Annotated in this window: 101 protein-coding genes and 2 pseudogenes (1 of these 103 running past the window's edge); 44 read left to right on the top strand and 59 right to left on the bottom strand. The window is 67.1% G+C overall.

The features are described 5' to 3' along the window. The 3 genes from GLA29479_RS00695 to GLA29479_RS25105 all read right to left on the bottom strand — a co-directional run. A protein-coding gene (locus GLA29479_RS00695; protein WP_057970476.1) for an LLM class flavin-dependent oxidoreductase crosses the window boundary here: on the bottom strand, window positions 1-691 show its 5' portion. The gene continues 293 nt to the left of window position 1, outside the view; 691 of the gene's 984 nt are visible here — the first part of the coding sequence; the start codon lies at window positions 689-691; the stop codon falls past the left edge of the window. A 313-nt stretch (window positions 692-1,004) separates the two neighbouring features. Beyond that, the gene (locus GLA29479_RS25110; protein WP_057970475.1) at window positions 1,005-1,475 is read right to left on the bottom strand and encodes a hypothetical protein; all 471 of its coding nucleotides are present in this window, start codon (window positions 1,473-1,475) and stop codon (window positions 1,005-1,007) included. A 50-nt stretch (window positions 1,476-1,525) separates the two neighbouring features. Next, the gene (locus GLA29479_RS25105) at window positions 1,526-1,678 is read right to left on the bottom strand and encodes a hypothetical protein (RefSeq protein ID WP_161786141.1); all 153 of its coding nucleotides are present in this window, start codon (window positions 1,676-1,678) and stop codon (window positions 1,526-1,528) included. A 329-nt stretch (window positions 1,679-2,007) separates the two neighbouring features. On the opposite strand from GLA29479_RS25105, the gene GLA29479_RS00685 reads away from it, so the two are divergent. The 3 genes from GLA29479_RS00685 (at window position 2,008) to GLA29479_RS00675 (ending at window position 11,086) form a co-directional block, all read left to right on the top strand. Beyond that, window positions 2,008-7,932, top strand: a complete 5,925-nt coding sequence (locus GLA29479_RS00685; protein WP_057970474.1) for an MG2 domain-containing protein — start codon at window positions 2,008-2,010, stop codon at window positions 7,930-7,932. 26 nt (window positions 7,933-7,958) lie between these two features. Continuing rightward, the gene (gene pbpC, locus GLA29479_RS00680) at window positions 7,959-10,310 is read left to right on the top strand and encodes a penicillin-binding protein 1C (protein ID WP_211265022.1); all 2,352 of its coding nucleotides are present in this window, start codon (window positions 7,959-7,961) and stop codon (window positions 10,308-10,310) included. A gap of 110 nt (window positions 10,311-10,420) precedes the next feature. Beyond that, a complete protein-coding gene (locus GLA29479_RS00675) occupies window positions 10,421-11,086 on the top strand; it encodes a hypothetical protein (RefSeq protein WP_144436270.1) in 666 nt (221 codons plus the stop codon). A gap of 27 nt (window positions 11,087-11,113) precedes the next feature. Here GLA29479_RS00675 and GLA29479_RS00670 read toward each other — a convergent pair whose 3' ends face one another. From GLA29479_RS00670 to GLA29479_RS00660, 3 genes are all read right to left on the bottom strand, one after another. Then, the gene (locus tag GLA29479_RS00670) at window positions 11,114-12,427 is read right to left on the bottom strand and encodes a PQQ-dependent sugar dehydrogenase (RefSeq protein ID WP_057970471.1); all 1,314 of its coding nucleotides are present in this window, start codon (window positions 12,425-12,427) and stop codon (window positions 11,114-11,116) included. A gap of 449 nt (window positions 12,428-12,876) precedes the next feature. Further along, window positions 12,877-13,503 (bottom strand): cold shock domain-containing protein, encoded by a 627-nt coding sequence (locus tag GLA29479_RS25905; RefSeq protein WP_057973022.1) that lies wholly within the window; start codon window positions 13,501-13,503, stop codon window positions 12,877-12,879. A gap of 571 nt (window positions 13,504-14,074) precedes the next feature. After that, a complete protein-coding gene (locus GLA29479_RS00660) occupies window positions 14,075-15,817 on the bottom strand; it encodes a serine hydrolase (RefSeq protein ID WP_082638175.1) in 1,743 nt (580 codons plus the stop codon). 140 nt (window positions 15,818-15,957) lie between these two features. On the opposite strand from GLA29479_RS00660, the gene GLA29479_RS00655 reads away from it, so the two are divergent. Beyond that, window positions 15,958-17,241, top strand: a complete 1,284-nt coding sequence (locus GLA29479_RS00655) for a TIGR03862 family flavoprotein (protein WP_057970470.1) — start codon at window positions 15,958-15,960, stop codon at window positions 17,239-17,241. A gap of 43 nt (window positions 17,242-17,284) precedes the next feature. On the opposite strand, the gene GLA29479_RS00650 is transcribed toward GLA29479_RS00655, so the two are convergent. From GLA29479_RS00650 to GLA29479_RS00630, 5 genes are all read right to left on the bottom strand, one after another. Next, window positions 17,285-17,749, bottom strand: a complete 465-nt coding sequence (locus GLA29479_RS00650; protein WP_057970469.1) for a hypothetical protein — start codon at window positions 17,747-17,749, stop codon at window positions 17,285-17,287. Between the two features lie 150 nt (window positions 17,750-17,899). Continuing rightward, window positions 17,900-18,328: a hypothetical protein gene (locus GLA29479_RS00645; protein WP_057970468.1), complete on the bottom strand. Its 429-nt coding sequence runs from the start codon at window positions 18,326-18,328 to the stop codon at window positions 17,900-17,902. Window positions 18,329-18,357: 29 nt separating this feature from the next. Beyond that, window positions 18,358-18,720, bottom strand: a complete 363-nt coding sequence (locus GLA29479_RS00640) for a hypothetical protein (protein WP_144436269.1) — start codon at window positions 18,718-18,720, stop codon at window positions 18,358-18,360. 158 nt (window positions 18,721-18,878) lie between these two features. Next, on the bottom strand, window positions 18,879-19,508 hold the full coding sequence (locus GLA29479_RS00635; protein ID WP_057918291.1) for a hypothetical protein: 630 nt from the start codon (window positions 19,506-19,508) through the stop codon (window positions 18,879-18,881). 185 nt (window positions 19,509-19,693) lie between these two features. Then, window positions 19,694-20,434, bottom strand: a complete 741-nt coding sequence (locus GLA29479_RS00630; protein WP_057970466.1) for a sulfurtransferase — start codon at window positions 20,432-20,434, stop codon at window positions 19,694-19,696. Between the two features lie 207 nt (window positions 20,435-20,641). On the opposite strand from GLA29479_RS00630, the gene GLA29479_RS00625 reads away from it, so the two are divergent. Beyond that, window positions 20,642-20,953: an HPF/RaiA family ribosome-associated protein gene (locus GLA29479_RS00625; protein ID WP_057970465.1), complete on the top strand. Its 312-nt coding sequence runs from the start codon at window positions 20,642-20,644 to the stop codon at window positions 20,951-20,953. A 138-nt stretch (window positions 20,954-21,091) separates the two neighbouring features. Here GLA29479_RS00625 and GLA29479_RS00620 read toward each other — a convergent pair whose 3' ends face one another. Further along, window positions 21,092-21,742: an HD domain-containing protein gene (locus tag GLA29479_RS00620; RefSeq protein WP_057920087.1), complete on the bottom strand. Its 651-nt coding sequence runs from the start codon at window positions 21,740-21,742 to the stop codon at window positions 21,092-21,094. Window positions 21,743-22,096: 354 nt separating this feature from the next. Continuing rightward, window positions 22,097-28,333: pseudogene (locus GLA29479_RS00615) on the bottom strand (putative Ig domain-containing protein); the annotation flags it as partial. 727 nt (window positions 28,334-29,060) lie between these two features. Between GLA29479_RS00615 and GLA29479_RS00610 the strand changes: the two are divergent. The 4 genes from GLA29479_RS00610 (at window position 29,061) to GLA29479_RS00595 (ending at window position 31,362) form a co-directional block, all read left to right on the top strand. Next, window positions 29,061-29,591 carry a phage tail protein gene (locus tag GLA29479_RS00610; protein ID WP_057970463.1) on the top strand — a complete coding sequence of 177 codons (531 nt, stop codon included), beginning with the start codon at window positions 29,061-29,063 and terminating at the stop codon, window positions 29,589-29,591. A 64-nt stretch (window positions 29,592-29,655) separates the two neighbouring features. After that, window positions 29,656-30,186 carry a phage tail protein gene (locus GLA29479_RS00605; RefSeq protein WP_057918296.1) on the top strand — a complete coding sequence of 177 codons (531 nt, stop codon included), beginning with the start codon at window positions 29,656-29,658 and terminating at the stop codon, window positions 30,184-30,186. A gap of 31 nt (window positions 30,187-30,217) precedes the next feature. Then, on the top strand, window positions 30,218-30,757 hold the full coding sequence (locus GLA29479_RS00600; protein ID WP_057918297.1) for a phage tail protein: 540 nt from the start codon (window positions 30,218-30,220) through the stop codon (window positions 30,755-30,757). Between the two features lie 53 nt (window positions 30,758-30,810). Further along, window positions 30,811-31,362: a GNAT family N-acetyltransferase gene (locus GLA29479_RS00595; protein WP_057970462.1), complete on the top strand. Its 552-nt coding sequence runs from the start codon at window positions 30,811-30,813 to the stop codon at window positions 31,360-31,362. A 116-nt stretch (window positions 31,363-31,478) separates the two neighbouring features. On the opposite strand, the gene GLA29479_RS00590 is transcribed toward GLA29479_RS00595, so the two are convergent. From GLA29479_RS00590 to soxR, 4 genes are all read right to left on the bottom strand, one after another. Beyond that, complete coding sequence (locus GLA29479_RS00590; RefSeq protein WP_057918298.1) at window positions 31,479-31,769, bottom strand: DUF6916 family protein; 291 nt, start codon at window positions 31,767-31,769, stop codon at window positions 31,479-31,481. Between the two features lie 646 nt (window positions 31,770-32,415). After that, window positions 32,416-32,841 carry an Ig-like domain-containing protein gene (locus tag GLA29479_RS00585; protein ID WP_144436268.1) on the bottom strand — a complete coding sequence of 142 codons (426 nt, stop codon included), beginning with the start codon at window positions 32,839-32,841 and terminating at the stop codon, window positions 32,416-32,418. Between the two features lie 888 nt (window positions 32,842-33,729). Beyond that, window positions 33,730-34,239 (bottom strand): DUF1993 domain-containing protein, encoded by a 510-nt coding sequence (locus tag GLA29479_RS00580; protein WP_057918300.1) that lies wholly within the window; start codon window positions 34,237-34,239, stop codon window positions 33,730-33,732. Between the two features lie 88 nt (window positions 34,240-34,327). Continuing rightward, entirely contained in the window at window positions 34,328-34,807 is a 480-nt protein-coding gene (gene soxR / locus GLA29479_RS00575) for a redox-sensitive transcriptional activator SoxR (protein WP_057918301.1), read from the bottom strand. Window positions 34,808-34,878: 71 nt separating this feature from the next. Here soxR and GLA29479_RS00570 point away from each other — a divergent pair, with 71 nt between their 5' ends. Both GLA29479_RS00570 and GLA29479_RS00565 read left to right on the top strand, forming a co-directional pair. Further along, window positions 34,879-35,874, top strand: coding sequence for an NADP-dependent oxidoreductase (locus tag GLA29479_RS00570; RefSeq protein WP_082638173.1), 996 nt, complete (start codon window positions 34,879-34,881; stop codon window positions 35,872-35,874). After that, entirely contained in the window at window positions 35,871-37,307 is a 1,437-nt protein-coding gene (locus GLA29479_RS00565) for an MFS transporter (RefSeq protein ID WP_082638172.1), read from the top strand. Before GLA29479_RS00570 ends, GLA29479_RS00565 begins: the two co-directional genes overlap by 4 nt. Before the next feature lie 336 nt (window positions 37,308-37,643). Here GLA29479_RS00565 and GLA29479_RS24150 read toward each other — a convergent pair whose 3' ends face one another. The 4 genes from GLA29479_RS24150 to GLA29479_RS00550 form a co-directional block, all read right to left on the bottom strand. After that, on the bottom strand, window positions 37,644-37,868 hold the full coding sequence (locus tag GLA29479_RS24150) for a hypothetical protein (RefSeq protein WP_144436267.1): 225 nt from the start codon (window positions 37,866-37,868) through the stop codon (window positions 37,644-37,646). Between the two features lie 608 nt (window positions 37,869-38,476). After that, a complete protein-coding gene (locus tag GLA29479_RS00560) occupies window positions 38,477-39,697 on the bottom strand; it encodes a glycosyltransferase (RefSeq protein WP_057970460.1) in 1,221 nt (406 codons plus the stop codon). 49 nt (window positions 39,698-39,746) lie between these two features. Continuing rightward, window positions 39,747-42,584 (bottom strand): type 2 lanthipeptide synthetase LanM family protein, encoded by a 2,838-nt coding sequence (locus tag GLA29479_RS00555; protein ID WP_057970459.1) that lies wholly within the window; start codon window positions 42,582-42,584, stop codon window positions 39,747-39,749. 260 nt (window positions 42,585-42,844) lie between these two features. Further along, window positions 42,845-43,069 carry a DUF6229 family protein gene (locus GLA29479_RS00550; RefSeq protein WP_211265021.1) on the bottom strand — a complete coding sequence of 75 codons (225 nt, stop codon included), beginning with the start codon at window positions 43,067-43,069 and terminating at the stop codon, window positions 42,845-42,847. A gap of 355 nt (window positions 43,070-43,424) precedes the next feature. On the opposite strand from GLA29479_RS00550, the gene GLA29479_RS00545 reads away from it, so the two are divergent. Continuing rightward, the gene (locus GLA29479_RS00545; protein WP_248842779.1) at window positions 43,425-44,903 is read left to right on the top strand and encodes a phospholipase D-like domain-containing protein; all 1,479 of its coding nucleotides are present in this window, start codon (window positions 43,425-43,427) and stop codon (window positions 44,901-44,903) included. A 72-nt stretch (window positions 44,904-44,975) separates the two neighbouring features. Here the strand turns inward: GLA29479_RS00545 and GLA29479_RS00540 are convergent, their stop codons facing one another. After that, window positions 44,976-45,662, bottom strand: a complete 687-nt coding sequence (locus GLA29479_RS00540; protein ID WP_057970458.1) for a hypothetical protein — start codon at window positions 45,660-45,662, stop codon at window positions 44,976-44,978. 186 nt (window positions 45,663-45,848) lie between these two features. Between GLA29479_RS00540 and GLA29479_RS00535 the strand changes: the two genes are divergently transcribed. Both GLA29479_RS00535 and GLA29479_RS00530 read left to right on the top strand, forming a co-directional pair. Continuing rightward, on the top strand, window positions 45,849-47,675 hold the full coding sequence (locus tag GLA29479_RS00535) for an extracellular catalytic domain type 1 short-chain-length polyhydroxyalkanoate depolymerase (RefSeq protein ID WP_057970457.1): 1,827 nt from the start codon (window positions 45,849-45,851) through the stop codon (window positions 47,673-47,675). Window positions 47,676-47,754: 79 nt separating this feature from the next. Beyond that, a pseudogene (locus GLA29479_RS00530) lies at window positions 47,755-48,252 on the top strand (YgjP-like metallopeptidase domain-containing protein); the annotation flags it as partial. Between the two features lie 44 nt (window positions 48,253-48,296). On the opposite strand, the gene GLA29479_RS00525 reads toward GLA29479_RS00530, so the two are convergent. Then, window positions 48,297-48,653 (bottom strand): darcynin family protein, encoded by a 357-nt coding sequence (locus GLA29479_RS00525; protein WP_057970456.1) that lies wholly within the window; start codon window positions 48,651-48,653, stop codon window positions 48,297-48,299. Window positions 48,654-48,729: 76 nt separating this feature from the next. Here GLA29479_RS00525 and GLA29479_RS00520 point away from each other — a divergent pair, with 76 nt between their 5' ends. Next, window positions 48,730-49,416, top strand: a complete 687-nt coding sequence (locus GLA29479_RS00520) for a TetR/AcrR family transcriptional regulator (protein WP_057918308.1) — start codon at window positions 48,730-48,732, stop codon at window positions 49,414-49,416. Window positions 49,417-49,447: 31 nt separating this feature from the next. On the opposite strand, the gene GLA29479_RS00515 is transcribed toward GLA29479_RS00520, so the two are convergent. Continuing rightward, complete coding sequence (locus GLA29479_RS00515; RefSeq protein WP_057918309.1) at window positions 49,448-50,728, bottom strand: MFS transporter; 1,281 nt, start codon at window positions 50,726-50,728, stop codon at window positions 49,448-49,450. Between the two features lie 368 nt (window positions 50,729-51,096). Here GLA29479_RS00515 and GLA29479_RS00510 point away from each other — a divergent pair, with 368 nt between their 5' ends. The 4 genes from GLA29479_RS00510 (at window position 51,097) to GLA29479_RS00495 (ending at window position 55,311) form a co-directional block, all read left to right on the top strand. Next, window positions 51,097-52,158: an oxidoreductase gene (locus tag GLA29479_RS00510; RefSeq protein WP_057970455.1), complete on the top strand. Its 1,062-nt coding sequence runs from the start codon at window positions 51,097-51,099 to the stop codon at window positions 52,156-52,158. Between the two features lie 187 nt (window positions 52,159-52,345). Next, window positions 52,346-53,206 (top strand): AraC family transcriptional regulator, encoded by an 861-nt coding sequence (locus GLA29479_RS00505; RefSeq protein WP_057970454.1) that lies wholly within the window; start codon window positions 52,346-52,348, stop codon window positions 53,204-53,206. A gap of 132 nt (window positions 53,207-53,338) precedes the next feature. Continuing rightward, window positions 53,339-54,469: a carboxylate-amine ligase gene (locus GLA29479_RS00500; protein ID WP_057918312.1), complete on the top strand. Its 1,131-nt coding sequence runs from the start codon at window positions 53,339-53,341 to the stop codon at window positions 54,467-54,469. A 38-nt stretch (window positions 54,470-54,507) separates the two neighbouring features. Further along, entirely contained in the window at window positions 54,508-55,311 is an 804-nt protein-coding gene (locus GLA29479_RS00495) for a gamma-glutamyl-gamma-aminobutyrate hydrolase family protein (protein ID WP_057970453.1), read from the top strand. A 90-nt stretch (window positions 55,312-55,401) separates the two neighbouring features. Here GLA29479_RS00495 and GLA29479_RS00490 read toward each other — a convergent pair whose 3' ends face one another. Next, window positions 55,402-55,746 (bottom strand): RidA family protein, encoded by a 345-nt coding sequence (locus GLA29479_RS00490; RefSeq protein WP_057918314.1) that lies wholly within the window; start codon window positions 55,744-55,746, stop codon window positions 55,402-55,404. A 131-nt stretch (window positions 55,747-55,877) separates the two neighbouring features. Further along, complete coding sequence (locus tag GLA29479_RS00485; RefSeq protein WP_057918315.1) at window positions 55,878-56,510, bottom strand: hypothetical protein; 633 nt, start codon at window positions 56,508-56,510, stop codon at window positions 55,878-55,880. A gap of 484 nt (window positions 56,511-56,994) precedes the next feature. On the opposite strand from GLA29479_RS00485, the gene GLA29479_RS00480 reads away from it, so the two are divergent. Beyond that, a complete protein-coding gene (locus tag GLA29479_RS00480; RefSeq protein ID WP_057970452.1) occupies window positions 56,995-57,960 on the top strand; it encodes a chitinase in 966 nt (321 codons plus the stop codon). 87 nt (window positions 57,961-58,047) lie between these two features. Here GLA29479_RS00480 and GLA29479_RS00475 read toward each other — a convergent pair whose 3' ends face one another. From GLA29479_RS00475 to GLA29479_RS00460, 4 genes are all read right to left on the bottom strand, one after another. Continuing rightward, a complete protein-coding gene (locus GLA29479_RS00475; RefSeq protein WP_057970451.1) occupies window positions 58,048-58,635 on the bottom strand; it encodes a hypothetical protein in 588 nt (195 codons plus the stop codon). A gap of 162 nt (window positions 58,636-58,797) precedes the next feature. Continuing rightward, window positions 58,798-59,532 carry a hypothetical protein gene (locus tag GLA29479_RS00470; RefSeq protein ID WP_057970450.1) on the bottom strand — a complete coding sequence of 245 codons (735 nt, stop codon included), beginning with the start codon at window positions 59,530-59,532 and terminating at the stop codon, window positions 58,798-58,800. Window positions 59,533-59,858: 326 nt separating this feature from the next. After that, entirely contained in the window at window positions 59,859-61,331 is a 1,473-nt protein-coding gene (locus tag GLA29479_RS00465; RefSeq protein ID WP_169795588.1) for a PhoPQ-activated pathogenicity-related family protein, read from the bottom strand. A 143-nt stretch (window positions 61,332-61,474) separates the two neighbouring features. Continuing rightward, the gene (locus tag GLA29479_RS00460; RefSeq protein WP_211265020.1) at window positions 61,475-61,912 is read right to left on the bottom strand and encodes a hypothetical protein; all 438 of its coding nucleotides are present in this window, start codon (window positions 61,910-61,912) and stop codon (window positions 61,475-61,477) included. Between the two features lie 264 nt (window positions 61,913-62,176). On the opposite strand from GLA29479_RS00460, the gene GLA29479_RS00455 reads away from it, so the two are divergent. Then, the gene (locus GLA29479_RS00455; protein ID WP_057970448.1) at window positions 62,177-63,583 is read left to right on the top strand and encodes a S41 family peptidase; all 1,407 of its coding nucleotides are present in this window, start codon (window positions 62,177-62,179) and stop codon (window positions 63,581-63,583) included. A gap of 183 nt (window positions 63,584-63,766) precedes the next feature. Here GLA29479_RS00455 and GLA29479_RS00450 read toward each other — a convergent pair whose 3' ends face one another. The 5 genes from GLA29479_RS00450 to GLA29479_RS00430 form a co-directional block, all read right to left on the bottom strand. Beyond that, window positions 63,767-65,161: a hypothetical protein gene (locus GLA29479_RS00450; protein WP_057970447.1), complete on the bottom strand. Its 1,395-nt coding sequence runs from the start codon at window positions 65,159-65,161 to the stop codon at window positions 63,767-63,769. 392 nt (window positions 65,162-65,553) lie between these two features. Then, on the bottom strand, window positions 65,554-66,147 hold the full coding sequence (locus GLA29479_RS00445; RefSeq protein ID WP_057970446.1) for an HAD family hydrolase: 594 nt from the start codon (window positions 66,145-66,147) through the stop codon (window positions 65,554-65,556). Window positions 66,148-66,518: 371 nt separating this feature from the next. Then, window positions 66,519-66,827: a PAAR domain-containing protein gene (locus tag GLA29479_RS00440; protein WP_082638168.1), complete on the bottom strand. Its 309-nt coding sequence runs from the start codon at window positions 66,825-66,827 to the stop codon at window positions 66,519-66,521. A 163-nt stretch (window positions 66,828-66,990) separates the two neighbouring features. Beyond that, window positions 66,991-67,605, bottom strand: coding sequence for a hypothetical protein (locus GLA29479_RS00435; RefSeq protein WP_057970445.1), 615 nt, complete (start codon window positions 67,603-67,605; stop codon window positions 66,991-66,993). A 155-nt stretch (window positions 67,606-67,760) separates the two neighbouring features. Beyond that, the gene (locus GLA29479_RS00430) at window positions 67,761-68,903 is read right to left on the bottom strand and encodes an alpha/beta fold hydrolase (RefSeq protein ID WP_057970444.1); all 1,143 of its coding nucleotides are present in this window, start codon (window positions 68,901-68,903) and stop codon (window positions 67,761-67,763) included. Window positions 68,904-69,022: 119 nt separating this feature from the next. On the opposite strand from GLA29479_RS00430, the gene GLA29479_RS00425 reads away from it, so the two are divergent. The 3 genes from GLA29479_RS00425 to GLA29479_RS00415 all read left to right on the top strand — a co-directional run bounded on the left by GLA29479_RS00425 (window position 69,023) and on the right by GLA29479_RS00415 (window position 70,752). Continuing rightward, window positions 69,023-69,316 carry a cyclic-phosphate processing receiver domain-containing protein gene (locus GLA29479_RS00425; RefSeq protein WP_057970443.1) on the top strand — a complete coding sequence of 98 codons (294 nt, stop codon included), beginning with the start codon at window positions 69,023-69,025 and terminating at the stop codon, window positions 69,314-69,316. A gap of 169 nt (window positions 69,317-69,485) precedes the next feature. Beyond that, a complete protein-coding gene (locus tag GLA29479_RS00420) occupies window positions 69,486-70,349 on the top strand; it encodes a DUF1684 domain-containing protein (protein WP_057970442.1) in 864 nt (287 codons plus the stop codon). Window positions 70,350-70,494: 145 nt separating this feature from the next. Continuing rightward, window positions 70,495-70,752, top strand: a complete 258-nt coding sequence (locus GLA29479_RS00415; protein WP_057970441.1) for a hypothetical protein — start codon at window positions 70,495-70,497, stop codon at window positions 70,750-70,752. A gap of 101 nt (window positions 70,753-70,853) precedes the next feature. Here GLA29479_RS00415 and GLA29479_RS00410 read toward each other — a convergent pair whose 3' ends face one another. After that, entirely contained in the window at window positions 70,854-72,389 is a 1,536-nt protein-coding gene (locus tag GLA29479_RS00410; protein ID WP_144436265.1) for a tetratricopeptide repeat protein, read from the bottom strand. A gap of 208 nt (window positions 72,390-72,597) precedes the next feature. Next, the gene (locus GLA29479_RS00405; RefSeq protein WP_057918329.1) at window positions 72,598-73,026 is read right to left on the bottom strand and encodes a VOC family protein; all 429 of its coding nucleotides are present in this window, start codon (window positions 73,024-73,026) and stop codon (window positions 72,598-72,600) included. 68 nt (window positions 73,027-73,094) lie between these two features. Here GLA29479_RS00405 and GLA29479_RS00400 point away from each other — a divergent pair, with 68 nt between their 5' ends. After that, on the top strand, window positions 73,095-73,718 hold the full coding sequence (locus GLA29479_RS00400) for a TetR/AcrR family transcriptional regulator (RefSeq protein WP_057918330.1): 624 nt from the start codon (window positions 73,095-73,097) through the stop codon (window positions 73,716-73,718). Window positions 73,719-73,774: 56 nt separating this feature from the next. Here GLA29479_RS00400 and GLA29479_RS00395 read toward each other — a convergent pair whose 3' ends face one another. The 9 genes from GLA29479_RS00395 to GLA29479_RS00355 form a co-directional block, all read right to left on the bottom strand. Continuing rightward, window positions 73,775-74,665 (bottom strand): LysR family transcriptional regulator, encoded by an 891-nt coding sequence (locus GLA29479_RS00395; RefSeq protein WP_057918331.1) that lies wholly within the window; start codon window positions 74,663-74,665, stop codon window positions 73,775-73,777. Between the two features lie 135 nt (window positions 74,666-74,800). Further along, a complete protein-coding gene (locus tag GLA29479_RS00390; protein WP_144436264.1) occupies window positions 74,801-75,757 on the bottom strand; it encodes a hypothetical protein in 957 nt (318 codons plus the stop codon). Between the two features lie 56 nt (window positions 75,758-75,813). Continuing rightward, window positions 75,814-76,323 carry a hypothetical protein gene (locus tag GLA29479_RS00385; RefSeq protein ID WP_057918333.1) on the bottom strand — a complete coding sequence of 170 codons (510 nt, stop codon included), beginning with the start codon at window positions 76,321-76,323 and terminating at the stop codon, window positions 75,814-75,816. A gap of 157 nt (window positions 76,324-76,480) precedes the next feature. After that, complete coding sequence (locus tag GLA29479_RS00380) at window positions 76,481-76,993, bottom strand: DUF5063 domain-containing protein (protein WP_057918334.1); 513 nt, start codon at window positions 76,991-76,993, stop codon at window positions 76,481-76,483. Between the two features lie 22 nt (window positions 76,994-77,015). Next, window positions 77,016-77,588 carry a hypothetical protein gene (locus tag GLA29479_RS00375; RefSeq protein ID WP_057970439.1) on the bottom strand — a complete coding sequence of 191 codons (573 nt, stop codon included), beginning with the start codon at window positions 77,586-77,588 and terminating at the stop codon, window positions 77,016-77,018. A 212-nt stretch (window positions 77,589-77,800) separates the two neighbouring features. Further along, window positions 77,801-78,115: a putative hemolysin gene (locus GLA29479_RS00370; RefSeq protein ID WP_082638167.1), complete on the bottom strand. Its 315-nt coding sequence runs from the start codon at window positions 78,113-78,115 to the stop codon at window positions 77,801-77,803. A 117-nt stretch (window positions 78,116-78,232) separates the two neighbouring features. Then, window positions 78,233-79,174: a lipase family protein gene (locus GLA29479_RS00365; protein WP_057970438.1), complete on the bottom strand. Its 942-nt coding sequence runs from the start codon at window positions 79,172-79,174 to the stop codon at window positions 78,233-78,235. Window positions 79,175-79,526: 352 nt separating this feature from the next. Continuing rightward, window positions 79,527-80,060 carry a hypothetical protein gene (locus tag GLA29479_RS00360; protein WP_144436263.1) on the bottom strand — a complete coding sequence of 178 codons (534 nt, stop codon included), beginning with the start codon at window positions 80,058-80,060 and terminating at the stop codon, window positions 79,527-79,529. Continuing rightward, the gene (locus tag GLA29479_RS00355) at window positions 80,057-80,986 is read right to left on the bottom strand and encodes a hypothetical protein (RefSeq protein WP_057970436.1); all 930 of its coding nucleotides are present in this window, start codon (window positions 80,984-80,986) and stop codon (window positions 80,057-80,059) included. The genes GLA29479_RS00360 and GLA29479_RS00355 overlap by 4 nt, the downstream gene beginning before the upstream one ends. Window positions 80,987-81,348: 362 nt before the next feature. On the opposite strand from GLA29479_RS00355, the gene GLA29479_RS00350 reads away from it, so the two are divergent. Together GLA29479_RS00350 and GLA29479_RS00345 are read left to right on the top strand one after the other, a co-directional pair. Continuing rightward, window positions 81,349-81,825, top strand: coding sequence for a YybH family protein (locus tag GLA29479_RS00350; protein WP_082638165.1), 477 nt, complete (start codon window positions 81,349-81,351; stop codon window positions 81,823-81,825). Window positions 81,826-82,022: 197 nt separating this feature from the next. Then, window positions 82,023-82,223: a hypothetical protein gene (locus GLA29479_RS00345; RefSeq protein WP_057918341.1), complete on the top strand. Its 201-nt coding sequence runs from the start codon at window positions 82,023-82,025 to the stop codon at window positions 82,221-82,223. A gap of 66 nt (window positions 82,224-82,289) precedes the next feature. On the opposite strand, the gene GLA29479_RS00340 is transcribed toward GLA29479_RS00345, so the two are convergent. Next, a complete protein-coding gene (locus GLA29479_RS00340) occupies window positions 82,290-82,823 on the bottom strand; it encodes a hypothetical protein (RefSeq protein ID WP_057970434.1) in 534 nt (177 codons plus the stop codon). Between the two features lie 324 nt (window positions 82,824-83,147). Then, window positions 83,148-84,944, bottom strand: coding sequence for an alpha/beta fold hydrolase (locus GLA29479_RS00335; RefSeq protein ID WP_057970433.1), 1,797 nt, complete (start codon window positions 84,942-84,944; stop codon window positions 83,148-83,150). A 252-nt stretch (window positions 84,945-85,196) separates the two neighbouring features. On the opposite strand from GLA29479_RS00335, the gene GLA29479_RS25100 reads away from it, so the two are divergent. The 3 genes from GLA29479_RS25100 (at window position 85,197) to GLA29479_RS00325 (ending at window position 88,723) form a co-directional block, all read left to right on the top strand. After that, window positions 85,197-85,358, top strand: a complete 162-nt coding sequence (locus tag GLA29479_RS25100) for a hypothetical protein (protein WP_169795587.1) — start codon at window positions 85,197-85,199, stop codon at window positions 85,356-85,358. A gap of 87 nt (window positions 85,359-85,445) precedes the next feature. Further along, window positions 85,446-85,934, top strand: a complete 489-nt coding sequence (locus tag GLA29479_RS00330) for a hypothetical protein (RefSeq protein ID WP_057970432.1) — start codon at window positions 85,446-85,448, stop codon at window positions 85,932-85,934. Window positions 85,935-86,290: 356 nt separating this feature from the next. Then, window positions 86,291-88,723: a S8 family peptidase gene (locus tag GLA29479_RS00325; RefSeq protein WP_057970431.1), complete on the top strand. Its 2,433-nt coding sequence runs from the start codon at window positions 86,291-86,293 to the stop codon at window positions 88,721-88,723. A gap of 135 nt (window positions 88,724-88,858) precedes the next feature. On the opposite strand, the gene GLA29479_RS00320 is transcribed toward GLA29479_RS00325, so the two are convergent. After that, window positions 88,859-90,022 carry a M23 family metallopeptidase gene (locus GLA29479_RS00320; RefSeq protein ID WP_057970430.1) on the bottom strand — a complete coding sequence of 388 codons (1,164 nt, stop codon included), beginning with the start codon at window positions 90,020-90,022 and terminating at the stop codon, window positions 88,859-88,861. A gap of 517 nt (window positions 90,023-90,539) precedes the next feature. Beyond that, on the bottom strand, window positions 90,540-90,968 hold the full coding sequence (locus GLA29479_RS00315) for a VOC family protein (RefSeq protein WP_057918347.1): 429 nt from the start codon (window positions 90,966-90,968) through the stop codon (window positions 90,540-90,542). 201 nt (window positions 90,969-91,169) lie between these two features. On the opposite strand from GLA29479_RS00315, the gene GLA29479_RS00310 reads away from it, so the two are divergent. From GLA29479_RS00310 to phaZ7, 11 genes are all read left to right on the top strand, one after another. Then, entirely contained in the window at window positions 91,170-92,093 is a 924-nt protein-coding gene (locus tag GLA29479_RS00310; RefSeq protein WP_057970429.1) for a hypothetical protein, read from the top strand. 152 nt (window positions 92,094-92,245) lie between these two features. Next, entirely contained in the window at window positions 92,246-92,587 is a 342-nt protein-coding gene (locus GLA29479_RS00305; RefSeq protein ID WP_144436262.1) for a hypothetical protein, read from the top strand. A gap of 146 nt (window positions 92,588-92,733) precedes the next feature. Further along, a complete protein-coding gene (locus tag GLA29479_RS00300; RefSeq protein ID WP_057918350.1) occupies window positions 92,734-93,021 on the top strand; it encodes a helix-turn-helix transcriptional regulator in 288 nt (95 codons plus the stop codon). Next, a complete protein-coding gene (locus tag GLA29479_RS00295) occupies window positions 93,018-93,719 on the top strand; it encodes a hypothetical protein (protein WP_144436261.1) in 702 nt (233 codons plus the stop codon). The genes GLA29479_RS00300 and GLA29479_RS00295 overlap by 4 nt, the downstream gene beginning before the upstream one ends. Window positions 93,720-93,808: 89 nt before the next feature. Beyond that, complete coding sequence (locus tag GLA29479_RS00290) at window positions 93,809-94,288, top strand: hypothetical protein (RefSeq protein WP_057970426.1); 480 nt, start codon at window positions 93,809-93,811, stop codon at window positions 94,286-94,288. A gap of 307 nt (window positions 94,289-94,595) precedes the next feature. Next, window positions 94,596-95,702: an alpha/beta fold hydrolase gene (locus tag GLA29479_RS00285; RefSeq protein WP_057970425.1), complete on the top strand. Its 1,107-nt coding sequence runs from the start codon at window positions 94,596-94,598 to the stop codon at window positions 95,700-95,702. 133 nt (window positions 95,703-95,835) lie between these two features. Further along, a complete protein-coding gene (locus tag GLA29479_RS00280) occupies window positions 95,836-97,287 on the top strand; it encodes a DUF2235 domain-containing protein (RefSeq protein ID WP_211265019.1) in 1,452 nt (483 codons plus the stop codon). Between the two features lie 52 nt (window positions 97,288-97,339). Continuing rightward, window positions 97,340-97,753, top strand: a complete 414-nt coding sequence (locus GLA29479_RS00275; protein ID WP_057918354.1) for a hypothetical protein — start codon at window positions 97,340-97,342, stop codon at window positions 97,751-97,753. A gap of 402 nt (window positions 97,754-98,155) precedes the next feature. Next, window positions 98,156-99,784 carry a proprotein convertase P-domain-containing protein gene (locus tag GLA29479_RS00270; RefSeq protein ID WP_057970424.1) on the top strand — a complete coding sequence of 543 codons (1,629 nt, stop codon included), beginning with the start codon at window positions 98,156-98,158 and terminating at the stop codon, window positions 99,782-99,784. A 282-nt stretch (window positions 99,785-100,066) separates the two neighbouring features. After that, complete coding sequence (locus GLA29479_RS00265; protein ID WP_057918356.1) at window positions 100,067-100,588, top strand: hypothetical protein; 522 nt, start codon at window positions 100,067-100,069, stop codon at window positions 100,586-100,588. Window positions 100,589-100,848: 260 nt separating this feature from the next. Beyond that, window positions 100,849-102,024: an extracellular native short-chain-length polyhydroxyalkanoate depolymerase PhaZ7 gene (gene phaZ7 / locus GLA29479_RS00260; protein ID WP_082638161.1), complete on the top strand. Its 1,176-nt coding sequence runs from the start codon at window positions 100,849-100,851 to the stop codon at window positions 102,022-102,024. A gap of 209 nt (window positions 102,025-102,233) precedes the next feature. Here phaZ7 and GLA29479_RS24145 read toward each other — a convergent pair whose 3' ends face one another. Next, window positions 102,234-102,959: a hypothetical protein gene (locus GLA29479_RS24145; protein ID WP_144436260.1), complete on the bottom strand. Its 726-nt coding sequence runs from the start codon at window positions 102,957-102,959 to the stop codon at window positions 102,234-102,236. Window positions 102,960-103,289: 330 nt separating this feature from the next. Next, complete coding sequence (locus GLA29479_RS00255) at window positions 103,290-103,955, bottom strand: class I SAM-dependent methyltransferase (RefSeq protein ID WP_057970421.1); 666 nt, start codon at window positions 103,953-103,955, stop codon at window positions 103,290-103,292. A 582-nt stretch (window positions 103,956-104,537) separates the two neighbouring features. On the opposite strand from GLA29479_RS00255, the gene GLA29479_RS00250 reads away from it, so the two are divergent. Further along, window positions 104,538-106,178 carry a tyrosinase family protein gene (locus tag GLA29479_RS00250; protein WP_057970420.1) on the top strand — a complete coding sequence of 547 codons (1,641 nt, stop codon included), beginning with the start codon at window positions 104,538-104,540 and terminating at the stop codon, window positions 106,176-106,178. 6 nt (window positions 106,179-106,184) lie between these two features. After that, the gene (locus GLA29479_RS00245; RefSeq protein ID WP_057970419.1) at window positions 106,185-106,583 is read left to right on the top strand and encodes a hypothetical protein; all 399 of its coding nucleotides are present in this window, start codon (window positions 106,185-106,187) and stop codon (window positions 106,581-106,583) included. A 76-nt stretch (window positions 106,584-106,659) separates the two neighbouring features. On the opposite strand, the gene GLA29479_RS00240 is transcribed toward GLA29479_RS00245, so the two are convergent. Further along, window positions 106,660-107,040, bottom strand: a complete 381-nt coding sequence (locus GLA29479_RS00240) for a YciI family protein (RefSeq protein WP_057970418.1) — start codon at window positions 107,038-107,040, stop codon at window positions 106,660-106,662. 232 nt (window positions 107,041-107,272) lie between these two features. After that, complete coding sequence (locus tag GLA29479_RS00235) at window positions 107,273-108,196, bottom strand: M14 family metallopeptidase (RefSeq protein ID WP_057970417.1); 924 nt, start codon at window positions 108,194-108,196, stop codon at window positions 107,273-107,275. A gap of 236 nt (window positions 108,197-108,432) precedes the next feature. Here GLA29479_RS00235 and GLA29479_RS00230 point away from each other — a divergent pair, with 236 nt between their 5' ends. Further along, window positions 108,433-108,663: a DUF4287 domain-containing protein gene (locus tag GLA29479_RS00230; protein WP_057918362.1), complete on the top strand. Its 231-nt coding sequence runs from the start codon at window positions 108,433-108,435 to the stop codon at window positions 108,661-108,663. A 154-nt stretch (window positions 108,664-108,817) separates the two neighbouring features. On the opposite strand, the gene GLA29479_RS00225 is transcribed toward GLA29479_RS00230, so the two are convergent. The 5 genes from GLA29479_RS00225 to GLA29479_RS00205 all read right to left on the bottom strand — a co-directional run bounded on the left by GLA29479_RS00225 (window position 108,818) and on the right by GLA29479_RS00205 (window position 113,939). Then, complete coding sequence (locus GLA29479_RS00225; RefSeq protein ID WP_057918363.1) at window positions 108,818-109,420, bottom strand: DUF6445 family protein; 603 nt, start codon at window positions 109,418-109,420, stop codon at window positions 108,818-108,820. 42 nt (window positions 109,421-109,462) lie between these two features. Then, window positions 109,463-110,611 carry a glycosyltransferase gene (locus GLA29479_RS00220; protein ID WP_057970416.1) on the bottom strand — a complete coding sequence of 383 codons (1,149 nt, stop codon included), beginning with the start codon at window positions 110,609-110,611 and terminating at the stop codon, window positions 109,463-109,465. Then, complete coding sequence (locus tag GLA29479_RS00215) at window positions 110,611-110,898, bottom strand: hypothetical protein (protein ID WP_057970415.1); 288 nt, start codon at window positions 110,896-110,898, stop codon at window positions 110,611-110,613. The genes GLA29479_RS00220 and GLA29479_RS00215 overlap by 1 nt, the downstream gene beginning before the upstream one ends. A gap of 340 nt (window positions 110,899-111,238) precedes the next feature. Next, window positions 111,239-111,661, bottom strand: a complete 423-nt coding sequence (locus GLA29479_RS00210) for a YqaA family protein (protein ID WP_057970414.1) — start codon at window positions 111,659-111,661, stop codon at window positions 111,239-111,241. A gap of 193 nt (window positions 111,662-111,854) precedes the next feature. Beyond that, window positions 111,855-113,939 carry a M13 family metallopeptidase gene (locus GLA29479_RS00205; RefSeq protein WP_057970413.1) on the bottom strand — a complete coding sequence of 695 codons (2,085 nt, stop codon included), beginning with the start codon at window positions 113,937-113,939 and terminating at the stop codon, window positions 111,855-111,857. Window positions 113,940-114,055: the final 116 nt, after the last annotated feature.

The raw sequence follows: 114,055 nt of genomic DNA, 5'->3' as shown, positions 1-114,055 counted from the left end.
GCGCTTCGGCGCCGGTATCGGCGGCCACCACGTTCAAGGCCAGCATCGCGTGCGGGCGTTGCAGCCGCGAGGACGGCTGGAAATCGCGGCGGTACAGGCTCAGGGCTTCGTCCATCGCGTCAGGCGCGAAATGCGAGGCGAAGGCGAACGGCAAACCCAGCGCGGCCGACAGCCGCGCACTGAACAAACTCGATCCCAGCAGCCACACCGGCACCTCGAGGCCGGCGCCGGGCACGGCGCGCACCGCTTGCCCGGGCTGCACCGGTTCGAAGTAATGCAGCAGCTCGCTGACGTCCTGTGGAAAGCTGTCGGCGCCGTCGTAATAACGACGCAGGGCACGTGCGGTCGCATGGTCGGTGCCGGGCGCGCGTCCCAGGCCGAGATCTATCCGATCCGGGTACAGCGACGCCAGGGTGCCGAACTGTTCGGCGACCTGCAGCGGCGCGTGGTTCGGCAGCATGATGCCGCCGGCGCCTACGCGAATCGTCGAGGTGCCGCCGGCGATGTGGCCGATCAGCACCGCAGTCGCGGCGCTGGCGATGCCCGGCATGTTGTGGTGTTCGGCGAGCCAATAGCGGTTGTAGCCCAGGCGCTCGGCATGCCGGGCCAGGTCGAGGCTGTTGGCGAAGGCCTGGCGGGTGTCGCTGCCTTCGGTGACGGGCGCCAGGTCGAGTACGGAAAACGGCAGCATGCGGTCGCGCTCGAAACGTAGTTGCTTTCGATCTGGGGGCGATGCGGGGCGAATTCAGTGCTGCCCCGCCTGGATCGGACGCGATGCTGTGTTGCGTAGGCGACGCTGACGCGGCGGTGGCGACGTGTTGGATGTCGGGGCGCTGCGATGCGCCCTCATTCAACCCCATCCCCGCCCGGCCCGAGCCCAGAACGTTCGGGACCGTGCGAGCCCATCGCTCACCAGCTGCGCCCCCTCCCCCACATGCCGGAGAGGGGCTCGGAAAACGGACGCCGCGCTTGCCGCGATGGCGCAGCGCCTATCGCTCATGCCTTCAGAACAAATCGAAGCGCAACCCCTCGCGCTCGTTGTCCCAGACCGTGCAGAACACCCACCAGCGCCCCTGTTCGTGGCAGAGCTGGATGCTGTTGGCGCCGCGCTTGAGCACGGTCGGCGAGTCCGGCGTCGGCCGTGCCTCGTACTTGCTCCAGATATGGGCGATCTGGCCGAAGCGTTCGATCCGCTGGTCGGTCTCGACTTCGTGGAAGTCGTTGCCGGTGAAGAACGCTTCGACGTCGGCGATGTAGCTGTCGACGTCGAACACCGCGGCGCGGGTCGAGCCGTCGGCCTCGACCACGGTGCGCAGGCTCAGCGCGCGCGGGTGCTGCAGGTAGCGAAAGCGCGCCCAGTCGCGCGGCGCGCCGGCCGGTCCGGAAATGCATTCGTAGACGGCCCGGACCAGGTGTCCGGCGTCCTGAGTGTCTGCGTGCCAATGGGCGGGTACGGCGTCGGTGCGGTCGTTCATGGCGAGTCGGTTTCCTTGCGACGGGGACGAAGACGACGGCGCAGCGGCGCTCACCAGGGCACGGGCCAACCGGCGAGCGGTGCGATCAGGTAGTAGAGCCCGGCCAGGACCAGCAGCCACATCGCCGACTTCAGCAGGAAGCCGACCAACTTGAAGGCCAGGTACAGCCCCAACGCCACCATCACGATCGCCACGATGTCCATGCCAGCTCCCACAGTGCAAAACGGTCCCGAGCTTAAGCGCTCGCGGACGAGGCGACCAAGTGCCGGGCGTCCCGACTGCCGCCCTGGCGTTTCGGCCGCCGACGCAGGCGGTCGTCGCTGCCGATTTCCATGGCGTTAAAAAATACTTAAGATTCCGACGAACGGCAGGAACGAATTTCTAACATTCCGGTCTAGGCTTTCGATCGACATCGCCAGCCCGCGCGCAAGCGTCGGGCCCGGTCGGGGAAGGGACAAACACGGGGACCGGCCAGGCAACGGATCGCACTGGCCCGGCACTAGCCACAGCACCACGGATTGGAACACCCGCAATGCAAAACACCGACTCGCCGTCGCAACCGGCTCCCACCGCGGAGGCCGGCGACGCCGGCCGCGCCACACCCTGGGCGCGGGCTTCGCGCTCCCTGTTCGGCCAAATCGACTGGGTCCCGCCGGCCTGGCTCGCCGCCGTGTTCGCCCGGGTGCGGCAACGCCCGAGGCTGTACCTGCGCAGCGTGCTCGGTCTGATCCTGGTCGGCACGCTCGGTTATTGGCTCGCCACCCGGCCCAAGCCGGTCGTTCCCGGCGCGTTGGACGTCGAAGTCCACACTCCGGCGCTGACCGACTACGCGCGCGCGCCGGCCGAGGTCGACAGCCTGCGTCTGACCTTCTCCGACACGGCCGCGCCGATCAAGCAAGTCGGCCTGGCGCCGGCCGGCGTGACCATGAGCCCCGAACTCAAGGGCGCCTGGCGCTGGGAAGACGACAAGACCCTGGTGTTCAAGCCCTCGGCCGACTGGCCCGTCAAGACCCGCTACACGGTCGAACTCGATCCCAAGCTCAGCCTCGCCCCCAAGGTGCTGCTGCAGGAATACGAGTTCGAATTCGAGACCGCGCCGTTCACCGCGCAGATCGCCAGCAGCGAGTTCTACCAGGACCCGCAAGACCCCGCGCTCAAGAAAGGCGTGTACGAACTCAAGTTCTCGCACCCGGTCGATGCCGCCCAGTTGGAGCGCCGCATTGCCCTCAAGCTCGCCGACGGCGCCGGCACCGCGCTGGCGGCGCCGAAGTACACGGTCAACTACGACGAAAAGGGCCGGCTCAAAGCCTGGATCCATTCGCAGCCGCTGACCCTGCCGGAGAACGGCGGCAGCCTCAAGCTCGAACTCGCCGCCGGCATCGTCAGCACCCTGGGCGGCAGCGGCAGCGCCGAGGCGCTCGGCGCCACGGTCGCCCTGCCCTCGCTGTACAGCGTCAACGTCACCGACGCCGCTGCCGCCCTGGTCGACAACGAGCGCTTCGAGCCGGAACAGGTGCTGGTGCTTAGCTTCAACAACGCCATGCGCGACAGCGAGGTCGCCGGCGCCGTGCGCGCCTGGCTGCTGCCGGTCAAGGACCCGCGCCGCCCCGCGGCACAACAGAGCGGCGCCTACACCTGGAGCCGCGACGACGTCGACGAGGCGGTGCTGAAGCACGCCACGCCGCTGCCGCTGAGCGCAGTGCCGACCGAACGCGAATACGTCGAGACCCACAGCTTCAAGTTCCAGGCCCCGCCCGGCCGCCGTATCTATCTGCGCGTCGACAAGGGCCTGAAGGCCTTCGGCGGTTTCATGCTCGGCGCGCCCCACACCACGGTCGTGACCGTGCCCGACTACCCGAAGCTGTTGCGCTTCGTCGGCGAAGGCGCGCTGCTGTCGCTGCGCGGCGAACGCCGGATCAGCCTGGTCTCGCGCAACGTCGCCGGCGCGCGCCTGGAAATCGCCCGGGTCCTGCCTGAGCAGATCCAGCACCTGGTGTTCAACAACGAAGGCAGCTACGCCAAGCCCAGCTTCTACAACCTGTCCGCCGACAGTCTGGTCGAACGCGAGGAAAAACGCCTGACCCTGCCGGCCGAGAATCCGGCCAAGGCCCATTACGAAGGCGTCGACCTCGGCCAATACCTCAAGCCCGGCCGCCGCGGCGTGTTCCTGCTGAGCCTGCGCACGCTCGAGGAAGACGACAAGAAACGCAGCGCCGAGGACACCCTGGCCGACGAAGCCGGCAGCGAAGAGGACAGCCGCCTGGTGGTGCTGACCGACCTGGGCATGGCGGTCAAGCAGGCGCTCGACGGCCGCCGCGACGTGTTCGTGCAATCGCTGTCGAACGGCACGCCGGTTGCCGGCGCTCGCGTGCGCGCGGTCGCCCGCAACGGCGAAACCCTGGTCGAGGCCGAGACCGACGCCAGCGGCCGCGCGCAACTGCCCTCGTTGAAAGGCTTCAAGCGCGAGAAGCAACCGACCATGCTGACCGTGAGCCAGGGCGAGGATTATTCGTTCCTGCCGATCGGCGACCACGACCGCACCCTGGACTATTCGCGCTTCGACATCGGCGGCGAGCCCAACGACCTGGAGGCCGGCGCGCTCAACGCTTTCCTGTTCTCCGACCGCGGCCTGTACCGGCCCGGCGACACCGTCAACATCGGCATGATCGTGCGCGCCGCCGACTGGAAGCGCGCCCTGACCGGCCTGCCGCTGGAATGGGAGTTCACCGATCCGCGCGGCACCGTCGCCAAGCGCGAGCGGCTCAAGCTCAGCGCCAGCGGTTTCGAGAGCGCCAGCTTCACCCCGAGCGACAGCGCGCCCAGCGGCACCTGGCAGGTACAGTTGTTCCTGCTCGGCCGCGACGACAAGCGCACCACCATCGGCTCGACCTCGGTGCAGGTGCGCGAGTTCGCGCCCGACACCATGCGGGTCAAGGCGAAGCTGTCGGCGGAGAACCCCAACGGCTGGATCAAGCCCGAACAGCTCGCCGCCCTGGTCGATGCCGAGAATCTGTTCGGCACGCCCGCGCAGCAGCGCCGCGTCGAAGGCACGATGGTGCTGCGCCCGGCCTTCCCGAGCTTCCCGGCCTATCCGGGCTACCAGTTCTTCGACCCGCAGCGCGCCAAGGAAGGCTACGACGAATCGCTCAGCGACCAGACCACCAACGCCGAAGGCCGGGCCGAGTTCAAGCTCGACCTGACCAAGTACGAGCGCGCGACCTATCAGCTGAGTTTCCTCGCCCGGGCCTTCGAACCCGGCAGCGGCCGCAACGTCGCCGCCCAGACCAGCGCCCTGGTGTCGAGCAACGATCACCTGGTCGGCATCAAGTCGCAGGACGATCTGAACTACATCCAGCGCGGCGCCAAGCGTGCCCTGCAGTTGCTGGCGATCGGCCAGGACGGCAAGCCGAAGACGGTCGCCGGCCTGCGCGCAGTGGTGGTCGAGAAGCGCTATGTGTCGGTGCTGACCAAGCAGGATTCGGGCCTGTACCGCTACGTCTCGCACGAACGCCGCTTCGACCGCCGCGACCAGGCCTTGGCCCTGGCCGGCGGCCGCGAGAACGTGTCGCTGAGCACCGACCAGCCCGGCGATTTCGTGCTCGAAGTGCGCGCCGCCGACGGCAAGGTGCTCAACCAGATCGGCTACCAGATCGCCGGTGCCGCCAACCTGTCGCGTTCGCTCGAACGCAACGCCGAGCTGAGCCTGAATCTGTCCAAGCCCAGCTACAAGCCCGGCGAGACCATCGAGATCAGCGTGCGCGCGCCGTATGCCGGCAGCGGCCTGATCACCCTGGAGCGCGATCGCGTCTACGCCCACGTCTGGTTCCGCGCCGACAGCAACGCCAGCGTGCAGAAGATCGTCGTGCCCGCCGATTTCGAGGGCAACGGCTACGTCAACGTGCAGTTCCTGCGCGACCCGAACTCGGACGAGATTTACATGAGTCCGCTGTCCTACGGCGTGGCGCCGTTCGCGGTCGACCGCAGTGCGCGCACCCAGCCGATCAAGGTCAGCCTGCCGCGGGTGACCAAGCCGGGCACGCCGATGACCGCCGATGTGGTCACCCAGGGCAAGGCACGGGTGGTGCTGTTCGCGGTCGACGAAGGCATCCTGCAGGTCGCGCGCTATCGCGTCGGCGACCCGCTCGATCATTTCTTCCGCAAGAAGATGCTGCAGGTCGACACCGCACAGATCCTCGACCTGTTGCTGCCCGAGTTCAGCCGCATCGCCGGCCAGGCCGCGCCGGGCGGCGACGGCGAAGGCGGCATGGCCAAGCACCTCAATCCGTTCAAGCGCAAATCCGAGAAACCGGCGGTGTGGTGGTCGGGCATCGTCGATGTCGACGGCCAGCACCAGTTCAAGTTCACCCTGCCCGATCATTTCAACGGCCAGGTGCGGGTGGTCGCGGTCGCGGTGACCCCGGAACGGGTCGGCGTGTTCCAGACCGAGGCGTTGGTGCGCGGCGACTTCGTGTTGACGCCGACGGTGCCGACGCATGTTGCCCCGGGCGACGAATTCGACCTGCCGGTCGGCGTGGCCAACACCATCGAAGGCGCCAAATCGGCGGCCAAGGTCGCGGTCGCGTTGCAGCTGCCGCCGTCGCTGACCCTGGTCGGCGCGGCGCCGGCGCCGGTATCGATCGCCCCGCGCGGCGAAACCACGCTGCGCTTCCGTGTGCGTGCCGGTCAGGCGCTCGGCGCGGTGCCGGTCGCGATCCAGGCGAGCTCGGGCGCGTTCAAGGCGCAGCGGCGCATCGAGCTGTCCTTGCGCCCGGCCTTGGTCGCGCGCCAGGATCTGATCGCCGGGCGCGCCACCCAGCGCACCGTCATCCAACCCTTGCGCAAGATGTACGACCAGCGCGCGACCCGGCAGTTGTCGGCCTCGGTTTCGCCCCTGGTCGCGCTCGACGGCCTCAGCGCGTATCTGGGCGACTACCCGCATCAGTGCACCGAGCAATTGCTGAGCGGCGCATTCCCGGCGCTGGTGCTGCAATCGCATCCCGAGCTCGGCAAGGTGGTCGGCCCGGGCGCGGGCCAGCCGAAGCAGAACATCGTCGACGTGCTGCGTTCGCGCCAGAACAGCGAAGGCGGCCTGGGCTTGTGGACGGCGACGCCGCAGGCCGACGCCTTCGTCACCGCCTATGCCGCCTTGTACCTGATCGAAGCGCGCGAACGCGGCCAGCCGATCCCGGACGATCTGCTCAAGTCGCTCAACGGCTATCTGGAGTCCTTGGCCGCCGACCGCTCCGGCAACGACCTGGCGGCGCTGCGCAGCCGCGCCTTCGCGGTGTATCTGCTGGTGCGCCAAGGCCGCACCGCCAGCAACCTGCTCAGCTCGGTGCACGAGCAGATCAAGCGCGACCAACCCAAGACCTGGGAGAACGACAGCGCCGGCCTGTTGATCGCGGCGAGTTACCAATTGCTGCAACAGGACAAGGCGGCGCGTCCGCTCGCGGTCAAGGCGTTCACCCGCGCCAACCGCACCGCCGGCGCCAAGCCGACCGCGTATTCGTACTACTACGACGGCGGCATCGACCAAGCCTGGACGGTGTACCTGCTCAACCGCCACTTCGCCGCCTTGGCCAAGGACCAGCTCAAGCCGGTGGCGCTGGAGCGCTTGCTCGATCCGCTGCGCAACAACAGCTACAACACGCTGTCCTCGGCGCTGACCGTGCTGGCGATGGACGCCTACGCCAGCGCGCAACCGGCGCAGGCGACACCGGTGCTGGAAGCGGCCGGCAAGGACGGCAAGTCGCGACGCATCGGCAGCAGCCAGGGTTCGATCGCCCGCAGCGCCTTCACCGGCAGCGATCTGCGCCTGTGGGTGGCGCCGGCCGGCCCGGTCCCGGCCTGGTACCTGGTCAACCAGAGCGGTTACGACCGCGCCGCGCCGAAGGCAGTGCAGGATCGCGGTCTGGAAGTGGTGCGCGATTATCTGGACGCCGCCGGCAAGCCGGTCACCGCGCTCAAGCAGGGCCAGGAAATCACCGTGCGCCTGCGCGTGCGTGCGCTCGGTGCGCCGGCCCGCGGCAACATCGCCATCGTCGACTTGTTGCCGGGCGGTTTCGAGCCGGTGATGCAGTACGCGGCCGCGTCGGCCGTTGTCGAAGCGGCCTCCAACGACGACGAGAGCGAAGACTGCGAGGAGGAATGCGAGGAAAGCGGCGAAGAAGACGGCCAGCCTTCGCGCGACGGCGACGAGCAGAACGCGGCGCCGCAGCAGACCCTCGCCCTGCCCGGTTCGAGCTTCGTGCCCGACCACGTCGAACAACGCGAAGACCGCATCGTGCTGTACGGCGATGTCGGATCGGAGGTCGTCGAGTTCCGCTACAGCGTGCGCGCCAACAACACCGGCAAGTTCATCGTCCCGCCGGTGTACGCCGAGTCGATGTACGAACGCTCGGTGTATGCGCAAGGCGGCCCCGCCGGTCAACTGCAGGTCGACGCGCCTAAGCCATGAGGGTTCTGTTGGGCAAGGCGGGAAACATGCGACGGCAGTGGTTGCTCCTGCTGCTGAGTCTCACTGCCGTCGCTGTGGCGCTGGTCGCGGTGCGCTATTCGCCGCGACCATCGCTGTCGGAATCGGTGCCGCTGTCGACCGTGGTCCGCGACCGCGAGGGCCGGCTGCTGCGGCTGACCCTCGCCAGCGACCAGCGTTACCGGCTGTGGGTGCCGTTGTCGGAGATCTCGCCGTCGCTGGTCGAGGCGGTGATGCTGCAGGAAGACGCCTGGTTCCGCTGGCATGCCGGCGTGAACCCGGTCAGCCTGGTGCGCGGGGCCTGGTCGACCTACGCCAGCGGCGAGGCGCGCATCGGCGGCTCGACCCTGACCATGCAGCTCGCGCGCCTGCGCTGGCGCCTGCAGACCCGCGACGTGCGCGGCAAGCTGGTGCAGATCGCGCGCGCCGTGCAATTGGAGCTGTGTTACTCGAAAGACGAGATCCTCGAGGCCTATCTCAACCTCGCCCCGTACGGCGGCAACATCGAAGGCGTCGGCGCGGCGAGTCTGATCTATTACCGCAAGCCCTCCGATCGCCTGACCCTGCCCGAAGCGCTGGCCCTGGCGGTGTTGCCGCAGGCGCCGTCGCGGCGCGGCCGCCTGACCGCGCGCGACGACGACGCCTTCTACATCGGCAGCGGCCTGGAAGCGGCGCGCGCACGCCTGTACGCGCGTTGGCGCGAGCGCCACCCGGAGGACGCCGCCGAAGACGCGCTGCTGAAACTGCCGCTGCGCCTGCACAGCGCGCGCGAGCTGCCGTTCCGCGCCCCGCACCTGGTCGACCGCGTGCTCGCCGAGCGCGCCTGGCACCCGCACGACGGCCCCGAACTCAAGACCACGCTCGACACCCGCCTGCAACGCCTGCTCGAAGAACGCGTGCGCAACCATCTGCAACGCGAACGCAGCCGCGGCTTGCGCAACGCCAGCGCGATCCTGATCGACACACGCGACATGGGCGTGCGCGCCCTGGTCGGCTCGGCGGATTATTTCGACGCCGGCATCCAGGGCCAGGTCAACGGCGCCGACGCCAAGCGCTCGCCCGGTTCGACTCTCAAGCCCTTCATCTACGCCCTCGCCCTCGACCAGGGCGTGCTGCATCCGGCCAGCGTGCTGCGCGACGTGCCGAGCGCGTTCGGCCCGTACACACCGGAGAATTTCGACGGCCGTTTCATGGGCCCGGTGACCGCGACCGAAGCGCTGGTGCGCAGCCGCAACATCCCCGCGGTCGGCGTCGCCGCCCAGCTCAAGCAGCCGAGCTTCTACGATTTCCTGCGCCGCGCCGGCGTGCGCGACCTCGCCAGCCAGAATCATTACGGCCTCGCCCTGGTGCTCGGCGGCGGCGAAGTCACGATGGAAGAACTCGCGCGCATGTACGCGATGCTCGGCAACGACGGTCGCCTGCGCGCGCTGCGCTGGCGCGACGGCGATCCGCAGGAGGAAGGCGCGCGCTTGCTCAGCGCCGAAGCCGCCTTCGTCACCCGCGACATGCTGCGCCAGAATCCGCGCCCCGACGCAGGCTCGCAATCGGCCTCGCGGCCCTTGCCGGTGGCGTGGAAGACCGGCACCTCGTGGGCGTTCCGCGACGCCTGGAGTGCCGGCCTGGTCGGCCCCTACGTGCTGGTGGTCTGGCTCGGCAATTTCGACGGCTCCAGCAACCCGGCCCTGGTCGGCGTCGAAGCCGCGGCGCCGCTGTTCTTCGACATCGTCGACGGCCTGCAGGCGGCACGGGTCGATCTCGCCGAGCCGGTGCGGCAGTGGCCCCTGAACCTCAAGCGCGTGGAAATCTGCCGCGCCAGCGGCGACCTGCCCAATGCCTGGTGCCCGCAACGCGGCATGACCTGGTTCATCCCCGGCAAATCGCCGATCCGGATCAGCACCGTGCACCGTGCGATCGCCATCGACACTGCCAGCGGTCGCCCGGCCTGTGGCCCCTTCGATCCGCGCAGCATGCGCAACGAGGTGTTCGAGTTCTGGCCGTCCGACCTCGCACGGGTGTTCGTGCAGGCCGGCATTCCGCGCCGGCGCCCGCCGCCGGGCCACGATTGCGCCGGTTCGCAGGATTGGCTGGGTTCGCCGCCGAGCATCACCTCGCCGTATCGCGCCACCCGCTACACGATGCGGCTGTCGCATCCCGAGCAGGTCGCGTTGAACCTGGCCGCGACCGTCGATGCCGATGTCTCGCGCCTGTACTGGTTCGTCGGCAGCACCTTCCTCGGCAGCGCCGAACCCGGCACCGCCCTGGCCTGGACCCCGGACCGCACCGGACACTTCCGCTTGTCGGTGGTCGACGACCACGGCCGCAGCGACGAACGCGAGATCGAAGTCGCGGTGGTGCAGTAATGCGGTCCTCGCGGCGACACTGAACCCCGCCTCGCCCGGACCGCCGCGGACGCTTTGGAAAAGCGCCGGCGGCGCTTATGGTGAGCGCGTCCACCGCGCAGGAAACGTCCATGCCGCGCCATCGCCTCCGTCCGCATTCGCCCGCCGTCCCGTCGCGTCGGCTCGTCGCTCTCGCCGCGCTCGCACTCGCCGCCGGCGGGCTCGCGGCTGCGAGCGCTCAGGCATCGCCCGCGCCAGCTGAATATTCCGACGACATCGACAAGGTCCGCGGCTGTTGGATCCAGCGGGTCGAACCCGATGGCCCGGCCACCTTGTTCCTGCGGCTGTTGCCCGAACCCGAGCGCAAGGATTGGCTGGTCGGCGCACTGCAACGCGCCGACGGCGACGACCCCGACCGCCGCCTGCGCCTGCAGTTCGCGCGCAGCGGCCTCGACGCAGTGCTCGGCCCCAACACACCGAGCGGCGATACGCCTGCGCCGGCCGACGTCAAACCGGCGCCGCTGAAGACCCTCAAAGCCATCCGCCCGGCGCAGTCCGGCCTGGTGCATCTGCCGAAGGCGCAGATGAACTACTGGCGCATGGCGGGTCTGTCCCCTCCTCCGGCCGGCGCGCCCGAGCAGACCAGCGTCATGTTCTACCACCATCACGACCAGACATTCTTGCGCGTGGAGGTCTCGCCCGAGCATCTCAAGCTCAGCATCGGCGGCACCCATCCGCACACCAGCAAAATGCCAGAAAAAGTGCTGTTCGACGGCCGCCGCGACGGTTGCGACTGAGGCCTCGCCGCGTCGTCGGGCGACGCGTTATTTAGCGGCGGTGACGCGCCAGACGATGTTGCCCACGTCGTCGGTGACCAACAAGGCGCCGTGCTTGTCCAGGCGCACGTCGACCGGCCGGCCTTGGGCGTTCTCCGCAGCATCGAGGAAGCCGGTCAATACATCGACCGGCTGACCGTCCGGCTGGCCGTTCTCGAAAGCCACGTAGATCACCTTGTAGCCGCTCTTGGGCTTGCGGTTCCAGGAGCCGTGCTGGCCGACGAACAGGCCGTCGGCGAACTGCGCCGGCAGGCTGGTGCCTTGCGAGAAAGCGATGCCGAGCGAGGCCGTATGCGGCCCGAGCGCGTAATCCGGCACCAACGCCTTGGCGACCAGTTCAGGTTTCTGCGGCTTCACCCGCACATCGACGTGCTGGCCGTAATAGCTGTAGGGCCAGCCGTAGAAACCGCCGTCGCGCACCGAGGTGATGTAGTCGGGGACCAGGTCGCTGCCGATCTCGTCGCGTTCGTTGACCGCCGTCCACAACGCGCCCGTCGTGGGCTCCCAGGCCAGGCCGTTGGGATTGCGCAGGCCGGTCGCGAACAAACGTTTCTTGCCGCTGGCGCGGTCGAGTTCCCAGATCGCGGCGCGGCCCTCCTCCATGGCCATGCCGTTCTCGCCGACGTTGCTGTTGGAGCCGACGGTGATGTAGAGCTTGCGGCCGTCGGCGCTGGCGATCAGGTTCTTGGTCCAGTGGTGATTGATGCCGGCCGGCAGGTCAGTGACCTTGGTCCCCGCCTGGGCGATCGTGGTCTCGCCTTCGCGGTACGGGAAGCGCAGCACCGCATCGGCGTTGGCGACGTAAAAATCGTTGCCGACCAGGGCCATGCCGAACGGCGAATGCAGGCCTTGCAGGAACACGCTGCGGAACTCGGCGACGCCGTCGCCGTCGGCATCGCGCAGCAGGCTGATGCGGTCGGCACTGGGCACCGCCGCGCCGGCGCGCTTCATCATCCGCCCCGCGATCCAGGCCTTGATGCCCGAAGCCTTCTTGTCCGATGCCGGCGCATTGCTTTCGGCCACCAGCACATCGCCGTTCGGCAGCACATGCAGCCAGCGCGGGTGATCGAGGCCGTCGGCGAACGCCGTCACTGCCAGGCCCGGCGCCGGGACCGGCTTACCGCCGGACGGCCAGCCCACCGCGGGCGCGATGTTGACGGTCGGCAGCATGGTCTTGTTCGGTGCCGGCAAGGTCGGGCGCTGGCCGGTGCCGTCGGCCACCTGCAGGGTCGCGGTCTCGCCGCAGGCGGTCAGGATCAATACCGACAGTATCGAAGCGACAACTCTCAATGCTGAGGCCATGTCGTTCTCCTGTAGTTGCCTGACATCGGCTGGAGCATGCCTCGACCGCGATCAAGGCAATGAGAACCCGATCACTTAGCGGCCGGCCGCCCTCACCCCAACCCCTCTCCCGCAAGCGGCAGAGGCGCCCCCAACTGCTTGAGGATTCGACTCTTTCCACGACAGGGGGCGGTTTCCTTCCCCCGCTTGCGGGAAAAAGTGCCCTCAGGGCGGATGAGGGCCGTGCCGGAAGCCTGATGAAGAAGCGACGCAATGGGCACGGCCCCTATCCGCCGCATGCTGCCGCCGTCATCCGCGCGGGCGGGCCTGGGGGTTTACCGCGCCATCGCTGCGAAGTCTCCGGAGCCCGCCTGCGCGGGGATGACAGCTACGAATCACCACGACTGCGCAGCAAAGCCCGCGCCGATGCAGCGATGTTCGTATCCATCGAGGTACCTATGCATCCATCGCTAACGCGGACACTGTTGCTCGCAAGGTTCTCCGTCGCTGTCACCGTCCATTCTCGTATCGGGACAATGCCGAAGAAAATACTCGGCCTCGGCGCACGAGCTCATCTGCGAACAATGCTGACGGCCATCGCAAACGAAACCCTGCGACGACTGCGTCGACGACCGTACCGACGCCGACCCGGACGAGGATGCCGAGTCCGGCGCAGGCGCCGCCACCGATGGCCGTGCCTGCGCGGCTGACGAAGCCGATGCCGCCGGGCGTGCGAACCCGGTCCCATCCAGACGCGGCGGCGATGAGCGGCTGTAGACGTACCCGCCGACTGCGACCATGGCCGCGATCGCCAGGGCCGCGATGCCGATCCCGCTTCGTGCGGGAGCGTTCGAATCGCGACGTCGCGCCGATGCCGCTCGGCTGCCTTCGCCTGCCCTCATGACCCGGACGGCCTGGCGCGTGCCATCGCTCTTCGTATGAATCTCGAAGGACACCAGTTCGTTGAGGGCCGGCCTGACGCCGCGGCGGTTGAACGCTGAGATATGCACGAACAGCTCGTCGCCACCCTGGGCCGGGGCGATGAATCCGAACCCCCGCTCATCGTTCCATTTGATCAAGGTGCCGTGAGTTCGCATGCCGATCCCCGGGGCCGATTCCTGAGCGGAGCATCCATTCGCCGATACTAGCTCTTCCTCCACGCCGTCGTCCCCGCGCAGGCGGGGACCCATGGCCTTACCGCTACACCGCTCTGAAGTCTCTGGATTCCCGCCTGCGGGGATGGCCGACTGTGAATCGCTGATGTTCAACAACCGGTGCACCAATGCGCCGGCGCCTGTGCCGCTATGCGCCGGTCGCGAACCCGGCGACCTGTCGAGGAGCGCCGCCGACGGTAGCCCCAATGAAGAAGGCCCTGCATCGCAGGACACGGCGATGCAGGGCCTTAAGTGACGCAATGGGCACGGTCCCTATGCGCCACAAGCTGCCGCCGGCATCCTGGAGACATGCAGGCGGGGACGACCGGGTACCCAGTCCTAGCTAACAACGAGGCAGGATCGCCGCCCCCCTACCTCGTCCGGCCAGGAAAACGCTGCCGATCGTCGGATCGCGACCCACTCCCGCTTTCGCCGGCAGCGGTACTACATCGAAGGCCATGACGGCTGCGTGCGGCGTCCGTGGCTCCGATGACGAATGCCGTCGTTGCTTCGTTCAACCCGCGCGCTTGCCCGCGGCCGGGGCGGCCTTGACCGGTGCGTCCTTGGCCGGGACCTCCTTGACCGGTGCGCCCTTCGGCGCAAGCGCCGGCGGAGCCGCGTCCGGGTCCGCCGCGGCCACCGGCGCCAGGCGCAGATCCTGGAAGTCGAAGCTGAAGTCGGTCAGCGGCGAAATCGCCTCCATCCGCACTTCGCGCACCTTGCCGTCGGGGGTCAGGGCGAAATTGACGAAGGCGTCGGCATTGAGCCAGCGCTGGTTCCAGCGGACGATGAAGGTGTCGTGCTGCCAGTGCATGAGTACGCCGACCAGGTCCTTGCTGCGGCCGAAACGCAGCCGCCATTGGCCGTTGCCCGCTGCTTCGACGAAGACCTCGCCGTACCACGGGTCGCGATAGGCGCCGGCATAGGCCTGCAACGGCAGCGACGGCTTCGATTTCGTATCGCGCGCGGCAACATGCTTGCTCCAATCGTCGTCGGCCTTGCTGCGGCTCTTGGCCAGGGCGGCGGCATAGGCCGCGTTCCAGTCGGTCTTGGCCGCGCCCAGGTAGGCATCCAGCGCGCGCATGGTCACCGCCTGGAAGGCGCCGCCGAGTTCGGCGTTGGTCAGCACCACCACGCCGAGTTTCTGCTCCGGCACCAGGGTTACGCGCGAGACCATGCCGGGCCAGCCGCCGGTATGCCAGACCAGCTTGCGTCCGCGGTAATCGGTCAACTGCCAGCCTTCGCCGTAGCCGGCGAAATTCGGCTTCGCCGGCGCCAGTTCCGGCACCGACGGTTCGGCGATCGGCATCGGCGTGACCACCGACCACATCGCCTGCTGACGCTTGGCGCTGAACAAGCGCCGCTCCTTGTCGCCGTCGCGCCCGTAGACGCCGCCGTCGAGCTGCACGCGCATCCACTTGCCCATGTCGTGCACGCTCGAGTACAGGCCGCCGGCGCCGGCGACGTTGGCCCAGGTCATGCGCGGCGCGGTTTGCAGATCCTTGAAATCGGCCTTGGCATGGCCGCTCGCGACCGCGTCGCCGCTGCGCAGGGCGTCGCTGTTGTAACGCGTCTCGTCCATGCCGAGCGGGGCGAAGATGCGTTCGCCAAGAAAGTCGCGATAGCTCTGGCCGCTGACCTTCTCGATCACCAACTGGGCGACGCCGTAGAGGATGTTGTCGTAGGCGTACTGACCGCGGAAGCCGCCGCTGAGGGGTACATCGGCAAGACGACGGGCGACTTCCTCGTTGCTGTAGTCGGTGCCCGGCCAATACAGCAGGTCGCCGGCGCCGAGGCCCAGGCCGCTGCGATGGGCGAGCAGATCGCGCAAGCGCATCTCGCGGGTCACGTAAGGGTCGGCCATGCGGAACCAGGGCAAGCGGTCGATCACCCGGTCGTCGAGACTGAGCTTGCCCTCGTCGGCGAGCATCGACAGCGAGGCCGCGGTGAAGGCCTTGGTGTTGGAGGCGATGGCGAACAGAGTATGGGCGTCGACCGGCTCGGGCTTGCCGATCTCGCGCAGGCCGTAGCCGCGTTCGAGCACGACCTGGCCGTCCTTGACGATCGCCACCGCGATGCCGGGCACCTCGAACTGCTTGCGCACCGCTTCGACATAGGCGTCGAAATCCTGCAACTGCTCGGGCAGCGCCGGTGCCGCGGCCGCGGCCACCGCTTCGGGCGCCTGCGCGGCCGCACCGGCGGCGCTTACGCACAACAGCAGACCGGCGCCGTGCGCCTTCCAGTCGTTGGCTCGCATCGTTGTCCTTCCCGGAAAAACGTCCACTCTCGGCGATCGTCGCGGCGCGCGCCAGAGGTCGGAAGTCGTGTCCGGGCGCGGCCCGCACGCCGGGGCGGCATAATGGCCGGCCGCTACCGCGCCGCCGTGCCTTCCCGCCCATGTCCGTCAACGCAAGCACCCTGCCCGGCCTGGTCGTGATCGGCGGCGGCCCCGCCGGCCTGATGGCCGCGCAGACCGCGCGCGCGATGGGCGTCGAGGTGGACCTGTTCGACGCCATGGGCTCGGTCGGGCGCAAGTTCCTGATCGCCGGCAAGGGCGGGCTCAACCTCACCCACGGCGAACCGCGGCCGGCCTTCGATCGCCGCTACGGCGCGCGCAGCGAGGCGGTCGGCCGCTGGCTCGACCAATTCGATGGCGAGGCCTTGCGCGAATGGGCGCGCGGTTTCGGCGTGGAGACCTATGTCGGCACCTCCGGGCGGGTATTCCCGATGGACCGCAAGGCCGCGCCGCTGCTGCGCGGCTGGGTGCGCAGATTGCGCGAGGACGGCGTGCGCTTCCACGTCCATCACCGCTGGACCGGCTGGAGCGAGGACGGCGCCCTGCGTTTCGCCACGCCCGATGGCGAGTCGCAAGTGCACGCCGCGGCGACGGTGCTGGCACTCGGCGGCGGCAGTTGGCCCGAACTCGGTTCCGACGGTGCCTGGGCGCCGTGGTTGAGCGAACGCGGCATCGACGTCGCCCCGCTGCAACCCTCGAATTGCGGCTTCGACATCGGCTGGAGCCCACATTTCGCCAGCCGCCATGCCGGCGCACCGCTCAAGCCGGTGATCGCGCATTGGCACGACGAAGCCGGCGAACACGGCTTGCAGGGGGAATGCGTGATCACCGCGACCGGCATCGAGGGCAGCCTGATCTATGCGCTGTCGGCGGGCTTGCGCGATCGCATCGCCGCGCACGGCGAAGCGGTGTTGCGCCTGGACCTGGCGCCGGGCCGCGAGCTCGATCGTCTGCAGCGCGATTTCGCCCAGCCGCGCCGCGGCCGCAGCGTCGGCGAACATCTGCGGCGCCAGACCGGCCTCGATGGGGTCAAGGCCGCGCTGGTGTTCGAGGTATTGGGCAAGGATGGCCTCAACGACCCAACCGTCGTCGCGCAGACGATCAAGCGCCTGCCGCTGCGCCTGTTGCGCGCGCGCCCGATCGCCGAAGTGATCAGCAGCGCCGGCGGCGTGCGCCTGGAAGCGTTGGATTCGCAACTGCGTCTGCTTACGCCGGCCGAGGGCGATTCCACCCTGGAAGCATCGAAACCGGCGATCTTCTGCGCCGGCGAAATGCTCGACTGGGAAGCCCCGACCGGCGGCTATCTGCTGACCGCCTGTTTCGCCAGCGGACTGATCGCCGGCCGCGCCGCGGCCGCGCATCTGCTGGCGGCTGCGGGCGACTGAGCCGCGCAGCGGCACCTGAGCGGCGACGCAGTGCGCCGTTCGCTCAAGGGCAGGAGAATTCCACCCCGTGGATGAGGCGTCGCGACGGGTCCGGTTCGATCGCCAGGAAACACGAACCGTCGCGGCTGTCGTAATTGAGCTTTCCGCTGTCGTCGCCCTCGTAGAACGTGCCTTCGCCCAAGCGCTTGCGCGCCTGTTCCAGCGGCTGCCCCGGGCACAGGCCCGACGAGGTGCAATAGCGCGGTGAGGTCGAGCCCAGCATCAGCACTCGACCGGGTTCGGCCATCTCGATACGCAAGCCGGGGTAATGCAGGACGTAGTGGTGCTCGCCCGGCTGGCCCTCCATGCGCTCGGGCTCGCCGAGTTGCTTGCGTACCCGGGCCAGGGAGTCGCCGATCTTCAATCCAGCCAGGCGCAATTCGGCGCTCAGCGGTTCATTGCCCGCCCCAGCCGACGCCGATGCAACCGGCAACAACGACAGCAAAGCGAGCACGTATCCGATACGCATGACATCTCCCTGTCTTCCATCGAGGCGGGTTCGGCGGGTTCGGCGGGTTCGGCGGGTTCGGCGGGTTCGGCGGGTTCGGCGGGTTCGGCCATCTTACTTCAGCCCCTCCCGATCTTATTTCGGCGCCGGTGACTGCGCGGCGCCGCGCGGTCAGATCTTCGACCTGACGATCGACCGACTCGTCCAGCGCTCGTCGCGCCTGGTAGAGCCGTCGAATTGCGCACCCGGGCACACGCTCTCGTGCCATTGCGAATGCCTGGACAATCGGTACTCGCGGCCTTCGATCACGGCGCTTCCCGACAGCGGATAAGGCACCTTGGCCACCAGATCCAGGTAGCGCCTGGTGCCGCTCAGCCGGTCCAGATAGAACTCCTGCTCTTCGGTTTCGAGCACGAGTATCGACCGCTCCGGATCCTGCGTGCGTTCGAGCGCACGCAGGTTATCCCGGCAATCGGATAAATGAATCCTGTCCTGCGAACTGTCGCAGATGTCGAGCTTGGCCTGGGTGCGGCTGATTTCCGCCTCCAGGTGCCGCTTCAACGCGATCAACAGCGCCTTTTTGTCGGCCGGGTCCGCCACGCGCTCCTCCCTGATTGCCTGCCACGCCCTCAACGACGCGACCAGTTCCTCGTGCAGATCTCGTCCGCGGCTTTTGCGAACTCGTCCAAACCGGCCTTGCCGTCGGATACCCGACGGCCCTTCGGCCGCAAGGCCGTCAACTCTGGAAATCCTTCCGCCCTGGCCGCGTCGTTGAGGGCGAACTTCCCCTCGGGCGTGGTCATCGTGTTCGCATACCCTCTTGGCCGGCAGGTCAGCGTCGCCCTGTCGAAGGGCAGCGGCCAACGACCTTTGAACGTAGACCTCTTAACCACCACGTCCTTCTCCGGCACGCTTTCGGTCGCCGACACGGGACTTGCCTGGAGCAGGCTCGCAACAGCGAGCGCTGCCGCAAGCGCATGGCCACCGTCCATCGTTACCTCCCAAAGCCGTGAGGCCCTTCCTGTCGGTAATTCTGCATCGACGAGAGCCGCCTCCTCGCCGGGGAGGCAAGCCCCGCGGACTTGCGCAACCGCGAGAATGCAGCGCAAGTCGGTTTATTCGGCGAACGACCAGCGCGCTTGCGCCGTTCTCAAGCCGCCGGCTTCCCGCTCGCCTTGCCCATGTAGAACATCGAGGCGCACAGGCCCACGCCTTGCGCGGTCGCGGCCGGCACGTCGCTGCCCTGCAGGGCGATCAGCTTGACCACGTCGCCGGTGCTCTCGGTGACTTTCGCCAGCGCGATGAAACCGGTCGGGGTGGTGCCGCAGAACGCGTTGCCCGGGGTTTGCTTCGGCGGCACCTGCTCGATCACGCGGCGCAGTTCGATCGCCTGGCTGGCTTCGACCTGCATGATCGCGCCATAGGTCTCGCCGGCGGTGTATTGGTCGCCGCCGCGCACCAGCGCGACGCGTTCGGTCTTGTACAGCGAACCGTTCTCGCCCTTGAGTTCGAGATCGTCGATGGTGAGTTTGCCGGTGGTCGCCTGGGCCACCGGGTTGCCGGGCTCGAAAGTGCCCAAGGCTACCGGCGGCAGCATCGGCGGAGCCGCGCGCGAGACCGGTTCGGCGTTCGGGTCGGGCACCGCCTGCGGCGCCTGCGGCAGGGCCGCGGTGGTTTCCTGCGGGGCAGCAGTGTTGACCGGCGCGCTTTGGTTGCACGCGGCGAGCGCCACGACGGCGAGCGCGAGCGTCGACAAAGCGGGGAACAGACGTCGGTTCATCAGGGGTCCTCTGTGCAAAATCCTGGATTCGGTTGCTGCGGGTCGCGAATGCGTCGACGGCGCCGACGCAGGTCCGTGTCGCGTCGTTGGGGGAGGCCCGCACGAGGGTGCCGGCGCGGCGCGAACGCGCAGCCTAACCGTTCGCCGTTAATAGTTCGTAAGGCCGCGCGGGCCGCGGGCTAGGCTCAGGCAGCCGCATCGTGCAGGGGCTGCAGCGCCGGATCGAGCGCGACGCGTTCATCGAACACGAAACAGCGGCCCTGGTAATGACGGCCGCCGACCTGCTCGAAGTAACCCAGGATGCCGCCGTCGAGCTGGAGCAGATTGTCCATGCCGTCGGCGCGCAGCCACAACGCGGCCTTTTCGCAGCGGATACCGCCGGTGCAGAAGCTGACCACGGTGGCATCGGCCAAGGCCTCGCGATGCGGCGCCAAGGCCTCGGGCAGTTCGGTGAAATTGTCGATCGGCAGGGTCAGCGCGTCGGCGAAGCTGCCGTAATCGACTTCCTCGCGATTGCGCGTGTCCAGCAGTACGACCCGGCGGCCGCCGTCGTCGTGACCGCGATCGAGCCAACGCGCAAGCGTGTCCGGCGTCACGGTTGGTGCGCGCTCGCGCAAGGGCGAAGCCTTATCGCGGCGGAAGGCGATGATTTCCTTCTTCAGCTTGACCTTGAGCCGAGCGAAGGGCTGGCTGCGGCTGTGGCTGTATTTGACGACCAAACCGGCAAAGCGCGGGTCGGCGCGCAGGCCGTCGAGCAGGGCCTCGACCGGCGCGGCGGCGCCGGCCAGGAACAGGTTGATGCCCTCGCCCGCGACCAGCACGGTGCCGCGCAGCTCGCCGGCTTCGGCCTGTTCACGGACCCAGGCGGCCAACTGCGGCGGGTCGTCGATAACGGCGAAATGGTAGGCGGCGATATTGACGATCATGCCGCCATTCTACCGCGCGGCGCCTGTGCGAGCCTGACACGTCCCCCCTGGGCCGGACCTGAACCGCGCCGCGAACCTTCCGCGCGAACCGCGGTCCCAACAATTGCGCGGCCCAGACAAGACGGCCAAGCAGGCCCGGACCGCGTGAAACGCCGCCGCAAGGGCGGCGGCGTTGCCCTCTCAACTGCTCCATCAGGAGGCGTTTGCATGAAGGTACAGCTCAACACCGACCACCATCTCCGCGGCGATCAGTCGCTTGCCCTGCACGTCGAAGGCGTGGTCGACCACAGCCTGTCGCGGTTCCGCGACCAGGTCACCCGGGTCGAAGTCCACCTGCGCGACGTCAACGGCGCCAAGGCCGGCGGCGGCGACAAACACTGCACCATGGAAGCGCGTCTGGAGGGCCGCCCGCCGGTGGCCGCGACCGAAGACGCCGACACCATGCGCGGAGCGATCAGCGGCGCGGCGCGCAAGCTGCAACGCGTGCTCGACAGCTCGCTGGGCCGGTTGTCCAGCTGACATAAACGAAACGAACCCGGCCGGCGGCAAGGACCGCCGGCGCTCGAACACGAGGGCTGCCGCAGCGATGCGGCGGCCCTTGTTTTTCGATGCAGACCAACGTGTCGGTGCGGCGGCATCCCTGCCCTGCCCGACCGCTCAACGCTTGGTGGTGATCGCCCGGCGCAGGTTGTTGCGTGCGGCCGCGTCGTAACGGGCGTGGTAGTAATCGCTGAGGAAGATCCGCTCGCGCTTGAGCAAGCCCTTGAGAAAGCGGCGGCGATTGAGCCGGAACAAGGGCCCCGGCACATGGCCGCGGTATTCCGAGGCGATGCCGCGATCGTAGGCGTCGAACACCGCCGGTTCGGCGCCGAGGATGGCCATGTCGCCGTCGAGGAACAAACGCGTCTCCTCATCGACCTGGTCGCGGACGATGGCGCCGTGGCGCGCGGTCAAGTCGATCAGCTCGGCGACGCGGTCGGCATCGATGCCGGCCTCCGGCAACCAGCGCGCGATGTGTTCGCGTGCGAGCACGGCCGAACGCGCTTCGTTGTCGCGCCGCCCGGCTTCGTAGATCGCGTCGTGATACAGCACCGCCAGTGCGACTTCGCGCGGTTGCCGCCAACCCGGGCCGGCGGCGACGTCGAGGTAATGGCGCAGCACTTCGGCGACGTGGCCGATGTTGTGATACGCCCGCGTCGGCGTCGCATACGCGGCTTCGAGCGCAGCGCGCTGCTCGGGCGCAAGCTGCAGCGGCAGTTCCGCGAGCAGGGTCTCGGGCAGGCTGGGTCTGGATTCGGTGAACGACATCGGCATCGCGGCAAGGTTACGCAGGGGCGATGGCGGCATCTTGGCATGTTGCCGCGCTGGTGGCGTCGTGGGTCGGTCGCGGCGCGCGCTTGCGCGGGCTACGACGCGGCTTTGATCAACGTCAGTGCATCGCCGCGGCGCGGAGACCTCGGGCCCTGTCCCGGTGAAGCCCTGGATCCCCGCCTTCGCGGGGACGACGGGTGGGAGGTTCTGCAGGCCGGTCTTCGCCGGCGGTTCGCTTGCAGAGCCCTTGAAAAGAAACACCCGGCAGAACCGGGTGTTTCGAGCCCTGCCACGGCGCGGCCGAAGCCGCGCCGTGAGTCCGGATCAGTACTTCTTCTCGATGTTGATCATGAAGCTGTTGTCGTCGTCGTTGCCGCTGCCGAACAGGCCGCGGTATTCGAAGCGCAGGACCAGGTCGCGCTCGGTCTGCAGGACCGCGCCGATGCCGAACACGAAGCGGTTGCGGTCCAGGCCTTCGAGGCGGGCGCGGAAGAACGGACCACCGACCATGTCGGCATAGCTCATCGTCGCGAAGCTCTCGTCCTGGAAGTCGTGCTGATACTCCAGCAGGACCATCGGCGAGAACGTACCCAGGCGCACCGGATAACGATAGTCCAGACGCACGCCCAGGCTGGTCGTGGTGGTATCGACGTCCATGTCCCGATAGGTCAACGAGTACGACGCATCGCCCTGTTCGGTATAGCCGTCCAGGCGGGCGCGAGCGACGTCGAGACGGGCATACGGCGAGACGTGCAGGCGATCGCGCCGGTAGTCCATGCCGGCCGAGACCGAGGCGAACCACTGGGTGCCGTCGCGGTCGCCGCGGACCATGCCGCCGGTGTCGGTGACGTAGCGGCGGGTATCGAACGACAGCCACTGGTAGCCGAGCAGGCCGTCGAGATAGAAGCTCTCGCCCGGGTGGTAGCTGGCGTACAACACCGCACTGTAGCTCTTGGCTTTGCTGCGGCTGCCGCGCTGACCGACGTCGGTGTCGTCGCGACCGTAGCCGATGCCGCCGCCGAGCGCGAAATCGTCGCGCAGGCGGTAGTCGGCGCCGGCGCTGATGCCGCTGGTCTCGAAGTCGAAGCCGGCGGAACCGCCGCCGCGTCCGTCGCGGTTGCCGGTGTTGATCGAACCGCCGGTCCAGATGCCGTAGCGGGTACCGCTGCCTTCGACCGGCGGCTTGGGCTCGATCGCGGCCTGCTCGTCGCCGAGCAGGGGCTGGCGGCAATCGCTGCCCGGCGTGCGCCGCGCTTCGTCGCGGCAGCGTTGGTCGATCGAGAAGCTCAGGCCGTTGTCGAAGCGTGCGCCGTCGCTGCCGCCCTCGTGCATGCCCTGCATGCGCTGCTGGAAGTTGCCGATCTGCGAGTTGGCGAAACGACGCGTGGCCGAAGCCTGAGCGTTGAGCACGCCGAGCACTTCGGCGTCCTTCGACGGATCGCTGCGCGGCGCGACTTCGATTTCGATGGTCGCCACCGCCGAGGTCGCATGGGCGTTGTTGAGAGTGAAGCTCGCCACCGCGACGCCGGAGAAACCGATCACCGACGTATAGCGCAAGGTGTACACACCGCCGGAACCGCTGATCGCCGCGCTGCCGGACGACGCCGGGGTCAACGACACCAGATTCGCCGCGGTGAACGGACCGCCGGTGGCGCCGGCGGTCAGATCGACCGTGATCGCGGCACCGGCGATGGTGCGGACGCGACGCGATTGCGCGACCGGCACCGCGTTGACGGTGATGGTCGAGGTAATCGGCGCGGACGGGCCGAAGGCGTTGTTGAGCGTGTAGACCAGGGCGATCGGGCCGACGGTGTTGGCCGCCGGGGTGTAAACGATCTGGGTGCCGCTGACCACCGCCGTGCCCGACGACGGCGGGCTCAACAGGGTCACACCGGTGAACGGGCTGCCGGTGGCGCCGGCGGCCGCATCGATGGTCGCGGTCTGCGTCGACAGGATCGTCGCAGTCTGCGGCTGGCCTTGCGGCACCGGCAACGCGTTGACGGTGATCGTCACCGTGGCCGGCGCCGAGGTGCCGCCTGGGCCGCTGGCGGTGTAGGTGAAGCTGTCGCTGCCGAAGTAGTTGCTGGTCGGCGTGTAGACCACATCCAGGCCGCTGACCACCGCGGTGCCGTGGCTCGGCGCCGAGGCGACCGCGACACTGGCGATGATGCCGGTGTCGTTGGCGGTGACCGGGATCGTCACCGCCTGGTTCGACATCGTGGTGGCGCTGTCGTCGACCGCGACCGGCACCGCGTCGACGATCACGATCGTCAGCGGCACCGTGGTGTTGTAACCGGCGTCGTCGGTGGAACGGATGTTGGCGGTGTAGCTGCCGGCCGTGGTCGGGGTGCCGCTGTAGACGCCGGCGGAACTGAAGGACAGGCCGACCGGCAGGTTGCCCGAGGCGATCGAGTAGCTGTACGGCGCGATGCCGCCGCTGCTGCTCAGGCTCTGGTTATAGGGCACACCGACCACGCCGCCGGGCAAGGTTGCCGGCGAAATCACCACGGTGGCCGGGGCGATGGTGAAGGTGTACACCCTGGAACCGGTCTGGCCGTTGCTGTCGGTGCCCTGCACGGTCAGGCTGAAATTGCCGTCCGAGCGCGGCACGCCGCTGAGCGCGCCGGCCGAGGAGAACGTCATGCCGACCGGCAACGCGCCGCTGAGCAGCGAGAAGTTGTACGGCGCGACGCCGCCGGTGGCGGTGATGGTGGCGTTGTAGGCGGTGCCCGCGGTGCCGTTGGGCAGCGTCGGCGGATCCAGGACGATGCTCGGGACGGCGACCACAATGGTGTAATTCTGCTGCAGGGCGAACGGCGCACCGGTGCCGGTGCTGCTGTCCTGCACGCGCACGGCCACGTTGTAGTTGCCGGGCACCGTCGGCGTGCCGCTGAGCACGCCGGCCGAACTGAAGCTCACGCCCACCGGCAGCGAACCGCTGGCGAGGCTGAAGCTGTACGGCGCCGAGCCGCCGCTCGCGGCGAAGTTGATGGTGGTGGCGACGCCGTAGTTCATCGGCAGGTTGCCCGGCGCCGGGGTCATCGCCAGGGTCGGCGCGCCGACCGTCAGGGTGAAGGCCTGGCCCTGGGTGAACGGGCCGTTGCCGGTGCTGCTGTCGGTTGCGCTGGCGTTGAGGCTGAAGCTGCCCGCCGCAGTCGGCGTGCCGCTGACGGTGACGCTGTCGGCGGTCGTGCCGGTGATGCTCAGGCCCGCCGGCAAACCGGCGACGTTATAACCGCTATACGGCGAAGTGCCGCCGGCCCAGGTGAAGGTCTGGCTATAAGCGGCGCCGACCTGCGTGGTCAGCGGGCCGCCCGCGGTCACCGTGATCACCGGGTTGGTGACGGTGATGGTGACCGTGGCCGGCGCCGAAGTGCCGGCGACGTTGCTCGCGGTGTAGGTGAAGCTGTCGCTGCCGGCGTAGCCCGCGGCCGGCTGGTAGGTGATCGTGGTGCCGCTGGCGATGGCCGTGCCGTGCGCAGGTGCCGCCGCGATCGCGACCAAAGCCGGGATGCCGCCGGTGATGTTGAGCGTAATCGGGTTGGCGCCGCTGCCGTAGGCCACTGTGGCCGAGACCGGATTAGCGACCGGCGCTATGTCGGCGACCGTCAACGAATAACTCTGCGGCGCCGAGGTGTAGGGACCGGTGCCGGTGCTGCTGTCGGTTGCGGTCGCGCTGAAGTTGAACGTGCCCGGTGCCGTCGGCGTGCCGCTGATCAGGCCGGCGCTGCTGAAGCTCATGCCGGGCGGCAGCGAGCCGGAGACCACGGCATAGCTGTAGGGCGCAGTGCCGCCGGTGGCCGCATTGATGTTGGCGCTGTAGGGCGATGCGACGGTCGGGCCGGCGAACGAGGTCGGCGGCAACACCACGGTCGAGGCGCCGATGCTCAGGGTGTAGGCGCGCGAACCTGTGTATGGGCCGCTGCCGCTGCTGCTGTCGGTCGCGGTGGCGGTGAAGTTGAAGCTGCCGCCCGCGGTCGGGGTGCCGCTGAGCGTGCCGTTGCTGGCCAGGCTCAGGCCGGCCGGCAAGGCGCCGGTGGTGATCGCGAAGGTGTAACCGGGCGTGCCGCCGGACGCGGTCAAGGTCTGGCTGTAGACCTGGGCCACACCGCCTGCCGGCAGCGTCGTCGGCGCAACGCTGATGGTCGCCGCCGCGACGGTCAGCGCAAAGGCGCGCGAACCGGTCTGGGCGTTGGCGTCGCTCGCAGTGACGGTGAAGTTGAAGGTACCGCCCGCAGTCGGCGTACCGGCGATGGTTCCGGTCGAGCTCAGGCTCACGCCGGCCGGCAAAGCGCCGGCGGTCACCGCGAAGCTATACGGGCCGATGCCGCCACTCGCGCTCAACGCTTCGTTGTAGCTCGCACCGATCTGCGCGCCCGGCACGGTGGCCGGTGCGATCACGATGGTCGGGGCAGCGACCTGCAGCACGTAGTTCTGGGTGCGCGAGAACGGCGCACCGGAACCGGTGGAACTGTCGACGGCGCGGACCGAGAAGGTGAACAAACCGGTCACGGTCGGGGTACCCGACAACACGCCGGTGCCGCCGTCCAGGCTCAGGCCGGCCGGCAAAGCGCCTGCCGATACGCTGTAGGCGTAAGTCAGGGTGCCGCCGCTGGCGACGAAGGTCTCGCTATAGACGCTGCCATAGGTCGCGGACAAGGTGCCTGCGGCCGGGGTCATGCTCAGCGTCGGCGCACTCACCGACAGGACGAAGGCCTGGCCGACGGTGAACGGACCGTCGCCAGTGCTGCTGTCGATTGCGCTGGCGTTGAGCGGGAAAGTACCGGCCGCGGTCGCCGTGCCGCTGACGGTCACGCTGTTGCCGGTGGTGCCGATGATGCTCAAACCGGCAGGCAGGCCGGTCACGTTGTAACCGCTGAACGGCTGGGTGCCGCCGGACCAGGTGAAGGTCTGCGTATACACCACGCCGATCTGCGCGGTCAGCGGGCTGGAGGCGGTCACGGTGATCGTCGGCGGGCTCACCGTGATGGTGACCGTCGCCGGTGCCGAAGTGCCGGCGCCGTTGCTCGCGGTGTAGGTGAAGCTGTCCGGACCGGCATAACCCGCCGTCGGCTGGTAGGTAATCGAGGTGCCGCTGGCGATCGCGGTGCCGTGCAGCGGCGCCGTACCGACGGCCACCGAGGTCGGCACGCCGCCGGTGATGTTCAAGGTGATCGGGTTGGCGCCGCTGTTGTAGGCGACGCTGGCCGAGACCGCATTGGCGACCGGCGGGATGTTGATGATCTGCAGCGAATAGCCGCGCGGCGCCGAACTGTACGCGCCGGTGCCGGTACTGCTGTCGGTCGCGATCACGGCGAAGTTGAAGGTGCCGGCCGCGGTGGGCGTGCCCGACAACACGCCGGCGCTGCTCAGGCTGATGCCGGGCGGCAGCGCGCCGGCACTCAGCGCATAAGTGTACGGCGCGGTACCGCCACTGGCGGCGTTGAGGGTGGCGCCATAGGCCACGGCGACCGTGCCGTTGGCCAGAGTGGTCGCCGGCAGGTTGATCGTCGGCGCGGCGATGACCAGGGTGTAGGCGCGCGAACCGGTATGCGGAGCGCCGGTGCCGGTGCTGCTGCCGGTCGCGGTGACGGTGAAATTGAAGCTGCCGCCCGCGGTCGGAGTGCCGCTCAACAGGCCCGCGCTGCTCAGGCTCAAGCCCGCCGGCAACGCGCCGGCGGTGATCGCATAGGTATACGGCGCGATACCACCGCTCGCGGTAATGGACTGGCTATAGGCCGCCGCGACGGTGCCGTTCAGCAGGGTCGTAGGTGCGATCGAGGTCGTCGGCGCGGCAACGGTCAGGGTGTAGGCACGAGTGCCGGTGAAAGTGTTGGCATCGGTGGCGCGCACGGTGAAGTTGAAGGTGCCCGCCGCGGTCGGCGTGCCGGTCAGGCCGCCGCCGCTCGCGAGCGTCAGGCCGGCCGGCAAGGCGCCCGCCGAGATCGCGAAGGTGTACGGCGAGGTGCCGCCGCTGGCGGTGAACGTTTGGCTATAGGCGGCGCCGACGGTGGCGCCCGGAATCGTGGCCGGGTCGACCACGATGGTCGGCGCCGCCGTGACGGTAACGGTATAGAGCCGGTTGCCGATATTGTCGGAGCCGTCCTGCGAGCCGCTGCTGTCCTCGGACAGAATGCGGAAGGTGTAGGTGCCGGTGGTGGTCGGGGTGCCGCTGATCACGCCGCCGCTGCTCAGGCTCAGGCCCGGCGGCAACAGGTCCGGCGCGGCCTGCACCGAATAGATGTACGGCGCAACGCCGCCGCTGCTGCTCAAAGTCGTGTTGTAGGGAATGCCGACCGCCATCGCCGGCAGGGTCGTCGGCGAGATCACCGGCGCCACGATGGGAATGACGATCGCATAAGACTTGACCGTAGTCAGCGGCGTCGGCGTGGTCGAATCGGTCACGGTGATGTTGACCGCGAAGTTGCCGCGCTGGGTCGGGGTGCCGCCGAAGGCGCCGCCGGAGAAGGTCAGGCCAGTCGGCAAGGTGCCGCTGGTATGCACGAAGCTATAGGGCCCGACACCGCCGGTGGCGCTCAGCGCCTGACTGAAGGGCACGCCCAGGACCGGCGAGATCGAGGCCGGGCTGACGATGATCGGCGAGGTCGGCGCGCCGATGGTGACGTTGACGGTGACATCGTTGCCGAGGCCGTCGCCGAACACGAAGGTGTCGCTGGTCGCCGTGTTGCCGTTATGCACGTAGGTCACCGTCTGGCCGAACTGATCGCTCGTCGCGGTGCCGTGTGCCGGGTGGGTCACGATGCCGCCGATGCCGCCGTTGTCCGGGCCGTCGCAGGCGCTGGCATTGATGATCTGCGTGCCGCCATTAACCACGGAGATATTGAACGGCCCGCAATGCGGCGACGGCGCGGCAACGGCCATCGTGGACCACAACCCAGCCAGACACAGCAGGAGCAGGCCCAGACCCAGTTGCAGGTACCGTCCCTGACGCCCGACATTCGAGATGCCCGCGCGACGTGCCCAATGCAGATGCATGATTCCGATCCCCTGACATCGACCGGTGGCGCGGTTTCTCCGCTGCCGCCGCCGACGTTCCGCCTGTTCGACCTGGTCTGGTCCCACGCGCCGAATGGCCTCGGCGCACCCCTATCCTTGATCTAGTACGCAAATCGGCGCCGGAACCGGCCGCTTTCGCCGCCTCATTGCGTTAAGGAAAGTCATGGCGCTTCGGCGCCATGCCGGATCCGCTCGGATCGGCCCCCTCCGCCGTGCGCGGGCGGGCCGTGCGGGCGGGGCTCTCCGGTACGCAGTCCGGGCTCGCACGGTGCCCGGACGACATCCTCTGGGGGAAGAGATGACAGAAGTATTCCTGGGACAGATCATCACGGTGGGGTTCAATTTCGCCCCGAAGGGTTTCGCGTTCTGCGCCGGCCAAATCCTGCCGATCGCACAGAACCAGGCCTTGTTCTCGCTGCTGGGCACGACCTACGGCGGCAACGGCCAGACCACCTTCCAACTGCCGGACCTGCGCAGCCGCACGCCGGTCGGGTTCGGCCAGTCCGCCGATGGCGGCTGGAACCCGACGGCCTATCAGTTGGGCGAAACCGGCGGCGTCGAGAACGTCACCCTGCTGACGACGCAGTTGCCGGCGCACAACCATGGCCTCGTCGGCACCAGCGCCAACGCCAATTCACGCGGCGCACGCGACTCCTTGTACGGCAACTGCACGATCCCGCTGTACGCCGACGTCGGCGGCCCGCAGGTGGCCTTGTCGCAAGCCGTGCTCGGCTCGAGCGGCGGCACGCAACCGCACAACAATCTGCAGCCCTACCTGGCGATCAACTTCTGCATCGCTCTGAGCGGCATTTTCCCATCGCGCAACTGACGCGGCCGACCAGCGGGGCGTCCTCGCGACGCCAATCAAAGCATTCCGTTCCGGAGTACACATCATGAGCGAACCCTTCGTCGGAGAAATCCGTCTATTCGGCTTCGGCCGCACCCCTAACGGTTGGTTCCCCTGCGACGGCAGCCTGCAACCGATCTCCGAATACGAGGTCTTGTTCACCCTGATCGGCACCACCTACGGCGGCGACGGCCAGAGCACCTTCGCCGTGCCCGACCTGCGTAGCCGCGTGCCGATCCACAGCGGCACCGGCCCGGGGCTGAGCAACTACGTCATCGGCCAGGCCAGCGGCAGCGAAAGCGTGACCCTGATCGGTACCCAGATGCCCGCGCACACCCACACCATGTTCGCCACCACTTCGCTGGCCACCTCCAACACGCCGGCGGCGAACGTGCAGCCCGGCGCCTTGTCCGGCGACACCATGTATCTGACCGACATCACTGGCCTGCCGCCGATCCCGGAAGCCGCCACCGCCGTGACGCCGGCCGGCAACACCCAGCCGCACGCCAACCTGATGCCGACTTTGACGGTGCAGTACTGCATCGCCTGGGCCGGCATCTTCCCGCAGCAAAGCTGATCTCGCCGATCGCATTCCAGAGGACATCACCATGACCGAACCTTTCATCGGCCAGATCCAGATCTTCGGTTTCAACTTCGCGCCGCGCGGTTGGGCGTTCTGCAACGGCGCGACCTTGGCGATCCAGCAGAACACCGCGCTGTTCGCGCTGCTGGGCACCCAGTACGGCGGCAATGGAACCACCACCTTCCAACTGCCTAACTTCGTCAACCGCGCCGGCTGCAACCAAAGCCCGGTGGGCTCGCCGCCGGGACTCACCCCGCACCAGATCGGCGAAAACTTCGGTTCCAACAGCGTCACCCTGACCACCCAGGAGATGCCGGCGCATACCCACACGATGCAGATCTACAACCAAAACGATGTGAGTAAGCGGCAGTCGGCACCGGCCAACGGCGTCGCGCTCGGCAGTCCGGCGGCCTCGGCGTTCACTTCCGCCCCCACCGCCAATTCGCCGTTCCCGCCGAACATGATCGGCCCGACCGGCGGTGGTCAGCCGCATGAGAACCGGCAGCCTTACCTGGCGATGAACTTCTGCATCGCCCTGCAGGGTATCTTCCCGTCGTTCCCTTGATAGGTTAAATCTCAGGCAAATCGCTTGAACCTTGAGCCAATCGCTTGAACGTCATGCACTCCGCCGCGCCGCTGTCGTTCCCGCAAGAACGCAGCGGCATAGGGCCCCTACCCGCGTCGCTGAGCGGGCGCGGGATCGGCCTGCGTGCGGCGTGCGGCGAGGACATCGACTGGCTGCGCCTGCTTTATCGCGATCTGCGGGCGCCGGAGTTCGCCGAGTTGGGCTGGCCGCAATCGGCCCTGCACGCCTTTCTCGACCAGCAGTTCATGCTCCAGCACGTGCACTACCTGCGCCACTACGGCGAAGCCGAGTTCCTCATCGTCGAGCAGGCCGGCCGCCCGGTCGGACGCTTCTATCTGTTACGCGAGGCGCGCGAGCACTTGCTGGTCGACATCAGCCTGGCGCCGGCGAGCTGCGGGCAAGGCCTGGGCGGCGCGCTGATCGCGATGGCGCAGCAGGAAGCCGCCGCGCTCGGGCGCGGCATGCGCCTGCACGTCGAGTCCGCCAATACCGCAGCGCAACAGCTGTACGACCGCCTCGGCTTCCGCGTCGTCGAAGCCCTGCCGACCCACATCATGATGCGTTGGACGCCGGCCCAGGGCTGAAGCGCCCCGTCACTGCATCGCCGGCCGGCAGCGCATCACGCGATGCGGACTCGTCCAAACTCAGGAATCAACCGCAGCGCAAGAATCGGCCGCAACACGGCCCGTGCGCGCTGGCTTCAGTTGAAGATCGCCTGGTACAAAAAGCCTTCGCGCTCGCGCGCGACCGGCACCAGGAAGATGCCGACTTCGCCGATGGAGTCGTGGCGCATCATGTAGATCTGCTGCGGAAACAGGAAAGACGAGCCGTTGCGGAACAGCAGCGAGAACGCCGCACGTTCGCCCTGCTGCGGACGCGTGCTCAACGCCCGCGCCTCGACCAGCACGAACGGCACTTCGTTGTCGTTGAGCTGCGCCGAGTAGGTCTCGTTCACGTGCGCAGCGAAGTGTTCCAGCGTCAGTAGTTCCATTGCAGGCCTCCCCAAGCCGAGGCCGCATCGTCGTCGTGTCCGGCGCCCGATGCAAGTCCCGTCGTCGGTTTTGCGACGGATTCGCGGCTGCATGCGAGCCGCAGTCAGCCTTCCGGCGTCTGCGGCGCCTGGCTCCCAGCCGAACCGCACCGGCAAACGCGCAGCCGAGAGAGCGGCCAGCGAGGCGGCAGACGGGACATCGTCGCCCCTCGGCCGGCGAGGCTGGGCTACGAGCAACCGATGATCACCGCCGCCGGCTCCGGACGCGCCGCCGCGATCCCAGTTCGCGGCGGACGACGGCCGGAGCCGCCGACAGCGCGGGCGATCCCTGCCCGTCCCTGCTTTCATCACTGACGGAGATGAAAGATTCCAAACCTTGCGGTCCGTGCCGGCCGCGGCGCCCGCCAGGCTCGAAGCCGGCGGACGCCGCGGACCGGTCGACACCGGGGAAGACGCAGCCCTGCCGTCACCACCACGACGCGGTGATCGGCGGACCCGCCGCGCTATCTGCGCGGACGTAGGCCTGGAGGCTGCGTTGTCGGCTTTCGCGCGTGGCGCGGGAAACCGTCCCCTACCCCTTTCTGAGGGGTACCTGCGTCGCCGCCGCGAGATCGATCGCGACAGCAGCAAAACCCTGCAACTGCGTTTACAAGGCCGCGGCGGCGCTCGGCGGCAGCGCCCGGCCGCGGATCGAAGTCACCGCCACCACGGCATCGACGCTGGCATCGCCGGCATGGACGCGATAGGTGTAGGTATCGACCCCTTCGAAATCCGGATCGGGCGTATAGGTCGCCTGACCGTCCTGCAAACTCACCGCACCGTGCCGCGGCGATTCGACGATGCTGTAGCTCAACGAGGCGCCGCTGCCGATCGAACCGCGCAAGGCGACCGTCGAGGTCGCGCCGTCGACGCTGTTGGTGACCAGGTCCGCCGCGGCGAGCGGTTCGTAGCGCTTGAAGCCGCGCACGCTGTCTTCGACGAGGGCCACCGGATGACGGCTGTCGGAGTGACCGAAGCCGGCTTGGGTGAACATCGGCGTCGACGGACGCAGCGCATCGCTACGGTTGGACATGACAGTTTCGCTTTGCGCGTCGCGCGCAAAACCGTGGCTGAAACTCGAACTCGGGGCGCCGAACGCACCGGCACTGCTCGCGAGCAGCGTCAGGCACAGTACGACGGGCCCCTGGATACTCTTGGACAACATGCCTACTCCTTGGTCTGAATGGAAACGGATCTATCGTCTGTTCCGGATTGCGCTTGCTTGCGCTGGATCGCCGTTCGATCGCGACGGCGACCGGGGATCCTTCTCCTGCATCGCCCTGTCCGGACCCGCTTGCGACCTCCTGTCGCCACCGGGAAAGCATGATCGCAGGCAGGCGTCGCATAGGCCGAGACGGAGAGAGAGGCGAAGCGAATAAATTGAATCGCGCGGCGGATTTCCGGCGGAGGCGGCTCGCCTGGGTTCGCGCAGAAGGCGCATTCGCGGTGGTCGTGCTGCGACCGAGACAGCGCGGTGCGAGGCGGTCTGTCGAATACGCCACATCGCGGTCGCAGGCGTTGCGACTCGCGCTCGTTCGCGGTGACGTTGGCGCGTGCGACAACGCGGTCGCGGCTTACGCCGCTCCTACAAGGGAGCGACGAAGCCGCACCTCATAATGTAGGAGCGGCGTAAGCCGCAACCCATCCAAAAGGTGTATGCCAGCGCCGTGCCCGGAGCCGAGACGTACGGCGCGCGCGCCCTAAGGCAGCCGAACGGCCGGGCTTCGGTGACCACGCTTACGATCGTCTCTTCGGTGGGTCGCGCCTCGCGCCGCTCCTACCCTGGAGACCGGGCGGCGCGCTATGCGGTTCGATCTGAAACGACGAAGGCCCGCGCATGCGGGCCTTCGGGGGCGACCGGGCTGCGGCGCCCGGCGCGGGCGCAGGAGGCAGGCGGCCGGGCCTGCGGCGATGACTTACCTCAGTATTTCCCCATGAAATCGCGCTTGCCGATGTTGACGCCATGGCCGCGCAGGATCGCGTAGGTGGTGGTTACGTGGAAGAAGAACTGCGGCAGGCCGTAGTGCACCAGGTAGTCGTGTCCGCCGAAGCGGCGTTCCTTCGGCGTGCCCGGACGCAGCACCACTTCGCGGTCTTCGGCGCCTTCGAACAGGGCCGGCTCGAGGCCGTCGACGAAGCCGATGGTCTTGGCGATCAGCGCCTGCAATTCGGCGAAGCTGCGTTCCTTGTCGTCGTAGACCGGGACCTCGACGTCGGCCAGGCGCGCGCTCACGCCCTTGGCGAAGTCGCAGGCGATCTGGACCTGGCGCAACAAGGGGAACATGTCCGGGAACAGACGCGCCTGCAGGTAGGCGTCGTGGTCGATCTTGTGCTCGGTCGCGTGGGCTTCGGTACGGGCCAGGATCTCGGCCAGGCTGCCGAGCAACTGCTTGAGCACGGGGACGGACGCGGAATACATCGAGATGGGCATGGTGGCTGGATTCGTGCAGGGGAAAGCCGCCATGGTACGACGGCGGAGGGTCCGCTGCTCTGCCGCACCGAGGCGGCAGGCGCACGCATCAAGCCGGCGACTTGGCGCGGCGACGCGGTTTGGCTTGTTGCAGGGCCGCCGCCCAACGCTGCGCGCCCGCGCCCTGGTCGCCCCAAGTATCGTCGGGGTTGGCCAGCCGGCAACGGTCGATCGACAGGCAACCGCAGCCGATGCACTGGTCGAGGGTGTCGCGCATCAGGGTCAGGTTGGCGATGCGCTGCTCGAGCTCGTCCTTCCACGTCGCCGACAAGCGCGACCAGTCGCTGCGGGTCGGCACGCGCGAGTCCGGCAAGGTGTCCAGCGCCTCGCGGATGGTCGCCAGGGGCATGCCGACGCGCTGGGCGACGCGGATGATGGCGATGCGGCGCAAGGTGTCGCGGCTGTAGCGGCGCTGGTTGCCGGCCGTGCGCAGGCTGTGGATCAGGCCCTTCGACTCGTAGAAGTGCAAGGCCGATACCGCCACGCCCGAGCGCTCCGCAACCTGGCCCACGGTCAGCTCCATCGTCATGCTCATCGGCTATTGACCTCAACTTATATTGAGGTTCTATGCTGCACTCGGTCTCATTTCGACGTCAAGCCATGGCCCCCACCCGCGCTTACGAACGCACCACGACGTCCCTGCCCGTTCCGCCGCAGGTCAAGGCGGTGGTATTCGACCGTTATGGCGCGCCCGAAGTCCTGCACGCCATCGAACTGCCGATGCCGCAGGCCGGGCCCGGTGAAGTACGGATCCGCGTCCGCGCGGCCGGCGTGCGTCCCAGCGACATCGCCCTGCGTCGCGGCATCGGCGCGGCCGATGCCGGGCAGGCGTTTCCGCGCCGCCTCGGCAACGAGTTCGCCGGCATCGTCGACCAGGTCGGCGCCGGCGTGCGCGACCTCGACATCGGCGACGAAGTGCTCGGCTGGGCGGTGGCGATGAGTTATGCCGAAGTATTGACGGTGCCGGCCGAGCAAGTCGTGCACAAGCCCGAGACGATGTCCTGGGCGGTCGCCGGCGCCCTGCCCTCGACCGGCCAGAGCGCGCTCGGCGCCTTGCGCGTGCTCGGCGTCGAACACGGCCACACCGTGCTGATCCATGGCGCCGCCAGCGGCATCGGCAGCGTCGCGGTGCAACTGGCGCGGGCCTGGGGCGCACAGGTGATCGGCAGCGCCGCCGCCAACGACCACGATTATCTGCGCTCGCTCGGCGCGCAGCCGGTGCTCGACGACCGCGAAGGCATCGAACAGACCCGCGCGCTGGCGCCGCAGGGCGTCGATGCGATCTTCGACGCGCTCGGCAGCGAAGTGCACGAGGGCTGGCTGGCGCTCGGTGCGGCGCCCTCGCGCATCGCCACCTTGTGCGACTCCGACCAGGCCCGGCGTCTCGGCCTGCGCACCTTGCGCAGCCAACGCAGCCGCGCGCATCTGCACGAGCTGATGGCCATGCACGTGCGCCACGGCCTGCTGGTGCATGTGCGCGAAATGTTCCCGCTGACCCGCGCCGCCGAAGCGCATCGCGCGGTGGAACGCGGCCACGGCCGCGGCAAGGTCGTGTTGATGGTCTACGAAGCCATGGCGATGAAGCACAGCGCATGAACGAGGCCAGCGCACTCGAACGCCCGCTCGCCGATGCCGGTCTCGGCCTGGCGCCGACCCACGACGAAGCGGCCGCGGTTCCGGAAAGTCTGTACGCGCCGCGTTACCGCAGCTTGACCATCGGCGCGGTCGCGCTGGTGGCCTTGGTCGCCTTCGAAGCCCTGGCGGTGACCACGGCGATGCCGAGCGTCGCCCGCGCGCTCGACGGCCTGGCCCTGTACGCGCTCGCCTTCGGCGGCACGCTCGCGGCGAGCGTGGTCGGCATGGTCGCGGCCGGCCGTTGGGCCGACGCGCGCGGGCCGGTCGCACCGTTGCGCCAGGGCATCGTCTGGTTCGCCCTGGGCCTGATCGCGGCCGGGCTGGCGCCGTCGATCGGCTGGCTGATCGCCGGCCGCGTCGTCCAGGGCTTCGGCGGCGGATTGATCTCGGTCGCCTTGTACGTGGTGGTCGGCCGGGTCTATCCGCCGCAACTGCGGGTCAGGATCTTCGCCGCGTTCGCCGCGGCCTGGGTGGTACCGGCGGTGGTCGGCCCGGCGATCAGCGGCGCGATCGTCGAACATGCCGGCTGGCGCTGGGTGTTCCTGTCGGTGCCGATCGCCGCCGTGTTGGCGGCGTGGCTGGTGCTGCCGTCGCTACGCAACCTCGGCCCGACTGCCGGCGGCGCCGATGCCGGCACCGATCAACGCACACGCCTGCTGTGGGCGTTGTTGACCACGGCCAGCCTGCTCGCCCTGCACTACGGCGGCCAGCAACGCGGCTGGCTGGCCTGGGCGGTGCTGGTCCCTGCGCTCGCTGCGCTGGCGTTGGCGGCGTCGCGCTTGCTGCCGCGCGGCGCCCTGCGCGCCGCACGCGGCCTGCCGACCGTGGTGTCGCTGCGCGGCATCGGCGCGGGCGCGTTCTTCCTCACCGAGGCCTACATCCCGCTGTTGCTGTCGCAGCAACGCAGCCTGTCGCCGACCTGGGCCGGGCTGGTATTGACCCTGGGCGCGGTCGGCTGGTCGAGCGGCTCCTGGTATCGCGGACGCACCGCGGTCGCGGCGGCGCCGCAGCGCTTCCTGCAGGCCGGCATGGCGATGGTCGCGCTCGGCGTGATTGCGATCGCGACGCTGGTATGGACGCAGGCTCCGCTCGCGCTCGGCGTCGCCGGCTGGATCGTCGCCGGCCTTGGCATGGGCCTGATCTACCCGACTCTGTCAGTGCTGATGCTCGAGCTCTCGCCGCCCGAACAACAGGGCGTGAACTCCTCGGCGCTGCATCTCGGCGATGCGATTTTCACCGCCACCGCGCTGGCGGTCGGCGGCTCGTTGTTCGCGGCACTGATGGCGCGCTCGCATACCCTGGCCTATCTGTGCGGGTTCGCCATCGCGCTGGGCTTGGCCTTGTTGGGCTTGATGCTGGCGGCGCGGGTGCGGGTCAGCAAGACCGCGGCCTGAGACTTGCTTTACTCACACACTTGCTCGACCGACACGGCACAGCGGCTCCGTCCCTGTAGGAGCGGCGTCCTACTGGATTTCCTTCGGTCATAAGTCGCGACCGCGGGATTCGCAGGTTTTTCAGCGCCTTCGCGATTGATCGAAGGCGTGAGCTGTCGCGAGGGTAGGAGCGGCGCGAGCCGCGACCGCGCTGCGATGGTCTTGCGGCGTCTCTTTCAAGCAAGACCAAGATCTAGATAAAACGCCAAGAGCTTCCGCCACTAAAGCGGCGGGTTACTTTCTTTTGTCATAAGCAACAAAAGAAAGGTAACCAAAGAAAAATGCTTTTCTTTTGAATCACAGGCCCGCACGAGCGTTGCCGCCGCGGGGATTTTTCATACCGGACATCCCTGTCCCGATGAAAAACGGCACGCATCCCTGCGTGCCGCCCTCCGGGTCTTCTGTTGCCTTCGCTAGTGCGAATCTGCGCACAGCAACAGCACAGTGGAATTTAACCGTTGCTGTTGCCGTTGCCGTTGCCGTTGCCGAGATTCTGATCTGCTTTGCTGCTTTGCCGGTCAAGTGGAGACCCGGAGGGCGGCGCACAGGACGTGCGCCGTTTTCCGATAAGACAGGGACGTCTTATCGGAAAATCCCGGCGCGGGCATCGCACTGGTGGCTTGTGCCCTTGCAAGGAGAGCCCTTTTCTTTGGTTAGCTTTCTTTTGGGCTTAGCAAAAGAAAGTAACCCGGCCGCGTCAGCGGACGGAAGCCCTGCTCTTGCTTGAAGCTTCTCAGAAACACGACCAGGATCAAACGCCAAAAGCTTCCGCCACTAAAGCGGCGGGTTACTTTCTTTTGTCATAAGCAACAAAAGAAAGGTAACCAAAGAAAAATGCTTCTTTTTGAATCACAGGCCCGCGCGTTCGATGCCTCCGCAGGGATTTTTCATACGGGACATCCCTGTCCCGATGAAAAACGGCGCGCATCCCTGCGCACCGCCCTCCGGGTCTTCTGTTGCCTTCGCTAGTGCGAAGCTGCGCACAGCAACAGCACGGCTACGGCTACGGCTACGGCAATGGCAATGGCAATGGCAAAATATTTACGTCCACGACATGTGCGCCGGTAACGACAGGAACTCTGTAGGAGCTACGTCAGTCGCTACCGTGCAGCCGCGGCCTCGCGCCGAGCCTATCGCGACAACTCGGTCGCCGTCGTCGAAGTCGTGGTCATCAACGCCGGTTTGGCTTGGGCAAGGCGTTGGTACAAGGTCACCACCTGCTCCATCAGGCCTTCGGTGCTCCAGGCGCGCGCGTCGAGCGGGCCGGCCGCCGCCAGTTCGGCGCGGCGCTGCGGCGAACGCAGCACATCGCCGACGTGCCTCGCGAAAGCTTCGACGTTCTCCTCGCTGACCACGGCGCTGCGCGCGCCGCGCAGGACGGTCGCCGTGCCCATCACCGCGGTCGAGACGATCGGCACGCCGAGCGCCATCGCTTCGATCAGCACCAAGCCCTGGGTTTCGGTCGGCGAGGCGAACACGAAGGCATCGCCGGCGCGGTAGGCATCGAGCAGGCTGGTGCGGCGGTCGAGGTTGCCGAAGAAACGCACGTTGCGTTCCAGGCCGAACTCCTTCGACAGGCGCTTGAGGCGCTCCGCATCCGGCCCCTCGCCGGCGATGATGAACATGAGCTCGGGGAAATCGGCGATCAGGCGCCGCGCCACCTGCAACAGGAAGGCGATGTTCTTTTCCACCGCGAGCCGGCTCACCGTGACGATGGTCGGCCGCCGCGCATCGATCTCGTGCTCGGCGCGGAAACGCGCGCCGTCGCCGCGGGCGAACTCGCTCAGGTCGATGCCGGTCGGCAGCACCGTCGACGGCGTGGTCACGCCGTAGCGGTCCAGCACCTCGACCATTTGCGCGGTCGGCACGATGAGGTGATCGACGCCGTGGCAGAGCGTGCGCGACACGCGCCGGGCGACGAAGCGCAGCAGCGGCGCCGGCGCCCACGGCAGGTAGTGGCCGATATATTCCTCGAAATAGGTGTGGTAAGTCTCGACCGTGGGCCGGCCGCTGGCTTGCGCCAGTTGCACGCCGAGTCGGTGGGCGCGGAACGGCGTGTGGATGTGGATCACGTCCCAGTGCCGCTGCGCCAGTTGCGGCAGAATCCGGCGCAGTTCCGGTGCGCGGATCAGACGGTCTTCGGGGTCGAAGAAGATCACCCGCGCCTGTAACCGGACGATCTCGAACTCGTCGCTGTCGTGCAGCTCCTGGCCGCTGCCGGGACCGTAGTCGGGCACGACCAGGGTCACCGCATGCCCGCTGCGCGCCAGCGACTGGGCGAAAGTGCGGATCGAGGTCGACACGCCGTTGACCCGCGGGAAGTACACGTCCGACAGCATCAGGATGTTCATCCTGCCAGCCTAGGCCTCGCCCATGACGGATTTGTGGCGGCCGCGGCGCTTACCCCGGCGCATGCCGCTCGAACAGCAAGGGCGAGGCCAGAGCGCATTGCGGGTGCATGCGGTTGAGGGTGTGGATGGCGCCGGCCACCCCGGTCATCAACCCCGGGGTGAAAGCATCGCGGGCGCGGCTGCCGACCGCGCCGCGATGTTCCTCGATCGCCGAGACGATCTGGGCGCTGTGCTCGACCGGGTCGGTCTGGGCGCCGCCGTCCGGGTCCAGGCGCGCGGCACGGGTCAGCAACTCCCACAGCGCCAGGTCGCCATGGCACAGCGTATGCCCGAGCCCCCAACCGTCGCGGCCAGCCGCGGCGGCCGCGCGTCGCAGAGTGCGCAGGTGCCGGGCCTCGCCGGTACGGGCATAGAGATCGCTCGCGGCCAAGCCGATGCCGACGCTGCCGTGGCACCAGGCATGCAGGAACTGGCGTTCGTCGGGCACACGCGCGTCGAGCCAACTGCCGGCCGCCTCGTCGTAGAGGCTGTCTTCGAAAGCGAAGGCCCGTTCGGCCAGCGTCAGCCAGCGCGCGCGCTCGTCGGCATCGCCGGCCTCGCTGAGCCCGATCCGGGTGAGCGCCCAGCCGATGCCGCTGGCACCGTGGGCGAAACCGCCGACCGGCTCGGCGAAGATCGTCGACGGCCAGCGCGCGCCGCGTTCGTCGACGATCGCCTGGGTTTCCATATAGCGCGCGGCTTGCGCGGCCAACGCCGGCCAACGCGGGTCGGCATGCACTTCGGCCAGTTGCAGCAAGGGCACGATGGTGCCGCTGGCGCCTTCGAGCAGGTCGAGGTATTGGTCGCCGTCGAAGCCGGCCTGGGCCATCGCCTCGGCGCGTTCGACCGCCCACTCCAGCATCTGCGGTCGCCGCAACAGATCGTGCAGCGCAACCCAGGTCCAGACCTGCGCACCAAAGCCGATCATGCCGCCGACCGTGGTCGGCCGGTCCTGCGTTTCGATCGCGCGCATCACCGCGATGGCGCCGTCGAGCGCGGCCTCGGCGCCGTCGACCGGGTCTGCGCGGCCCTGCCCGACTTCGTGCAGATAACCGGCCAGCGCCAGCGCCACCCCGCCCAGGCCGGTGTAGAGGTCGGCCTGCAGCGGACGCGTGACCCAACCGGTATCGCCGAGCACCGGGCTGATCCAGGTCACCGTGCCGTCGCTCCCGCGCACCGCCAGTTGCAGCAGTTGTTCGACCGCGCGCGCGGCCACCGCGCGCCGGCGCGCATCGAGGCGTTCGGCATGCGGATGACGAGCGAAGACGTCGCTGCGTACGCGTTCGTTCCGGCCCAGGCGTTGATTGAGGTCGACCGTGACCAGGGCGCTGCGGATGGTCAGCTCTTCCAGCTCGACCCGCATGCCGCGCCAATGCACCAGCGCTTCCTCGATGCGTGCCGCGTCGAGCGAAGCGACGAAGATCGGTACGTCGCCGCGGCGCATATCGTCGATCTCGCCGTCGATCTCGGCCGGCGCCGACGGCGCGATCGGCAACACCGCCGCGTTGCGCGCCAGGATGTCGCGGGCGCGCTCGATCGCCTTGGGCTCGTCGTGCAACGAGGCCGGGTGCCAGAGCATGCGCATGATCTCGACATAGGCTTGAGTCGGGCGGCGGATGTCGCGCACCCGGCAGCCGAGAAAACCTTGCAACAGCGGCGCCAGCGCGCCGTCCGCATCGAGCGCGCGCAGACGCGCGGTCGCGGCCAGGAAACCGTCGGTAATGCGGTCCCAATAGCGCGACACGTCCGGATGCGGGCTGGGATGGTTCTGCGACTGGCCGAAGTCGGCGCTGACCACCGCCAGCCGCGCCCGCATCGTGCCCTCGTCGGCGATGGTCGGCACGCGGATCTGCGGCTGCTCGCCGGGCAAGCCCCCGGCCGCGGACAGGTCGATGCCGCCCAAGCCCAGCGTCGGCGCGCGGAACGGCACGATGCCGGTGCGCAGCACCGAGGTGCGGATCAATTCGGAGGCCAGATCGAAAGCGTGCCCGCGCCCGGACGGCGGCGGCTCGACTTCGACCGCGAACAGGCTCTCGACGTCGATGACGACCGGCACCGGCCCGGCCGCGATCAGGTTTTCCTGGTGGATGTCGGTACCGCCGAGCAATTGCATTACCGCCAGCCAATGGCCGAGGTTGCGATAGAAGCCGGCGAGTTCGTCGTCGCCCTCGCAGTAACGATGCTCGACGAAACCGGCCCAGCCGTAGGCGCCGCGGTCGAGCGCATGCGGCACGCGGATGCGCTGCGCATCGTCGGCGAACACCCGGCCGAGGAAGACGTCCAGCGCGAGATCGATATTCAGCGAGCGCGGCTTGTACATCACCCGCCCGCCTTCCAGGGTCAGGCGGGCGACGGTCTGGCCGCCGTCGTGCAGGTCGCCCTCGCCCGGTTGTACCGCGAGCAGACGCCCGGCCGGCCGGCCGAGCAATACCGACAAGGCCTCGCGATCGGCGGCGAAACGCGCCGCCAGCGCTTCCAGCGCCAGCCGTTGCAGTTCCAGGGAACGGCCCAGGCGTTCGTGCAGCGCCGGATAGCGGCGGCGCAGATGCGGGTCGAATTCCGGCTGCGTGGCCAGGGCGATGAACTGTGCGAACTGGCCGGCGTCGTCTTCGGCGTTCAGTTGCCCGCCCAGCTTGGCCGCATGCAGTTCCAGCAACAGGGTGCGGCTGATCTTGAGCCGGGCGTTGTCGTTGAGGCCTTGTTCGCCGACCCGGCGCAGCAAGGCGATCTCGTCGCCGTGCAGGCCCGGCGCCAGCGCTTGCAGGCTTGCGCCGAGCGCGCGGCGCGCGTCGGCGGTGAACAGCTCGATGATCGGTAAAAACGATTCGCCGCTACGGGTTTCGCTCATCGGTTCGATGCGTCCTGCCTGGATCGATGGGAAGCAAACACGAGCCCGGCTGGCGCGGCGCGCATCGCGGCGGCGGCCTCTATCCGGCGCGCGGCGCTGCCCGGTATGGCGGTGGATGCACGGCGCAGCGATGCAGCTGCGGCAGAGCCGTGCGACCGGGGTCGTGGCGGTGTCGGCGGCGGCGAACCTTATCGTCGTCGCCGCTTGCGAAACTCGCTCCCGACGCGGGTCGGGAGCGAGCCCTTCAGCTCAGCTGCGGCTTAGCAGCACTGGCCGCCGCTGGAAGCGCTACAGCTGCTGCAACGCGTAAACAGCGGCAGGCTGCTGTCGGTCAACGCGGCTTCGGTCGCGGACATGCCTTCGATGTACAGCGGACCGGCAGGATTTTCCATGCCGCCTTCCGCACCGCTCAGCCAGCCCGAAACGATGTCGTCGATCTGTTGCATAAACTTCTCCTTGTTCACAACATAAGTGAAATCGGTCACAGTCCATCCCGGACATCCGTTCATCGATGTCCGAGCCTGGGCCGGTCCCGATCGTTGACGTCGAACGTAAGCGAAGCCCTTTGCTCCGGAGCGATAACGTGCCGCCATCGAACCCCGTCGCCTCAACTCCGCGCCGACACGCTGCGCGCTCGGACCGGTCGATGTCAACTGTCAATTACGCCGCTGCAATGCACCATCGGCTTGCGCATGACCTCGCCTTGACCGGCCATGCCGCACCCTGCATCGCGGTGTCGTCGCAAGGCTCGCTCGGCGTCTATGCCGAGCCACACTGACACGGCATGTCCAGTCCTATAACTTCGTCACGGAATGCACGGCGCCAGCCGACAGGAATACCTTGAACATCGAACTCGATCCGCCCGCCCCTCGCCGACGCCGCTGGCTGCGTTCGGCCCTCGCTGTATTCGCGCTGGCCTGGTTGGCGATGGGCGTCTATCACGTCTACAAACCCTTGCCGCCCGGCATCGGCCAGCACTGGCCCTTGCGTTCGGCCGACAATGTCGAGTTGCTGACCGACGTCACCTGGGTCGACGGCGCCAAACAAGGGCTCGCCGAGCAACACGTGTTCGACGAAACCCTGCGCTTGATCGGCCAGGCGCAGCGCGGCGTGGTCGCCGACCTGTTCCTGTTCAACGACTTCGGCACCGATGCCGGCAGCCCGCGGCACCGCCGCCTCAGCGCCGAGCTCAGCGCGACTTTGATCGCACGCAAGCGCGCCGTGCCGCAGTTGCGCGCCGTGCTGATCACCGATCCGATCAATACCGTGTACGGCGGCCTCGAATCGCCGCAGCTGCAGGCCTTGCGCGCGGCCGGCGTGGAGGTGGTGATCACCGACCTGCGGCGCCTGCGCACGCCGAACCCGACCTGGTCGGGGCTGTGGCATCTGTGCTGCAGTTGGGCCGGCAACGACGCGCAGGGCGGCTGGCTCGCGAATCCGTTCGGGCCGGGCAAGGTCACTCTGCGCAGTTGGCTCGCGCTGTTCAACCTCAACGCCAACCATCGCAAGACTTTGGTCGTCGACGAAGGCGATGGGTGGACCGCCCTAGTGTCCTCGGCCAATCCGCACGACGGCAGCAGCCGCCACGGCAATATCGCCCTGCGCTTTCGCGGCGCGGCCGCGCTCGACGTGCTGATGAGTGAGCGCGCGGTAGTGGCGATGTCCGGGGGGCGTTGGCCGCAAGGCCTGCCGGTCGCGGCGCCGCCGCCGACCATCGTCGACACCACCTCGGCGCCGCGCGTGCAGTTGCTGACCGAAGCCAGGATCCGCGACGGCTTGCTCGCCGCCATCGACGGCGCTCGCGGCGGCGACCGCATCGACATCGCGGTGTTCTATTTCTCCCATCGCGACCTGGTCAATGCCGTGGTCGCCGCGCACAAACGCGGCGTCGCCTTGCGTGTGCTGCTCGATCCCAACGAAGACGCGTTCGGGCGCAAGAAGGACGGCGTGCCCAATCGCCAGGTCGCCAGCGAACTGCATGCCGCCGGCGTGCCGCTGCGCTGGTGCGACACCCATGGCGAGCAATGCCACGCCAAGCTGCTGTTGAAGACCGCCCGCGACGGCCGCATCGAACTGATCGCCGGCTCGGCCAACTACACCCGCCGCAATCTCGACGACTACAACCTGGAAAGCAGCGCGCGCGTGGTGGCCGAGTCCGACGCGCCGGTGGCACGCCAGGCCGCGGGTTATTTCGAGCAGAGCTGGGGCAACGGCGACCACCGCGGCATCAGCGTCGACTATCCGGCCTACGCCGACGAATCGGGCTGGCGCAAACTCTGGTACCGCTTCGGCGAAGCCAGCGGGCTGTCGAGCTACTGACGACGAGCGGCGGCGCGGGAACGCGCCCCCTGATGCGGTCGCGGCCGCCGGCAACCGCGCCGAACGGCGAATTCAAGCGTCGCGGCCGCCCTGCCCGGCCAGGAACTCCTCCAGGCGGGGACAGCCGAGGCGATGCCAGGCCGGATAGTCCATGCGATAGAACGCCGTAGCGCTGCCGCTGATCGCCGCCAGCGTCGCGGCGCTGCCTTCGCGGCGGTAGAGCTCGCGAATGCGTTGATCCTCTTCCTGCAGACGCTGCTGTAGCGACGGCGCGGGCGCGCGACGCAGCGGCACTGCAGGCCTCGGCAAGGCATCCAGCGTGGCGCGGATACGCTGCGTATCGGCGAAGGTCTGCGCATCGCAAGGCCATTCGCCGCCGTCGCGGGCTTCGCCGTCGAGCATGGCCAGGGCCAGATCGATCAGATACTGCTGATGCGGCGCGCGATCGCGCGCTTCGAGCAGGTAGCGGCGATACGAGGGCTGCGGCGCCAAGGCCGCCAGCCAGGCGCCGCAAGCCAGCTCGCGAAAGGAATGCGCGAACAGCAGGTCGTGGAGCAGATCCTCGTCGAGAGCGCCGATGCCGCGCAGGCTGAGGTAATACGCCTCCAGGTCTTCGTGGCGCGCTTGCGGGTATCCGGCCAGCACCGGCGCATGTTCTTCGCCGGCGGCGAGCATGGCGGCGAGGAAATGCGGCTTGGCCAGGGCCAACGGCGGCAAGCCGTCGATCACCCAGGCCAGGTCTTGAGACAGGTAGTGCATGTGGACCGCTCCGTATCGGCATCTGCGGCCGCTCGACCGCGGCCCGCGGCAGTATCGCCCAGCCGCGACGCAGCGGTGCGGCCCCGTGCTGCAGCGCAATGTGCCCCATCGGACGATGGCGGGCGCGGGCCCGCGGTGGCCCACTGCGGCCACGCCGGACTCGCTACCGGCGCGGGAGTCGATCGCATGTCCGCTTTGCACCGTCCCTCCGTCACCCCGCGTCCGCATCGCGCGGCCGCGCGCATCGCCGGCTTCGCCCTCGCCCTCGGCGCGCTGTGCGCGGCGACGCCGGCGCTGGCCCTGACCGAAGTCACCGGCTTCGGCAGCAACCCGGGCAATCTGCGCATGTACAAGTACGTGCCGCCGGGATTGCCGGCCGATGCGCCGCTGGTCGTGGCTCTGCACGGCTGCGCCCAGAGTGCGGCCAGCTACGACGCCGAAACCGGTTGGGAGTTGCTCGCCCAGCGCTGGCATTTCGCCTTGCTGCTGCCGCAGCAGCAGAGCGCCAACAACGCCAACGCCTGCTTCAATTGGTTCGAGAGCGGCGACAGCACGCGCGGCCAGGGCGAGGCCTTGTCGATCAGGCAGATGATCGAGCGCATGCGCAGCGATCACGCCAGCGCCGCCCATCGCGTCTACGTCACCGGCCTGTCTTCGGGCGGCGCCATGACCGCGGTGATGCTGGCGACCTATCCCGAGGTGTTCGCCGGCGGCGCCATCGTCGCCGGCATTCCCTACCGCTGCGCGCTCGGTTCGAGCGCGGCGTTCTCGTGCATGTCGCCCGGCACCGACCTGACGCCGGCGCAATGGGGCGACAAGGTGCGCGCCGCGAGCAGCCACGCCGGCCCCTGGCCGATCGTCTCGATCTGGCACGGCGACGCCGACTACGTCGTGCGTCCGGCCAATCAAGCCGAAAGCCTGCAGCAATGGACCAACGTACACGGCATCGACGCTGTCGCCGACGTCGAGGACAGCATCGCCGGCTATCCGCACAAGGTGTATCGCGATGCCGCCGGACAGGCGCGCGTCGAAACCTACTCGATCACCGGCATGGGCCACGGCACGCCGGTCGACCCCGGCAGCGGCGAAAGCCAGTGCGGCACGGCCGGCGCTTACGTACTCGACGTCAACCTGTGTTCGAGCTACTACATCGGCCGCTTCTGGGGGCTGGACGATATCGATCCGAACCCACCGCAGGTCGCCCTGACCTCGCCGGCCAACGGCGCCTCGGTCAGCGGCGTGGTCGCCCTCAGCGCGAATGCCAGCGACTACGTCGGCGTGGAGCGGGTGGACTTCCTGGTCGACGGCGCCTTGCTCGCCAGCGATGGCGAAGCGCCGTATGCGGCGAGCTGGGACAGCAGCACCGCCAGCAACGGCATCCACAATCTGCAGGCACGCGCCGAGGACGTAACCGGCAATACCGCCACCTCGCTCGCGGTCCAGGTCGAGGTCAGCGGCGGCGGCAACGGACCGCCCTTGGTGATGGAATTCGACAACGAAGACATCAACGACGGTTACGTCAAGGCCAATGCCGATGCCAGCGCGGCAGCGGTCGGCGCGCTCGAAGCGAGCTACGGCTTGGCGATCGGCCGCGGCAGCGACGGCAAACACAACCGCAGCCTGTTGTCGTTCGACACCTCGGCCCTGCCCGATGGCGCTGAGATCGTCGCGGCCTCGCTCAGCGTCGCCTATCGCAGCGCCTACGGCGATCCCTGGAGCCAGCCGGCCGGCAATCGCCTGCTGGTCGATGCGCGCAGCGGCTGCTTCGGCGCCTGCACCATCGAAACCGGCGACTACGCCGCCTCGGCCGATGCAGCGGCGGTGGCGGAACTCGCGCGCTTCAGCGGCGGCCGCCAGACCAGCACCGCATTCAGCGCGGCCGGCCTGAATGCGCTCAACCGCGGCGGCCGCACCCAGTTGCGCCTGCGTTTCGAACAGCCGCCGGGCGCCACCCACCACCTGTGGATCGACCGCGGCGCGAGCGCGAAATTGCGGGTCGAATACCGGCCCTGAGTCCCAATTCAGCGCCGGCGCGGCGGCGGCCCGGGCCGCCGTCTCGCGGCCCAAGACGGGTTTGCCGTATCGTTCGCGCATGGACGACCTTCGCTACCTGCGCGGCTACAACGAGCGCGTGCTGAACCAGGTGCGCGCGCTGATCGACAGCGGGCGCCTGGGCGAAGTGCTGCGCAATCGTTACAGCAGCCGCCACCAGGTGCGCGACGACAAGGCCTTGTTCGAGTACGTGGTCGAGATCAAGGACCGCTACATGCGCAAGAGCGACCCGCTCAACAAGGTCATCTACGACAATAAGCTGCATGTGGTGCGGCATGCGCTGGGCACCCACACCGCGATCTCGCGGGTCCAGGGCGGCCGGCTCAAGGCCGCGCGCGAGATCCGCATCGCCACCTTGTTCCGCGATGCGCCGGCCGAGTTCCTGGAGATGATCGCGGTGCACGAGCTGGCCCACCTCAAGCACCGCGACCACGACAAGCCTTTCTATCAGCTGTGCGCGCACATGAACCCGGACTATCACCAGCACGAGTTCGACCTGCGCCTGTACCTGACCCAGCTCGAGCTGGAAGCCGCGACGCGGCGCGAAAGCAACGCCGCGGCGGCGTCCGACGGCACCGACGCTCAGGCCGCGAGCGGCGTTCGGCCGTAATTGCTCGCATAGGCGTTCTCGACGCCCGGCAGGATCTCGACGATGGCGAAATAGCGGTCCCAGAACGGCGTTTCGCGTAGCGCTTCGACCACCAGTTCGTAGGCATGGTGGCTGCGCGCCTGCCATTGCCAGATATCGGTGACTCGGGCGTTGTAGAACTCGATGTCGTAGAAGCACAGGCCGACCTCGTCGCGGTGCTTGCGCAGGATCGGGGCGACGTGCTCCTCGAGCAGACGGAAGCGGGTGTCGATGTCGAAACCGAGCCACTCTGGCTGGGTCTTGACCAGCATGAACACGGTCAGGGGGAAAGTTTCTTGTTGCTCGCTCATGAGGTTCTCGTTGGCGTTGCGGGGAAAGTGAGAACACAATATGAGCTATTGCTCACATTAACTACTCGCATTCGCCATGCCCTCGCCGCGCCGCAAAATCAGCCTGAAACCGCGTAAAAAACCCAGCCAAAGCCGCGCCGCCGAGACCGTCGCGGCGATCCTGGAAGCGGCGGCTCGCATTCTCGAACGCGGCGGCCTGCCGGCGTACAACACTAACGCCGTCGCCGAACGCGCCGGCGTCAGCGTCGGCTCGCTGTACCAATACTTCCCCAACAAGGACGCGTTGACCGCCGCGCTGATCGAGCGCGAGACCGCGACCCTGCTCGCCGATCTGGCCGCGGTGCCGGAGCAGGCGAGCTACGTCGACGGCGTGGTCGCCCTGGTGCGCGCGGCGACTGCGCATCAACTGCATCGGCCGGCCTTGGCCAGGCTGCTGGATTTCGAGGAGCGGCGGCTGCCGATGCGCGACCGCGATCTGCAGGTCGACCGTGCCGCGCAGACCTGCGTGCTCGCCTTGCTGCGACGGCCCGACGCGCCCGTCAGCGTGGGCGACGGGACGACCGAGGCCGAGATCCTCGCTCTGGACACCATCGCCATCGTCCGCAGCCTCGTCGATGCCGCCGGCGAACGCGGCGAAACCGAGGCCGCGCCGCTGCAACGGCGGGTGCTGCACGCGGTGTTCGGCTATCTGGGCCAACCGCGCGCCGCCGACATGATCGCGAAGACGCGCAAGCGCAAGGACTCGCTTCACAGCGCCCGTTAGCGTCGCACCGCGCCGATCATCGACCGCAAGTTCAAACCGCGCTGCGATCCTCGCGCACCGCCAGCAAGGCGATCAGGGTCAACGCCGCCGCCGCGGCCAGGTAATAGCCGACATAGGCCAGGCCGTAGCGGCCGGCAAGCCAGGTCGCGATGTAGGGCGCCAGCGACGCGCCGAAGATGCCGGCCAGGTTGAAAGCCAGCGATGCGCCGGTGTAGCGCACCGGGGTCGGGAACATCTCGGCGAGGATGGTGCCGAGCGGGCCGTAGGTCAGGCCCATGATGCCCAGGCCGAGCCCGAGGAACAGCAAGGTGCCCCAGGCGCTGCCGGTTGCGAACAAGGGCGCGAAGAAAATCCCGAATAGCATGATCGCCAAGGTCGACAGGATCATCGCCAGGCGCCGGCCGCGGCGATCGGCGAAGACCGCCGACAACGGGATGGTCGCGGCGAAACACAACACGCCGCCGAGTTGCAGTTGCAGGAACTGCTCGCGCGAATAGCCCAGTTGCGAGGTGCCCCAGCTCAACGCGAACACCGTCATAAGATAGAACAGCACGAAAGTGGCGAGCGCGGCGAAAGTGCCGGCGACCAGGGCGCGAGGATGCTTGATCAGCACCTCGAGCATCGGCAGGCGCACACGCTCGTGGTGATCGATCGCGCGCTGGAAGGCCGGGGTCTCGCTGATCCGCAGCCGCACCCACAGGCCGACGAACACCAGCACCGCGCTGGCCAGGAATGGCACCCGCCAGCCCCAGGCGAAGAAGGCCTCGTCGCCCATGGTGTCGGTCAGCAGCAGGAAGATGCCGGTCGACAGGAAGAAGCCGATCGGCGCGCCGAGCTGCGGGAACATGCCGTACCAGGCGCGTTTGCCGGGCGGCGCGTTCTCGGTCGCCAGCAGCACCGCACCGCCCCACTCGCCGCCGAGCCCCAGGCCCTGGCCGAAGCGGCACAGCGCCAACAGGATCGGCGCGGCGATGCCGATGCTGTGATGGGTCGGCAACAGGCCGATCGCCACCGTCGACAGGCCCATGGTCAGCAGCGCCGCGACCAGGGTGGCCTTGCGCCCGACGCGGTCGCCGAAATGGCCGAACACCGCCGAACCGACCGGACGAGCGAAGAACGCCAGGGCGAAGGTCGCCAGCGACTGCAAAGTCGCCGAGGCCGGATCGGCCGAGGGGAAGAACAACTTCGGGAACACCAACACCGCCGCGGTGGCGTAGATGTAGAAGTCGAAGAACTCGATGGTGGTACCGATCAGGCTGGCGAACAGCACGCGGGATGGGGAATTGGCGGACGCCGGTGCTGCTGCGCTCATTGCGTTTTCCAACCTGGAGACCGTTGAATTGTTACCCGATCCGGGCCCTCGCTGGCGAGGCCGCCACGCACTATCACGGTAGGAGCGGCGTCCCGCAGGGATTTCCTTTGGTCACAAGCCGCGACCGCGCTGCGTCCGATCGCGCCCATATCGGGCCGAATCAGGCCGAATCAGGCCGAATCAGGCCGAATCAGGCCGAATCAGGCCGAATCGGGCCGTTATGGGGCCGCAACCCTAGTCCTCGCAAGCAACCGTGCCGCTCCGGCACAGCCTGTGCACACGAGATGCAACCCGACTGACCCGCCCCCCGGTGGCCGCACACGCGCCGATCCGGCAAGGTGTGCGCATCCCCCGCATGAGTCCCGGCAATGAGCGCACCCTCCATCCGCGTCGCCCTGATCGGCTACGGCTTCGCCGGTCAGACCTTCCATGCGCCCTTGATCTCGGCGACGCCGGGCTTGCGCCTGAGCGTGGTCGGCTCGCGCGACGCCGGCAAGGTCCAGGCCGATCATGCCGAGGTCGCGGTGCTCACCGATCCCTTTGCGGCGGCGACCGATGCGCGCGCCGACCTGGTGGTCATCGCCACGCCGAACGACAGCCACGCCCCGCTCGCGCGCGCCGCGCTCGCCGCCGGCAAGCACGTCGTGGTCGACAAGCCCTTCACTCTCGACCTCGCGCAAGCGCGCGAGTTGGCCGCGTTGGCCGCCCAACACGGGCGCCTGCTGTCGGTGTTCCAGAACCGGCGTTGGGACAGCGACTACCTCGGCATCAGGCAGGTCATCGACGACGGCCTGCTGGGCGAGGTCGCGCATTTCGAATCGCATATCGACCGCTACCGGCCGCAGGTGCGCGAACGCTGGCGCGAACAGGCCGGCCCGGGTAGCGGGCTGTGGTGGGACCTCGGCCCGCACTTGGTCGACCAGGCCTTGCACCTGTTCGGCCTGCCCGAGCGGGTGATCGCCAGCCTGGCGACCCAGCGTCCCGGCGCGCAGGTCAGCGACTGGGCGCATGCGGTGCTCGAATACGGCGCTCTCCGGGTGGTCCTGCACGGCAGCATGCTCGCCGCCGGCGGCAGCCCGCGTTTCCTGGTGCACGGAGCCCGCGGCAGCGTGGTCAAGTCCCTGGCCGACCGTCAGGAAGCGCAATTGTTATCGGGCATGCGCCCGGGTGCGCCCGACTGGGGCCGCGACGAGGATGAATTGATCCTGCACGACGGCGAGGCGACCCGGCGTTTGCCGACACCGGCCGGCGACCAACGCCGTTACTACATGGCGATACGCGATGCGCTGCTCGGGTACGGCGAGAATCCGGTGACGCCGGCGCAGGCGATCGCGGTGATGGCGGTACTGGAAGCGGCGGTGGAATCCTCGATCTCCGGCCGCGCGGCGGTGCCGGCCTTGAGCGACAACGAGCGCGCCGCCTTCGCCTGACGCACCGCCTTGGGTAAAGCTCGGGCCACCTGCTCGATGGCGGAAACTTCGCTGCGGCGACGGCATGCCGACAGCGCATCGCGACGATCATCGTCGCCCGCCCCGACCGGGCGCTTTCCGCAAATCCGCAACCTGGATCAAGTCCGCCGGCCCAGACTGGCGCCGCGCGACGCCACCGGAGCCCCGCTTGAACCGCAGCAGCACCTTCGACCACTACAGCGCTCGCATCGAGAAGGTCATCGCCTTCATGTCGAGCCGGCTCGACCAGCCGCTGACCTTGGCCCAACTCGCGCAAGCCGGGCATTTCTCGCCGTTCCATTTCCATCGGGTCTATCACGGCCTGATGGGCGAGACCATCGCCAGCACCCAGCGCCGCTTGCGCCTGCATCGCGCCGCCAACGATCTGCTGACCAGCGAACACAGCATCGCCCAGATCGCCGGCCGCGCCGGCTATGGCAGCGTGGCGGCCTTCACCCGTGCATTCGGCGCCACCTACGCCTGTGCGCCGGCCGCGTTCCGCAAGCGTCGTGCCGCCCTGCCCGCGTTGTCGCGCGCAGCCTTCGACCCGACCCTGGAGAGTCTGATGTACAGCGCCGAAATCACCACCCTCGCCCCGATCCGCACGGTCGCCCTGCCGCATGCCGGCGACTATCAAGCCATTGGCAACACTTTCCACGCCTTGTACGCCTGGGCCGGCCCGCGCGGCCTGATGCGCCAGGACACGCGCTGCCTCGGCATCTATTACGACAGCCCGGCCGACACCCCGCAGGAGCAACTGCGTTCCGATGCCTGCCTAACGGTGCCGGGCGGCACCGAGCTCGGCGACGGCATGCGCTGGGTCGAGATCGCCGGCGGCCGTCATGCCGTGGTCGTGCACACCGGCCCCTACAACGAGCTGCACCGCGCCTACGACTGGCTGTTCTGCCAATGGCTGCCGGCGAGCTTCGAAGAGGCCGGCGACGCGCCGGTGTACGAGGAATACCTCAACGACCCCTCGAGCCTGCCGCCGGCCGAATGGAAGACCGCGATCTGCCTGCCGTTGAAGTAGACCCTCGAACGGAGTCCCGGGCAGAGGCGGCCGCGCGCGCCGGCCGCCTCTCTTCAACTCGCGCTTACATCCGGGGCGCTACCTTGGGCGCATGACGACATCGACCCGGTCGCAGTCGCGGAACGATCCGCGATGAGCGCGCAGTGCGATTACAGTTTCGGCATCGAGGAGGAATTCTTCCTGGTCCGCCCGGAATCCCGGCTGCTGGCCTCGCAAGTGCCGTCGCGTTTGTGGAAGCGGGCCCGCGCCGAGTTCGGCGATGCCATCGAGAGCGAACTGCTGCAGGCGCAGATCGAAATCGCCTCGCCGATCCTGTGCGACGTCGGCCAGGCCCGGCGCCAACTCGGCGATCTGCGCCGCGGCCTGTCCGCACTCGCGCACGAACATGGGCTGGCCCTGCTCGCCGCCGGCACCCATCCGCTGGGCCTGTGGCGCGAACAGAGCGAGACCGACAAGCCGCGCTACCGGCGCCTGGTCGAGGATTTCCAGGTCGTCGCGCGGCGCAGCCTGGTCTGCGGCCTGCACGTGCACGTGCAGTTGCCCGACGACGTCGACCGGGTCCAGGTCATGAACCGGGCGATGCCGTGGCTGCCGCTGTTGCTGGCGCTGTCGACCTCGTCGCCGTTCTGGGACCGCCTGCGTACCGGCCTGATGAGTTATCGCCAAGCCATGTACGACGAATGGCCGCGCACCGGCATTCCGGATTTCTTCGAGAGCGAAGCCGACTACGATGCCTTTGCCGCGGTGCTGGTGCGCGCCGGCGCGATCGCCGATGCGAGTTCGCTGTGGTGGGCGATCCGGCCCTCGCCTAACTATCCGACCGTCGAGTTGCGCATCGCCGATGCCTGCACTCACCTGGACGACAGCCTGGCGATCGCGGCGCTGTACCGCTGCCTGATGCGTCATCTGGTCATGCATCCGGCCGAGGCGCCGGCGTGCAACGCCGCCGTGCGCCGGATCATCGACGAAAACCGCTGGCGCGCAAAACGCTTCGGCCTGCAGGCCGAGTTCATCGACGAACGCGGCAACACCGAGCCGGCGCTGGCCCAGTTGCAACGATTGCGCGCACTCTGCCGCGAGGACGCGCAAGCGCTGGGTTGCGTCGAGGCCCTGGCTTCGATCGACGACATCCTGGCGCGAGGCACCAGCGCGCATGCGCAACTGGCGTTGTACCGCCAACAACGCGACGGCGGCGCGACCCGCGCGGCAGCGCTGAAGTCGGTGGTCGATTGGCTGCTGCACACCACCGTACCCGCTGCCTGAGGCCCGCGACGATGCCCGCGACCGACCGAGACCCCGCCATGCCCGCGCCCGCCCGTAAACTGCTGATCGGCCTGTCGCCGCGCCTGATGCGCAACCTGCCGCCGTCCTACGGCTTCCGCAACAAGACCCTGCAATACCTCGAGCAATCGATGGCGCACTGGGTCATGTCGAGCGGCGCGCTGGTGGTGATGATCCCGACCGTCGACGCCCTCGGCGAAGTGCAGGCCACCGACTTGTCGGTGCGCGATTACGCGCGTTCGCTCGACGGCCTGATCCTGCAGGGCGGCGCCGACATCGACCCGCAGGCCTACGGCGAGCGCCCCAGCGAAATGCTGATGACCACCGACCCGGAACGCGACCGCTTCGAGTTGAACCTGCTGCGCGCCTTCATCGAGGCCGGCAAGCCGGTGCTCGGTATCTGCCGCGGCATGCAGCTGATCAACGTCGCCCACGGCGGCAATCTCTATCAAGACCTGGTCGACGGCGGCGCCACCCGCAACCAGCACTACATTCCGGCGCGCTACGACGAGCACGCGCACTCGCTGAGGATCCGCGAGGGCGGCTGGTTCGCCGATCTGTATCCGCAAGCGCAGGCGCAGGCCCGGGTCAATTCGATCCACCACCAGGGCATCAAGGGCCTCGGCGAGGGCCTGGAGGTGGAAGCCTGGTCGGAGGACGGCATTCCCGAATGCATCCGCAGCACCGGCGCCGGCTTCGTGGTCGGGGTGCAATGGCATCCGGAATTCCACGACCAGCGCTTTCCCGAGCTGTTGCCGGGGCGGCCTTTGCTGATGGCCTTCATGGAAGCGGCCCGCAAACGCGAACAGGCCGAAGCGGCCTGAAGTGGCTTGAGTTGGCCCGGCGCCGAGCGGACCAGAGTCCGCCGGAGCGACCGCACCGCACTGCGGCGACGGTCGCGGGAGAACGGCCGCTTACAGCGCGGCCGTCACCACGATTTCGACACGGAATTTCGGATTTGCCAGCGGTGCCTGCACGGTCGCGCGCGGCGGCGTGTGCCCGGCCGCGACCCAACGGTCCCACACTGCGTTCATGCCGGCGAAATCCTCCATGTCGGCGAGGAAGATCTGCGCCATGAGGATGCGGGTCTTGTCGGTGCCGGCGCGCGCGAGCAAGGCATCGATCGAGGCCAGGGTTTCGCGGGTCTGCCCGGCGATGTCGAGGTCCTCGCTGTCGGGCACCTGGCCGGCCAGGTAGGCGACGCCGTTGTGGATCGCCATTTCCGACAAACGCGCGCCGACGTCGAATCGCTGGATCATGCATCACCTCCTGTGTGTGGGGCGGCCATTGTCGGTCAAAGCGGCGCCGCGCACACGCACAATGCCTCACCGGACCGTCGTGACCGGCGTCCTCGTCCCCTGGCACATTCTTTCGCACATCCCGGATGGCGCTACAGCTCCGGCGTGCTGGCCTCGATGATGCGCTCGCTTTCGGCGCGCTCGCCGCTGCGGTCCGGGCCGCTCAGGGCGGCGTCGGCATTGGCGCGATGTTGGGCGCGCACGTCCGGCGGCAGCACGTCGATCTGGCGATGGGCCTGCGCCACGGCGCGTTCGCCGGGCTTGAGCTGGCAGTTGCGGCTGAGGATCTCGAGCTCGTCGCCGGTCTGCGCCGCCCCGCTCTGCAGATTGATCACCACCCCGAGCGTGTCGCCCATCGGTTCGAGCCGGTTGCAGATCGCATCGATGGTGCCGTAGCTGCGCTGGCCGTTGCGGTCGACGATGGCCAACAGGTTTTCGCCGTCCACCCATACCGCCGAACGCACGCCGGCCACGCTCTTGGCGGCGATGCGCGCATTCTCGCGATCAATCCGGCGGGCCGGGTCGACCAGGCGGATCGCGCGACGCAGGTCGCGGTCGAGCGCTTCCACATTCTGGTGCAAAGCGACCTGGTCGCCGGCGATCGCCTGGCCACGCATCTTCGCCAGGCGTTCGGCGGTTTCGCTGCGGTCGATCGGCACACCGGCGCGCGCCGGTTTCTGCGCCGCCTCGCGCTCGGCCTGGCCGCTGCAGGCGCACAGCGCCATGGACAACATCAAGCCGCAGAGAACTGCGCCAACTGCATTTGCGCCACGTTTCATCGCATCACCTCGTGCAGTGAGGACGGCCCGTATCGATCGGCCGGGCCTTGGCCGCCCCGACCGCTTTATACCCCGCGGCGGCCCGGAACGGTTGCCGCATCGCAACGCAAATGCGACCGCGGTCGCGCCTCGACCGCTTCGATGCGAGCGCAGGCCGGGCGCGGATGCGTTTCGCGACCGCCTCCCGGATTCGTCGACGACCGCGCCGCTACAGTCGATCGCAGGTCGTTCGCGACCGTCGCCACCCGCATGCGGCCTCGATGGACGCATGCCGATCCCGGGAACGGCCGGCTATCGCACCGGTCGCAGCGACGGTGCCTGAGCGCAGGCAAGGCCCATAAACATAACAAGCCGCATCCAACGCCTCGCATCCGGACCGACCGCGTGCGTACCCCCGGGGGGACCGAGAGTCCACAACCGAGGATACGTAATGAACGCACCCCACCAGACCGCCCCCCACGGCAAGCGCCGCCGCACCGCCTGGGCCGTCGCCGGCCTGCTCTGCGCCCACGGCGCTTTCGCCGCACCGCAAGCACCGTCCGAAGAGCTGTCCGCGGCGCCGAGCGCGACGACGCAGGTCGGGCCCAGCGCGACCTGCACCTATGTCGATTGGAGCCGCGGCATCAACTACACGCTCGGCACCATCGTGAAATACCTGCCCAACGGCCAGTACTACAAGCTGGTCAACGTCGGCAGCAACGGCAGCGACGGCACCGACCCGACCATCAGCACCTGGTACTGGCAGCCGACCAGTTGCGACAACACCACCCCGCCGGGCGGCGGCGGCTTCATCGTCACCCAGGCGCAGTTCAACCAGATGTTCCCGAACCGCAATCCCTTCTACACCTACGCCGGCCTGGTCGCGGCGATCAAGTCGTATCCGGACTTCGCCCACGAGGGCGGCGACACCATCGCCCGTCAGGAAGCGGCGGCCTTCCTCGCCAACGTCAACCAGGAAACCGGCGGGCTGGTGCATATCCGCGAACTCAACCAGGCCAACTGGAACCATTACTGCGCACCGGCCGGCACCTGCGGCAACAAGCAGTACTACGGGCGCGGGCCGATCCAGCTCAGTTGGAACTACAACTACGCCGCCGCCGGCAACGCACTCGGCCTGGACCTGCTCAACAACCCCGACCTGGTCGCGACCAACGCCGCAATCGCCTGGCAGACCGCGCTGTGGTACTGGATGACCCAACGCGGCGGCGCCGGCAATACGCCGCATCAAGCGATGGTGAATCTGCGCGCGTTCGGCGAGACCATCCGCGCGATCAACGGCGGCATCGAATGCAACGCCAGCGGCCTGGGCCACCAGCAGATGCTCAACCGCGGCACCTACTACCGCAACTTCGCCGCGATCCTCGGCGTGCCGCCGGGCAACAACCTCACCTGTTGATCGGCACCGCGTCTTGATCGACGACGCGTCCGGCCGCCGCATGCGTGCGGCCGGACGTTTCGCGCCGGCGGACGTTTCGCGCGCGCCTCAGCCGTCGAAAGCGGCGCAGCCGATCTCCTGCGTGCCCCCCTGCTCGCCCGGACGCACGAAGCGCAGATCGGGCATCGGCACGTTCTCGCTCGGCTTCGCGGTCGGCACGCCGAGCTTGAAGTATTCGCGATAGGCCTCGGGCACCGGCCGCGCACCGATCGCCGCGCGCGCCTGTTCCGCGCTCGCTTCGACCACCACGGCGAAGGTCGAACCGCTGCCGAAGTCGTAATCGACATGGCGCACCAGGAAACCGTGCAGACGCGTGGGACGGCTGGGGGTCAGCCTGCCCGAGCCGGGGCCGACGTCGCCGAGATTGCTGTCCGGGTCGACCGCGACGCCGGCCTGGCGCAAGGTCTGCGCGAACGCGGCGTCTTGCACATCGGCGAAGTACTCGCCCTGGCAGGCCGCATTGGCGCCGATCCATGCGGCGAAATCGAACGCCGTGGCCGTCATCGGCACGGGCGCGGGCGGCGACGGTGCCGCGACGTTGGCCGGCGACTTCGCGTTCTCGTCGTCCGGGCCGACGCAGGCCGACAAGGCCAACGCCAGCAGCCATGCGCCTGTGACTGCAATCCTGCCTTCCATGCCCCTGTCTCCCTGATCCGATGGCCACAGCCTACCCCGCGGGGCGACATCGGGACACAGAACGCCAGAGACCGACGGGCGTGAAGCCGGCGATCGTGAAGCGCGGCTTGCGCCGGTCACGACCGCCGGCGCGGCCGAACGGTTGGAACTCCGCCTATCCGATCATTCGGCGGTGAGGTAATAGGTGAAAGTCTTGTCGTGGCCGATCGTGTTGGTGCCGTGCACGACCAGCGTATGCGAACCCGGTGCGAGCGGTTTGAACATCATGAAGAAGCCGTCGACCACGGCCGGCTGCCACGCGCCGGTGATGCAGCCGTCCATGCGCGGGCGCAGGCTCAAGTCGCCCTTGATCGAAAACAGATTGTCGGAGGCATAGCGATAGCCGAACACATCGCGGATCGGGCGCCCGTCCAGGCTCACTTCGAGCAGGTTCACCGTGTCCATCGCCGCAGCCGCGTCCTGACGCAGAAAGTCGTACAAGGATTGGCCCGGCGGCGGCTCGAAATTGGGGTCGGGACAGGGATAGGTGTTCACCACCGCGCCGATGTAGAGCAGGATCGATTTGCCGCGCGGGATGGTGCAATGGCGCGTGCCGCTGAACACCGGCGGCCCGGCGATGCGGGCGATGTACCAGACCGGGCCGTGCTGATCGACCGCGCAGTTGGCACCGGTCGGGTCGTACAGCGGGCTGCGCTCCAAAGGCTGCGCATACACCCATTGCGAAGCGGTTTCGCCCCAGGTCGACATGCTCTTGCCGAAGGGTCGCGAATCGCGTGGATACAGCACGCGCTGGTTGGCGTGGTGGCTGCCGTTGTCGGCGGCGGGGCTGCCGGCCTGCGCCGAAGCGCTGCAGGCGAGCAGGACGGAAAGCAGGACGGAGATACGGGTCTGGCGCATGGACGATCCCTCGGCTGAGGTGGATACGGCGACGGTGCCTGCGCGGCGGATGCGATGGAGTGCGGACGCGTACGCAGGCCTCGGGCGACTGCCTTGGCGAAGGCGCAAGCGCTCCCGGCGGCCGCCCGCGATGACGGGCCTGGTCGGGAGGGTTCGGCAACGGACCGCCATGCAGCAAACACCCTCGGCGCGAAAGCTAGGCCGCGGGTGGGGCGATTACTCGCTGGTTTCGGACAAGGTCGTCCGTGGGCGCGTTTTCGGTCCGCTTATGCACAAGGCGATGCGCGCAGGGCGCATCGCCGCGACTCTATTCACTGCGGCGCGCGCTATTGAGGCACGACCAGGCAGGCGCCGCCGCCGTTCGGCGGCGGTTGCTGCGGAAAGGTCTTTTCCGGATACACGTGCACCGGGGTGGTGGCGATGAAGCCGTCGGCGAAGGCGAACTCGACGAAGGCCGCCGACCAGCCCGTTGCTGGCAACGTCAACGCCGCCTCGACGCTGTTGCGCGTCAAGATCAGCGGCGATTCGCGATAACGGATACCGCAGGCGTAGCGGAAATCGCGTCCGTTCGGATTATCGGCGACCCACAGTTTGGCGCTGACCGGCCGCTCCGAGGCGCGGGCGCTCAGTCGTAGCTGGCTCCCGCGTTGGCTCAAGCGTGCACGCACGCTCGGCAGGGATTGGTTGCGCCCCCAGCGTTGCAAGGCCGGGATCAGGGTCTCGCGGATGTGCCGGCGCACCCCGCCGTGATCGGAGTTCGGTGCCGCGCGCAGGCTGGTCGCACCGGGAAGATCGTCCAGGTAAAGGCGTTGCGCATCGGGCGGGAAGAAATCGTCGCCGCTGGCGTTGACCAGGTACTTCGGAATGCGCAGACGCTGGCGGTGACGCGTGCGCAGATAGGCGTAAGGGTCTTCGATCTTCATCAGGTCGTCGAACTCGGGCTGCCGGTAGCGCGTGGTGATGCCTTCCTGGTGGTAGGGCTGCAAGGCGATCGGCCAACCGCCGCCGTAGCTGCGGTTGATGTGTTCGATCAAGGCCTGGATGCGCATGTCGATGACGTAGGAGACGATCGCCTCTACGCGCAGATCGCCGATCGCGGTCAGCCACGCGGTCCAGGCGCGCTTGGAAGCGCCGGTGACGACGAAGGAACGCACCCGCCAGCCACGCAGTTCGCGCTCGGCCAGGTCCATCGCCTTGACCGCGCTCTCGGCCATCGGCAGGTGCAGCGGCAGAGTCGTGTTCGCTGCCGGGTCGTCGAGGAAACGGCGCCAGGTCGCCGCGACCAGCACGTCCTCTTTCTTCGCGACCGTTTCTCCGGGCAGGGTCAGGTATTGGTTCGGCACGTCCGACACCGAGACCACGATGGTGTGGGTGGCGCGGGCGACTTCGAGCGCCAGGGTCTCGTCGAAATCGCTCGGCGGCCGCACCGGGTCGTTGCCGCTGGCGCGGTTGCTGCCGTTGTTGATCACCAGCAAGGCCGACTTCGGCCGTGCGACGTCGGGAATGTAGATATCGACCCGATGCGTCCATTCCGGCGGGATCGCGCCGCCGCTCTCGGGCCAACGCTGCGAAGCCAAGCGATAACTGCGCTTCTCCACGCCCTCCAGCGGCGTGCTGCCGAGGCTTTCGTAACGCAGCGGCACGCGCGCCTGGCGCTGGCGATAATCGGGCCAGACCTGGCTGTAATCGATGCGATGGCCGGCCGTGTCCGGCGCCGCCGTCGAGGCCGTGGCCACGGCGGTCGCGCTCGACGCGAGCGCCATCGCCGCCAATCCCCAGCCCAGCAGCCGCTGCCTCATCGACTGTTGAACGCTCGGAACCGTGGTCCGACGGGTCGTCCGATTCATCGTATTCAGCCCTCGCCTGCCGTATCGGCGTCCAGCCTAAACGCAAACCCGGGCCGGACCTGTGCGGCAGCGCAGAGATCGGCCGACGGCGCGGCTTACAGGTTGCGCCAGGCGCCGATCAACCCGAACAGATGGACCAGGCCGATGGCGAAGCAGATCGCCGAGCTCCAATACCAGAACGGTGTCGCCGGCTGCGGCACTGAAGCCACCGCCATCGGCACGACCACGAGCCCGCGCAGCAGATACACCGCGGTGATCGCGCACAGCGCCGGCTTGGCCCAGGGCCAAGGCGCGATCAGGCCCGAGCCCGACAACGCATACCCGCCCCAGATCGCCAGCATCAGGGCGATGCAGGCGGTGAGCGCGGCCGGATACAGACGGCCGGCTTCGTCCATGCGCGCCATGCCTTCGCCGGCGCCGAAGAAGCGATACCAGGCGGCGCCGCCGAAGATCACCGCGACATGGGCCAACGCCGCCATTCCATTGAGGATCGCGGCGAACAACAACCAGGGCTGCGAGAGCTGCGACATCATGCGGCCTCGGGCCCGGAAGCACGGACGAAGTAGAGAGCTTGGATCGGCATCGAGCGATCATGGCGGACACGAAAACTGTGCGCGAGTGCCGAAAGCAACGGTCGCGCCGACCGCGAATGGCCAAGGCCCTATCCGGCACCAACAGACGGTCGTTTGCACGGCTTGCGACGCATCGGCGCCCGACCGCATCCACGGAAGACATGGCCCCTCGCCGCTCGCCGCGGCGGAATCGTTCCGGCGCGGCGGCCTTCCCCGGAGACCCTCATGCGCACCGCCCAGCGTCTGATCCATTGTCTGTTCGCCCCGCTGTTGTTGCTTTGCGTGCCCGGCACCGTCCATGCCGCCGCAGCGACGCCGCGCGACAGCGTCGCCGACGTCGCCCGCAGCATCCAGGATCATTACTACGACGTCGATCGCGCGGCGAAGATCGGCGAAGACCTGCGCAAGGCCGCGACCGCAGGCGAATTCGACCGCTACACCGACCCGCGCGACCTCGCCACCGCCTTGACCGAGCGCATCAAGTCCCATGACGGCCATTTCCGAGTCAATTGGCTCGCGCCCGAACAACGCGCTGCCGATCCACGCGGGCCGGCGCAAGCTGTCGGCGCCGGGCCGCGACTCGCCCCTGCTGGTGCCGGTGCCGGCCCGGGTGCGGGACCGCGCGTGCGCGTACGCGGGCGACCCGGCTCGAACGTGGCCCAGCCCGTCGATTACGCGCGTCGCCGCAACTACGGTGTGCACCGGGTCGAGGTCCTGCCCGGCAATCTGGGCTATCTGGATCTGAAAGAGTTCGCCGATTTCCGTTTCGGCGAGCCGCGCGCACCGGCACGCGTCGCGCTCGAATCGGCATTGCAGTTGCTCGCCTCCACCGATGCGCTGATCATCGACCTGCGCGACAACGGCGGCGGCTCGCCGGTCTCGGTCGGCTATCTGGTCAGTGCGTTCACTCCGAAAGGCGCCGACATCTACAGCAGCTTCCACTGGCGCGACGGCGACAGCCTCGGCAGCACCTCCGAGGCGCCTCAGGATTGGTACCCGACACCGCGCCTGGACGTGCCGCTGTATCTGCTGACCAGCGCGCGCACCGCCTCGGCCGCCGAGGCCCTGGTCTATACGCTCAAGAACGTCGGTCGCGCGGTGGTGATCGGCGAGACCAGCGCCGGCGCCGCCAATCCCGGCGCCGAGATCGACGCCGGCAACGGCTTCAGCGTTTTCGTCGCGACCGGCTCGCCGACCAGCCCGATCACCCATCGCAACTGGGAAGGCAGCGGCATCGCCCCCGACGTCGCCGTGCCGCAGCGCGAGGCCTTGCGCACGGCGCAGGCGCTCGCCCTCGACAGCCTGCTGAAGAAAGGCCTGAGCGGCGGCGATGCCATCGATGCGCGTTGGGCGCTCGACGCGGTACGCGCCGAGTCCGCCTCGGCGCCGGCGCTGGCCCACGCCGAGTACACCGGCCAATACGATCGCATGCGCATCGAAGAGGACGCCGGCCGTCTGTTTCTGCGCAACGGCAAACGCCCGCAGCAGCCGCTGGCGGCGCTGCAACGCGACCTGTTCTACCTCGTCGACGACCCGAGCGTGCGGGTACGTTTCGAGCGCGACGGCGGCGGCCGCGTCGCCTCGCTGGAAACCCTGCGTCCGGACGGCAGCTCCAACCGGTACAGGCGCTGAAGCCGAGGGCGTTGAAACGTCCGTATACGCACGACGGGCCGGCGACGCGCGGTGGCACCTCACCGCGCGTCGTACTTCACAATCGCACCAAGCCCGCGTTTGTTGTCTGTGCAGAGCGTCGCAGCCTGCGCCGGCGACCCCTATCATCCGCCTCCGGCCGGGCTGCCGACGCTCTGCGCCAGGTCACAGCTGACGCAGGAACGCGACCAGGTCTTCCTTCTCCTGCTTCTCCAGACGCGTCTGCAGTACGACGTTGAAGAACTCCACCGTGTCTTCCAGAGTCAACAGGCGACCGTCGTGCAGGTACGGCGGCGAGTCCTTGATGCCGCGCAGCGGGAAGGTCTTGATCGGCCCGTCGGCGCTGGCATAACGGCCGTTGATCGTGTGCGGCTTGAAGAAGCGCTCGACCTGCAGGTTATGCATGCTGTTGTCGGTGTAATACGGCGGCGCATGGCAGGCCGAGCATTGCGCCTTGCCGAAGAACAAGGCCTCGCCGCGCTTCTCGGCCTCGCCGGCATCGGCCTTGAGGCGCCCGAACACGTCGAGCTTCGGCGCCGGCGGGAAATCCAGCAGCGCCTGGAACTCGCCCATCGCGTGCACCTGATGGCCGCGGTCGAGGATGTTGATGCCCTTCTTGGTCGCGATCACCGGGTCGCCGTCGAAATAGGCCGCTCGCTGCTCGAACTCGGTGAAATCCTCGACCGTCTTCAAGGCCCGCTGCGAACCGAACAGGCGCTGGATGTTGACGCCGCGCAAGGTCGGGGTATCGATGCGATGACGGAACGGCTGTGGCCGGATGTCGCCGACCAGATGCGTCGCCGCGACCGTATGCCCGTTGCTGTGGCAGTCCAGACAGGCGACGCCGCGGCTCGGCAGGGCCGAACGCCGGTCCTCGGTCTGGTTGAACTGCTGCTGCGCGAACGGCGTCACCAGCAAGCGCAAGCCTTCCAACTGCTTGGGGTTCAATACACCGTTGAACAGCTCGAAGTAGTTGTTGATCGTGACCAACTGGCCCTTCGACACATCGCCCAGGTCGGGCCGCGTGGTCAGATAGATCGGCGCGGGAAAGTCCGGAAGAAAATGATCGGGCAGGTCGAAATCCAGGTCGAAGCGGGTCAGGTCGCGCTGCTCGGCGCGCTTGACCGCATCGATGTGGAACTGCGGAAACAGCATGCCGCCTTCGGGATGATTCGGATGCGGCAGGGGCAGGAACCCGAGCGGGAACAGGCCGCGCTCGCGAATCTGTTCGGGGCTCATGGCGCCGAGTTCCTCCCAACTCGTACCCGACGGCAGCCGCGCGCGCACCCCGCCCTGCACCGGCTTGCCGCCCGACATGGTCACGCCGCGCACCGGTTTGTTGCCCAGGTCGTAACGTTGTTCGAGCAGGCTGCGATGGCGTTGCATCACCGCGGGTTTGTCGCGTTCCATGCGCGACTTGATCGCGGCGAAGGTTTCCTTGATCACCACCGGCATGTAGCTGCTGGGTGGATCGGCGGCCAAGGCGATACCGGACACGCCGAGTGCGCTCAGACATAACAGCCACAGTGGCCGAAGCCGTGGAGACTTCTGCTGCCTCATGGTCTTTCTCCCTGGATGGCGAAGACGTCGCTGTCGGGCACCGCGGACGCGGTGCGCTGCTCGAGGCTAGTCCTCGCGCACGCACGGATGAAATCGTTTGATTCGATGGCAGCGATAGCCGATGGCTATACGCATGACGGCGCGGTTAAGCGCCGTGCGCATCGTCATGATGACGTCGCGACACGCGTCACGAAACATTCTCCGCATCGGAACGCTCGCGGTCGCGGCTTGCGCCGCTCCTACTCCGAAGCGACGCAACTCAAGGGTAGGAGCGGCGCAAGCCGCGACCGCGAAACCTCAGAGGCGATGCAAGCCGGGCCCGCGGCGCCTCCATCCGGCTCAGCGGTCTCCGGCGATGAACCGTGTGTACCCGAATCGCCGCAGCTCGCGGCTCAGGCCACTTCCTGCCAGCGGTAATACTTGCGGTGCGCCAGGTCGAGCAGATCCAGGTCTTCGACGGTGTCGCCATACGCATACACCGTCGCATAGTCGTCCAGATCGATCCGCTCGCGCACACGCCGCGGCTTTTCCGGCCCACAGCAGTCGCGGTCGCGATAGCGTCCGGTCAGCACGCCGTCGCGCGACTCCAGATACGAACAGATGAACTCCAGCCCCTGGTCCTCGCACCAGGCGGCGACGAACAGGTCCAGCGAAGCCGTTACCACGACCACACGATCGCCGCGCTGGCGATGCCATTGGATGCGCTCCAGCGCTTCCGGCCGGATCTGCCGTGCGACCACCTCGCGCGCATGGCGCGCGCCGGCTGCGCGCACCTCGTGCTCAGGGCGTCCGCGATAACCGAACGCCACGATGCGCTTGCGCACCGTCAGCCCGGACACGATGCCGAGCTTGTAGCCGACCACATACGGCGCCAACAGCACCTGGCCGAGCACCAAGGTCCGCCGATCGACCGTCGCGCGCACGAAGCCCGGAAAGGTTTCGTCGAAGGTGATGGTGCCGTCGAAATCGAAAAGCGCCAGATCCATGCCCGCCGGGCGGCCCTGTCATCGGCAGCGGATGACTTGCATGGACGATCGCCGGCCCGGCGAAGTCTAGCCGGATTGGGTGGGGCTGCAGCGCCGGAGAGTCCTGTCGTCGCCCAGCAGGATCATTCTCGATCAAGAGCAAATCCCCCTCCCCCGCTTTTTTAAAGGGGGAACTCTTCGGGCGTGGTTCGAGTTTGCTCATTCCGGACTGGTCTGTTGACTCAACCCAGCGGGGTGCCAAACTCCGTTGCCGAAGCCGCCGAACCTCTGCCCCTTTGACAAAGGGGGCCGGCGCCCGGCACATCGGGCCGAAGATGAAGACGCTGCGGCGCAGGGGATTTGCTGTTGCCCCCTCTGCGCATCGGCCCGCGTCAATCGGTCATCGGCCCGTACGGCATCAAGCCATAACCGCGTTCCGATTCGACGATGGAACGCACCTGGCGCAGGGAAATCAGGATGCAGCCGCACAGGCAGAAATCGCCGTGGCGCGCCGCCGGGCTGCCCTCGACCCGATGGGTCGGGTCGCCGGTCAGGACGATCGTCAGCCCGTGTTCGTGGCAATGCACCTCGTCGCCAACGCGCGCCCAACTGAAGCCACCGGCGCGCTCCGGCGTCGAACCGGTCAGCACCGTGCCGCCGCTGCTGGTCGTATCGCCGACCATTATCCAATGCCGAACCATCGCCCACCTCCGCTCTCGACTTGGTCAGACCTCAGGCAAGAAAACGGCGCAACGATCGCAGCGTGAATCGCGGCGCGATCGTCGGCTCCGCATTTGCAGACGCGCGTCATGTCGAACGGTCTTCCCCGGGGTCTTCGGGAGCAATCGAAAGTTGCGCATATCGTCAACCTCCCGGCTGCGGAGCCGACAAGGCGATCGCCGAGCCGGTGAACGGCAGCACCAGGTCGTAGATCGGCGCGGCCGGCGGCGTCGCCGGAAACGCGATCGGGGTGGTCGCGGCGGTGCCGAACTGGGTCACGCCGCCGAGGATCGTGCTGAGGTCGTAGCGCCGGCCGCCGAACTCGAACGGCCAACTGTCGATCAGACGCGCGCTGAACACGTTATTGGCGAACACCGAGGTCGAGGTCGCGCCGATCTGCGCCGCCAGCGTGGTGCCGACCACCAGGCCGGTGCGGCGGAAGGTCGCGATGCGCTCGCCCTGCGCGAACGAATCGGGCCGATCGAAATCGCCGGCCGGCTCGCGCTGCAGGTACACCGAGAACTCGCCGGCCGGGTCCAGCCCGAGCGTCAGCGCACCGTTGTCGACGTCGGGCGCGACGAAGGGGCGCGCGGCGAAGGTGAAGTGCGCGGTGGTTTCGCCGACCGCGCCCGAGAACAAGGCGCCCTCGATGCCGGACAGGTGCAGGAAATAGCCGTAATCGGCCAGCGAGCCGGTGGGCGTGCGATAGAAACGTCCGGTGACGTACCAGGCGAGTTCGGCGGACAACAAAGGCGACATGGGCAGGCTCGGCGAGGCGGAGCGATGCCGACTCGGCAAGGCCCCGGAAACGGAAGGGAACGCCGCATCCGCGACGTTTCCTCCAGCTAACGCCGCCAGGCCGAATCAGGAGGACAAGCGACCGCCCGCCAATGTCCGGAACCGTGCGCGAGCGCTCATTCCGGCGCAACATCTCCGGCGCGCTCGGCGATCGGACGGGCATAGCGCACCAGCGAGACCAGGGTCTTGCCGGGCTCCTCGGTGAACATGACGTGCGCGGACCGCTCGAACCAGACCAATTGCTTGGACGGCGCCTGCAGGCGTCCGAACCATTCGGCCGCGAGTGCCGACGAGACGTTGTAGTCGTCGCGGCCGTTGAACAGGATCACCGGGCAGTCCAGGCGCTTGACCGAGCTGTAGTCGCGCTGCAGCGCCTCGATCAGCAAGCGCTTTTCCGAGAACTCGTTGCCCTCCCAGATGCGCGCGATCTCGGCATCGCTGTATTCCGGCGCCAACGCGACCGCGGCCGAGACCGTGTCGTAGCCCTGCAGACTGCGCATGGCGCCACCGTAATGGCCCAGCCACTTGCGTTGCAGGTACAGGTCCTCGATCTTGGGCGGCTTGCCCGGCTGCGCATAGCCTTCGATCGAGGCAAGTTCGCGCAGCGCTTCGGCGTTGCCGTCGCGTTGGGCGCGGTCGAGCGCGAACTGCAGGCCGCGGCGTTCGCTTTCCGGCGAATTGGTGACCTGGCCCATGCCGATGTAGGCGTGCAGCCACTGCGGGCGGCGCTGGGCGAATTCCAGACCGAGCACGCTGCCCCAGGAATGACCGAGCACGAAGATCTTGTCCTTGCCGAATTCGCGGCGCAGCCAGGCCACCATCTCCTCGGTGTCCTCGACCATGCGCTCGCGCGTCATCGTCGGCTCGAGCTTGGCCGGATCGTTGAGCAGATAGGTCTTGCCGGCGCCGCGCTGGTCCCACTGCACGACGGTGAAGTAGTCCTCCCAACCGCGCTGGAAGTACCAGCTGAACGGCATTTCCACGAAGCCCGGCCCGCCGTGCAGCATCAACAGCACCGGGTTGCGCTTGTCGACGCCCCGGATCGTCACCCACTGCTCGATCCCGCCGATCTTCACCTTCTCGGCCCGTTCCACGCCTTCCGGGGTGACGATCCGGCGCAGATCGGCGATCAGCCGGGTCGCCTCTGCCCGGCTACCCGGCTTGGCCGTCTGCTGCGCCGCGGCATTCGTGACTGCGGTCAGGCCCAGGGCGGCCACGACGATCCAGCTCGTCGCTCGCTTCTGCCAATCGCTACGCATCTTGGTTGGTCTCCACTGTGGAGTCGCAAGAGATACGGGGCGGGGCCGAGCGGTTGCAGCAGGCATTCCACGGCGAGCGGTCATGGCAACATGGCGGTTCACTTCCGCAGGACCGCACGATGCGTGTGTATCTGGACGACGAACGCAATACCCCCGAGGGCTGGGTGCGCGTGTTCTGGCCCGACGAGGCCATCGCCCTGCTCGAAACCGGCGAAGTCGCGCGGATCAGTCTCGATCATGACCTCGGCGACGACGAGCGCGGCACCGGCTACGACGTGATCGTATGGATAGAAGCAGCCGTGGTTACGCGCGGGTTCCAGCCGCCGGCGATCAACGTGCACTCGGCGAATCCCCCCGCACGCCTGCGCATGGAGGCCGGCATACGGGCGATCGAGCGTGCCTGCACGAACTGAAACCGGCATTTCACCGGGCGCCGCTTTATCCGGCGGCCGCACGACCGATGTCGATTCCGGCCCTCCCCGTTCGTCGGATCATCAAGACAGCGCACACACGGCCACTCGGGCCGCGCTAGCGTGCTCTGTCCTCGACCGCCCATTCACGCTTCTCTTCCAGGACCCCGTCATGCGCTCCTTGCTCTGCTCGATCCTGTTGCTCAGCCTGCCCACCCTCGCGATCGCCGATCCCCGCAAGGACTGGGACGATTTCCGCGCGGCGATGGCCCAACACGCCGGCGGCCCCACCGGCATGTATGCGATCCAGGACGTCGCCGTCGTCGATGCCGGCAAGACCGTGCATCTCGCACCGGCGCGCGCGCCCGCCGACATCCGCTGGGCCGTACAGCCCGGCGACAAGGGCCAGGTCAGCATGTCCTACGAGAACGGCCGCGCCCTGATCCGTGGCCCGGGGCTGGCCGAGGTCGATCTGCTGAAAGCCAAGGAACAACAACAGACGCTGCCGGACGGGCTGATCGTGCGCGGCACCGTCTACGAAAACTCGATCAAGGCCTGGCTGTACAACCCGAAGCTGCCGGCCCAGCGCTTCAAGAGCCTGAGCTTCTTTCCCTACGACCCCAAGGGCGTGGTCACCGCGACCTTCAAGCGCAAGAACGTGCCGGTCGGCGTGAGCCACCTGGACTCGCGCAACCACACCGGCCTGATGTACTGGATCGGCGAGATCGAGCTCCCGCTGCACGGCAAGACCTACAACCTGCGCGCCTTCAACAAGGAAAAGGACTGGACGAAGATCAACCACGTCCTGCTGTTCCTGACCGACAAGACCTCGAAGAAGACCAGCTACGGCGGCGGCCGCGTGCTCGAAACGCACTTCCCCGCCGGCGAAGCGCCCAAGACGATGACGCTCAACTTGAACACCCTCTACAGCTTCCTTTGCGCGCATTCGGATTACTACAACTGCCCGATCAACCTCACCAGCTTCGTCGACACCGAGCTGAAGTACGGCGAGATGTATCCGCCGCAGACGAAGTGACGGCGGTGCCTGAGCGAGCGGGCTGGGGTATTGCAACGGCCGAGGCCGGGCAGCGGGCCGGGTCCGCGAGCCGCGGACAGCTGGGTCGAGCGGCTATGCTGGCCGCCCACGCCCCACCGATCGAGAGCGAACTCCTCGCCGACTCATGCAGATACCGAAACGTTCTACCACCGGCTTGATCCTGTTGACCCTTGCAGGCGTGGCGCTGGCTGCGTTCGGTGTGTGCGCGATCCTCGCCCACGCCCTGGGCGATCGTCCGATACTGCTGATGCAGTCGTCGAGCCATACCTATCTACGGATCGTGCCGACGCAGAGTCCTTATGCGTTGCCGGCGGGCATCGTCTCGACCGCGGTCGGGATCGGATTGCTGATCGCAGCGCGGCGGTGGCGCCGAAACCGATAGGCGCTGCATCCGAGCGACCAAGCCCGGTATCGGGCTTGGTCCGGGCGCATTGACCGTGCCGATTCGATCTGCCAACCGTGCTCATGGGCCTGGAACAAGGCTCAGCCACCTGGCTTGGCCGATTTCGAGAGCTCTTCCTTCCAACGAGTGGCCTCATCGATGACCCCGCGCTTCTCCGGGTCGCCGATCAGATAGGACTGCGCCAGGAAGCTATCGATGGCCTCGAGCGCGCCAGGATCCTTCGCCCGATACAGGGCTCGCGCGCGCAAGGCCAATCCCTCGCCCAAACTCGGGAACTCCGCCACCAGTTGCGCGCTGCATTGTTTGGCTTCGGCGGGCACCGGATCTTCCATGACGAAACTTTCGCAATAACGCAACGAAGCGGTCTGCCGCATGTCGCCCTTCATCGCTTCCTTGTAGTAAGGCCGCGCAGCGCGTAGGCCTTGCGAGCGATATACCGCTTCCGCCATCGCATTCAGGTGGTAGTCGTTGCCGGGCGCCTCCTCCAGTGCCACCCCGAGGTCCTTAGCGGCCCAATCGTAGTAGCCCAGTTGCATCAGCCACCAACCGCGTTCGGCGCGAAACCGCGCATTACGGGGCCAGAATCGCGTTGCCTGCGAGGCATAGGCGAACGCGGACCAGTAATCGCCGGACTGCGCGTAAGCATTGCTCGCATAGTTCATCAAGGTCCCGCTCGGCGCCATGCGCGAGACCTCGGTCAATGCTTCTTTCGGCAGACTGTCCGGATCGAGTCGAGTGAGGGGATATCCCGCCGCCTCGCCCAGAACGGCTCCCAGGATGGGGTTGTTCTTGGTCCGCGCAGCTGCATAGGCCACGGCGTTGGTCATTTCCTCCATCGAGCCGCCCCAGTTGGGCTGCGCGGAACGGATGCGTTCGTATACGACGTAATACGAATCCGGATCGACGCTGAGACAGCGCTCCGTCGCCATCTGCCGCAGTTCGCCCGACGATTGGCGTCCTATGCCAGCGAGTTCGTAGCAGGCAACGCTAAGACGGGGCTCGATCTCGAGCGCCTTCAGGTACAGCGGAATCGCCTGGGCGAACAACTGCCCCATTTTCTCGAGCTGCCCCGAAGGCGTGTTGGATACCGAAGCGGTTCCACGCTCGGCCCAGCCCGCATTTTTGTAGTGGTTCGCCAAGGCCGCATGCGCAAATGCGCTTTCCGGCGCCAGCTTTAACCAGCGCTGCGCCACTACCCCGGCCGAAGAGCTCTTGTCGAAAGCCTCGAGCGAACGAAATATCTGTTCGCGCTGCGATTGATCGTCGTAGTGCGCCTTCAGCAAGGCGGCGAAACGCCGCTCCAAGTCCGCAGAACCGCCGGAGCTCGACAACATCGCGTCGATCTGGGGCAAGGACCAGGCCGGCTTGCGCAGCAAGCTGCAACGCCCTTGCGCCGCACCATCGCTCCAGTGGTTTCCGGGCAAATCCGGATAAGCCTTGCATCGCGCTTCTTCATCGACGATCCCATCGGCCTTTTTTGCCCGTGCCCAATAGTCGGCCCATTGCTCCGGCACTTGCAGCGGCGAAGCTTGAAAAGGCGGCTGGGCATTCGCGGACATGCTGAAAGCACATGCCAGAGCCGCCAAGGCCTTGGCGGCGGGACCGACTGACTTCACGAATCACCTCGGGTAAAGGAGCGCATGCGGATGCAAGCGCATTGCAAGTAATGGGCATCCGCCGCTGCGAAAAAGCCGCGGCGGCGCCGGTCGCTCGAAATTACCGAAGCGGCCGTATCGACCTACTTCGCGCCATTTCATCGCGGCATTGTTACCGGACACGGCGCTACTGCGCCACTTGCCTCATGCGTACGGCACGATCCTGCGATCACGCCGTCGGCAATGCGCCTGCATCGTACTGTTCGACGAACTCGCCGCTCGGCGGAATCGGCTTGATGATGTCGATCAGCACACCGTTCGGATCGCTGGTGATGAAATGGCGCTGGCCGAAGGCCTCGTCGCGCAGGCTCAGCAGGATCGGCAATCCGGCACCCTGCACCTGCGCGTGAACCGCGTCGACGTCCTCGACCTCGAAGTTCAACAGCAGGCCGCCGACGCGGCCGCGTCCGGACTCGGGGATGGTGTGGTGGCGCCCGTCGAGCACGGCCAGATTGATCGAGGGATCCTGCGCCGACTGCAGATGCACGTACCAGTCGCTGTTGAACAAAGCCACGAAGCCGAAATGGGCCTCGTAGAAAGATGCGGTGCCGGCGACGTCGTGGGTCATGATCACGGGGTAGTAGCTGGTGACTTTCATCTTGTCTGCTCTCTGGGATTTGACATACAGTCTGTATGTAAATCCAAATTAACATACAGGCTGTATGTATGCAACAAGCCAACCCGTCCCGATCGCCCCGCTCCAACCGCGAACGCACCGAAGCCACCCGCCACGCCTTGCTCGAGGCCGCGCGGGCCCTGTTCGTCAGCAAGGGCTACGGCGACACCTCCACGCCCGAGGTATCGGTCGCGGCCGGCACCACGCGCGGGGCGCTCTATCACCACTTCGTCGATAAGCGCGACCTGTTCCGGCAGGTGCTGCAACGCGAGGCCGAGGCCGTCCGCAGCGATATCGTCGCCGCGGCACCGGCCGGCTTGGGCGCGTATGAGGCGTTGATCGCCGGCAGCGAGGCCTATCTGCAGGCCATGGCCGTGCCCGGCCGCACCCGTTTGCTGTTGCTGGATGGCCCTGCCGTGCTCGGCCTGGCCGAGATCGCGGCGATCGACGAGTCCAATGCGGCCGAGACCTTGCATGCGGGTCTAGCCGCCGCAGTCGGCGGCGACGACGTGTCCATCGACGCCCTGTCCAAGCTGCTCTCGGCCGCCTTCGATCGGGCCGCACTGGAAATCGATGCCGGCGGCGACCCCGAAGCCGTCAAGGCCGCGATGCTGTGGTTGTTGCAACGGGCGCTCGGCAAGGGCGACGGCAAGACGGCGCGCAAACGTAAATAGGCATTGGTCCGCGACGACGAATGGGATGCACGCCTGCATCCATCGAACCGGAATGCTTAGGCGCTATCGCCGGCCGGGCCGCCGCACTCGCCCTCCAGCCACGCCGCGAACGCCGTCGCACCCGCGCTCGCCGGCTTCAGGGCGAGCCGGGTCAGCCAATAGCCGCCGGCGTCGAGCATCGGCTCAAAGGGTTGCAGCAAGCGGCCTTCGGCGATCTCGCGCTCGAACATCGCCGGCGGCGCCAGGGCGATGCCGAGCCCCTGCAACGCGCATTGCACCATCGTCACCGACGAATCGAAGATCGGCCCGTTGACCGGCCCGTTCGGCACGACCTGCGCCGCTTCGAACCACAAGCGCCAATCGTCGACGAAGTAAGAGCGCAGCAGCGGGAAACGCGACAGTTCGGCCGCACCGCGTAGTTGCGCGGCAAGGCTCGGCGTGCACAGGGGCGTCAATGGCGCCGGCATCAGGAAGCGGCTTTCCATGCCCGGCCAATTGCCGCGACCGTAGCGGATCGCGTAATCCAGTCCTTCGCCGGCCGGGTCGACGCGATTGTTGTGGGTGCTGATGCGGACGTCGACCGCGGGATGACGGCGCGCGAAATCGGCCAGCCGCGGCAACAGCCAACCGCTGGCGAAAGTGCCGACCACACCGACGTGCACGACTTCGCGCGCCAGGCCATCGCCGACCCGGTCGAGCGCATCGTCGATGCGGTCGAAGGCTTCCTGCAGCACCGGCAACAGGCCCAGCCCCTCATCGGTAAGGGCGAGCCCGCGCGGCAAGCGCCGGAACAGTTCCACGCCCAACTGGGCTTCGAGCTGCCGGACCTGCTGGCTGACCGCGGCCTGGGTGACGTTGAGTTCTTCGGCGGCGCGGGTGAGGCTGAGCGCACGCGCGGCGGCCTCGAACACTTTCAGCGAACCGAGATTGATCCGGGGATGGGCCATCGCGGCTCCGTATGAAGACGAACAGGGGCATTGCGCCGGGCGAATCGGTCGCGGGCGACGATTCGAGCGGCTTCAAGTCGGCGATTCAAGCCGTCGCTTGAGAGTGTAGCAACCGAACGCGAGGGGCTTGGAGCGCTAACCGCCCGCAGGCACGAACCACGCATCGGTTTTCGGCGGCGCCGCAGCCTCGGCCTGTCTGTCGCGCAGGTAGCCGTACCACTCCTGCTGCACCCGCTCGATCGGCCCGATCCGCCGCTCGAAGGCCTCGACCGAACCGCCCTCGCGAATCACCGCCCGATAGCCCTGCGCATACTGGCCGTCGCGATAGTGGAACAGGAAATGGCTCAGGCTCCAGTACTCGACGTAATACAGATTGAGATAGCGGCCGATCTCCGGCCCGGTGTCGGCGAGCAGGTCGCGCAGGGGTATCCAGCGGCGCTGCTCGATGTCGCGACCAAGATCGCCGCTCAGCGGAATCCGGTCTAGCCACCAGATCGGATAGGCCGTCGCATCGATGCTGCCGGGATGCAGCACGCCGTTCTCGATCCGGCTCGCACCGAAGTACGTCGCCAGGCCTTCGTTCATCCAGCGCTGGTTCTTGAAGCCGGCGACTTCGTGGTTCAACTGATGGGTCGCTTCGTGGACCATCCAGTGATAAGGGTTCTGCCCGCCGCCCGAGTAATAGGCGTGGCAGATCGGCGCACGGTAATAGGCCTCGGCCCAAGGCATGCTGCGGTTATGGGCGACGAACTCGCCGCGGTCCCTATACAGCCGCAACTGCAACCTGCCCGGCTCGCCCTGCGCCGCGAGCGCCTTGGCGAAGAACGCGCTATAGGCCCGATGCAGGCTTTCGACCGCGGCGCCGATCGCCTGGGTCTGTTCGGAGGTAGCCGTGGTCGCTATCGCGTAATGCTTGGTCTCGAAGACCTCGACCGGTGTCGTGTCGGCCGGTCCGCCGCGCTGCGCGGCCGCGCTTTCGCCTGAGCCTTTATGCTCGGAAACCGCGCCTTCGTCCGGCCCGTTGCAGGCCGCGCAGGCCGCGAGCACTACAGCCAGCACACAGTTCTTCATCGCACTCCGGATTGCATTCATCGATGTTTCCTTGCTGCATCCTGGCGAGAATGGGAGTCGGCGGTATCGACCGTCGTTCATCGCAACCGCGCCGAACGCAACTCGTGCTTGCGGCATAGTTGCTCGGGCTCCAATTGGCGATAACTCGGACCGAACCACAACCACCCGGGCCTTAGTTCACCGATCGAGAGGACGCGTGCATCGTGCAGGCTGAAAAGCACGTTGACGTAGTCACTCGACATCCGCTCATGCTTGACGCCCGGCGCATAGAAGTCGACCGAGATGTAGTACGGAATGTTGCTTTGCTCGTGATACCAGGAACCGCTCAGCTCGATATCCTCGACACGCCGGGCCTTGATCAGCCGGGCAATGCAGTTCGGCAACCTGATGCCGTGCTGACCAACCCTGAGCGTAACGAGCGGCGGCTGGTTTTCGGGAAACCGGAGATCGAGAGCGACCGGTCCGAACCGCTGCGGAATACCCACGACGCTGCCGTCGGAGCGCCGATGCAGAACGCGGTCGACATGCGCCTGCACCGCCATCGGCATCAGCGCCAATGCAGCGAGCATCCACCCGAGCCGGCTCATGGCGCTCCTGGGTAGGAGCGGCGCAAGCCGCTACCGCGATGATTCCGGTCGCGATTGCATCCGTCGCCGTGCGCATTGCCGTGGTCGCAGCTTGCGCAGCTCCTACCCTGGGCTTGCGGCCACATCCGCCATATCCGGCGTCGCATGAGACCATCGATCATTGTGAATCCGCTGCCACATCGAAGCGGGGGCGATAGAGATCATCGCGATTCTCCGCGATCCAGTATCGCAGGGGGTAAAGACCGCTCGTGGCGTGCATGCCCCAATGTATCCAGAAGTACTGCCACCAATGCGACGCGGCCGCATCCTTGAGCCCGGCATCGAATAGAGACAGCCCACCCTTCAGGTCTGCCCAGATATCGGCCAGGTCGTCGGCGAGGTCGCCGACTTCGTGGCCCGCGTCTTCGAAGACGAAGGGATCGGTCTGCTGCACGTAATAATTGAACGGCAATGATCCGAAACGGCGGAACACCACTTTCCAGGCCTCGTGCGAAGGCGCTTGCGGATCTCCCGCGACGGCACCTTCCGGCAGTTGCAACGCCCGTTCGTTGAGTTCCGACAGCAGCCGCAGCGCGATATCGGCTTCGATCGCCGCGGCTTGCGGGTCCCCCTCGGCCCAGGCGCAGAAACGCCGCGCGGTCTCGGCGAACCGGTCGATCGACGGATTCACGAGCTCTCCCCTGGCCTGCCCGTCAAGACGACACTTTGGTCAGCTTTCCCCGGCTCCAACGATACGTCCAGGTATGACGGCCGGGGGCTGGGCAATGGGTGGTGGCTTGCCTTCCCTGGTCGGTCGAGAAAGAACGCTTGCAGACCGGAGAATCCTGCTGGGCCAGGAATGCGATCTCGATAGTTCCCTTCAAGACGCGTACGGCTTGGACTTCGCCAGGAATTTGCTCGGAACCGGCCAACCCGTAGCCGGTTTGGGCCGCGGCGAGAACGTCCGGTTCCAGGCGCTTGCCGGCCTGACCCGGTGCGCCTGCAGTCGCGGCAAGGACGACCAGTTCATTGGGACAATCGAAATTAGCCCCGACGCAGCGCGCGGTGGCCATGAACAGTATTTCTTCGACGCCGTCGCCGTCCAGGTCGACCGCACTCGCACGTTGGGCGAATCGTTCCTCGACGATATCGTCGGTCGAGAACAAAGCCAGGTGCGCCTTGACGGCGGCGTCCATGCGCGCCTTATCGAGCGCCTGGCTCGCGGGCGACACCAGCAGCAAGACGACAGCCATGCACAGCAGGCTTGTTGCGTTCGTACGTGACATCGGGCGCTCTCCTTGGTGGCCAGTACAGACGATCCTTCGCCGCTACGATAGCGCGCCGCCGCGACCGATCCAATCGGCAGTCCGTCGAGGCCGCCTGCACTGCGGTTCGGGCAGCAACGAACCGGAGGGCTTAGGCTGCAAAGCCCCTGCCCGCCGGTATATCCGCGTTGCGGCACCCATGCCGGCCGCAGCCGGCACGGGCGGCCCCGACCTTATTCGCTCGGCGTCACGCACTTCTTGTCGCGGAACAACGCCCACTCCTCGCAGACCTTGCCGTCGGGCAAGGTGCACACGCCGAACTGCCCACCGTCCTTGCCGGTGCGGATCTCGAGCGTGCCGCCCAGGTCCTTGCAATGCACCGAGGCCGGGTTCGGCATGCCGATCTTGGGGGTCAGGGTGGACGCGCTATCGGCCGGCGCGGCTTCTGCGGGCGCGGTTTCGGTGGGTGTGGTATCGGCCGGCGTGGCGCAGGCGGCCAAGGCCATCACGGCGGTCAGCAACAGGGCGAATCGGGGCAGGTTTTGCATGGCGAGGGGGCTCGGGGAAACGAGGCCTCACTATACCGGGCGTGGTGCAAGGCCCGGTCAAGGCCGGCGCCGGCGCGGCGGGCGTCCACCCGCTGCGCCAGCGCGGCTCGCGGCGGCTCAGGCGGCCGCGTCCATCAAGCGCTCGAAACGCATGTGCTCGCCGATCTTGTCCGCCCAGTTCACCGCGCCGGCCGGCGGCAGCTTGCTCTGCATCGTCCACTTGGGCTGGACGTAATCGGGGAACTGGCCGACCCATTGCTGCGGGCTCGCCGGCAGCGCATGGCTCAACACCGTGGTCAGATTGACCACCGAATGCCGCGACAATTCGTGCGGAAACCATTCGCCCTTGACGTAGAAGGCGGTCTGGAACGCCGAGCCCACCGCATGGAAGCCCAGGTCGCTCGGCGGCAGCGTGGGCACGTAGTCCCAGTAGTTGTAAACCCGGATGCTGTCGGCAGGCGCGATGGTGGCGTTATAGGCGGTCTGCCATTCGATCGTGCCGACCATCGGGCTCGCGAAGTTGATGTTGCTCGCGCTCATCGGCTGGCTGACGGCCAGATCGAGCGAGAACAACTGGCTCAAGGCCGCCCCGAGGCTGTGGCCGGTGACGTAAAGCTGGCTCGGCTGGTATTTGGCCAGCAGGGCGAACAATTGCTCGCGCATCGACTGCGCCTGCCCGCCCTTGTCGTCGTAGATGCTGTAGAACCCCGAAGCCACCCGTGGCGTCGGAGCGACGCTGCCGCGCGTCGGCACGAAATCGGTGGTGAGAAAGCGCACGTCCTCATAGATATCCATGTCCGAATCAGTGCCGCGGAAGGCGAAGATCAGGGTGCCGGGGTCGGCGATCGACTGGAACACCAGTCCGTACTTCTCTTCCGAACCGCTGATCAGGAAGGCGTCCCAGCCGGTCCAGGCATCGATCTGTTGATAACCGTCGGGCGACTGGAACGGCTGGCCCTGGTAGTAGTCGTAGGCGGCCTTGGAAGCGACTGCGAGCGCGATGGTGAGCGTGGCGTCGAGCGCCGGCTGGGCGGATGCGTTCGTGCGACCGATAGTCATCGGATGGTTCCTCTCGGATGGACAGTGCGAGCGGCCGACCGCGCCGCTCTCGCCACCACTGCACGCAATGGGGTCCGACAACCGGCCACAAGACCGGCTTCGCCCCGACGTCGGCAGGCGAGCGGCCATCAAAATCGTGATTACCATCATGATTTCGAGGCGCGGATCTGCGGTGCAACGCCGCATGCGGCAGCGCAAACAAGCGCGTTATCGCCGGGTGCTGCTACATCCACATCGCAAAAAGGCAGGCATCCGTCGTGACGGAAGCCTGCCTTGGTTGTCGCGTCAGTCTACGAACCTGATCGCCTGCTGCGTAATCCCTCATGGATCGCGGCAATCGGCTTCGTCCCGCTCAGCCCTTGTGCGGACAGCGTCCGTTGAGCGCGACGAGCAATTGCTGATTGGCGTCCTGCAATGCCGCACCGAGCGCGGTATAGGCCTCGTCCTCGGAGCCATTCCAGTTGACCGACGCCTTGGACGCGCGGATCAGAAACGGGGCCGCACCCTCCAGGCTTACCTGATAGACCGCGACCGGAACTTTCGAAGTCTGACTCTGGATGAGGTACAGGCGCTTGATCTCGAGCTTGACCGCCGCGGCACCGGCGGGGGCGTCGGCAGACAGACCCGCCTTGAGCAACTGCCCTTTCACCAGTGTCGGCGCGTCCTCGAGCATGAGTTGATGACGTCCGAGACCGCCGATGCGCTCACCGGCCGGACGGCCATCGACGACCTCGGTCAGCCGATAGCCGCAAGTGAGCGCTGGCATGGGTTCGGTACGCAAGCGTTGAGGGTCGATATACACCCGCTTGACCTGCCTGCTGCAGGCGGGCGACAGCGTCGCGACGGCAATGGCGGCGAGCAGGCCGCCATGCACGACGATTCTCACGGCGAGCCCTGGGAGCCGGTCGCCGGTGCGGCGACGGCGTCGACCGGAGCGGCAGGCGCGACCGGCGCAACGGCCTCAGCGATCGGCTGGCCGTCGACGGGATGGTATCCGGTGACGACCTGGTACCGGTCGTTGCCTTGGCGCAGCCACACCGACTCGCCATCGGTACGCAACAGACGGCCCTTGTAGATTTCCTTTCCGAACTTCGTCATCTCGGTGTTCATGACCCGCTTGCCCGCTTCGGCTCGACCTGCGCTGGAAAAGTCGTACACCAACATGTCGGTGGTCTGCTCGATGCCGTGATCGATCAACCGTTCCAACGACGGCTTGCCCATCGCGATCCATCGCTGCGCATCTTCCCCGGCACCGCTGCCGCCGATTTTCCGCATCGGGATGTTCATACTGTAGTCGCGACCGAAACGGATCTCGATCTTGGCTTTGCCGTTCGACGCGATTTCGCGATGCACCATCTGCACGCGAAGGGCGACCGTCATCGCCTCGAAGGTATTGGCCACGTGGTAGGTGGGCGTGATGAGCAGAACGTCGGCCGGCGAGGCAGCGTCCCACTCTGTCTGGCGTAAGCTGATCACCGGTTGCGGCGAGATGCCGTCGTTGGCGAGCTTGGCGCGCAGCGCCTTCTCCACTTGCTCGTTGAAGCGGTAGTCGAGCAGCAGGTTGCGAATCTCGGCGACGCGCTTTTCACCGTTCTCGACCTGGGCCTTGTTGATCGCCACACTGGCCAGGGCGCCGATGAGGCCGAAAGCCCCGACGGGGTTAGGCTGCACGATGACGCCGATTTCCTGTTGCAGCGGCACGAGTTCGACCGGCAACTGCTGAGCGATCGGCATCGGCAGATCGGGCTTGCCGGCGACACTGTGGAACGGCAGGCACGCGAGAGCGGCCAGCGCGACGACACGCTTGATCATGATTCCCCCTGATTGTGTTGAATGCCTCCCTGCCCGTTTTGATGCCCCCAGGGCGGGACCGCCTGCTCGGCGGTGCGGCGATGATTTCATGACAATCGTCAAATCACAATCGGTCAAATATCACATTAAACAGCAGCACATCCCGACCCGGCCAAGGCGAGGGAAACGACCGCATCGACCCATCCAGCACGCACCAAGCCCCGGCCAACGCGACCGAGCGTCTTCGTCGTCGTCTTCGACATACGTACCGCAAGCCATCGCGCATTGAGCAACTTGGTCAGTTCCATTCGCGATCCGGGTACATCGTCGCGCGAACGCCTTCGATAACGTTCAGTCTCCAACCACACCAGCAAGGACCGAACATGAAGAGTCGTACTTCGATGGCCGCTCTCGGCATGACGCTCGCGTTGTCCGGTTTGACTCCGTTCGCCGCGGCGGCGCAGGACCCGATGGCGGCACAGCATCGTCACTGCGAACGCGAGTTCGAACGCACTTCCGAAGCGCTCGGCGATGCCTTCGCCCGGCGCGATCTCAATCGCTTCATGGCCGGTTTCGCCGAAGATGCGGTCCAGGTCAACAGCCTCGGCCAGGTGCTCAACGGCAAGCCGGCGATCACCGCCTTCTATCGTGCGGTGATGGCCAACGAGTATGTGTTCAAGCGTACCCTGCTGGCGCAGACGATCAGCCAATGCTCCAGCGCCGTGGTCGTCGATCGCATCGAATTCACCATTCCGTCGGCCGGCATCACCCTGCATGCGATCGATGTCGCCAACTGGGCGCGGGTGCGCGGTCAATGGCGTTTGAGCGCCGACACCACCACGCCGATCGCCAATCCGTAACCCAGGCAGGGCATAAGCGGCCGGCCCTGGCGGGGCTCGCCGCAAGGGTGTGAAGCAAGAATGGCGGCGCACTGCTGTACGCTTCCGGTCCCGGGCCTGCATCACGCCCGGTGGTCCGAGGGCTCATCGTCGCAGGTATTGCGATGCCGATGACGTATCCAGGCATTCGGGAATGCCATTGGATCGCAGGGGCCGCCATGTACGTGTACTACGTGAATCGCAACGCACAGCCGAACGGAAACCACGAGGTGCACCGCTCCGACTGCCCGTTCGTGCCGTTCAACAAACAGGACCTTGGGTACTATCTGCATTGCCAATCGGCGGTGGTCGCGGCCAAGCGATACTTCGCCCAGAGCAACGGCTGTTACTGGTGCTCCAAACCCTGCCACAGCGCTTAAAAGGAAAGCCCGCCATCCGGCGGGCTTTCTTCATTACGATGCAGCTCGAATGCAAGGCCGCAGCGATCAGCCGCCGGTTTCGCGCAAGCTGACGCCGTGCTGCTTGGCGTAGGCCTTCTGCGCCGCGTTCCAGGCGATGGCCTTGGTATCCACCTCGCCGATCAGGCGCTCCATGTCGGTGCTGAGCGAGCCGAACTGCTGATCGCTGTAACCGTCCGGCAGCTTGCCCATTTCTTCCAACTTGGCGAACGCCGCGTCGACGCTCTTGAGGTAGGCGAGCATATCCTCATGCAACGCGGCGGCATCCGCCGGCGGCGGAAACGCCTGGGTCACCGCGGTATTGGCGGCCAGCTCGCGGCGCAGGCCGGCGAACTGCGGCTGATAGCGGCTCATGCCCTTGCGCGTCTGCAGCACCTTGCTGAACTCCTCGGCGCGGTCGCCGCCGAGCCAGCGAACCGCGGGCGTGCTGGCGGCGTTCCACACCGAGACGTTCTGCTCCAGATATTCCTCGGCGGTCATGGTGCTGCGCCCGCCGCTGCTGCAGGCGGCAGCGAGGAAGGCCAACAGACAGATCGAAACGAGGCGATTGAGTTTCTTCAAGACAATGTCCTTTTGCTGATGTGAGATGCGTCCGATGCGCAGCGGCGCCTAAGCGCCGCCCGTAGAGGACCGGAACGATGCTTGCGCGGCCGGTCGGGATCCCCGTAACCGACACGACGCCGTGCCGCCGGGGTATTCAGCGGGACGGGATCGGTGCGAGTGGACGATGCGCGAGCCCTAGGGAGCCGCGGAAGGAAACCAGCCAGCGGCCGCCGTGCATGGTAACTCGACGGGCGCTCGAGCGGCGCGGACGCATCCTCCGGCGCGACAGTCGCCCGATTGGGCAAGCACGCTCGATCGCAGCCATGCGCGGTCGCGCGGGGCCTAGACCCGCGTCACCACCAACCACAGCAACAACAGATACAGCGCGAACGAGAAGCCGGTGACGAAGGCCTGCGTAGCCGGCGCCATGCCGAGCAGGCAGATCGCCGCCGCAATGCCCTGCCAGAGAAAATACGCCGCCGCGATCAACGCCAGCCACACCAGCGGCGGAAACAGACCCAGCGCCTTGACCCACACATCCTGCCGCCTCGGCACCGGCTGGATCTCGTCCATGTCGACGCGGCCGTCGACGACGAAGCCGGCGATCACGTTCCACACCGGCTCCACGATCGCCGCACCGTGGCCGCCCTTGACGTAAGTCACCTGACTGACGCCGGCCTCCGGCTGCGACAGGAGGAAGCCGTCGTGTCCGGCGCTGCCGAGATCCTGCAGCCTGAAGAACTGGAAGAATTTCGGGAAGAACGCCACCACCCAGTCGCCGGTGGCGACGAAGTTGAGCACGCCCCGCACCCTCGGCCGCTTACCGTCGAGGAAGCGCCGCCAGTCGTAACTGCGGCGCACCACGCTGCCGGCGAACACGACGCGATCGAAGCGGCAGCAGGGATACAGCTCCAGCGCTCGGGCCAGTAGATAGGTGCCGTTGCTGTGCCCGACGTAGGAGAAGCTCGCGTTCGGATAGCGCGCCAGGGCTTCGGTGTACTGGTCCATCAGCCATTCCACTTTCTGCCGCCGATACCACGGGAACAGGAACGGCAGCATCGGGAAATAACCGTAACTGGAGGTCTCGGTGGCCCAGGTGGCCAGGCGGTCGCCGGCGCGTTGCTTGATGCGGCGCGCGATCTTGTGGGTCCAGTAGCCGACGTCGCGGATGCCGTGCATGACGAAGACCACGCGCTCGATGCTCTCGTCGGGCGCGGCGAAACGCTCGTCGGACGGCACCACGGCTTCGCGCTGCAGTTGCGCACTGTCGGCTTGCAAGGCCAGCACGAAGGCGCGGGTGCGGCCTGCACCGACGATCGGATCGGCCATGTCGATGATGTCGGCATGCCCGGAATGAGGCACGTCGAGGTAGACGAAATCGCCTCCCGAAACCAGATCGACGTTGTCTTCGGGCGCAACCATGTCGTCGCGCGAACCCAGCAACTGGATCGTCAAGGCGCTGCCCGGAGTGGACGGGGCACTCGCATCGCTCTGCATCGATGGACCGGTACGGCTGGCGCGGCGGCGCATCAGCAACCACTGGATGCGCAACTGAGTGATGAATTCGGCGCCGCGGCGAAAGGTGAAGACCAGGGGCCAACGTCGGCTGAAGCCATGGATGACATGGCACAGCAAGCTGCCCAGGCTCCACACCGGCGCGTTAGCGAGGCTGAGGTGATGCGACACGCGCCAACCGCGGTTCATGCCGGCCAGCAGCACGATCCGCGAAACGCAGCCGGCCCAGGGCCGCGCGGGAACGAGTGCCGCTTCGTCGGCGGATGCCGGCTTGAACGCGGCTTCGAACGGAGCGCCCTCGACTTCGCCGCAGGCCACCACGTAGAGCTTCCGCGCCAGCAGCGCGCCCAGGCTGTGTCCGACCAGCACGATGTTGCCGTAGGGCGTGGCCTGGGCCTGCGCCTGGGCGTATCTGCGATCGACCTGAGTCAACAAGCCTGCGACGATCTCGTTCGGATCCGCCATCGACAAGCGCGATGCCGGCAGCTCCGGGCAATAGATTTCCGCATCCGGCCAGGTGCCGCGCACCAGGGCTTGCAGCGACTCCAGCCTGGCTGCGGTGTGCATATAGGCGTGCAGCAGTATCACCAGCGTCCGCGAACGCTCCTCGACTTGCGTGTTCATCCCGCCCCCTGGCTGAGTATCGATCTCGCTCGACGCCGGACACGAACGCTCGCGGGTAACGCTCGCGGGTCGAATCCTCTGAGCGGCGTCGCCGCGTCCGGCATGGGCCCGACGGCATCGATGAAGATGCCGTAGCCGGGCGGCACCCGCCGATTCATTCAACGAGGAAGCAGGCCGACTCCGGTCACTCCACCTTGTCGAAAGCACAGAAACGGAACAACCGAGGGGCTACGCAAGCGCAGGAAGTTCGCTATGACCGGCGAGCCGGCGGGCATCGATTCGTCGTGTGTTTCAACGATGGCAACGACAAGCGCCGGCGCGGACGAATCGCTCACCATCGTGCTTGTGATGCGCAAATTGGCTCCATCGCTCGTCAACCGATTGGGCCTCCATCGGAACCGCTGGCGCACCTAAGGTCGCCATCGTCCCAACCACCGAGACAAGACGATGACCCACCGCACTCCCCGCTCTGCCCGCACGTCGGCGCTGATCGCCGTGTCCATGCTCGCTCTGTCCACCGCCACCACCGCGTTCGCAGCCGCTCCTGCTAGCGAAGCAGCCGCAAGCAGCGCGGCGCAACCCACCGCGTCCGGCTGGGTCGGCGACATCCTCACCCGCATCTGCGCCCGCCAGTTCGACGTGGCCCAGCGCACGGACATGGAATCCTTCCGCGACTACGATGCCGAAACCTTCCGCGCCATCCACGACGAACGCGCCATCACCGTGTTCGACAGCGGCGGCGTGCGCATCGGCATCGATGCGATCATGACCGCGCTCGCCGGCCACTTCACCAACCGCGAAGCCAAATGGACCTGGACCGAACGCTACCGCGTGGTCGACGGCTGCAACTCGGCCTACATCCTGTACGAAACCGTCTACGAGATCCCGCGTATCGGTTATCGCCAGAAAGCCCTGACCGGCGTCACCTACAGCCACGACGGCCGCAAGTGGCTGGCGATCGCCGACCAGGGCACCAAGCTGCCGCCGTGACGGGAAACAGGGCCGCGGACTGATCCGCGTCGGCACTGCGCAAAGGCGGCTACGGCCGCCTTTGTCTTATCCGCAATGCCACCCTCGCAAGCGCGAATGCGACGCTGCCGCCTCGACGAATGCCGATCGAAGCCGGCCGCAGGACCGGCCCGATGTGGCCGCCCGCTTCGAGACTTGGCGTTCGCTTCCGGTGAGGAGCCGCGCGCGCAGCGTCTCTTCGGCGGCGGCCGCGAGGGACGGCCGGCCTTACTGGACTGCTCGGCTCGCCCTGTTTCAACGGCCGCAGAAACACGGACGTCCGCATGCGTCATCGCCAGCCAGCGCGCAGGACTGCGGCCGCCACCAGGAGAGGTCCGATGAAATCCAGACACTGCACGTCCGCGCTGAACTGCGCGGCCGGTCCGACGCGCCCGCCGCAACATCCGCCTACCGCTTCGCCGACGCCGCGCTACAGCGGCTTCGTCATCGTGCGTTTGTCCGATCGCATTGCGCCGGGCTCCGACAAGGACCTGCGCAGCCTCGCGCGCAAACACAAGCTGGTGGCGCTGGCCAAATTGCTGGAAGAAGCGACGGTCGAATCCACCCGCCCGGTGATCCGCAGCGTCGATCCGAAGCGCCTGATCGAAATGGAGCGCCGCGCCGCGCAGTCGCCGTTTCCGCCGTTGCGCAGCCTGACCGGTTACTGGCGCCTGGACCTGCGCCATCGTCCCGACGACGCCGAAGCCCTGGTCGCACGCCTGCGCCGACTCGCCGAAATCGCAGACGCTTACCGCGAACTCGAAGTGACCGATCCGGTCAACGACGCCGACGACCCTTATTGCACCGGCCAGGATTACCTGGACGCCGCACCGACCGGCATCGACGCGCGCTGGGCCTGGACCCAGGCCAACGGCACCGGCGCCGGCATCGGCGTGGTCGACCTCGAACAAGGCTGGTTCCTCAGCCACGAAGACCTGGTCGGGCACGCGCCCAGCCTGATCTTCGGCGACAACCGCGATGGCGTGGGCACCTACAAGGGCAATCACGGCACCGCCGTGCTCGGCGAAATCGCCGGCATCGACAACACCCTCGGCGTGGTCGGCATCGCCCCCGACGTGGCCTCGGTGCGGGTGACCTCGCACTACGATGCCGGCACCGACACCCCGCTGCACGTGGCCGATGCGATCGTCGCGGCGTTGCCGACGATGGCGGTTGGCGACGTGCTGTTGTTGGAAGTGCAGCGCGGCGGCGCCATCCTGACCGAGGTCGATAACGCCGACTTCGATGCGATCCGCCTGGCCAGCGCCCTGGGCGTGATCGTGGTCGAAGCCGCCGGCAACGGCAGCAACGACCTCGACGCTTACACCGACGGCGGCGGTTTCCAAGTGTTCAACCGCGCCAGCGCCGATTTCCGCGATTCCGGCGCGATCGTGGTCGGCGCGGCGTTGTCGCCGCTACCGCACAACCGCGCCGGTTTCTCCAGCTTCGGTTCGCGCGTGGACTGCTATGCCTGGGGCGAGAACGTCACCACCTGCGCTTACGGCGACCTCGATAACGGGGGCGGCGACGACAACCGCACCTACACCGCCGGTTTCAACGGCACCAGTTCGGCCTCGCCGATCGTCACCGGCGCCGCGCTCGTTACCCAGGGCATGTACGCCGCGGCGACTGGCACGCGTTTGTCGCCTGGGCAGATGCGCAGCCTGTTGTCCGACCCGGCGATCAATACCCCGCAAGGCGGCGGCGTGGCCGGCGCCATCGGCGTAATGCCGGATTTGCGCGCGATCATCGAGGACACCCTGGGCCTGGTGCCCGACGTTTACCTGCGCGACGCCGTCGGCGACAACGGCGCGGTGCCGTCCACCGGCGCCATCAGTTCCAGCCCCGACGTGATCCTGCGCGCCACCGCGGTGGCCAACCCCGATGCCGCCTTCGGCGAAGGCAGCGGCACCGAGAACAGCAACACCCTCGGCCACGAGGCCGAAACCGGGCAGGACAATTTCCTCTACGTGCGCATGCGCAACCGCGGCGCCGCCGATGCCGACGACGTTCGCGCGACGGTGTACTGGAGCCCGGTCGCGACCTTGCTGACACCCGACCTATGGAACCTGATCGGCACCTCGGCGCCGGTCGACGTGCCGATGGGCGACACCTTGGTGGTCGCCGATGCCATCACCTGGCCGCAGGCCGACATCCCCGCGCCCGGCCATTACTGCTTCGTCGCCAGCCTCGACCATCCTGCCGATGCGGCGCCGCCGCTGCCGCCGGGCCCGCCCAACTTCGATTGGGATGCTTTCCGCGATTACATCCGCGCCCACAACAACATCACCTGGCGCAATTTCAACGTGGTCGACCCGCCGCCGGACCCGCAGGCTTGGCTGTCGTTGCCGTTCTTGATCACCGGCACGCCCGATCGCGCTCGCGCTTTCGATTTCGAGATCGTGCGGCGCTTGCCCAAGGGCGTCACGGTGCACCTGGAACTGCCGCGCGACCTCGCCCGACGCATCGGCACCGGGGCGCCGTGGAAGGTCGATGTGCCGCGCAAGGGCGACCGCGCCACCATCGCCCTGCCGGGTTTGCCGCGCCTGCCCCTGTGCGGCCTGTCGCTGCCGCGCGGCGCGCGCCTGCCGGCGCGTTTCCTGTTGCGCGGCGCCAAACCCGAGCAAATGCAGGGCGCCAGCATCGCCATCCGCCAGTTGTTCGAAGGCGAGGAAGTCGGCCGCATCACCTGGCAATGCCTGAACCGCGGCAACGCCGGCAAGACCAAGCCGGCGATGACGGTCAGATCCGCAGCGGCCAAGAAGCGCTGAAACCTCGGCGCTCTTCGTCGAGCACGGCGCCGCATACGAATCCGCCCGAAGCCGCGACGGCTTCGGGCGGACGCGCGAATCCACCCGGCGGGCTCGTTCGCGACTGCGACGAGGCCGCCGGACCCACTGCTTCGCTCAGGGGTTGGTGAAATAACCCGAGCAATAACGCGAGCCGTTCTTGCTCAGATAGAAGCGGCTGCAATTGGTGTCGTAGCTGCTGCCCAACGCGGTGATCTGGTAACCCGACAGGTAGACGCCGTTGAGGTGGTAGTGGCTGCCGTTGTACTTCAGCGACCAATGCTCGTGCGGGCCGGTCGAGGCGCCGCCGTTGCACAGCGCCTGGGCGCGGGTGTTGGCCGGATTGCCGATACGGCTGTTGGCGGCGACGCTCGCGCCGGTGCCGTACTGCAGGTTCATCATGTGGTAGTAGGTCGTCGACCAACCGCCGCTGTGCACCACTTCGGCGAAGCACGAGGAGTGGCGCTTGAACGAGCCGCCGGCCGAGGCCGACACCCAGTTCCCGCTCTGGTTGCTGCCCCAGCCGCCGCCGCGCGACATGTCCAGCGACGACATCGGGTAATTGCCCGAGCCGGTGTTGGTGTGCGCGCCGCCGACGTGCCAGGACGCGCCGCGCGGATACGGGAACTGCAGGAAGCCGTTGGCCGGCCCGGCCAGGGCGTTGACGTCGCTGGTGTCGGCGAAACGCGCCGACGCCGGCGCCGCCTTGCGCGGCTCGTTGAACAGGCGCCCGTAAACCTGCTGGAATTCGCCGTCGCCTCGCAGCGCGGCACTGGCCTGGCTCTCGCCAGCCTGCAAGTACAGGGCCTGCAGGGGATTGCTGCGCGCCAACGGCACGCGGCCCTGCGGCGCCAGCGATGCGTCTTCCTGCTCGTACAGCGCCTGGCGCAAGGCCGTGGCGACCTCGCGGGTCTGGCTATTGAAATCCTTCGCCGCCGACAGTTTGCCGAACGGACGACGCATCGCATCGGCGCTCGCGCGCTGACGCGAGACCACGCCGCTCTGCTGCTCCATCAACGCGATCAACACCTTCGGGCTGATGCTGCTGTAACCGGCCCAGTGCGAAATCGACTCGCTGTGACGCACCAGATGCGGCGCATGCTTGGCCAGATAGGCCGCGGTGTCGAAGTCGAACATCTCGTCGTAGGAATACACCAAGTCCTGGCCGCTCAACCCGGCAGCGGCGTTCGCATCGCGCCCGCCGGCCGTCGCCGTGCCGCCGATGGCCGCTGCGATACAGCAGGCCAACAATCCCAATCGTGCTTTCGAAATCGCCTTCATCGCATCGCTCTCGTCGAATGAGGGGTGGCGTGCATGCCCTGTCCGCAACGACGGATCCGGCATCGAGTGCAATGTGCTTTCTCGTTCGCATCGGCCACCCTGAGTGATGCGATGCCCCGACTCTAGGGTCCGTCAACAGCGCTGTCGTGCGATCGCAGCGTGGTTGCTCACTTGCGGTGAGACTGGCCCTGCACTTCCTTCATTTCGAATCGTCATATGGCAGCGAGTCGCTACAGATATATTCGATGTCAGTCGCGTATCGAACTTTCATCGCCCGAGAATCGACGGCGCATGCGCTGCGTATGAAGCACGTTGCCCCGCATTCACGATGCATGATTTGCCCTGCTGGAAACTTCATCGAGCCGCGTGCGCCGCAGTGCATGAGCGCGTATTCATCGCGAGGGCTCGCCCGGGTTTTCCGCAGAGGAAACCGGTTCGGCTTGAATGCGGCGATGACGCGATGCCCGCGCCATCGCCGCAAACCCCGCCGTGTGCGCTGCCGGCCGGGTTGCGCGCTTCAGAAGGTGATCTTCACCGACGGCGCGCTGCGCTCGGCTTCGCCGTGATACACCGCCTCGATGTTGTTGCCGTCGGGGTCCAGCACGAACGCGGCGTAGTAGCCGGGGTGATAGTCGCGACCGCCGGGCGCGCCGTTGTCCTTGCCGCCGTTGGTCATCGCGGCGCGGTGGAAGGCGTCGACCATCGCCCAGTCCTGCGCCTGGAACGCGAGGTGATGGCGCCCGGTCAGGCTGCCCTGGGCGGCGGGGCTGTCGGCGGTCGACACGAACAACTCGTCGGCCCAGAAATGATCGTCGCCGCTGCCGGCTATCGGCACCTTCAAGGCGGCGAAGACCGCGGTGTAGAACTTCCGGCTCGCCTCGATATCGCGCACCACCAACTGGATGTGATCGATCAAACGGCCGCGATGCAGTTCCTGCGTTTCCATGTTCGCCTCTCCCGTCGTCATGTTGTCGTGTCCGCCCCTGAACCGGCGGATCGGGCCTGAATCCTTGCGTGTTTTACGACCGGTATCAAGAAACCGCGGTGAAGATGGCGTTTCGATAGGGGCAACCCTAGCTGTGCCTGCGGCGGGCACGGCCTAAAGTGCCCGCATCGGCAGTGCCCCGTGGGCAAGAGGAGCCTTCCCATGCATGTCTCCGGCAGCAGCGGCAGCGCCTGGATTCCCCAGACGTCTGTTCCCGCCCAAGAGTCCGCCCGCCCCACCCTGCCCGACGGTCCGGAGCTGATCCACGTCGGCGAGTTCATCCCGCAGGGTCAGGGCTACGATGCCCAGCGTCAGCAGGTCCTGACGAGCTACTACAACCAAAACGACGGCGTGCTGTTGTCGATCCAGAACAAGGACGGCGGCGCGGAAGTCAAAAACGTCAAGCTCGACGGCGGCAGCGCCGAGAACCTGTGCGCGATCGCGCCGGACAAAGGCGGTGGCGTGGCCACCGACGGCAAGTTCGTGTACCTGGCCGACACGCAATCGGTCTACGTGTATCGGCGCGAAGACATCGACGCGGCCCAGAACGGCGGCTCGGTCGAGCCGGTGTGGATCAACCGGATGCCGGAGGGCAGCAATGCCAGCTACCTGACCGTCAAAGACGGCAAGGCCTATGTCGGCCAGTTCGCGGTCGACCCCAAGGGCTACGGCTCGGACCAGGCCAAACAGGATTTCGACGGCAAACCCAGTCTGGTGCGTTTCGACATCGGCGCCAAGGGCGAATTCGTCAACCCCAGCGACCCGATCGAGACGCCCTACTACGCCCAGGGCGTAACGGCGACCGACCGCGGCCTGCTCTTCAGCACGTCCCTCGGCGGCCAGGACGACTCGCCGCGCGAACTGATCTTCCAGCAGTTCACCGGCAACGGCGAGAACTTCCAGCTCGAAGCGGCGAAGGATGCGCAGACCGTCTACCGCCTCGACCATTACGCCGAAGGCATCAACGTCATCGACAACGAAGTCTGGGTGACTTACGAAAGCGCCGCCGACGCTTACCGCGACAGCGGTGTCGAACCGCGCACGCATATCCAGCGCATCCCGCTCGGCGAACTGAAAGACTACTGATCGGCCGCCGGCGGATGCGTCATCGCGACGCAAGCGCACCGCGCGGCCGCTCTACGGCGGGTTCACGCACCTGCCCGGCCCACGTTCCAACAGGCAACGGACGAGGCGCTTGGCCGCCTGTCCGGCCAAGCGCGGCTGCATGGTGATAAGCCTTGCAGCGCGCCCTGCTTTTCCGCGATCGCCGAGTGGAGCGCCCGATGGCCAGAAACAAAACCCTTTTTCTCTACAACGACACCAGAGCCGACCAGGAGTGGACCGTCTATTCCGAAGGCATCATCAATCAAAGCTATACGGTGGGCCAGGCACGAAAGAGCTTCACGATCACGCTCAGCGCCAACGCCGTGATCAAGTTCGGCGTCGACGATGCCGTGTATCTCGATGCCATCTACGACTACCAGAGCGACTCCTGGACCAGCCGCACCGCCACCCCGAACGACATGCAGTTCTCCGCCGCCCAAAGTGCGGTGAACGTCACATGCAGTTATGTTCCCTAACCGATTCGCTGACTTCCGAATCACGGCCGGGCCGGAGACCGTTATCACAAATATAAGTCTCCGCCCCGTCTCCACGAATCGGCCTGTCCTGTCCGTGCGAACGCATGCGTTGGATAGATGTCTCCGGCAGACTCTTCAGACATCGGATGTGGTCGGCTACCGCACGCATCGGTCTCCTCGTTCAAAGCGACCTGCTCCATGAGGCCGCCCGGGGCAAGTACGCGCAACTGAGCCCGATGGAGCGGTCGGTCTTGCTGGCTGCGGTTTGCGGCTCCGAGGACAAACAGATAGCTGCCTTGCTGGGCTGCTCGATATCCACCGTTCGTACGATGTGGCAGCGCGTCTACCATAAGACCGGTCTGACCTCGCGGCGCAAGCTGGTCGCGACGATCTGGAGCGAAGCGGTCCGCAACTTGGGCGGTGTCGTTTTTTGAGCGACATGCGTTGGCCTTCCGATTCTGGTACATGCTGTTCCATGAAGAGTTCACTACTCCTATGGGCGGCCTGCACCGTACTCGGCGCCGTTGGCCTGGCGGCGATTCATCGGCCCGCCCTTGAATCCGCAACTTCCTTCCAAGAGAGCGCAACGAAGGCGCAGGCGCGCTCGCAAACCGCGAGCAGCGATACGGCGCGGATCGAGCGCATGCAGGACCAGGTCACTGCATTGCAGGCTCAGGTCGCCGGTCTCAAGCACCGCTCAGCCCACCCGCAGGCACCGGCCGAACACAGTCCGGTCGGCGTTCTGTCCATCGATGCGAGAAGGCATGCCGAGCAGGACGCTCGGCGCCACGCCGCCTACATCGCCGGCGTCCAATCCGCTTTCCAGCTCGAACGAGTCGATCCGGCCTGGGCTTCGAGCACTACCTCACGCGTATGGAACGCCATCGAACGCACCGATGCGATGCGCGAGGCGGCGCACGACGTCCAGTGCCGTTCGAGCATGTGCCGGATCGAAGTCGGCGACGACGGCTCAGGCAAGCTGCACAAGCAACTTCCGCTATGGGCGCAACAGTTCGCCGACGCGTTGCCGCGCATGACTGGCCAAGTCGTCGAAGGCCGCGACGGCCAGTCCAGGATGGTGCTCTATCTGATGGGCCCGGAACTGAGTGACGCCGCGGCATCCAAACACTGACTCGGGCCGGCGGTGCCGCCTTGCGCTCGGGAGGCAACAGGGGAGACAGGGGACAGGAAGTTCGCCAATCGACCACACGAGGTGATCTCATGAAAGCCAACGCAATCATGTTCGGCCTGTCGTTGAGCGCGGGCCTGCTGGCCAGCGCGGCCACCGGCCATGCCGATGCCGCCACATCCCAGAACATCAGCACTCACGGCAGCGCGTGCAAGAACTACAACGCCGCAGAAGCTTTGGATATCGATTACCTGCCTTGGGGCGTCAGAAACATCAGCGCCGCCGTGCGCAGCGTCATTTGCCCCATCGCCCGCCATCCCGTCACCGGGCCAGCCCAGAACTTCTACGTCGACGGCAGCAACAGCAACGGCGCATCGACCACTTGCACGGTCTATGCCTACAACTACAACGGGGACTTCCTCAGTTCCTACAGCTTCACCACCAACTTGGCCAAGTACGACCAGTTGGCGCCACTGACGAGCGTCAGTTATTGGGGTTTCGTTTCCGTGTACTGCTTGCTGCCCGCCAACGGCAACGGCGTGCTCTTCGGTGCGTTCGCGGTCGATTCGTAACTGCACAGTCGCGATCGCCAGCAAGGGCCGCGCCGTTCCGTGCCCATTCCCCAGCCAACGGCCTCACGGCGAACCCGTGAGGCCGCCGTCTGTCTGCAGCCGGCAACCAAGGCCGGCCTCGCGCGTACGCTCCAGGTACCGATCCTCGTCGCCGACGCCGCCGTCGCTGCAACCATTTCCGTCATCGCCGCATCACTTGCACCACGCAACGAGAGCACGTAACAAGTCGGCCGGGCCGCCGCGAGGCCGAACCGCCACCGATCCGCTCGCTGCGCCGTCCTGTCGACCACCGATCCGGAAACTGCCCATGAAGACACTGCCTGCCCTGTTCGCCCTGCTGCTGTCCGCCCCCGGCCTCGCCATGGCCGAGGAATGCAAGAACACCTCGGATTACGAGCGCGCCCGCGCCGTGATCCAGGACCTCAGCCGCATCGTCGCCCCGAACGGGGTCCAGGAAGCCTATGCCGTGCGCATCGGCGGCATCGACCAGTGGATCAACGTGCGCGGCCAGGACAAGGCCAACCCCATCCTGCTGTTCGCCCACGGCGGCCCGGCTTCGCCGCTGATCCCGACGATGTGGCAGTTCCAGCGTCCGATGGAGGAATTCTTCACCGTGGTCAACTGGGACCAGCGCGGCGCCGGCAAGACCTTCGCCTCGCACGATCCGCAGGCTTATGCCGACACCCTGCGGGTCGAACGCTATGCCGACGACGCCATCGAGATCGCCCAATACGTGCGCAAGCGCTACGGCAAACGCAAGGTGGTGCTGGCCGGGCACAGTTGGGGCACCATCGTCGCGATGACCGCGGCGCTGAAGCGTCCGGACCTGTTCTACGCCTACCTCGGCGTCGGCCAGGCCATCAACGTCCGCGAGAACGAGCGCATCAGTTTCGACTACGGCATGCAGCAGGCCAAGGCCCACGGCAATACCGAAGCGGTCAAGGAGATGCAGGCCATCGCGCCCTACCCCGGCGACCGGCCGATCACCCGCGAACGCATCATTGCCGCACGCAAGTGGTCGCAGTATTACGGCGGCATGACCGCCTACCGCGACGAGTCGCTGTACTTCTACCGCGCGCCGCTGCTGTCGCCCGAGTACAACGACTGCGACCGCGCCGCCGTCAACCGCGGCAACGAGTTCAGCCTCGGCCGCGTGCTGCCGGAATTCGTCGATGTCGACTTCAGCAAGGTCCGCGAATTCCCGATCCCGGTGGTGATGTTCATGGGCCGCCACGACTACACCACGCCGTCGCAACCGACCGCGGACTGGCTGGCCCGGGTCAAGGCGCCGTACAAACAGGGCGTGTGGTTCGAGCACTCCTCGCACATGATCCAGTGGGAAGAACCCGGCAAGGTCCTGGCCAGCCTGTTGCAATACGTTCGCCCGCTGGCCAGGGACGACGCCAAGCAGTGACCGCCGCGCTTGCGGGCCGGCGCGCTGCCGTTGCAGCCGCCGGCCCCGATCGCGGGTTCATGGCCGACCTGCGCCCCGATCCACGTTGCCTACCCATAGCCAGAGGGCTACAGGGAAGATCGCAATGTCGGCCGTGGACCGATCGAAAAACATCCTCATCTTCGCCGACGGCACCGGACAGGCCGGTGGGCTGCGACCGGACCAGCGCCTGAGCAACGTCTACAAGCTGTACCGGGCCACCCGCAACGGACCCGAGAGCCCGATCGACCCGGCCGAGCAAGTCGCCTTCTACGACGCCGGCCTGGGCACCGACGCCGATGCCGGCCACGTCCGCCTGCGTTTCCTGCGCACCCTGCGCAAGTTCTTCAGCTCGGCGATGGGCACCGGCATCAGCACCAACATCGTCGAATGCTACGCGGCGATCCTGAAACACTACGAGCCCGGCGACCGCATCTATCTGTTCGGTTTCAGCCGCGGCGCCTACACCGCGCGCTGCGTCGGCGGCGTGCTCAATCTGTGCGGCGTCCCCACCCATGGCGCGGACGGCAAGCCGATCCCACGCTACGGACGCGGCCTGATGCGGGTCGCGCGCGAGGCGGTGCTGCAGGTCTACGAGCATGGCGCCGGCAAGGACCGCGGCAAATACGAGCCCGAACGCGAGGAGAAAGCCCGGCGCTTCCGCCTCAAGTACGGCTGCGACATCGAGGGTCAGTCGAACGTGGCGCCGTATTTCATCGGCGTATTCGACACCGTCGCCGCGCTCGGGGCCAAGGGCCTGCTGCGCTTCGTCATGGTGTCGCTGCTGGTCGCGCTGACCATCCTGCTGCCTTGCGCGGTCCTGTACGGATTCGATCTGGGGCGATACATCGTGCCCTACCTCGGCGGGTTGATCCTGGCCGGCGTCTACCAGCTGTTCAAGCAACACTACCGGTCGATCCGCGACTTTCCGAACCCGGGCGATTTTCGCTGGCATTTCGCCGGCTGGCGCTCGGGCTTCTACGACCGGCTGCTCGGCCGCCGCGTGCGTTACGCACGCCATGCACTGTCCATCGACGAACGCCGCGCCGATTTCGCCCGCGTCGAATGGGGCGTGAAAGGCCAGCACGTGGCGCACGAGCCCGGCGAACCGGAGTGGCTGCGCCAAGTCTGGTTCGCCGGCTGCCATTCCGACATCGGCGGCAGCTACGACGAAGACGAATCGCGGCTGTCCGACATCGCCCTGTCGTGGATGCTCGAACAGACCGCCGAACTGCCGCACCCGCTGCTGGTCGACCGCAGCCGCCTGCACCTGTTCCCGTCCGCGGCCGGCATGCAGCATTGCGAGATCCAGCGCATGCTCGATCGTTACCCGGATTGGGTCCCGCAGAGGTGGCGCATCGCCTGGAAAGCCAAGTCGCGCATCGAAGCCCGCGGCGCTCCATTGCATCGCAGCGTGTACGAACGCTTCGACCTGGCCTCCGTGCGACACTGCGGCGAGGTCCGTCCCTATCGCCCGGACTCCCTGGCCCTGGACGTGCGACTGGCTCGCTACTATGCGGTCGCCGAGACCGCCCCGTGCCCGGAGTCGGTGGCGCACGAAACTTGACAGCATCGACATTCTTATCGAGCCTAGCCGCCCACATACGGAGGTGATCGATATGCATGTTCGACCGGCGGCCCTCGCGGCCATGGCCATCCTGGGGCTCTGCGCTCTTTCCGCCCATGCACAGACCACCGTGCTGAGCTACAACGAAATCGCCGCCGAGTACGCCGCGAACCCCGAGGCCGCAGGGAAAAAGTACGACGGGCGCCGTCTGGCCTTCTCCGGGCAGCTGATGCGCATGGGCTCGGAGCCCGGCGGCACCTACTTCGGCGCGATCGCCGAGGACGGCGCGATGTTCGACACCGCCTTCGAAGTCTCCGAACAGGAAGCGTTGAAGGCGAAGTTCGAAGGCAACGAAATCCAGCCGTTCCAGAAATCCTCGACCCTGGTGTTCGAGTGCATGAACGAAGGCCAGGTCGGCACCGTCGTGCAAGGCCTCAAGCTGAGCAAGTGCCGCGCCACGAACTGAGCGCCCGCGCTACCGAGTGCCGAACGCAAACCAAGCCGGGCTCCGATGGGGCCCGGCTTTTTTGTGGTCACAAGTTAATAACGCCCCCCGGGGGTAGGAGCGGCGCAAGCCGAGACCACGCAACCACGACGACCGCGCCGCCATCACGGAAGCGACGATGGAATCGGTCACGAGCGCCTACCCATCGGCTCATCCCCTGCGACACCCCTGCCTTACAGTGCATGAGGACATGCCCCCGGACCGAAGCGGTTCGCTCGCCGGCCATGTCCTGTCGCCCCGGGTCTCTCGATCGTGCCGAAACGAACGTCCGCAGCCGCACAGCGGCCTCGGGCGCGTCCGCTCGCACAATCGGGGCACGGCGCGTCATCGCAAGCATCCCGATCATCACACCAAGGAGCAGGTATGAAGCATACGCAATCGAAAAAGACCGCCCTCGCATCGCTGGCGCTGGCGCTGGCACTGCCCGCCGCCGCGCAGACCACCCTGCGGGTCCCGGCGGATTACCCGACCATCCAGGCCGCGATCAACGCCGCCGTCGCCGGCGACACCGTGCTGGTATCGCCGGGCAGCTATCCCGAACGCCTCAATTACGACGGTAAAGCCATCACCGTGATCAGCGAGGGCGGCCCGGCGGCGACCGTCATCGACGGCGGCAACAGCGGCAACGTGTTGGTGTTCGACAGCGGCGAAGGCCCGGCCGCGCGCTTGGAAGGCTTCACCATCAAGAACGGCCGCGCCAGCTTCGGTGCGGGCATCGACATCCTGGCCGCTTCTCCGAGCATCGTCGGCAACATCTTCGACACCAACACCCAGACCGCGGGCGGTTACGGTGCGGCCATCGGCGGCAACGGTTCCTCGGCGCTGATCGAGCGCAACATCTTCCGCAACAACAGTTGCGACAGCCAGCATCTGTCCGGCGTGATCACCTTCGTCAACGGCTCATCGCCCGACATCGTCAACAACCTGATCGTCGACAACCCCTGCCGCGCGATCACCATCACCCTGCCGAGCGGCAACAGCCCGCAGGTATCCAACAACACCATCGTCGGCAACCGCACCGGCATCAAGGTCAGCGCCCAGGTCAACTCGACCCTGCACCTTTACCAGAACAACATCCTGGCCGGCAACGCGGTCGGTTTCGAGATCACCAACGGCTCGGCGGCGAACAACCCGCTGTTCAAGAACAACCTCGTCTTCAACAACACCAGCAACTACGTCGGCGTGACCGACCAGACCGGGATCAACGGCAACCTGTCCGCGGACCCGTTGTTCGTCGCTCCCGCCGCCGGCAACTACCACATCACCGCCGGTTCGCCCGCGGTGGATGCCGGCGCCACCGCCGATTTTCTGCCCGAGACCGACATCGACGGCGAAAAGCGTGTCATCGACGGCAATGGCGATGGCGTGCATTCGGTCGACATCGGCGCCGACGAACTGAAGGTGCTGTACCCGCCGGTCGCCGACTTCACTTTGGCCGCCACCGAGCTCAAGGTCGTCTTCACCGATACCTCGACCGACCGCGACGGCGCCATCGCCTCGCATCTGTGGGACTTCGGCGACGGCAGTCAGTCCACCGAGATGCATCCCGAACATACCTATCCCGCCAGCGGCACCTACACCGTCACCCTGACGGTGACCGACAACGACGGCGCCAGCCACAGCGTCAGCAAGCAGGTCGCGGTCAGCGGCAAAACTTTCTTCGAGAACGCCGGCGACTATCCGATCCTCGACCTGCGCAGTGTGGAAAGCCCGATCGTCGTCAGCGGCGTCTCCGGCAATGCACCGGCCACGCTGAAGGTGGCGGTCGACATCAAGCACACCTTCATCGGCGACCTGCGCGTCGACCTGGTGGCGCCGGACGGCACGCGCTACACCCTGCACAACCGCAGCGGCGGCAGCGCCGACAACATCATCAAGACCTACACCGTGAACGCCTCCAGCGAAGCGGCCAACGGCACCTGGAAGCTGCTGGTCAACGACAATGCCCGCGCCGACGTGGGCAAGGTCGATCTGTGGAGCCTGCAGTTCTGAACCAACCGTTCCAAGCCGACCGTTGCGAAGGTCGAAGATCGCATCGGTGACGCAATGAAGGGCCCGATGCGTCCACGCTGAATAGGCCCAAGGGATGAGCGTAGCGATGCGATGTCGCTGCGCTCATCCGGCATCGGCCTTTCGAATCGAACGCCGCAACCTCGCCGTCGACGCTTAACGCAATGTCGAACATCCTGAATCCGGCGAGTTCAGTAGCGGTGCAGACGAGCGGGACTACGGTTTGACCGTCGTGAACTGCGACCGTTTTCGTAGGAGAGAACCATGAGTCATAAAGCCCTTCTGATCCTTGGCGTCGCCGCTTGCCTGGCCGCACCGGCGGTGCTCGCGCAGGGACGCGGCGGTGGCGGCGGCCCGCCGGCAGGCGTAGGCCAGACTTTGAATCGCGCCACTTCGCCGGTGCAATCCATGGACCATGGCAGCTTCGGCCGCGACACCAGCCAGCGCGCGCAGGAACTGCGCAACGCCGACCACGAAACCCGCACCGGTTTCGGTGCCCAGCAATCCATCGATGCCCGGGTCGAACACGACCGCGACGTTCGCGATACGCGAATCCAGGATCGGCGCATCGATGCCAAGGTCAAGGCCGATACCCGCGTGCGCACCACGAACCAGACCCAGTCCACGTTCGGCCAGGACACCGCAGCCCGCGCCAAACTGCAGCAAGACGCCGACGTCGATACCCGCAACTCGTTCGGCGCGGAGCAATCGACGGCCGCCAAGGTCCACGCCGAAAGCCGGACCACGCGCGACGACGATAAAGACCGCAAACGCAACGACGACTGAGTTCGATCGCGGCGTCGATCGCTCGAATCCCACCCTCGGTACGCAGCACAAAGCCCGCTTGATGCGGGCTTTGTGCTTTATCGCGCCAGCTCGCGCTGGAGCGGGCATGGCCGCCGGGGCGATGCGCTCGTGCCGGTTCGCCCGGCGTGCCCGCCCCCTTTGCCCTTTGGTGCAATACCCAAGCCCACCGCGCAGGTCCAGCATCGGCCCGATCCGGCGCTCGTCGCCGTCGAGCCGACACCCTGGGGAGGGATGCACTCATGCTCCGCACTGCACTGAAGTGGGTTTGCCTCGGTCCATCCGATGACGGTTACGATTCCACCCGCGCTTCGAGCATGGCCTTGTCGGCCTTGCTGCCGACGCTGGCCGCGGCTTCTCTGCTCGCCCCCTCCAGCGCGCTTGCGTTGGAGTGCGGCAACAACAACGGCTACACCTGTCTGGGCACGGCATCGCAATACGCGGGAGGATTCAGCCCCGGCGTGGGCAGCGGCGGCTTCGGCGGCGGCGACTGCATCGCCACGCGCACACCGGTGGTGTTCGTTTCCGGCAACGGCGACAGCGCACTGAGCTTCGACATGCCGCCGGCCGCAGTGACCGGCTACGCCACGCCGGCCCATTCGATGTACGACGAGCTCAAGGCGCGCGGCTACAACGACTGCGAGCTGTTCGGCGTGACCTATCTCGATGCCGACGAGCGCGGCTCGCCGCAGTACAACTATCACCAGCCGGCGAAGTACCAGATCCTCAAGACCTTCATCGACAAGGTCAAGACCTACACCGGCCGCAGCCAGGTCGACATCGTCACTCATTCCCTGGGCTCGTCGATGTCCTTGGCGATGCTGCGCTACTACGGCTATCAGGCCAACGTGCGCCGCTTCATCAACATCGGCGGCGGATTGCGCGGCTTGCAGACCTGCCTGAGCACCGGCTACCAATCGCCGTACGCGCCGACCTGCAACGCCGAGGCCTACGTTTTTCCGTACGACTACTACACCTTCGGCCTGTACCCGAGCAGTGGCGTCGCCTACTACGGCTATAACCGCTGGACCGGCAGCGGCAGCAACAGCCTGCGCGCCATGCCCGCGATGTACAGCGGCATCGCCTTCTACACCATCACCGCCGGCCTGCACGACCAGGTGCAATGCTTCACCACCAGCTACTCGGCCGGCTGCAGCAGCGGCGCCTTGTTCAATGCCGCCAGCAACGTCAAGGCGCAGGTGGACATCGGCGTGGGCAGCACCGCCTATGCCTACGATTGGGACTGGAGCGACGGCAGCCCCTACAACGCCGGCGGCGGCGACACCAGCAACGGCGTCGGCCACTTCCGCTCCAAGACCAACGCCGGCCGCATCGTCTACAACATGCTGGCGACGACCTGCACGACCGGCTGCGCGAACGGTTATGTCGGGGTGAACGGACCGGCGGTGAATCGTTAGGGCTCGCAATCCAGCCAAGTCGACCTATTGATGTAGCGCCACCGACTGGACTGAGGCTACAGGCACTTAAGTCCGAGCCCATCGCCGGGTTGAGGCGAAAACTCCATACCCCTTCTTGCCGGATAAAGAGCTTCTGCCTATCTCACATCGTAGCTGGCCAAGTTAAAATCGATCGCGGTTACGGCCGGCATGTTGCGACAAGCCCTCTCTCAGTACGTAGTCACGCTTCCTTCGTCGCTCGAACATCCGTAGGGAATGCAAGCATTGATCCGGGTTGGAACCTTACGCTTCTCATAAACGATGCACGTTACCGAAACCTCGATCCGACCCGCTGCGTTGGCGGCAACAGGATCCGACTGTTCGTAGGAACAACGGCTATCGACTAAGATCGTGGAGCTAATCTGTCCAGCTCTTGCCGAGCTATACAGAACATCGCCTTCCAGTTGGAAATTCTGGTTTGCGGGAACATATAACCCGTCCGGCGCAACCGTAATCACGTACTCGGCGGCGCGAAGCAGATCGCCTTGCGAAGAGCGCCGTTCCGACTGCGCCATTGGCTCGGTCTTACTACCTACGACCACTCCGGATTGGCCATTGCCCGGATCGGTCGCACTGCAGGACAAGCCACCGATCGCGTCTGGCCCGCGCAGGATCCCATCGCCACGCGAAGGTTCCGCGCCTCGCGCTCGACAGTACGCCCGGTGAAACTGTTGTGTCTCGACTGGCTGACGGTTGTAGCGATAGATTAACGATCCATCCGGATTCTTGATGAATACCTGTTTGACCAACACCTTACCGCCCTTCGAGCCTGGCCAGTAAGAGACCCGCTCCACCAACGTCTCCGTCGTCGGCGCGCTGACCTCTCGCTCATCGACGACCTGCGCAGCAGACAACGAAGGGAGCAGAACCAGAGCCAGAATAGCTAAACGAACCATGCGTTTTCCTCCTTGAGAAGACACCGAAAAACTTCGCTGAAGTTAAAAGACGCTTTTTTCGCGCTCGTTTGCACGGCACCGATAGCGACGAGACTGTTTGACGAGCCGCTAAAATTCGGCTTCTCATTCTAGAAATATCGCAAGCCAACACCCGAGATATCCATCACGTTTGATCTTGCCGCTTAAGGCCGATCGTTCAGGCCCGGGCGGAGTTCAGCCTGGTATTTAGCCAACAATGAAGAAGGCGAGGCCCGCTTCTCGGCGCTCTCGAGGGTAGACGGCGACTGCGGCGTCTAAGTCCGAAGACGGGCCAGCCACTGCCGCGGTAACTCAACGTGCACAAACACCCCGGGAGTAATGCAACAAGCGCCCGCGATGCGGGGGCAGATCCGTGTCGTTCATCGGGCAGCGCCGCTCTTCCACCGAGTAGCCTTGCGCCAGCATCAGGCGGGTGAAACGCGCGCTGTTGCCACGGCCGGGGTCGGTGATCAGTACCTGCGAGTTCTCGAACGCGTGGCGGGCAATGACTTCGCCGATCAGCTCGGCCTGGTCGCGCTCATACAACACGTCGCTGGCGATGATCAGGTCGAAGCGCCCAAGCGTCGGCAGCGGCGTATCCCAACGCAGTTGCCGATAATGCACCGCCGGCAATTGATTCAACGCGGCGTTGTAGGCCAGGAAGGGTTCGGTGAGGGGGTGCACGTCGCTGGCGACGACGTTCGCCCCGCGCCGCTGCAACACCAGGCTGGCCAGGCCGATGCCGCAGCCGAGTTCGAGGATGCGTTCGCCATGGATGGCGAAACGGTGCATGGCCTGCGCCAGCAATTGCCCGGCCGGCCAGACCTGCCCGAACAGGCTCCATTGCGCGGCGGAAATGCCGAGGCGCTCGCCGTGGCCGTCGGGATCGCTGAACTGCTGCAGATCGCTCAACACTCGCAAGCCCCAGGCGTCGCCGCCTACGGTCAGGGAGAGTTGTCGGGTGGTATAGCCGGGCAAAAGCCGCTCCCAAGTGAGCGTCCGCCTGGATCAGGGCGATGACGCGTGAAAGGGAGCGAAGCGAGCGATCAAGGATCGGTCGGGCGAGACGCGCGATTGGAACGGCTTACGAACTGCATCCTACACCTCTGCGCGCGGCCGCGAGGCCGGAAGCCTGAACCGAGCGTCGGCCACGACACGCATGGCGATGCCATGCCAGCACCGGCCGACCGGCGCCTTCTCGGCCGGCGGCAGGCCGCGCGGGCGCGAAAGACCGCTTCGCGACGACCCGTGTCCGGCGCCTGCTCGAAACTGCGACCGCCGGCCCGACTTCGTCATCGGCCTGGCCGCCCCGCTCCCCTCACTACGTCCATCCCGGAGAAGCGCTGCATCGACGGTCGTGATCGGCGATACCAGCGCTCTGCATCGTTCTACCAGCGAAAGATGGCCGCCGACTTCGAAGATGCCCGCCGCGCCCACGATGCTCGATGCCCGTCGACATCCAAGCCGGGCCGCATCGATGCGATGCGACGAGGCGGAACAAAGCGCTCGGCAAACCATGCAGCCGATTACGGATCGCCCACGAACCAGGAGGACTGCAGGATGCGCTATACACGCCGCGAATTTCTGACCACCACCGCCGCCGCGCTCGGCAGCTCGATGTTGCCGTTCGGCACGGCCCTCGCCGCCGGCGCCGAAGGGCCGGACAAGGCCGCGCGCTATCGTCGCTACGACGTCGCCACCCCGGAAGGCCAGAAGATGCTGGTCAGCTACGCGCGCGGCATCGAAGCCATGCTCAAGCTGCCTCCCGAGCATCCGCTCAACTGGTTCCGTAACGCCTTCACCCATTTCCTCGATTGCCCGCACGGCAATTGGTGGTTCTATGTCTGGCACCGCGGTTATGTGGGCTATTTCGAACGCGCCATCCGCAGGCTCAGCAACGACTCGAATTTCGCCATGCCGTTCTGGGACTGGACCCGCCATCCGGAAATCCCCTCGGGCATGTTCGACGGCGTCCTCACTCCGGTCGACGGCGCCTATTCGCCGTATACCGGCAACCTGGCGAAGTTCACTTCCTTCATCAAGCCCTCGCTCGAGAAGTACTGGAATTCGCTGTCGGCCGCGCAGCGCACGCAGTTGCAGTCGCGCGGCTATTCGAGCTTCGACCAGGTCTGGAACGACGTCACCGGTTACAGCGTGGCGCAGAAGACCGGCATCTCCGGCAACCAGGCCTTCGCGGTCACCTGCGCTGCGCGCTACTTGTCGCGATCCAATCCCAAGCTCGACGAAAAGACGACTTACGACGTCTCCCCGCACATCATCGATTCCGGGCTGGCGCCGACCCTGTTCTACGACCCCAGCATCAGCAACAGCTTCGCCAGCTCCAAGACCGCCACCCATCTGGTGCAACCCGACGGTTCGACCCAGTTCTCGATCCTCGAAGGCTTCCCGCATAACAAGGTGCACAACTACATCGGCGGGGTCGGCCCGATCGACCCGGGCCCCTACGGCAACATGACCAACTTCCTGTCGCCGGTGGACCCGATCTTCTATCTGCACCACTCGAACATGGACCGCCTGTGGTATCTGTGGACCAAGAAACAGTTCTTGGCCGGTCTGCCGATCCTGCCGACCGGCAGCGATTCGAACACCTTCTTGAACGAGCCCTTCCTGTTCTACGTCGACGGCGACGGTGGTTTCGTCGGCCCCAGCAAGGCCGGCGACTACGTCAGCACGACGGCTTTCGACTACGACTACGGCCCGGGCTACGGCAGCGAACAGCCGGCGCGGCCGAAGTTGCAGGCGTCGGCGGAACGGTTCGGATCGATCAAGGGCGCGGTCGCAGCGAATGCGGCCTCGGTGACCTTGCCGGCGGCGCTGGTGAAACGCCATCTGGCCGATGCCTTGCCGGCGCCGTTGATCGCCGAGGTCACTTTCGACCGCCCGGACGGATTGGCGCTCGCGCGCGAATTCGACGTGCTGGTCAACGCGCCGGCCGACGTCGGCCATGTCGACGCGAGCAGCCCCTACTACGCCGGCACCATCGCTTTCTTCGGCTCGACCATGCCGAACATGGCGATGTCGCACTCGGCCACGTTCGCCGTGCCCTTGCGCAAGTCCTTGCAGGCCTTCTCCACCGCCGAAGGCGCCAGCACGCGGTTGAACATCCGCTTGGTGCCCTCGGGCCCGCAACCGGCCGACCCGGTCCCGGTCAAGGCCGTTTCGATCACCTCGGGCGGCTGATCGGGCATGTCTCGCGGCCTCGTCGCCGTCGTCCTCGCACTCGCCCTGCTGATCGCGCAGGGCGGGTGCGCGGCGAACCGCGATTACACGAGCCTGCCGCTTCCGCATGCGCCCAAACCCGGCGAGCGCGCCTTCCTCGAAGTGGAGTTGGGCGCGCTCCCCAGCGGGCACGAGGTCGAAGTGAGCAGCGACACCGGCCGGAGGCTGGGGGTGATCTCGCCCCATGCCATCCGTCCCGGTCGCAGCGCCGGCACCTATACCTTGCCGCTGCCCGCCGATGCGGTTCGCGGTGCGTCGCTGCACGTGCGGATCCGCATCACCCGCGCGGACGCGGCGCCGCGCGAGGCGGCCGCCGATGAAGTGCGCGGCGTGCGGGTGATCCTCAGCGGCGATCAAAGCCGCTGAGCGCAGACTCAGCGCCTGCTTCGGTTGCAGCCGATCGATGGACTCGAACCCGTTGTCTCGAACCAGTCGATGCGAATCAGTTGACTCGAATCGGCTCGCCGCCGCACTCGCCGTCGGGTTGCAACTGCCGTAATTCGCACTCGATGTCCCAGGCATCGCCGTGGACTTCGAGGAAACGACGCGTGTGCGCGATCGCCTCCTCCTTCGAGTTCGCCTCCAGCAAGGCATAGCCGCCGATCACTTCCTTGCTTTCGGTGAAGGGGCCGTCGGTCGCGGTGATCTTGCCGCTGCGCAGGCGCAGGCGTACGCCGTCGGAACTCGGGGTGAGACCGGCGGTGCCGATCAGCACCCCGGCCCGGGTCATCTCTTCCATCAACTTGCCCATGTCGGCCAGTAACTGCTCGGTAGGCGGTTGGCAGGTGGTCTCGTTGATCCGGATCATCGAAAGAAAGCGCATGCAGGTCTCCTGGTGGTCGCATCGATGGAGCGCGGCCGCCGGTAGCTCCGGCGCTTGAAACCCGCTCCTTTCAGAACGACGAACCGGCGGGGCCGGAATCGACACGCCTGCGGAAATCGATGCCTGGCCGGGACAGGCTGGCCCAGAGCCGCTCAGGCCCTAGCCACATGAGGCCGCCGCGGAGGGCGGCCGTTGCCACTCGCAACGCCGGCCGAGACCGGCGCCGCGGCGCTCAGCCCTGGCGGGCCAAAGCGAAATCGATGGCCGCGCACACCGCCGCCGCTTGCGCGGCATTGCACTGCTCCGGCGTGGCGCGCGGGCTGTCGGGATAGACCTCGGTGGTGGTGCGATAGCGGGCATCGGTGATGCCGGCGCACAGGCCGAGCGACTTGACCGGGTAGTTGATCACCCCGTGCGCGACCACGGTCGAGCCGATGATCTCGCCCCGGGCGTCGGCCGGGGCGATATGGGTGACTTTCTCGACCGCGGCGATCACCGCCTGCTGGAACTCGGGTTGCGGGTCTTCGCTGTCGCCGACCAGATAGAAGCCGTCGGGGATTTCGCCCGGCTCGTAGGGCTTGCCGTCGCGCGCGGCCAAGGCCGGGCGGAACTCGGACTCGTCGCTGTCGGTGGTTTCGTGCAGGTCGATGTGCACCAGCACTTCGGCGCGCACCGGCGCGACCAGGCGCATCAACGCCGCCGATTCCTCGGCCGGGCTGTCTTCGCGGAACGAGCGGTTCGGATCGATCGCGTCGACGTTCCAACGATGGATGCGTTCATAGGCCCAGGGGCTGACACAGGGCGCGACCAGCAGATTGGCGCGGCCGGCATAGTCGGCGGCATGGCGCTCGACGAATTCCAGCGCGCCATGCACGCCGCTGGTTTCGTAGCCGTGCACCCCGCCGGTGACGAGCATGCAGGGCAAGCCGGCCTGCCAGTCGCGGCTCTTGATCGCGAACAACGGATAACCATCGGGGGCGTAATCGAGGCGGCCGTACTCGACCACCTCGAAACGCGAGCGCAAACGCTCGATCGCGCCGACCACGTCGGCGTGGTAGCTGCGATGGCGGACCTGGCTGGCGCGCCATTGCGCCACTTCCGCCGCGCCCCAAGGCTGCCCGGGCGTGCCGATCGGGTAGAAGGCTGGTGCAGTCATCGCGTGGCTCACTCTGGTGCGTGGTGGAAAGACCGGGATTTTAGCACCGGCCCGGGAGGCGGCCGGCCAACCGGGCTCCAGCCTGCCTGCACGAACCCCGGCGCCAGGCGGTGAGCCGTCGAAAAAAATTCGCGCCGGAACCAAAGCACCCTGTCGATTCGTCGGCGCCTCGTTCGTCGAGTTGGTACAGGGACGAAATTCGTCCGCCCCAGCCAACCACCCCAGGAGCCGTACCGATGTCCTTCCAGGCCTATCTCGACAACATCCAGACCAAGACCGGCAAGACCCCGACCCAGTTCCGCTCCCTCGCCGCGGGTAAGGGCTACGCCGACGCCAAGGGCCTGAAGCCTGGCATCAAGGCCGGCGAGATCATCGCCTGGCTGAAGCAGGACTTCGACTTGGGCCACGGCCATGCCATGGCCATCGTGGCCCTGCTCAAGGGCAGCAAGAAGGAAGGGGACAAATAACACCCGCGATCAGTGCGCGGGGCGGCGAGCCTTCGACGCCCCGACGGGAGCCGGCACTGCCGAAGTCTGCGCTCCGGCCTCGCGCGGCGGCAAGCGGATGGGACGCCGGCGATCGGCAGCAAAACCCCGGAGAACCGTGCCTGTTGCCGCTGGCTCACGCCGCCTCGAAGAACATCAGATAGACCAGCCGGCCGTTCTGCAGGCTGTCGCCGAAACCCGCGCCGGCGGTATGCCACAGCCACGGCCGCAGCAGGATCAGGCGATTGAAGCGCATCGGCACCGTCATGGTGGTTTCCCAACAGCTGTCGTCGAGGCCGTCGCGCTCGATGATGTCCTGGTGGGCCTCGTCGATCGAGGCATACCCCAGCTCGGCCAGCTCGCGCTCGTTCATCGGGCGGCGATCGGTGTTGGTGCGGCGATGGCGGAAGAAATCGGTGCCGCCGCGGCAGTCCTCGGGGCGGCTCAGGTAGAGCACGCCGGACCAATAACCGGGGTCGACATGCACCTTGCCGCGGCCTTGGTCCGAGCCCAGGGTGATGCGGAACTTCGCATGCGACCCCAGCGGCGAGATCACTTTCAGCCGCTCGCCGACGATGCTGGACACGTACTGGGCCAACCCGTCCAACTCGATCCGCTCCTGCGAATTGCGCCCTGGAAAGGCGCCCTGCTGATCCGGGTAGGTCAGCCGCAGCGCTGCATCGCGCAGCCCGTCCGCGTGCTCGAAGAAGTCGTCGACAACGATCAGGGAAGTGGGCATGTCTGCGGCAGGACGATCGATGAGGGATGAAGCTCGGGAGGATCAAACGGCACAAGCAGGAAGCGGAGCAGTCGACAAAGTCAGCAGGCCGCCGGCGAACAGACGATGCTCGGCCTCGATGCCTTCCATCTCGTCCGAAGCCAGGTCGGCGCAGCGCTGCCCCAACAACTGCATCGCCAGCGCGACCGTCTCCGGCCGCAGCATGGTGCTCGCATAGTCGTTCAGACTGCGGCCGCTCGGGTCCAGACTACGCACCAGCGGGCTCAGTTGCACCTGCAGCGTTTCGAAATCCGGCTCGGGCGGCAAGGGATGCTCCAGACGGTCCAGCGCCGCCAGCAGGCTACGCTCGAACGCCGCGACCGACCAGCGCTCGTTGATGAGCGCGGCCCCGCGCCGGCATTGCCCGGCGATCGCGTCGCGCTGGCCGAGGTCGCCGAGGATGCGTTCGGCGACGCAGCGATACGCCGCCGGGTCTTGCCGGCCGTCCGCCTGCGCCGCCATCGCCGGCGTTTCCAGCACCGTGATGCCGTTGCCGGGCGGCAGCAGGAAACGGTTGTTGCCGACGCCGTTGGTATAGACCGGGCAACCGTTATGGACCGATTCCAGCACGTAGAAACCGAACGGTTCGGGAAACCGGTTGTAGGCCAGGGCGAAGTGGCTGGACCGCATCAGCCGGAACAAGGCGCGCTGATTGAGGTTCGGCACCGGCACGAAGTAGTCGTCGCAGGAGCGGCCGCTCCCGGCCAGCATCGCATCCATCGCCCGGCGGGCATCGAGCGTCAACGACGACTCCGCCACCAACAGCTTGATGCCCTTCGCGCTGGGGCCGCCGCGCAACTCGTTGAGCCAATACATCACGCTCAAGGTGGCGAACCAGTCCTGCTTGCCCGGCTGCAAGGCATGCCCCCAGACCAGGTCGCCCTCAAGCCGGCGCAGGATCTGCGGCGGAATGTCGGCGCCGTAGCCGAAGCCCGGGTGGCCATCGGGGCTTTCGACGCAGGGCACCGGCAATTGCAGGCTGGTCAGGGCGCGCATGCCGTGCGGATTGAGGCAGCCGCGGCGGTGCCAGTTGGGAAAGGCGAAGGTGGCGTGCAGGGTGCGTTCGAGATAAGGCGAGTTCGCGCAATGCAGATCGATGTCGCGCGAGGTCATCCACACGCCGGTGCCATAGGCCAGGCCGTGATACAGCATCAAATTGCGCCGGGACCAACCGCGGCTCGGTGCGCGGATCGAGGTGCCGGCGCCGTCGAAAGGGCCACGTCCGGCGCCGAGGAAGCATCCAGCGCGGCCAGGCGCGCGCTCAGCGCGAACGGCAGCATGGCCTCTTCGCCCAGGTCGCTGCGCGGCGGCTCGAACGCGCGCACCCGCCAGCGATGACGGGCGAGAATGGCGCCGATCGTATCGTTGACGTAGCCGACCGAGCCGTGAAACGGCGGGCCGCCCGTCTTCGACAGCATCAACGCGATAGAGCCGGCCATTCGTACATCCCTGTGTTGATGAAGTTCGGCGACGAGCGCGGCGGCGGCCCTCGTACTGGCCGAACTTCGCGCGCGCGGCGGCGAGCCCCAAGCACAAGACCGATGCCGTAGCGACCGATCGAAGGCCGCGTCGGCACCTCATCGGCGAACTATACAAGGCCCGCTTGAGCGAACCGAGACTGTCGTGTGGGCCTTGACAGTCGATGCCTTGAGTGTGTGTCGAATGCGCGTCCGTCGTCGCGCGACGCACGGATGGATGCGTTGTTTTCAGATCGATTCCGGAACAACATCCGGCAGCGCGATAACAGCGTCTGCGCAGACTCCGGTCACCGCGCCACTCTCAGGCATAACGCGAAGCGACGACCGCCAGTACCGCGTAGCGTGCGGTCTTGGCGATGCTCACCATCAACAGGAACACCCGCAGTCGCTCGCGCATGACTCCCGCGGCGAGCGTCAACGGGTCGCCGACGACGGGCAGCCAACTCAGCAGCAGCGTCCACTTGCCGTAACGGCCGTACCAGGCGCGCGCACGCGCCAGCGCCGCCGGCTTGACCGGGAAAAAACGGTGCTGGCTGAAACGCGCCGCTTCGCGCCCGAGCCACCAGTTGACGGTCGAGCCGAGCACGTTGCCGAGGCTGGCCACCAGCACCAGCAACCACGGCGTGTAGCCGGCCACGACCATTCCCGCCAGCAAGGTTTCCGATTGCGCAGGCAACAAAGTGGCGGCGACGAACGCGGTAAGGAACAGTCCCAGATAAGCCATCGCCGGCATTCTAGCTTCCCCGCCGCGGCGCCCCGGTGCCGCGGCTACCGCAGCGTGCTGCGAACCTCACGGCCGGAAACGAGACGGGGCCGCGTTCCTTCGTCCGGAACGGACTCGGAAAGCGGCCCCTGGTCTGGCAAGCATCCCTTGTGGCGCGAAGGCCGCTTGCGCAGGCTTCGCCTTGCCGCTTACCTCACCAGATCCGCACGCGCTTGTCCGGCGCGAGATACATCGCGTCGCCCGGCTTCACCTCGAACGCGCGATACCACGGGTCGAAATTGCGCAGCGGGCCGTTGGCGCGGTATTGCGAGGGCGAATGCGGGTTGGTCTTGATCTGGTTGAGCAGCGCTTCGTCGCGGTACTTGCCCTTCCAGATCTGGCCCCACGACAGGAAGAAGCGCTGGTCGCCGCTCAAACCTTCGATCACCGGCGCCGGCTTGCCGCCGAGGCTGAGCTGATAGGCGGTGTAGGCCATCGAGATGCCGCCGACGTCGCCGATGTTCTCGCCCATGGTCAACGAGCCGTTGACGCACTGGCCCGGCAACGGGCAGAACGCGTTGTACTGGGCGCCGAGGGCCTGGGTGCGCTGCTCGAAACCGGCGCGGTCGGCGTCGGTCCACCAGTTGCGCTGGATGCCGGCGTAGTCGGACTTGCTGCCCTGATCGTCGAAGCCGTGGCCCATCTCGTGGCCGATCACCGCGCCGATGCCGCCGTAGTTCACCGCCGGGTCGGCGTTGAGGTCGAAGAACGGCGCCTGCAGGATGCCGGCCGGGAACACGATCTCGTTGAAGGTCGAGTTGTAGTAGGCGTTGACGGTCTGCGGCGTCATGAACCACTCGTCGCGGTCGGGACGGGTGCCGATGCGGCGGACCTGGTCGTTGCGGCCGTAGCGGCGCAACTGCATGACGTTGGCCATCAAATCGCCCGGGACGATGGCGACGCTGCCGTAGTCGCGCCACTTGTCCGGATAACCGACCTTGGGACGGAAGCTGGCGAGCTTGCGGTAGGCCTCGGCCTTGGTGCCCTCGCCCATCCAGTCGATCTTCTCGATGTTGCTGCGCAGGGCCTTGCGCAGGTTCTCCACCAGGGCCTGCATCGCCGCCTTGGCCTGCGGCGAGAAATGGCGCTCGACATAGAGCTTGCCCATGGCATCGCCGAGGCCGTCGCCGCCGGCGACCGTCGCCACCGCGCGTTTCCAGTCGTCGCGCTGGGCCTTCTGGCCGCTCAACACCGTGCCGGTGAACGCGAACGAGGCATCGTCGATCTCGCGGCTCAGCAGCGGCGCGTTGTTGCGCACGGCGTGGAAGCTCAGGTAATCGCGCCACACCGGAAAGGGCGTAGCGGCAATCACGTCGAGCACTGGCTGCACCGCGCTCGGGGTGATCACGTTGACCCGGTCCAGCGCCGGCATGCCCTGGGCCTTGACCTGGGCGGCCCAGTCGTAGCCCGGGTACTGCTTGCTTAGTTCGGCGAAGGTAGCGACGTTATAGGTCTTGTCGCGGTCGCGCAGCTTGGCGCGCTCCCACTGCGGCTTGGCCAGTTCGGTCTCCAGCGCCAGCACCGCCTGTGCGCGCGCCTTCGCATCGCTCACCCCGGCGAAACCGAGCATGCGCTCGATGTGCGCCAGATACGCCGTGCGGATGCCGACGAAGCGTGCGTCCTGGTTGAGGTAGTAGTCGCGGTCGGGCAGACCCAGGCCGCCGACACGCAGGCCGACCAGGTATTGGTCGGGGTCCTTGCGGTCCAGGTCGACACCCAAACGCAGCGGCGCGGTGGTGCCGTCGAGGTCGGTGTTGCCGAAGGCGGCGACCAGCGCGTCCTTCGAGTCGATGGCGGCGATGCGGTCGAGCACCGGCTGCAGCGGGCGGATACCGGCGGCGTCGCGGGCGGCGCGGTCCATATAGCTGGCGTAGTAATCGCGCAACTTCAGCGCATCGCTGCCCGGCGCCAGGTCCTTGCGTTGCTGCAGCGATTCGATGATCGCGTGCACCTGCGCCTCGGACTGGTCGCGCAGCATGTTGAACGAGCCGTAGGAGGTCTCGTAGTCCTTCAGCTGATAGGTATCGAGCCAGTGGCCGCTGACGTAGCGATTGAAATCGTCGCCGGGCTTGACCTTCGAGTCGCGCGCCGACATGTCGACGCCGAAGCTGCCGAGCCGGGGCTGCCCCTTGCCTGTGGAACCGGCTGCGGACCCGGCCGCGGAGTCGGCGGCGTGGACGGAAGGAATAGCCAGGGCGGCGGCAAGCGCCAGGCCCAGGCTCAAACGTGAAGGCTTCATATGCGGTCCCCGCTGGAAAGGCCGCAGCCTAGCGCAGCCCGGCCGGCCTGTCGTAGGCCGATGGTTTGGGGACCGCAGTCATGAGGCCGGAGTGGCACAGATCGCAGCGACGACGG

The sequence above is a fragment of the Lysobacter antibioticus genome (assembly GCF_001442535.1).
GTDB lineage: Bacteria > Pseudomonadota > Gammaproteobacteria > Xanthomonadales > Xanthomonadaceae > Lysobacter > Lysobacter antibioticus.
The sequence above is the reverse complement of the archived record's forward strand: the minus strand, read 5'-3'. Positions and strand labels throughout refer to the sequence as shown.

Bases quoted from the DNA above. Each gene is read 5' to 3' on its own strand.
- GLA29479_RS25110 (WP_057970475.1), bottom strand. From the start codon at position 1,475: ATGAACGACCGCACCGACGCCGTACCCGCCCATTGGCACGCAGACACT.
- GLA29479_RS25105 (WP_161786141.1), bottom strand. From the start codon at position 1,678: ATGGACATCGTGGCGATCGTGATGGTGGCGTTGGGGCTGTACCTGGCC.
- GLA29479_RS00685 (WP_057970474.1), top strand. From the start codon at position 2,008: ATGCAAAACACCGACTCGCCGTCGCAACCGGCTCCCACCGCGGAGGCC.
- pbpC (WP_211265022.1), top strand. From the start codon at position 7,959: ATGCGACGGCAGTGGTTGCTCCTGCTGCTGAGTCTCACTGCCGTCGCT.
- GLA29479_RS00675 (WP_144436270.1), top strand. From the start codon at position 10,421: ATGCCGCGCCATCGCCTCCGTCCGCATTCGCCCGCCGTCCCGTCGCGT.
- GLA29479_RS00670 (WP_057970471.1), bottom strand. From the start codon at position 12,427: ATGGCCTCAGCATTGAGAGTTGTCGCTTCGATACTGTCGGTATTGATC.
- GLA29479_RS25905 (WP_057973022.1), bottom strand. From the start codon at position 13,503: ATGCGAACTCACGGCACCTTGATCAAATGGAACGATGAGCGGGGGTTC.
- GLA29479_RS00660 (WP_082638175.1), bottom strand. From the start codon at position 15,817: ATGCGAGCCAACGACTGGAAGGCGCACGGCGCCGGTCTGCTGTTGTGC.
- GLA29479_RS00655 (WP_057970470.1), top strand. From the start codon at position 15,958: ATGTCCGTCAACGCAAGCACCCTGCCCGGCCTGGTCGTGATCGGCGGC.
- GLA29479_RS00650 (WP_057970469.1), bottom strand. From the start codon at position 17,749: ATGCGTATCGGATACGTGCTCGCTTTGCTGTCGTTGTTGCCGGTTGCA.
- GLA29479_RS00640 (WP_144436269.1), bottom strand. From the start codon at position 18,720: ATGGACGGTGGCCATGCGCTTGCGGCAGCGCTCGCTGTTGCGAGCCTG.
- GLA29479_RS00635 (WP_057918291.1), bottom strand. From the start codon at position 19,508: ATGAACCGACGTCTGTTCCCCGCTTTGTCGACGCTCGCGCTCGCCGTC.
- GLA29479_RS00630 (WP_057970466.1), bottom strand. From the start codon at position 20,434: ATGATCGTCAATATCGCCGCCTACCATTTCGCCGTTATCGACGACCCG.
- GLA29479_RS00625 (WP_057970465.1), top strand. From the start codon at position 20,642: ATGAAGGTACAGCTCAACACCGACCACCATCTCCGCGGCGATCAGTCG.
- GLA29479_RS00620 (WP_057920087.1), bottom strand. From the start codon at position 21,742: ATGTCGTTCACCGAATCCAGACCCAGCCTGCCCGAGACCCTGCTCGCG.
- GLA29479_RS00610 (WP_057970463.1), top strand. From the start codon at position 29,061: ATGACAGAAGTATTCCTGGGACAGATCATCACGGTGGGGTTCAATTTC.
- GLA29479_RS00605 (WP_057918296.1), top strand. From the start codon at position 29,656: ATGAGCGAACCCTTCGTCGGAGAAATCCGTCTATTCGGCTTCGGCCGC.
- GLA29479_RS00600 (WP_057918297.1), top strand. From the start codon at position 30,218: ATGACCGAACCTTTCATCGGCCAGATCCAGATCTTCGGTTTCAACTTC.
- GLA29479_RS00595 (WP_057970462.1), top strand. From the start codon at position 30,811: ATGCACTCCGCCGCGCCGCTGTCGTTCCCGCAAGAACGCAGCGGCATA.
- GLA29479_RS00590 (WP_057918298.1), bottom strand. From the start codon at position 31,769: ATGGAACTACTGACGCTGGAACACTTCGCTGCGCACGTGAACGAGACC.
- GLA29479_RS00585 (WP_144436268.1), bottom strand. From the start codon at position 32,841: ATGTCCAACCGTAGCGATGCGCTGCGTCCGTCGACGCCGATGTTCACC.
- GLA29479_RS00580 (WP_057918300.1), bottom strand. From the start codon at position 34,239: ATGCCCATCTCGATGTATTCCGCGTCCGTCCCCGTGCTCAAGCAGTTG.
- soxR (WP_057918301.1), bottom strand. From the start codon at position 34,807: ATGACGATGGAGCTGACCGTGGGCCAGGTTGCGGAGCGCTCGGGCGTG.
- GLA29479_RS00570 (WP_082638173.1), top strand. From the start codon at position 34,879: ATGGCCCCCACCCGCGCTTACGAACGCACCACGACGTCCCTGCCCGTT.
- GLA29479_RS00565 (WP_082638172.1), top strand. From the start codon at position 35,871: ATGAACGAGGCCAGCGCACTCGAACGCCCGCTCGCCGATGCCGGTCTC.
- GLA29479_RS00560 (WP_057970460.1), bottom strand. From the start codon at position 39,697: ATGAACATCCTGATGCTGTCGGACGTGTACTTCCCGCGGGTCAACGGC.
- GLA29479_RS00555 (WP_057970459.1), bottom strand. From the start codon at position 42,584: ATGAGCGAAACCCGTAGCGGCGAATCGTTTTTACCGATCATCGAGCTG.
- GLA29479_RS00540 (WP_057970458.1), bottom strand. From the start codon at position 45,662: ATGCACTACCTGTCTCAAGACCTGGCCTGGGTGATCGACGGCTTGCCG.
- GLA29479_RS00535 (WP_057970457.1), top strand. From the start codon at position 45,849: ATGTCCGCTTTGCACCGTCCCTCCGTCACCCCGCGTCCGCATCGCGCG.
- GLA29479_RS00525 (WP_057970456.1), bottom strand. From the start codon at position 48,653: ATGAGCGAGCAACAAGAAACTTTCCCCCTGACCGTGTTCATGCTGGTC.
- GLA29479_RS00520 (WP_057918308.1), top strand. From the start codon at position 48,730: ATGCCCTCGCCGCGCCGCAAAATCAGCCTGAAACCGCGTAAAAAACCC.
- GLA29479_RS00515 (WP_057918309.1), bottom strand. From the start codon at position 50,728: ATGAGCGCAGCAGCACCGGCGTCCGCCAATTCCCCATCCCGCGTGCTG.
- GLA29479_RS00510 (WP_057970455.1), top strand. From the start codon at position 51,097: ATGAGCGCACCCTCCATCCGCGTCGCCCTGATCGGCTACGGCTTCGCC.
- GLA29479_RS00500 (WP_057918312.1), top strand. From the start codon at position 53,339: ATGAGCGCGCAGTGCGATTACAGTTTCGGCATCGAGGAGGAATTCTTC.
- GLA29479_RS00495 (WP_057970453.1), top strand. From the start codon at position 54,508: ATGCCCGCGCCCGCCCGTAAACTGCTGATCGGCCTGTCGCCGCGCCTG.
- GLA29479_RS00490 (WP_057918314.1), bottom strand. From the start codon at position 55,746: ATGATCCAGCGATTCGACGTCGGCGCGCGTTTGTCGGAAATGGCGATC.
- GLA29479_RS00485 (WP_057918315.1), bottom strand. From the start codon at position 56,510: ATGGCGCTGTGCGCCTGCAGCGGCCAGGCCGAGCGCGAGGCGGCGCAG.
- GLA29479_RS00480 (WP_057970452.1), top strand. From the start codon at position 56,995: ATGAACGCACCCCACCAGACCGCCCCCCACGGCAAGCGCCGCCGCACC.
- GLA29479_RS00475 (WP_057970451.1), bottom strand. From the start codon at position 58,635: ATGGAAGGCAGGATTGCAGTCACAGGCGCATGGCTGCTGGCGTTGGCC.
- GLA29479_RS00470 (WP_057970450.1), bottom strand. From the start codon at position 59,532: ATGCGCCAGACCCGTATCTCCGTCCTGCTTTCCGTCCTGCTCGCCTGC.
- GLA29479_RS00465 (WP_169795588.1), bottom strand. From the start codon at position 61,331: ATGAGGCAGCGGCTGCTGGGCTGGGGATTGGCGGCGATGGCGCTCGCG.
- GLA29479_RS00460 (WP_211265020.1), bottom strand. From the start codon at position 61,912: ATGATGTCGCAGCTCTCGCAGCCCTGGTTGTTGTTCGCCGCGATCCTC.
- GLA29479_RS00455 (WP_057970448.1), top strand. From the start codon at position 62,177: ATGCGCACCGCCCAGCGTCTGATCCATTGTCTGTTCGCCCCGCTGTTG.
- GLA29479_RS00450 (WP_057970447.1), bottom strand. From the start codon at position 65,161: ATGAGGCAGCAGAAGTCTCCACGGCTTCGGCCACTGTGGCTGTTATGT.
- GLA29479_RS00445 (WP_057970446.1), bottom strand. From the start codon at position 66,147: ATGGATCTGGCGCTTTTCGATTTCGACGGCACCATCACCTTCGACGAA.
- GLA29479_RS00440 (WP_082638168.1), bottom strand. From the start codon at position 66,827: ATGGTTCGGCATTGGATAATGGTCGGCGATACGACCAGCAGCGGCGGC.
- GLA29479_RS00435 (WP_057970445.1), bottom strand. From the start codon at position 67,605: ATGTCGCCTTTGTTGTCCGCCGAACTCGCCTGGTACGTCACCGGACGT.
- GLA29479_RS00430 (WP_057970444.1), bottom strand. From the start codon at position 68,903: ATGCGTAGCGATTGGCAGAAGCGAGCGACGAGCTGGATCGTCGTGGCC.
- GLA29479_RS00425 (WP_057970443.1), top strand. From the start codon at position 69,023: ATGCGTGTGTATCTGGACGACGAACGCAATACCCCCGAGGGCTGGGTG.
- GLA29479_RS00420 (WP_057970442.1), top strand. From the start codon at position 69,486: ATGCGCTCCTTGCTCTGCTCGATCCTGTTGCTCAGCCTGCCCACCCTC.
- GLA29479_RS00415 (WP_057970441.1), top strand. From the start codon at position 70,495: ATGCAGATACCGAAACGTTCTACCACCGGCTTGATCCTGTTGACCCTT.
- GLA29479_RS00405 (WP_057918329.1), bottom strand. From the start codon at position 73,026: ATGAAAGTCACCAGCTACTACCCCGTGATCATGACCCACGACGTCGCC.
- GLA29479_RS00400 (WP_057918330.1), top strand. From the start codon at position 73,095: ATGCAACAAGCCAACCCGTCCCGATCGCCCCGCTCCAACCGCGAACGC.
- GLA29479_RS00395 (WP_057918331.1), bottom strand. From the start codon at position 74,665: ATGGCCCATCCCCGGATCAATCTCGGTTCGCTGAAAGTGTTCGAGGCC.
- GLA29479_RS00390 (WP_144436264.1), bottom strand. From the start codon at position 75,757: ATGAATGCAATCCGGAGTGCGATGAAGAACTGTGTGCTGGCTGTAGTG.
- GLA29479_RS00385 (WP_057918333.1), bottom strand. From the start codon at position 76,323: ATGAGCCGGCTCGGGTGGATGCTCGCTGCATTGGCGCTGATGCCGATG.
- GLA29479_RS00375 (WP_057970439.1), bottom strand. From the start codon at position 77,588: ATGTCACGTACGAACGCAACAAGCCTGCTGTGCATGGCTGTCGTCTTG.
- GLA29479_RS00370 (WP_082638167.1), bottom strand. From the start codon at position 78,115: ATGCAAAACCTGCCCCGATTCGCCCTGTTGCTGACCGCCGTGATGGCC.
- GLA29479_RS00365 (WP_057970438.1), bottom strand. From the start codon at position 79,174: ATGACTATCGGTCGCACGAACGCATCCGCCCAGCCGGCGCTCGACGCC.
- GLA29479_RS00355 (WP_057970436.1), bottom strand. From the start codon at position 80,986: ATGATCAAGCGTGTCGTCGCGCTGGCCGCTCTCGCGTGCCTGCCGTTC.
- GLA29479_RS00350 (WP_082638165.1), top strand. From the start codon at position 81,349: ATGAAGAGTCGTACTTCGATGGCCGCTCTCGGCATGACGCTCGCGTTG.
- GLA29479_RS00345 (WP_057918341.1), top strand. From the start codon at position 82,023: ATGTACGTGTACTACGTGAATCGCAACGCACAGCCGAACGGAAACCAC.
- GLA29479_RS00335 (WP_057970433.1), bottom strand. From the start codon at position 84,944: ATGAACACGCAAGTCGAGGAGCGTTCGCGGACGCTGGTGATACTGCTG.
- GLA29479_RS25100 (WP_169795587.1), top strand. From the start codon at position 85,197: ATGACCGGCGAGCCGGCGGGCATCGATTCGTCGTGTGTTTCAACGATG.
- GLA29479_RS00330 (WP_057970432.1), top strand. From the start codon at position 85,446: ATGCTCGCTCTGTCCACCGCCACCACCGCGTTCGCAGCCGCTCCTGCT.
- GLA29479_RS00325 (WP_057970431.1), top strand. From the start codon at position 86,291: ATGAAATCCAGACACTGCACGTCCGCGCTGAACTGCGCGGCCGGTCCG.
- GLA29479_RS00320 (WP_057970430.1), bottom strand. From the start codon at position 90,022: ATGAAGGCGATTTCGAAAGCACGATTGGGATTGTTGGCCTGCTGTATC.
- GLA29479_RS00315 (WP_057918347.1), bottom strand. From the start codon at position 90,968: ATGGAAACGCAGGAACTGCATCGCGGCCGTTTGATCGATCACATCCAG.
- GLA29479_RS00310 (WP_057970429.1), top strand. From the start codon at position 91,170: ATGCATGTCTCCGGCAGCAGCGGCAGCGCCTGGATTCCCCAGACGTCT.
- GLA29479_RS00300 (WP_057918350.1), top strand. From the start codon at position 92,734: ATGTGGTCGGCTACCGCACGCATCGGTCTCCTCGTTCAAAGCGACCTG.
- GLA29479_RS00290 (WP_057970426.1), top strand. From the start codon at position 93,809: ATGAAAGCCAACGCAATCATGTTCGGCCTGTCGTTGAGCGCGGGCCTG.
- GLA29479_RS00285 (WP_057970425.1), top strand. From the start codon at position 94,596: ATGAAGACACTGCCTGCCCTGTTCGCCCTGCTGCTGTCCGCCCCCGGC.
- GLA29479_RS00275 (WP_057918354.1), top strand. From the start codon at position 97,340: ATGCATGTTCGACCGGCGGCCCTCGCGGCCATGGCCATCCTGGGGCTC.
- GLA29479_RS00270 (WP_057970424.1), top strand. From the start codon at position 98,156: ATGAAGCATACGCAATCGAAAAAGACCGCCCTCGCATCGCTGGCGCTG.
- GLA29479_RS00265 (WP_057918356.1), top strand. From the start codon at position 100,067: ATGAGTCATAAAGCCCTTCTGATCCTTGGCGTCGCCGCTTGCCTGGCC.
- phaZ7 (WP_082638161.1), top strand. From the start codon at position 100,849: ATGCTCCGCACTGCACTGAAGTGGGTTTGCCTCGGTCCATCCGATGAC.
- GLA29479_RS24145 (WP_144436260.1), bottom strand. From the start codon at position 102,959: ATGGTTCGTTTAGCTATTCTGGCTCTGGTTCTGCTCCCTTCGTTGTCT.
- GLA29479_RS00250 (WP_057970420.1), top strand. From the start codon at position 104,538: ATGCGCTATACACGCCGCGAATTTCTGACCACCACCGCCGCCGCGCTC.
- GLA29479_RS00245 (WP_057970419.1), top strand. From the start codon at position 106,185: ATGTCTCGCGGCCTCGTCGCCGTCGTCCTCGCACTCGCCCTGCTGATC.
- GLA29479_RS00240 (WP_057970418.1), bottom strand. From the start codon at position 107,040: ATGCGCTTTCTTTCGATGATCCGGATCAACGAGACCACCTGCCAACCG.
- GLA29479_RS00235 (WP_057970417.1), bottom strand. From the start codon at position 108,196: ATGACTGCACCAGCCTTCTACCCGATCGGCACGCCCGGGCAGCCTTGG.
- GLA29479_RS00230 (WP_057918362.1), top strand. From the start codon at position 108,433: ATGTCCTTCCAGGCCTATCTCGACAACATCCAGACCAAGACCGGCAAG.
- GLA29479_RS00225 (WP_057918363.1), bottom strand. From the start codon at position 109,420: ATGCCCACTTCCCTGATCGTTGTCGACGACTTCTTCGAGCACGCGGAC.
- GLA29479_RS00220 (WP_057970416.1), bottom strand. From the start codon at position 110,611: ATGCTGTATCACGGCCTGGCCTATGGCACCGGCGTGTGGATGACCTCG.
- GLA29479_RS00215 (WP_057970415.1), bottom strand. From the start codon at position 110,898: ATGGCCGGCTCTATCGCGTTGATGCTGTCGAAGACGGGCGGCCCGCCG.
- GLA29479_RS00210 (WP_057970414.1), bottom strand. From the start codon at position 111,661: ATGGCTTATCTGGGACTGTTCCTTACCGCGTTCGTCGCCGCCACTTTG.
- GLA29479_RS00205 (WP_057970413.1), bottom strand. From the start codon at position 113,939: ATGAAGCCTTCACGTTTGAGCCTGGGCCTGGCGCTTGCCGCCGCCCTG.